The following is a 113,832-nucleotide window of genomic DNA, read 5'->3' on the forward strand; positions in this document are numbered from 1 at the left end:
GCCCGAGGGCGTCGGCGACATCGTTGAGCTGCTCGCGCGCCCTCGCCCGCTCGACACCGCGGGAGGGGTCGACGGCCGGCGGCCGGCGGCGCGGCTCGTACCAGCTCTCGGGCTCGCCCTGCGCCTCGCGCCCCTGGCCGTCTTCCCTCGGCAGGCCGCGTTCACTGCGATGTCGCGCGTTCCAGGACATGAACTGCCTCTCAAACCCATGTGGGGCGCGTGTCGCGCCAGCAATCTTCTTCGCCCCGGTGGGAACACGGCTACACGGCACCCGGACGAGCTTGGCGTAAACTGTCGCCGCTTATGGTAAACAGCCGGTTAAGTGGCGGATTTACATGGTTAACGACCGGTAAACGGGCCGCGCGGATCGCAACGGGGCCATCGCGGACCGCCGGAAGGACGCTTGACGCTTACGTGCACGGAATGTATGCCAGATGCAGGTTACGTAATGTCATGCCCCTGAAGACCCGCCGGAACCGCCCCGGAGCGATGCCCGCTGCCGGTCGCGTGTACCGGGCAATGCCAAGGAAAATGCCATGAGCGAAGCGCTCTCGGTCAACAACGATATCGTCGAGGCGGTGGCCGCCAAGGACGAGACGACGAAGAAGACGCTCTTCACCATCGGGGACCTTGCGAAGGAATTCGATGTCACCTTGCGGACCCTCAGGTTCTACGAGGACAAGGGCCTTCTCAACCCGCGCCGCGACGGCATGAACCGCGTCTATACGCGCCGCGACCGGGCACGGCTGAAGCTGGTGCTGATGGGCAAGCGGGTCGGCTTCTCCCTCGCCGAGATCCTCGACATGCTCGATCTCTATGACCTGCGCGACGGCCAGGTCACCCAGCTCAAGGTGGCGCTGTCGCGGTTCCAGGAGCAGATCGACGTGCTGGTGACGCAGCGCCGCGACATCGACCAGGCGATCGAGGAGCTCGGCCGCACGGTGGAAATCGTCTCCGGCATGCTGAAGGAGAAGGAGGGCGACTGAGTCGCGCCTTGTTTTGCGTATCCGCACAAGTCAGGGCGACCATTGCCGCCATATGAATGGGTCCTGACCCTAGGGTCAGGGCCCGCCCTCCCCCGACGATGCGCGCGTCCTCTGTCAGCTCCGTCGAACCCCGTGCCGCTCCCCGGCGCGGGGTTTTTGCGTTTTCGTCGCTTGGCGCGACCTGCTCCGGCGATTTTCGGTCGGAATCTCCCTGATTTTGCCGTCAATCGCACTGAGAGTGGCCGGCGGCGCGCGATTTTTCGGGCCGAACCGCAGGAACAGGCCTTGCGAGCGTCGGCCGCCGGCCATATAACCAGTGCAAGGTGACGTTTACGGAAACGTCAGGTCTGTGGTACAGGCTGCGCCGCGCAACCGGCACCACAGGCCGGGCCGACCATCGGGAGGATGATCATGCCAAGCTATACCGCCCCCGTCCGGGATGTGATGTTCCTGCTGAACGAGGTGCTGGGCTACGACCGCCACGGCAATCTGCCGGGCTTTGCCGAAGCGACGCCCGACCTCGTCGAGGCGATCCTCAACGAGGGCGCGCGCTTCTGCCAGGACGAGCTGGCCCCGCTCAACGCATCCGGCGACCGCGAGGGCTGCACCCGGCATGACGATGGCAGCGTGACGACGCCGAAGGGCTTCCGCGCCGCCTATGACACCTATCGCGAGAACGGCTGGATCGCCCTGTCGATGCCGGAGGAGTATGGCGGCCAGGGCCTGCCGACGACGCTCAACTCGGTGATGCAGGAGTTCATTTCCGGCGCCAACCTTGCCTGGGGCATGTATCCGGGCCTGTCGCAGGGCGCGGCGGCGGCGATCCTGGTGCATGGCAGCGCGGAACAGAAGGCGCTCTACCTGCCGAAGCTCGCCACCGGCGAATGGTCCGGCACCATGAACCTGACCGAGCCGCATTGCGGTACCGATCTCGGCCTGATCAAGTCGAAGGCCGTGCCGCAGGGCGACGGCAGCTACCGCATCTCGGGGCAGAAGATCTTCATCTCCGCCGGCGAGCACGACCTGACCGAGAACATCGTGCATCTGGTGCTGGCCCGCATCGAGGGCGCGCCGGAGGGCACCAAGGGCATCTCGCTGTTCATCGTGCCGAAATTCCTGCCCGACGGCGACGGCAAGCTTGGTGCCCGCAACGGCGTGTCCTGCGGCTCGCTGGAAGAGAAGATGGGTATCCACGGCAACGCCACCTGCGTCATGAACTATGACGAGGCGACCGGCTGGCTGATCGGCGAGGAAAACCGCGGCCTCAACGCGATGTTCGTGATGATGAACGAGGCGCGCCTCGCCGTCGGCGTGCAGGGCCTCGCCCAGTCCGAGGTCGCCTATCAGAACGCGCTGGCCTATGCCCGCGAGCGGCTGCAGGGCCGGTCGCTGACCGGGCCGAAGAACCCGGACGGCAAGGCCGACCCGATCATCGTGCATCCGGACGTGCGCCGCACGCTGCTGTCGATCCGCGCCTTCAACGAGGCGGCCCGCGCGCTGGTGCTGTGGACGGCCTTGCAGTCCGACGTCTCGCACCGCTCGTCCGACAAGGCCGAAGCGCAGGCGGCGGACGACCACATGGGCCTGATGACCCCGGTGATCAAGGGCGTGCTCACCGACAAGGGTTTCGAGAACGCGGTGGCGGCGCAGCAGATGCTGGGCGGTCACGGCTATATCGAGGAATGGGGCATGTCGCAATTCGTCCGCGATGCCCGCATCACCATGATCTACGAGGGCGCCAACGGCATCCAGGCGCTGGATCTGGTCGGCCGCAAGCTGCCGCGCGACGGCGGCCGGGCGGTGATGACCTTCTTCAAGGAAGTCGGTGCCCTCCTGAAGGAAATCTCCGGCGACGAGGCCCTCGCCCCGCTCGCCGGGCCGCTGAAGGCCGGTCTCGACGACCTGCAGGCGGCGACCATGTGGTTCATGAACAATGCCATGGCCAAGCCCGACAATGCCGGGGCCGGCTCGACCGACTACATGCATCTCTTCGGCATCGTCGCGCTCGGCTACATGTGGGCACGCATGGCGAAAAGCGCGCAGGCGGCCCTTGCCGCCGGCACCGACGGCGACAGGGCGTTCTACGAGACCAAGCTGACGCTCGCCCGCTACTTCATGGAGCGGCACATGCCCGAGACCGGGCTGCGCCTTGCCCGGGTCTCGGCCGGCGCCGACACGATGATGGGCCTCGACGCCGCCGCCTTCTAAGCAGCGGATCGCGGAACCACGGACAGGGCGCGGCGCGCGGGGGCGTGCCGCGACCGCACAACGACAAGAACCGTCGCAGGGAGGAGAGCGGCTTGAGCGTCTTGAACGCCGGAACGCCGGCATGGATGAACGACGAACTGACGATGCTCGACGACGCCTTCGCGCGGTTCCTCGAGCGGGAGATCGCCCCGGACTACGAGGCCTGGGTGGAGGCCGGCTGCGTCACGCGCGCGGCCTGGGAGAAGACCGGCGCCGGCGGCTTCCTGTGCTCCGGCATGCCGGAGGAGTACGGCGCGGCCGGCGGCACCTTCGCCCATGAATCCGTGATCATCCGCCGGCTCGGCCTTGCCGGCTTCGACCATTTCGGCATCGCCCTGCATTCGGCCATCGTCGCGCCCTATATCAAGCATTACGGCTCGCAGGAGCAGAAGGAACGCTGGCTGCCGAAGCTCGCCTCCGGCGAGATGATCGGCGCCATCGCCATGACCGAGCCGGGCGCCGGCTCCGACCTGCAGGCGATCCGCACCAGCGCGGTGCGCGACGGCAATCACTACCGGATTTCCGGCGCCAAGACCTTCATCACCAACGGCCAGCTCGCCAACCTGATCATCGTCGTCGCCAAGACCGATCCGGCGGCCGGATCGAAGGGCGTCTCGCTCTTCGTGCTGGAGACCGAGGGCGCGGAGGGCTTCCGCCGCGGCCGCAATCTCGACAAGCTCGGCTTCAAGGGCAACGACACGTCGGAGCTGTTCTTCGACGACGTGCGCGTGCCGGCCGACGCGCTGATCGGCCCGGAGGAAGGCCGCGGCTTCTACCAGTTGATGGAACAGTTGCCGCAGGAGCGGCTTCTGGTGGCGGTGCAGGCGATGGCGGCAATCGAACGGGCGCTGACCCTGACGCTCGACTATGTCAAGGAACGGCAGGCCTTCGGCAAGCGCGTCCTCGACTTCCAGAACACCCAGTTCAAGCTGGCGGAGCTGAAGACCGAGGCGACCATCGGCCAGGTCTTCGTCAACGACTGCATCGCCCGGCATGTGGCGGGCGAACTCGACGGCACCACCGCCTCGATGGCGAAATACTGGACCACCGACCTGCAGTCCAAGGTGATGGACGAGTGCCTGCAGTTCTTCGGCGGCTATGGCTACATGAACGAATATCCGATCTCCCGGCTCTATGCCGATGCCCGCGTGCAACGGATCTATGCCGGGACCAACGAGATCATGAAAGTGCTGATCGCCCGCAGCCTTTAGGGGCGCGACAGCGGGACAAGCCAAGGAGGCATCGATGGCCGACGCATTGATTTTCGACCATGTGCGCACGCCGCGCGGGCGCGGCAAGAAGGACGGCGCCCTTTACGAAGTTCCGGCGGTGCGGCTGGCGGCCGAGCCGCTGAAGGCCCTGCGCGAGCGCAACGGGCTCGACACGACGCTCGTCGACGACGTGATCCTCGGCTGTGTCGATCCGGTCGGCGAGGCCGGCGGCGACATCGCCCGGGCCGCGGTCTTCGCGGCCGGCTACGACCACGCGGTGCCGGGCGTCCAGCTCAACCGGTTCTGCGCCTCCGGCCTCGACGCGGTGAATTTCGGCGCGGCGCAGGTGATGGCCGGGCAGCACGACCTCGTCATCGCCGGCGGCGCCGAGTCCATGAGCCGCATCGGCATCGGCGCCTCGGGCGGCGCCTGGCCGGTCGACCCTCAGGTCGCCCTGCCCTCCTATTTCATGCCGCAGGGCGTCTCGGCGGATCTCATCGCCAGCAAATACGGCTTCTCCCGCGACGATGTCGACGGCTACGCGGTGGAAAGCCAGAAGCGCGCGGCCAAGGCCTGGGACAAGGGCCGTTTCTCCCGCTCCGTCGTGCCGGTGCGCGACCTCAACGGGCTGACCATCCTCGACCGCGACGAGCACATGCGGCCCGAGACCGACATGCAGTCGCTGGCCGCGCTCAACCCCTCCTTCGAGATGATGGGCCAGATGGGCGGCTTCGACGCGGTGGCGATCCAGGCCCATCCCGAGCTTGCCGGCATCACCCATGTGCATCACGCGGGCAACTCGTCGGGTATTGTGGATGGGGCCGCCGCTGTTCTCATCGGCAACCGCAAGGCCGGGCGCAAGGCCGGGCTGACGGCCCGCGCGCGCATCCGCGCCTTCGCCAATATCGGCTCGGAGCCGGCCTTGATGCTGACCGGACCGGTGGACGTCACCGAGAAGCTGCTCGCCAGTGCGAAGATGTCGCTGAAGGACATCGACCTGTTCGAGATCAACGAGGCCTTCGCCTCGGTGGTGCTGCGCTACCGGCAGGCCTTCGATCTCGACCCGGCCATCGTCAACGTCAATGGCGGCGCCATCGCCATGGGCCATCCGCTCGGCGCGACCGGCGCGATGATCCTGGGCACCGTGCTCGACGAACTCGAGCGGCGCGACCTCAACACCGCCCTGGTGACGCTGTGCATCGGCGCCGGCATGGGCACGGCGACGATCATCGAGCGCGTCTAAGGCGAGCAGGCGGAGGACAGACCATGACCTATAGCAACTTCACCCTGACCACCGACGCCGGCATCGCCCATATCGTCTGGGACATGCCGGGCAAGAGCATGAACGTCATCGACATGTCGGTGATGGAGGAGCTCGACGCGATCATCGACGCGGTCGCGGGCGACACCGCCGTCAAGGGCGCCGTCATCACCTCGGGCAAGGCGGCCTTTTCCGGCGGCGCCGACCTCACCATGCTGGAGGGGCTGCTGCGCGACTTCCACGGCAAACGGGCGAAGGATCCGGAAGGCGCGGCGCGGATGCTGTTCGACGGCTCGCGGCGCCTGTCGCAGATCTTCCGCAAGCTGGAGACCTGCGGCAAGCCCTTCGTCGCGGCGATCAACGGCACCTGCATGGGCGGGGCGACGGAACTGGCGCTCGCCTGCCACGCGCGGGTGGCGGCGGAGGAAGACGTCTTCAAGATGGCGCTGCCGGAGGTCAAGGTCGGCCTCTTCCCCGGCGCCGGCGGCACCCAGCGCGTCATGCGCATGACCGACAGCCAGCAGGGCCTGCAATTCCTGCTGCAGGGCAAGACGCTGAACGCCGCCCAGGCCAAGGCGATGAAGCTGATCGACGAGACCGCCCCGGCGAAGAAGCTGGTGGCGGCCGCCGTCAAGCTGCTGAAAACCGGCGTCGACCCGGTCAAGCCGTGGGACCAGAAGGGCTTTCGCCTGCCGGGCGGGGCGATCTACTCGCCGGCCGGCTTCCAGTTCTGGCCGGCGGCCAACGCCATCTACCGGCGCGAGACCCATGACAACTATCCCGGCGCACGGGCGCTGCTGAAGTCGGTCTATGAGGGTCTGCTGCTGCCGATGGACCAGGCGCTGACGGTGGAGAGCCGCTACTTCGCCCATGTGCTGCAGACGCCGGAAGCGGCCAGCATGATCCGCTCGCTGTTCGTCTCCATGCAGGAGCTGAACAAGGGCGCGCGGCGGCCGGCCTCGGTCAAGCCGAACCGCATCAGGAAGGTCGGCATCCTCGGCGCCGGCTTCATGGGCGCAGGCATTGCCTTTGTCACCGCCAAGGCCGGCATCGACGTGGTGCTGATCGACCGCGACCAGGCGGCCGCCGACAAGGGCAAGGCCCATTCGGACGAGTTGATGTCGAAGGCGATCAAGCGCGGCCGGGCGAGCGAGGCCGACAAGGCGGCGCTGCTGTCGCGCATCACGGCGACGCCCGACTACGCGGCGCTGGCCGACTGCGACCTCGTCATCGAGGCGGTGTTCGAGGACCGCGAGATCAAGCGTGCGGTGACCGAGCAGGCGGAGGCGGTGCTGAAGCCACGGGCGATCTATGCTTCCAACACCTCGACCCTGCCGATCACCTCGCTCGCCGAGATCTCGAAGCGGCCGAAGAACTTCATCGGCATCCACTTCTTCTCACCGGTCGACAAGATGATGCTGGTCGAGGTGATCCTCGGCAAGAAGACCGGCGACAAGGCGCTCGCCATGGCGCTCGACTACATCAAGGCGATCAAGAAGACGCCGATCGTCGTCAACGACTCGCGCGGCTTCTACACCTCGCGCGTGGTCATGACCTATATCCGCGAGGGCCTGATGATGCTCGCGGACGGGGTGCCGGCGGCGATGATCGAGAATTGCGGGCGCATGGCCGGCATGCCGGTCGGGCCGCTGTCGCTCGGCGACGAGGTGGCGCTGGACCTTGCCTGGAAGATCGTCTCGGCGACGCGCAAGGACCTCGGCGTCAAATATGTCGAAGGCCCGCTCGACAACATCCTGGAAGAGATGGTGGTCAAGCGCGAGCGGTTCGGCCGCAAGAACGGCAAGGGCTTCTACGACTACCAGGGCCGCGACAAGAAGCTGTGGCCGGGCATTCCCGAGGTGGTCGGCAAGCCGAAGGCCGCCGAGGCCTTCCATGTCGAGGAGCTGAAGCAGCGCTTCCTCGTCATGCAGGCGCTGGAGACGGCGCGGATCTTCGAGGAAAACTGCCTGACGGACGTGCGCGAGGCGGATGTCGGCTCGATCCTCGGCTTCGGCTTCGCGCCGTTCACCGGCGGCACCCTGTCCTATATCGACGGCATGGGCACCGCCGCCTTCACCGAACTGTGCCGCAAGTTCACCAAGAAATGGGGTCCGCGCTTCAAGCCGAACCGGCTGCTCAAGGAGATGGCGAAGACCGACGCCCGCTTCTACGAGCGCTTCGCCCCCGAGAAGGGGCCGGACGCCGGCGCGCGCGAGGCGGCATAAACGGTCGCACGAGCTCAAGATACCTGCGAAGGGCGGCCCTCGGCCGCCCTTCGTTCTTCGTCAGGAGGCGACCGGTTCCGGCTCGACGAAAACCGGCACGGCGTCGAAGACATAGTGTTCGCCGAACAGGTTGTTTCTCAGGTTCTTTCCGGTGAAATCGCGGATCTGCTGGAACTTGCGGATACCGAGCATGACCGGATGATCGTTCCGCACCAGCTTCACCCGGGTCGGCTCAAGGGCGCCGAGCCGTCCGAAATCCCGTCCGACTATGGTTGCGACACGCATATAGGCATCATGCAGGTCGACATTGGCATCGGCAAGTGCCAGCCAGAGGCGCCAAGATGTCTCGCTTTCCTCGTCGCGCACCCAGGCCGCGGAGGTGACCGTTAGCCCTTCGTTGTTCAACTCGTCCACCAGAAATCTGGCGGACGTCACCAGTGCAGCCTGATCCATGGCAGGATCCCCGTCTCCGGCTCGTCTGTGGCGGCGAGCATGCGTTCGGTATCGACCGGCTTCATTATCGCGTAGCGGGTCTCGACTTTCCACTCCTTGACGATTGCCCAGTTGGCCGCAAAACCCGGTTCGTCGCGGGCCCGGCGCTCCAGCTCGCCCCGAAGATTCGCCGTCCCCACGAGTTCGTTGAGATCATGCTTGTAGATCTGTTCGATGAGCTTGCGCTCAGGGATCGCATGTTTCCTGAACTGGCCGGCGATCCGAGCCTTGAGAGCGGTTTCGACCGAATACCCACACAGATAGTAGGCAGCGGAGTAGCGTCCATTGTCGAAAAGAAGCCGTGCGTCGGCAAGCTTCTCCTCTGCGATTTTGCGAAGGTCGTCCCGATGCAGCCATGCCGTCATGCGACGCAATCTCAACCAGAAATGGCAATCCGGTTGAGCCTAGCCCAACGGCGGCAGAAAGCCAGTGCTACTTGTAGACCAGCAGCACCACCGCGGCGCCCGACTGGTCGCGCAAGAGCACGCGGCCGGGCATGCCGTCGATCTGCTTCACCGCCGGGAAGAAATGCAGGAACCGGCGCTCCAGGTCGCCGGAGGCGCCTTCGCAGGCCATTTCGGTCGCCATCACCCGGGTCGAGACGGCGAGCGCGTGTCCCATCTGCTGCAGCGTGCCGCGCAGCCGGTTGCAGCCGGCCGAAGCGAGCCACATGCCGTGCCGGTCGATGGTCACTTCCGTGCGGCTGGACAGGCCCTGGTCGACATCGACCAGCGCGCCGCCGGGCGCTGCCAGCGCCTCGATCCGCCAGGTTCCGGTCACGGAGAGGTCCTGCGCCTCGGCGGCCGAGGGATGGGCGGCAAGGCCGAGAAGCGGCAGGGTGGCAAGCGCGAGGATCGCGGGCTTTCGCAAAGCGGCACTCATGTCGACGGGCATTCCTGGCTTGACGGGTCCGCGCCATGGCAACGGACCTGTCGGCTGCAACGAGGTCGGCGCGCTCCGGCGGCTCCTGCCGCACCCGGCCGGGCCGAAGCCAGCGGGGGCCGAAGCCAGCGGGGACCCTTCATTTGCGGACGGCCCCAGCGCCGGAGCGTTACCGATCCAGGATACGGCCGGGCCCACCGCCTCACGGGCCTCGCATGGCGCGGCAATGGCCGCCGCGAGTCGTCCGCATCCTGCGACACGAGATGTCCCGCTCCAATGTGGCATCATCTTGACGCGGGCGACAAACGCCGCCGCAAACCGCCGACGCCGATTTTCGGTTTGCTCCGGCGGGATCGCCCGCCTACATCTGCGGTCATCAGACCGAGACGCGCGGGCCTTGCGCGCATCCGGCAGCCTTCTCGGGAACCGACGCATGTCCAACTCTCCGATCAGCCGCTTCCTCGGCGACTCGCCCGGCCGGGTGATCGTCAAGCTGCTCTTTCTGTCCTTCGTCGTCGGCGTGCTGCTGTCGGCGCTCGACCTGCACCCGCTCGACCTGTTCGACGGGATGGTGTCGTTCATCCGCCGGCTGTGGAACCTCGGCTTCGAGGCGCTCGGCCAGCTCGGCGGCTATTTCCTGCTCGGCGCGGTGGTGGTGATCCCGGTCTGGGCGGTGCTGCGGCTGATGAGCATCGGCCGGCGGAGCTGAACCAAACGCCTCGCGCGATCAGGCGAACTCCGCCGCCACCCGGTGCAGGATCGTGTGGCGGCGCGCCAGCCTGTCGATGTCCTCCAGATAGCCGCCGCCGATCACCCCGGCGAGCGGAATGCCCGCCGCGCGCACGCGTGACACCACATAACGGTCGCGCGCGGCCAGCCCCTCGTCGCTCAGCGACAGGCGCCCCAGCCGGTCCTCTTCATGCGGGTCGACGCCGGCATTGTAGAAGACGATGTCGGGGCGAAAAGCGGCGAGCGCGCCCGGCAGCACGGCGGCAAGCGCCTCCAGATAGGCGGCATCCCCGACGCCGTCCTCCAGCGGCACGTCGAGGCTCGAAGGCACCTTGCGCACCGGATAGTTGCGCCCCGCATGCAGCGACAGGGTGAACACCGCCGCGTCGCCGGCGAAGATCTGCGCCGTGCCGTCGCCCTGGTGCACGTCGAGATCGACGACCATGGCGCGGCGGATCGCCCGATCCGCCATCAGCAGGCGGATCGCCACCGCGACATCGTTGAAGACGCAGAACCCCGCCCCTTGCGAGCTCCTGGCATGATGGCTGCCGCCGGCGGTGTTGCAGGCAATGCCCCGATCGAGCGCCAGCAAGGCGGCGAGCACCGTCCCGGCCGTGGCGCAGCGGGCGCGCAAGGCGACGCTCTCGCTCATCGGCAGGCCGATCTCGCGGGCAATCGGCGCCGGCACGTCGGCGGCGAAGACCTGGTCGACATAGGCCCGGTCATGGGCGAGCGCGATCCACTCCGCCGGTGCGGGCGCCGGCCGGTGGAAGCCGCCTTCCGCCACCAGCCCGTCCTCGACCAGCACCTGCGCCACCCGGCGGAACTTGTTCATCGGGAAGCGGTGGGCGGCGGGAATGTCGGCGCAGAAGGCCGGGTGATGGACGATGGCGAGCGACATGCGGACCTTTGGACCCGGTTTCAAGGCCATTTATACGCTCCGCATGGCGCGGGAGACCAGTCAGGAGACCAGTGCGGGGGCGCCCGCCCATGGGACACCCCCGCACCCGTTCAAACGTCAGACGATCGCCGCCCGCAAGGGCACCGTCCGGCTCGCCGCCGGACCGGCGAGGCCGCGATGCAGTTCGGCAAGCTGGCCCTCGCTGATCGACATGGCCGGCAGTCCGGCCACCACATCGGCGACGATGGCATCGGCATCGGCCAGCAGGATCTCGCCGGCCTCAGTCAGCCGCGCCAGGCTCTGGCGGGCGTCCCGCTCGCCCTTTTCCGTCACCACATAGCCGAGCTTTTCCAGCGGCTTCAGCGCGCGGGTAACGGCGGAGGGCGTCAGGCCGACGGCCTCTGCCAGTTCCACCCGCATCGCCCGGCTGCCGGGAAACTCCGACAGGCTTTTCAGCAGGCGATATTCGCGGAAGCTGACGCCGCGGGCGCCGGCAAGCGGGCGGTCGAAGCGCTTCTCGATCAGGCCGGCAATGTCGAGAAGGGTGAAGACAAGCGCGTTCATGGCACGAACCTTCCTGTTGCGTGACTATTGCAGTCTATATACGTGATCACTCATGTATTTCAAGGGAGCCGTAGACCCAGCTTCCGGCGAGGGGGGCCGGCGAGGAGGGTCCGGCAAGGGGGCTCTGGCGAGGAGGCTCTGGCGAGCAGGGTCTACCGGGAGTCGGTGGGCCGGGGCGGCCTCCCCTTCCTCCCTCAGCCGGCCTCGTCCGCGATCCACTGGCGAAAGGCGCGCATGGCCGGCGTCTGCCGCCGCGATTTCAGCCAGGTCAGCCAGTAGGCGCCGAGCGGCGCCTCCACCGCGAAGGGGCGGACGACGCGCCCCTCCGCGATCTCGCGAGCGAACATCGCCACCGGCACCAGGGCGACGCCCGCCCCCAGCGCCGCTGCCTCGACCAGGGCCCTGGAGGAATCGAACATGAAGCCGCGGGCCGGCAGCGGCTCGAGGCCGGCCATGCGGAACCAGGCCGCCCATTCGTCCTGCCGGTAGGAGCGCAGCAGATCCGCGCCGGCAAGGTCGCGCGGCTGCGCGAGCCGGACCGCGACCTGCGGCGCGCAGACCGGCGAGAACGGCGCCTCCATCAGCCGCACCGCCTCCGTCGCGTGCCAGGCGCCGTCGCCGAAGCGGATGAACAGGTCGAGCCCGTCGAGCAGCATGTCGGCGCGGTTGTTGTTGGTCTTCAGCCGCAGGTCGACATGGGGATGGGCCTCGCGAAAGCCCGCCAGACGCGGCAGCAGCCAGCCGATGGCGAAGGTGCCGACGACGCCGATGGTCAGGATCTCGCGGAAATTGCCCTGCTCGAACTGGCTCAGCGTCGCGCTCATCCGCCGGAACGCATCGCTCAGCACCGGCAGCAGGGCCTGCGCCTCGTCGGTGAGCGCAAGGCCGCGCGGCAGCCGCTTGAACAGGGTGAGACCGAGCGTCTCCTCCAGCGCCTTCACCTGATGGCTGATCGCCGTCTGGGTCACCCGCAGTTCCAGCCCGGCGCGGGTGAAGCTGCCAAGCCGGGCCGAGGCCTCGAAGGCGCGCAGCGCATTGAGCGGCAATTGCGAGACATCCATGGGCTCTCCTCCAAGGCCAAGATTTTCTCATGTCTAATCCCAGAATTGATCGTTTGGCGAGGGTCTTATGTTTGCGCATGATCGCCCCCGCAGGCTGGGAGGCCATCCCGCGCCCTGCCGCCGCACTGACCGGCGCAGGCCGCATGCTGTCACCACGGAGACGACACCCATGTTCAAACTGTCCCGCCGGCAGGCGCTTGCCGGCTCGCTTCTGCTCGCCCCGACGCTGGCCACCGGCACCGCTCTGCTGGCGACGCCCGCCCGTGCCGGCACGGCCGATGCCGCCGATATCGAAGGCCGCCTCGCCGCGCTGGAGCGCAAGCAGGGCGGCCGCCTCGGCATCGCCATCCATGACGTTGCCAGCGGACAGACCTTCGGCAATCGGCTGGACGAACGCTTCCTGATGGCTTCGACATTCAAGCTGACGCTCGCCGCCTTCGTGCTTGCCCGCGTCGACCGGGAGGAAGAACAGCTCGACCGGCGCATCCCCTTCACCAAGGGCGATCTCGTCTCCTGGTCGCCGGGCACGGAAAAGCATGCCGGCGGCCCCGGCCTGACGGTCGCGGAGCTGTGCGAGGCGACGGTGACGATGAGCGACAACACCGCCGCCAACCTGCTGCTCAAGAGCTTCGGCGGTCCGGCGGCGCTGACGGGGTTCACCCGCTCGCTCGGCGACGAGACCACCCGTCACGACCGCATGGAGCCGGAGCTCAACGCCCATGACGGGCCCGGCGACGAGCGCGACACGACGACGCCGAGGGCGATGACGCAGACCTTGCGCAAGTTGCTGTTCGGCGATGCCCTGTCGCGCCGCTCGCGCGACCGGCTGACCGCGTGGCTGGTCACCAACCGGACGGGCGACGCACGGCTGCGGGCCGGTTTTCCCGCCGACTGGCTGGTCGGCGACAAGACCGGCACCAGCGGCAAGGGCCACGCCAACGACATTGGCGTCGCCTGGCCGAGCAGCCGCGGCGCACTGATCGTCACCGCCTATTGCGAGATGCCGCAGGCCGAGGCCAAGACGCGCGACGCCACAATGGCCGAGATCGCCCGCATCGCCGCCTCCATCTGAGCCTCGTCGGGGCGGGACGGCTCCCTGCGCCGCCCCGCCCCACCCGACATTTCTTCAATGCACCCGTCGCCGCATCGCCTACCCTCTCCCGCAGCGTTTCAGGGAGCACCGCATGACCGTCAGGCGCATCGTCGCGAACATCGCCGTCACCGACACCGGCCCCTCGCAGGCCTTCTACCGGGATATTCTCGGCCTCCAGCCGGTGATGGACCACGGCTGGATCGTCACGCTCGCCGCCGACGCCCCCAGCCCGGCGCGCCCGCAGATCGGCATCGCCACGCAAGGTGGATCGGGCACCCCGGTGCCGGACCTTTCGATCGAGGTGGACGACCTCGACGCGGTGATCGCCCGCATCGAGCGCGCCGGCCTTGCGCCCGAATACGGGCCGGCCCTTGAGCCCTGGGGCGTGCGCCGCCTGTTCCTGCGCGACCCGAACGGACGCCTGCTCAACATCCTGGAGCATGCGCAGGAAAGCTGAGACGAAAGCACAGCGCGGCTTCCCCGCACCGCCCTTTCCTTCGTCATTCCGGGCAAGGCGCAGCCGCGGCCCGGAACCGGCGAGCCGCCGAGGTTGCGGTGCTACTTCACAGTAGACAACCTGGAGAACTCACCGCACCGACAGGACGGAGATTTCCCCCGCGCCACTGCGCATGCGTGGACGGATCAAGATTTCGACGTCCTGATCGAGCGCCGTCAGGAAGCTCATCAGCTTTTCGACGGAAAACCCGTCGAGCCGGTAGTTGACCAGCGCCGAGACTTTCGGCTGCGGGATACCAAGCAGCCGCGCCGTGTCGAGCTGGCGCAGACGACGGGATTTGACGATTTCATTGATCACCATCGCCAGGCGGGTCTTGGTCTGGCGCTCGGACGCATCGGGCAGCCCGATATCGGCAAAGACGTTGCCGGTGCCGTGTGTGATGTCGTCGGTCATGTTCGCCCTGCTTTCCCTTGTGGCGTCGGACGGTGGCTGTTCGCTTCGTAATCGGCCCGCGCCCGTTTCAGGCGTTCTCGAACCAGCTCGACATCCGGCTGCGCGGTGCGAATGCCTGACGGTGACTTCTTCTGAAAGGCATGGAGCACGTACACCACACCCTCGAAGCGCACCGTATAGATGGCGCGATAGGCATCGCCGTCATGTCGCTCGACAACCTCGAACACGCCAGGCCCCTCGCCCTTCCATGGCTTGGCTTGCGGGTGCTTGCCGCCGAGTTGGGCAACGCCGAGCGCATATCCCATGTCGCCCTTCACCGGATCGGGGAACGCCATGAAATCAGCCTTCGACGATCCAACCCAATGCAGCGGTTTTTCGCGCGACGGTGGCTGAGATCGGCTCATGGCGAAATATACCTTTTTGGATATATTCTTCAAGAAGGATGTTCGAACCTCACAGCCGGACGGATCGCGAGGCTCGCCCGGGAAGACGCAAGGAGGGTGCCGGGCGAAAGCCCGAAGGAACGACCGGACGCGGTCTCGCGCCGCCCCTGCCCCGTCATATCCCGTTTGACCGTTCCGCCTTTGTTCGCTAGCGTTCCGGGAAGACGACTCTCCCGCCCGCGTCCGCGCCCCCGTTTCAGAGCAAGCCAGATGACGAGCCAGCCCTCCGGCGCCGTGCGCCCGTTCGACGTGACCAGCCGCAGCGTCCTTGCCATCGCCGTGCCGATGACGCTCGCCTATCTGTCGACGCCGCTGCTCGGGCTCATCGACACCGCGGTGATCGGCCAGCTCGGCGATGCCGCGCTGCTCGGCGGCATCGCGCTTGGCGGCGTGCTGTTCGACATCGTCTTCACCAGCTTCAACTTCCTGCGCGCCGGCACGACGGGGCTGACCGCGCAGGCGAGCGGGGCCGGCGACGGCGAGGAGGAGCGCGCGGTCCTCTTCCGCGCCGTGCTGCTGGCATTGGCGCTCGGCGCGGCGGTGATCGTGCTGCAGCAGCCGGCGCTGACCGCCGGCCTGTGGCTGATGGGCGGCAGCGCCGAGGTGCAGGCGGCCACCGCCAGCTATTTCGCCATCCGCGCCCTCTCCGCGCCGCTGGCGCTCGCCAATTACGCCTTTCTCGGCTGGTTCATCGGCCGCGGCCAGGCGATGACCGCGCTCGGCCTGCAGAGCTGGCTGAACGGCATCAACATCGCCCTCTCGGTCCTCTTCGTGCTGTATCTCGAATGGGGCGTCGCCGGCGTCGCCGCCGCCACCGTCATCGCCGAGGCGCTGACCGCCCTGGCCGGCACGGTGGTCGCCGCCCGCGCCCTGTCGGGCCGCCCGCTCCCCACCCGGGCGCAGATCTTCGACAAGGCCCGCTTCACACGGATGATGGCGCTCAACGGCGACATCCTGATCCGCTCCTTCGCGCTGATCACCGCCTTCGCCTTCTTCATGTCGCGCTCGGCAGCGCAAGGCGACACGGTGCTGGCGGCCAATGCCGTCCTGGAAAAGTTCTTCATGGTGGCGAGCTTCTTCCTCGACGGGCTGGCGACGGCGGCCGAGCAGCTCGCCGGCCGCGCCGTCGGCGCGCGCTACCGCCCCGCCTTCGACCGTTCGCTGAAGCTCAGCCTCCTGTGGGGCTTTGTGCTGGCCGGGCTGATCTCGCTGGTCTTCTTCGTCGCCGGCCCGCTGCTCATCCGCGCGATGACGACGGCGGAGGATGTGCGCCAGACGGCCATAATCTATCTCGGCTGGGCGGCGGCGACGCCGCTGCTCGGCGTCCTCGCCTTCCAGATGGACGGGGTGTTCATCGGCGCCACCTGGTCGCGCGACATGCGCAACATGATGCTGGTGTCGCTGGTGCTGTATTTCGCCGTCTATTGGGCGGCCTTCCCGGCGCTCGGCAATCACGGCCTGTGGCTGGCCTTCACCGTGTTCCTGGCCGCGCGCGGCTTTTCGCTGCTGGCGATCACCGGCCGGCGGGCGCGGCAGACCTTTCCCGCGCAGCCGGCCTAGCGCGTTTCTATGTTTGCGCGAGCCACGGAAACGTTCCGTCTTTTCTCGCGCAATTCCGGACGGAAAACCGGTCCCCACTTTTCCTGGAATTGCGCTAGCGCAAGCAGTCCAGGATCTCGCCCTCGCCGACGAGGCCGAGCGGCATGTCGCCCTCGCACACCAGCACCGGGCGCACGCTCGCCCGCTTCAGGGCGATCACCTCGCGCACCGGCGTCTTGGGCGCGCAGCGCGGCGTGCCCTCCAGCGTGCCGGCCTCGCCCTCGGCCAGCGGACGCATGATGTCGCGGGCGCGCAGCACCCCGAGCGGGTTCATATGCGCCACGAAGTCGGCGACATACTCGTTCGCCGGCTTGCGCACGATCTGCTGCGGCGTGCCGAGCTGGATCACCCGCCCGCCTTCCATGATGGCGATGCGGTTGCCGATCTTCGCCGCCTCGTCGAGATCGTGGCTGACGAAGACGATGGTCTTGTTGAGCTTGTCCTGCAGCGCCAGCAATTCGTCCTGCAGATGGCCGCGGATCAGCGGGTCGAGCGCCGAGAACGGCTCGTCCATCAACAGGATCGGTGCGTCGGTGGCGAAGGCGCGGGCCAGTCCGACCCGCTGCTGCATGCCGCCGGAGAGCTCGTGGACATATTTGTCGCCCCATTGGGCAAGGCCGACCAGCTCCAGTTGCGCGTCGACCTTCTGTCGGCGCTCGCGCGCCGGCATCCCGGCCAGCTCCAGCCCGAAGCCGACATTCTCGCGCACCGTGCGCCAGGGCAGCAGCGCGAATTGCTGGAACACCATGGCGATGCGGCCGCGGCGCAGGGCCCGCAGTTCCTGCGGCGTGCAGGCGGAGGGGTTCACCGAAGCCGCGCCATTGTGCACCAGCACCTCGCCGCGGGTGACCCGGTTGAGCCCGTTGACGGCGCGCAGCAGCGTCGACTTGCCGGAGCCCGACAGGCCCATCAGCACGATCAACTCGCCCTCCTTGATGTCGAAGCTGGCGCCGGCAACGCCGAGGATCTGGCCGGTCTCCTGCTGGATCTCGGCGCGGCTGCGGCCGGCATCTATCAGCGGCAGGGCGGCGTGCTGGCGCTTGCCGAAGACGATGTCGACATTGCGGAACGAGACGGCGGCGGTCATCGGCTGCCCTCGCCTTCGTCGCGGGTGCGGAAGAAGCGGTCGAGCATGATGGCGACCAACACAATGGCGATGCCGACCTCGAAGCCTTGCGCGATGTTGACGGTGTTGAGCGCGCGCAGGGTCGGCACGCCGAGCCCGTCGGCGCCGACCAGGGCGGCGATCACCACCATCGACAGCGACAGCATGATGGTCTGGGTCAGCCCGGCCATGATCTGCGGCAGGGCGTAGGGCAGTTCGACCTTCCACAGCAACTGCCAGCCGGTGGCGCCGAAGGCCTCGCCCGCCTCGATCAACTGGCGCGGGGTGGAGGCAACGCCGAGCCGGGTCAGGCGGATCGGCGCGGGGATCGCGAAGATCACCGTGGCGATCAGCCCCGGCACCATGCCGAGGCCGAACAGGATCAGCGCCGGGATCAGATAGACGAAGGTCGGGATCGTCTGCATCAGGTCGAGGACGGGGCGCATCGCGGCAAAGAGCTTGGGCCGGTGCGCGGCGGCAACGCCGAGCGGCACGCCGATCGCCATGCACACGGCGGAGGCGGCGATCACCAGCGACAGGGTCTCGGTCGTCTGCTTCCAGTAGCCCTGGTTGATGATGAGAAGCAGGCTGGCGGCGACGAACAGCGCGAAGGAGACGCGCCGCTGCACCGCGAAGGCCAGCGCGCTCGCGATGACCACGACCGCCAGCGGGCCGGGCGCCTGCAACAGCCAGAGAATGGCCCGGATCAGGGTTTCGAGCACCGCCGAGATGCCGTCGAACACCCAATAGGCATTGGCGGTCAGCCAGTCGACCACCGCCTTGGCCCAGGGGCCGATAGGGATCTTGTGTTGGGTGAGCCAGTCCACGCGCAGCCTCGCCGTCCGGTCTTGTCATCTTGTGCGGGGGCTTGGCGCCGGCCCGCTTGGGCGGATGCGGCCCGCCCGCGCGCACCTGGCAAGGCGGCGCGGGCGGGCGGGAGGCTCTAAAGGCCGAGGGCGCCCTTCAGGGCGGCCGTGGCATCGCCGCCGTCGAAGGTGGTGACGCCGTCGAGCCAGGCCTCGGCGACGCCCGGGTTGTCCTTCAGCCAGGCGGTCGCGGCGGCGTTCGGCTCAGTGCCGTCATTGAGGATCGCGCCCATGATCTCGTTTTCCATCTGCAGCGAGAACACCAGGTTCTGCAGGAACTTGCCGACATTCGGGCACTCGGCTACATAGCCGGCGCGCACATTGGTGTAGATCGTCGCGCCGCCGAGATCGGGACCGAACACCTCGTCGCCCCCCTCCAGATAGGCCATGTCGATATTGGCGTTCATCGGATGCGGCTCCCAGCCGAGGAAGACCACGTCCTGCTTGCGCGGCACGGCGCGCGAGACCTGCGACAGCATGCCGGCCTCGGAGCTTTCGACGATCTGGAAGTCCTTGAGGCCGAACATGTCGCCCTCGATCATGTCGATGATCAGTCGGTTGCCGTCGTTGCCGGCCTCGATGCCGTAGATCTTGCCGTCGAGATCGTCCTTGAACTTGGCGATATCGGCGAAGGATTTCAGGCCCTTGTCATAGGTGTAGCGCGGCACGGCGAGCGTGTACTTGGCGCCTTCCAGGTTGGCGCGCACGGTCTCCACCGAGCCGTCCTCGCGATAGGCGGCGATGTCGCCCTCCATGGTCGGCATCCAGTTGCCGAGGAAGACGTCGATGTCCTTGTTCTTCAGCGAGGCATAGGTGACCGGCACCGAGAGGATCTTGACGTCGCTTACATAGCCCAGCGCCTCCAGCACCACCGAGGCGGTGGCGGTGGTGGCGGTGATGTCGGTCCAGCCGACATCGGAGAAGCGGACGGTCTTGCAGGCTTCGGCGTCCGCCGCCAGGGCGGTCGGTGCGGCCAGACCCAGGGCAAGGGCTGCGGCGCCGAAGCGCAGGGCAAGGGTGGTCATCAGCGTGTGTCCTCCTGACGGGCGGGACGACCGGAAGGGCCGGCCCGCATGCTGGGTTGCGGCACGGCGGCAAGGCTGCCCGCGCCGTTGGGAGCCGGCCGCGAAACGCGGCGGCGCAAGGTCCCGACGCGCGGCCCGCAAGCTGCGGCGCGCAAGGGTTCGAAGGAGGGCGGAAGGTCCCGCGCACCGGCAGCGGGGCCGGCGGCCAGAGGCGACGGGAGTCGCCGGGGGTGCAGCAATCGGGGCGCGAGACGCGCTCGCCGAATGCGGCGGCCGGGCAGAACGGCCCGGCACGAACGAACCGGACCTCCCTGCCCGTTTCGTTGCACATCAAAACATTTTTAAACGGCATGTGCAATTCCCCGCTTGTTTTTCGTTTTTTCGTTGATTGAACGGCCAATCAAAATTACTTCTTGGAGAGCAAGGCGCGCCGGCTTCCAGCCGGACGCGAGCGCGCGCCATGCAGCGCCGCACCCGGCTTCGGCATCAGGCCCGGCTTGAGGCTCGGCATGAGGCTCGGCATGGGGGCTCCGGCCCCTGCGCCGGAAACGGGCCCACGGGAAACGGGCCCACGGGAAACGGGCCACGGGAAACGGGCCACGGGAAACGGGGCGGAAGGCCGCCATGCGGCCGCGCCGACGGCGGAACCACGAACACCACGGTGCCTCGCCCCGGATCCGGGCCGGCGAGCACCGGCAACCTTCAGAACGAACGGGGCGGGCTGGAAACGGAGCGCAGATGCCGCGAATCGGAATGGAAACCCATCGCCGCAAGGCCTTGATCGACGCCACCGTCGAGACGATCCACGAGCGCGGCTTCGGCGATGCGACGATGGCCGAAATCGCGCGGCGCGCCGGCGTCTCGGGCGGCCTCGCCCATCACTATTTCGGCTCCAAGGCCGGGCTGCTCAACGCCACCATGCGCTTCCTGCTGACCGACCTGTCGCGCGAGACCCGCGAGCGGATGGCCGGCGCCGCCGGCCCGCGCCAGCGCATCTCGGCGATGATTTCGGCAAGCTTCGCGCCGACCCAGTTCCAGCCGGCGCTGATCTCGGCCTGGCTCGCCTTCTACCTGCAGGCGCGCACCGACGCGGAAACCCGCCGCCTGCTGCGGATCTATCACCGGCGGCTGGTGTCCAATCTCGCCCATGCCTTCGCCGCGCTCATTCCCGGCGAGCGCGCCCGCCATGCGGCGGAAGGCACCGCGGCGATGATCGACGGGCTGTGGCTGCAGCGCATCTTCGCCGACGGACCGCCGCAGCCGCGCACCGCCATCCGCCGGGTCGAGGACTATGTCGAGCGCCAGATCGGCGCCCCCTCGCTCGCCCTCACCGACACCGGACCTCAGGGAAACGGATAGACCCATGCAGGACGCCACCCATATCGTCGTCGGCTCCGGCTCGGCCGGTGCCGCCCTCGCCTATCGCCTGTCGGAGGACCCGGCCAACAAGGTTCTGGTGCTGGAGGCCGGCGGAACCGATATCGGCCCCTTCATCCAGATGCCGGCGGCGCTCAGCTATCCGATGAACATGTCCCGCTACGACTGGGGCTATCGAAGCGAGCCCGAGCCGCATCTCGGCGGCCGCCGGCTGGCGACCCCGCGCGGGCGGGTCATCGGCGGCTCCTCCTCGGTCAATGGCATGGTCTATGTGCGCGGCCATGCGCGCGACTTCGACACCTGGGAGGAGATGGGCGCGCGCGGCTGGTCCCATGCCGATGTCGCCCCCTATTTCGAGCGGATGGAGACGAGCCATGGCGGCGAGGCCGGCGTGCGCGGCACCTCCGGCCCGCTGCATGTCACCCGCGGCACCAAATGGAACCCGCTCTATGCCGCCTTCGTCGAGGCCGGGCGCCAGGCCGGCTACGAGACGACGCCCGACTATAACGGCCTGAAGCAGGAAGGCTTCGGCGACATGGAGATGACCGTGTGGCGGGGCCGGCGCTGGTCCACCGCCAATGCCTATCTGCGCCCCGCCCTGAAGCGGCCCAACATCCACCTGTTCACCGGCGCCACGGTCACCCGCGTGCTGTTCGACGGGCAGCGCGCCACCGGCGTCGAGTTCCGGCGCGGCGGGCGCCTCGAGAGGGTAAGCGCCTCGGCCGAGGTGATCCTTGCCGCCTCCTCGATCAATTCGCCGAAGATCCTGATGCTGTCGGGGATCGGCAATGGCGCCGCGCTGCGCGCCCTCGGCCTGCCGGTGCTGGCCGACCGGCCGGGCGTCGGCGCCAATCTGCAGGACCATCTGGAGCTCTACATCCAGCAGGCCTGCATCCAGCCGATCACCCTTTACAAGCACTGGAACCTGATCTCGAAAGCGATGATCGGGGCGCAGTGGCTGTTCTTCGGCGCCGGGCTCGGCGCCTCCAACCATTTCGAGGCCTGCGCCTTCATCCGTTCGCGCGCCGGCATCGACTATCCCGACATCCAGTACCATTTCCTGCCCTTCGCCGTGCGCTACGACGGCAAGGCGGCGGCCGAAGGCCACGGCTTCCAGGCGCATGTCGGGCCGATGCGCTCGAAGTCGCGCGGCCGCGTGGCGCTGACCTCGCCGGACCCGATGGCCGCGCCCTCGATCCTGTTCAACTACATGTCCCACCCGGACGACTGGCAGGAGTTCCGCACCGCCATCCGCCTGACGCGGGAGATCTTCGGCCAGGAGGCCTTCGCCCCCTATCGCGGCCGCGAGATCCAGCCGGGCGAGGCCGTCCAGTCCGACGCCGAGCTCGACGACTTCATCCGCGAACACGCCGAAAGCGCCTATCACCCCTGCGGCACCTGCCGCATGGGCGCTGCCGACGATCCGCTCGCGGTGGTCGACCCGCAGGGCCGGGTGATCGGCGTCGAGGCCCTGCGCGTCGCCGACAGCTCGATCTTCCCGCAGATCACCAACGGCAATCTCAACGCCCCCTCGATCATGGCCGGCGAGAAGATCGCCGACCACGTCATGGGGCGCGAGCCGCTGCCGCGCTCCAACAAGCAGCCGTGGATCCATCCGAACTGGCGGACAGCGCAGCGCTGACGCTTTACACTGATCTTGCACCGTCATTCGTTCGCGTCCGCCAGGAGAGAGTTCATGCGTGCCCAGCCCCCCGCCTCGCATTTCATCAACGGCGCCTATCAGGAAGACCCGCACGGGCGGCCGATCGAGGATCGCTATCCGGCGACCGGCGAGGTGATCGCCCGGCTGTGCGCGGCCGGCTCCGAGACGGTGAACGCCGCCGTTGCCGCGGCCCGCTCCGGCTTTCGTGTCTGGGCGGCAACGCCGGCGGCCGAGCGCGGCCGGGTGCTGCGGCGGGCGGCCGATCTCCTGCGCGCCCGCAACCGCGAGCTTTCCGAGCTGGAGACGCTGGACACCGGCAAGCCGCTGCAGGAAACCCTGGTGGCGGACGCCGCATCGGGCGCCGATTGCCTGGAATATTACGGCGGCCTTGCCGCGACGCTCACCGGCGAGCATATCGATCTCGGCGGCTCCTTCGCCTATACGCGGCGCGAGCCGCTCGGCGTCGTCGGCGCCATCGGCGCCTGGAACTATCCGATCCAGATCGCCTGCTGGAAGGCGGCGCCCGCGCTTGCCTGCGGCAATGCGGTCGTGTTCAAGCCGTCCGAGCTGACCCCGCTCAGCGCGCTCAAGCTGGCCGAGATCCTGAAGGAAGCCGGCCTGCCGGACGGGGTCTTCAACGTGGTGCAGGGCTATGGCGAAACCGGCGCGCACCTCGTCGAGCATCCCGATGTCGCCAAGGTCTCGCTGACCGGCTCGGTCCCCACCGGCACCAGGGTCGCCGAGATCGCCGCGCGCACGCTCAAGCACGTAACGCTGGAGCTCGGCGGCAAGTCGCCGCTGATCGTCTTCGACGACGCCCATCTCGACAATGCGGTGTCGGCGGCGATAAACGCCAATTTCTACTCCTCCGGCCAGATCTGCTCGAACGGCACCCGCGTCTTCGTGCAGAAGGGGCTGAAGGACGCCTTCCTCGCGCGGCTCGCCGAGCGCACGGCGCGGGCACGGCTCGGCGACCCGATGGACGAGAGCGTCGACACCGGCCCGCTGGTCTCGCAGGCCCAGCTCGACAAGGTGCTCGGCTATATCGAAGCGGGCCGGGCCGAGGGCGCGCGGCTTGTCTGCGGCGGCGGCCGCGCCACCGTGCAAGGCTTCCCGGACGGGCTGTTCGTCGAGCCGACGGTGTTTGCCGACGTCGCCGACCACATGACCATCGCCCGCGAGGAGATCTTCGGCCCCGTCATGTGCGTGCTCGATTTCGACAGCGAGGAGGAAGCATTGGCGCGGGCCAATGCGACCGAGTTCGGCCTTGCCGCCGGCGTCTTCACCCGCGACATTTCCCGCGCCCATAGGGTGATCGGCGCCCTGCATGCCGGCACCTGCTGGATCAACACCTACAACCTGACGCCGATCGCCATGCCCTTCGGCGGCTACAAGAAGTCCGGCATCGGCCGCGAGAACGGCCATGCCGCCATCGAGCATTACAGCCAGGTGAAATCCGTCTATGTGGAGCTCGGCGACGTCGCCAGCGCCTATTGAGGGCGAAACGCGAAGGCCCGCCTCGAGGGGCGGGCCTTGCAACGTCCTGTGGCGATGAGGGGGGGCTTGCGCCCGCGGGTCTCAAGGCCGTAACGTGTTTTAATATGGTTGCATGCATTTCAAAGTCAAGTTTTTGACCAACCCGTATGAGGGTCCGTGCAATTCTCTCCAGATGAGATAATACACCTGCCGAACGTGATCTCGGCACCGCGCTTTGCGACGTATTTGCGGATTTGCAACGATCATCCGGGTTCGGCGCTGGCCTTGTATCAATGGAATCTGGAAATTTCAGCCGCATTCATCGTTCCCCTCCAAATCTGCGAAGTAGCGGTGAGAAACGGCGTGGTACACGCCATTGAGGCCGTGCATGGCGCCAACTGGCCTTGGTCGCTCGGTTTCATACGAAGTCTTCCGCGGCCGAAAGCCACTTGGCACTATGATCCGCAGGATGACCTGCGCAACGTGGCAGGACGGACAGGCACCGCCGGCAAGGTGGTGGCCGAATTGAAATTTGCCTTCTGGGAAAAGCTCTTCACGAAAGGCCAGGATACTCGCCTCTGGCATCCTCATTTGGCGACGGCGTTTCCCGGTGCTCCTCACACCCTCTCCGTTCCGCAGGCACGCGAACACGCGTTTGCCAGCCTCCAGGCGATCCGTAGATTCCGAAACCGGATCGCCCACCATGAGCCGATCTTCGCCCGCAACCTGTCAGCCGACTATGAGCGCCTTCGAGAGATGATCGAGTGGCGCAACCCTGCTGCGGCTGTTTGGCTCGACCGAATACAGCAGGTCTCTGAGCTCTTGAACCGCAAGCCCTAAGCCGCCAGCCCAGCGCCTATTGAGGCGCCTCACACGCTCCCCTGCCCGTCCGGGTCGGCCTTGGCCCAGGCCTCCGCATTGCGGCCGCTCGCCTCGCCGAGATGGGCGAGCCCGTGCCGGTCGAGGCAGGCGGACAGATGCGTCAGGATGCGCCCCACCAGCCCCGGCCCCTCATAGACGAGGCCGGTATAGAGCTGCAGCAGGCTGGCGCCGGCCGTGATCTTGGTCCAGGCCGCCTCGCCGCTGTCGATGCCGCCGACGCCGACGATCGGCAGGCGCGGGCCGACCCGCAGCCGCATGCGGGCGAGCGCGATGGTGGAGCGGCGAAACAGCGGCCGCCCGGACAATCCGCCCGCCTCGGCCGCGCCCTTGCGGTCGGAAAGGCCGCCGCGCGCCAGCGTCGTGTTGGAGACGATCAGCCCGTCGATGCCGGCGGCCAGCACCTCGGCGGCGATGTCGTCGAGCCCGGCCTCATCCATGTCCGGCGCGATCTTCAACAGCACCGGCACCGCGCGGCCATGGCGGGCGGCAGCCGCCTCCCGCGCCTCCATCACCCGGCCGAGCAGCTCCTTCAGCGCCGCGCGCGCCTGCAGGTCGCGCAGGCCCGGCGTGTTCGGCGAGGAGATGTTGACCGCGAAATAGGAGGCAAGATCGGCGAAGGTGTCGATGCCGGCGACATAGTCGGCGATGCGGTCGCTCGCATCCTTGTTGGCCCCGACATTGACCCCGACGATGCCGCCGCGATGGCGCCGGGCTGCTAGCCGGGCGCGCAGCGCCGCATGGCCCTCGTTGTTGAAGCCGAGCCGGTTGATCACCCCCCGGTCGGCGGGCAGGCGGAAGACGCGCGGACGCGGATTGCCGTCCTGGGCCAGCGGCGTCACCGTGCCGGCCTCGGTGAAGCCGAAGCCAAGCGCCAGCAGCGCGTCGGGCACCTCGCCGTTCTTGTCGAAGCCGGCGGCCATGCCGAGCGGATTGGGAAAGGTCAGATCGGCGAGCGTCACCGCCAGCCGGCCGTCCTGCGGCACCTTGCAGGCTGGCGTCAGTCCGGTCGCCAGCGCCTTGACGGTCAGCCCGTGGGCGGTTTCCGCATCGAGAGAAAACAGCGCCTTGCGGGCGAGCGCATCGACGGCGGAGGAGAACATCACAGCGCCTCCGGGAAGAGGTGGGCCCCGTCCGCTCCCAGCGGCAGCTCGCGCACCCAGCGCACCGCCGCCATATCCAACTCGCCGTAAAGATGCGGGAACAGCGCCCCGCCGCGCGAGGGCTCCCATTTCAGGCCCTCACCCAGCGCCTCGGCCTCCACCGCGACGAGGACAAGTCCGTGCTGGCCGGCGAAATGCTTTGCCGCCGTCTCGCGCACCTGGTCGGCGGCGGAAAAATGGATGAACCCGTCGGCCAGATCCACCGGCGCGCCGGAAAACCGCCCCTCGGCCTCGGCCTCTCGCCAGTCCTTGGCCGGAGAAATCTTGTAGATCAACGTCATGAGGCGGCCCGTTCCTGTGCGTGAAGAAGGCTTGCGCGCCGGATTACAGGCTGCGGGCCGCTCAGACAAGGGCGGCTCTCCGGGAAAGCGGCGGCCGGCGCGCCGGGCCGCACTGGCACTCGACCATCATTAGGAATATATACCCGTAACGGGGATAACCCGGACAGGAAGCGCGGGACGGGCGGCCGCGACCGCTCCCCGGCGTCCGGCCGCCCCGCGGCGGCCGCAGCAACAGGCCACCCGGCCAGGGCCGTTCCCTGGCAGGCGGCAGCGGAGCCAAACCATGCTTTCGCATGAGACCCTCTGGTCGGCCATCGATCTGCTTGCCCGGCGCAACGGGCTGACGCCGTCCGGCCTTGCCCGGCGCGCAGGACTGGACCCGACCACCTTCAACCCGTCGAAGCGCACGGCCGCCGACGGCCGGCCGCGCTGGCCCTCGATGGAGTCGATCGCCAAGATCCTCGGCGCCACCCGCTCGGACCTCGCCGACTTCGTCGCGCTGGTCAACGGGCCGGACCCGGAACACACGCCGGTCGGCATGGCCGATGACGACCGTCTGCCGCTGCCGCGCGGCACGGCGCAGGCGGGAGGCCTTCCGGCGGTGAACGGCTTCTTCCACGACGGCGACCTGCCGGCGATGCTGGAGGGCGAGCGGCAGAGCAGCCCGTCCGAGATCCCCTGCGAGGACTGCGCCATCCGCGTCACCGGCGACGGCATGCTGCCGTTCTACCGGGAGGGCGACGTCATCGTCATCTCGCCGAAGCGGGCGATCCAGCGCGGCGACCGGGTGGCGCTGCGCCTCGCCTCGGGCGAACTCAGGGCGCGGATCTTCGACCGGCGTCTGCGCGGGCGCATCGAACTGTCGCCGCTCGACGCGGAGAGTGCGCCCGAGCGCCTCGTCGCCGACGAGGTGGTGTGGATGGCGCGGATCATCTGGGCGAGCCAGTAGCGGCGCCTCAGCAGGAACGGGCCAGGCAGGACAGGCATGGGACGCACCCTTTTCATTGCAGTGCTGATCGCCGGCGCGCTCGCCATCGCCGCCGATTACGGCAGCGGCGGGCTTGTCAGAGCCGTGCTCACCGGCGAGACCGCCGGCGGACCGGCCCAAACACAGGCCCAAACACAGGCCCAAACACAGGCACAGATACCAGAACAGGCACCGGCACAGGGCAGGCCTGCGGAGGCGGATGCCGCGGAGCGGCCTGTCGCGGGGGAGCGGCCGGCACCTGCCGCGGCGCAGGCACAGGCGGACGAGCGCATGGCCCCCACCTCGCCTGCGCACACGGCGGCGCCCGCGGCGATCCTGCCCGAGGCACCGGATCCCTCGAGCATCCGCAATGTGACGCCCTCCGACATCCTGCCGCCGCCCCAGGTGTCCGGCCCGTTGAAGCGGGTCGCCGCGCAACTGCCGAAGCTGCCCGAGCGGGAGATCCCGAGCGAGATCACCTTTCACCAGCCCTTGGTGCTGGACGCCGGCAGCTTCCGCGCCAAGCACCTGACCATCCGCCTTGCCGGCATCGACGCGCCCGGCCCGGAGGAAACCTGTCCCTCGCGGCTCGGCGGCACCTGGCCCTGCGGCATGCGGGCGCGCACGGCGCTGCGCGGCCTGGTGCTGCGCCATGCGGTCACTTGCGAGGACATGCAGGACACGCCGGCCGGCGTCGTGCTGGCCCGCTGCCGCCGCCAGGGCACGGACCTTGCCGCCTGGCTGGTGGCGCAGGGCTGGGCCCGCCCCGGCGAAGGCGCGGGCGATGAGCTTCTCGCGGCGGCGGCGGCGGCGCGCGAGGCGCGCCGCGGCATCTGGCAGCTCGATGGCCCGGCGCTGCCCGCCGGCGCGTCCCTGCCCGCCTTGCCCCTGCCCGGCGAGCTGCCTGATCCCCCGCATTCGGCGCCGCAGCAGCCCGGCCGCGACGCGGACGGCACACAGGTCTTGCCGCTCGATCTGCCTCCCGTCGAGATCACCGACACGCCCTGGCATCCGGGCAACGCCCGGTGACGTCGCGTTCGACATTTTCAACGGCAGAAATAGAATGAATTGAGAAATGATACTTCAAGAATAATATATATTTTTTACTTGCAATCATCGGTAGCGGAAAGCGGCGCAACACCCATCCATCGCTGCATTTTTCAAACAAATTCAACGAGATCGGTTTTCAAGCTCCGTAAATTTAACATGCGGTTAACCAACATATTGATAGTTTTCGACCGGGGTTAACCCGGCAGCTCATAAGGAGCCAAAGAATGTTGTCACTGAAGTCCTATCGCATCACGCCAAAGATCCTGTCCGTCGTCATCTTGTTGAACATTGCGATGATCGCGGTCGGACTGGTCGGCATCTCGGCGCTCCGCGTTGTCGCAACCGATGCCGAATACGCCATGCAGGCCGCGAACCGGGCCGTCGCCTCGGCCCGCCTCAATCAGCTCATCCTGAGCATCAACCGCGCCGAACTGCTGGTCGCGACCGAGCCGCGCGAAGACCTCATCAAGGCCACCACCGCAGCCTATCGGGAGGATGTCGGGCGGATCGGCGGCTATCTCGACATGATCCGCTCCTCGGCGGTGCAGGAGGTTCAGGCTCTCCTGCGGCAGGCCGAGCCGGCGATCGCCAGACTGGTCGCCTCGTCCGAAAAGACGATGGCGCTCGCAAGCCAGGTGCGCGGCACCGCGACGCCCGAGCAGGACCGGCAACTGGCCGATCTCGCGCTTGAGAGCCGGGACAATACCGTTGCCGCGCGGACCATCGTCACCGAGCAGACGACCATGTTGATCAGCCGCGCGACCGCCTTGGAGGACGAAATCGGCGAGATCGCGCAGTCCAAGGAGATCCTTCTTTATATCGTCATGGCCAGCGCGACGATCGTCGGCCTCGGCCTCGGCATCCTGATCGGCCAGACCGGCATCGCCAAGCCGATCCGCATGATCAACGAGACCTTGGGCGAACTGGCGCGCGGCAATTACGACGTGAAGATCGTCGGCGAGGACCGCAAGGACGAGGTCGGCGACATCGCCAAGGCGGCCGAGGTGTTCCGCGCCAGCGGTCTTGAGGCGATCCAGATGCGGGAGGAACAGGAACAGGCCAAGGCGCTGGCCGCCGAGCGGCAGAAGGCGGCGCTCAACCAGATGGCGGACGACTTCGAGAACGCGGTCGGCGAGATCGTCAACATCGTCTCGTCGGCGGCGACCGAGTTGCAGGCGGCGGCCGGCACGCTGACCGCCTCCGCCGAGGAGACCAGCTCCCAGTCGGCTTCCGTCGCCGCGGCGGCCGAGCAGGCGGCGATGAACGTGCAGACCGTCGCCTCGGCGGTCGAGGAACTGGCCAGCTCCGCCGGCGAGATCGGCCGTCAGGCCGACCAGTCCCGCCAGGTCGCCGGCCGCGCCGTCAGCGAGGCGACCCGCACCACCGACCGCATGAACGACCTGCGCACCAATGCCGACCAGATCGGCGCCATCATCAGCCTGATCGACGAGATCGCCGAGAAGACCAACCTGCTCGCCCTCAACGCCACCATCGAGGCGGCGCGTGCCGGCGAGGCCGGCCGCGGCTTCGCGGTCGTCGCCAACGAGGTCAAGGGTCTCGCCGAGCAGACGGCGCGGGCCACCGCCGAGATCTCGACGCAGATCAAGTCGATGCAGAGCTCGACGCTGGAGGCCAGCGAGGCGATCTCCGGCATCGGCCGCACCATCGAGGACATGAGCAACATCTCGGCCGCGATCTTCGCTGCCGTCGGCGAGCAGGGCAACACCACGACCGAGGTCGCCCGCAATGTCCAGCAGGCCTCGCAAGGGGCGGGCGAGGTGACGTCCAACATCGTCGGCGTCACCCAGGCGGCGCAGGAGGCAAGCTCCGCCTCCTCGCAGGTGCTGGCCTCGGCGAGCGAACTCGCCCAGCAGTCGGAACTGCTGCGCGGCCGGGTCGCCGAGTTCCTGCGCACCGTGCGCGCCGCCTGACGCGCGGCCGCCCAGCCTCCAGCTTCCCGCAACAACGGGCCGCCCTCGGGCGGCCCAACTCCGACAACCACGGGCCGCCTTCGGGCGGCCCGTTCCATGCAAGGACCGTTGACGCGCCTGGCGCGCTGGACTATCAGGATCGTCGAATTCCGTGGTGATTTGAGCCGGCCGGCTTGCAGCCACGTTAAACAAGTCGCTAAACAGGCCGGGTTGCAAAGACCCCGGCCCCATCACGGCCGGGGTTTTTGCATCTGGAGAACGGCATGACGACGAACAGGCACGGCTGGCACCCCGAGACGACCCTGGTGCATAGCGGAACGACACGCTCCCCCTATGGCGAGACGTCCGAGGCGATGTACCTGACCCAGGGCTTCGTCTATGCAACGGCCGAGGCGGCCGAGGCGCGGTTCAACGGCGATGATCCCGGCTTCGTCTATTCGCGCTATGCCAACCCGACCGTGGCGATGTTCGAGAACCGCATCGCCGCGCTGGAAGGGGCGGAGGCGGCGCGCGCCACCGCCAGCGGCATGGCCGCCGTCAACCTGGCGCTGATGGCCTGCTGCAAGGCCGGCGACCATGTCGTCGCGGCCAAGGCGCTGTTCGGCTCGTGCCGCTACATCGTCGAGACGCTGCTGCCGCGCTTCGGCGTCTCCTCGACGCTGGTCGACGGCACCGATCTCGACGCCTGGCGCGCCGCCATCCGTCCGGAGACGGTCGCCTGCTTCCTGGAAAGCCCGACCAATCCGACGCTGGAGGTGATCGACATCGCCGCCGTCGCCGAGATGGCCCATGCGGTCGGCGCCAAGCTGATCGTCGACAATGTCTTCGCCACGCCGATCTGGCAGTCGCCGCTGGCGCTCGGCGCCGACATCGTCGTCTATTCCGCCACCAAGCATATCGACGGCCAGGGCCGGTGCCTTGGCGGCGTGGTGCTCGGCACCGAGGAATGGATCGCCGACGAGGTGATGCCCTTCATGAAGCATACCGGCCCGTCGATGAGCCCGTTCAACGCCTGGGTGATGCTGAAGGGGCTGGAGACGCTGGCCCTGCGCGTCGAGCGCCAGACCCGCACCGCGGCGCGGCTTGCCGACCTGCTGGCGGCGCATCCTGCGGTCGCCCGGCTGATCTATCCCGGCCGCGCCGACCATCCGCAGGCCGAGGTGGCCCGCCGCCAGATGAAGGCCGGCTCGACCATGCTGGCGCTGGAGCTGAAGGGCGGCAAGGCCGCCGCCTTCCGCGCCTCCAACGCGCTCAAGATCGTCAAGATGTCCAACAATCTCGGCGATGCCCGCAGCCTCATCACCCATCCGGCGACGACGACGCATCAGTCGGTCGCCGAAGAGGCGCGCCTCGAACTCGGCATCACCGAGGGGCTGCTGCGCCTCTCCGTCGGGCTGGAGCACGAGGACGATCTCGCGGCCGACCTCATGACCGCGCTGGATATGGCCCAGAAAGCCTAAAGCAGCCGCGCCACCATGACGAGACGCGCGGTCGCCGAGACCGCGCAGACCGCCGCGAAGCCCCAGGCAATCGGCGCGAAGGCGGCCGGAAACAGGCAGAAGGCGAGGAAGACGGCGATCGTCTCCGCGCCTTCCGCCAGCCCGCCGAGATAATAGAGCGACTTCGCCCCTTGCGCGCTGGTCGCAAGCCCGCGCTTTTCCGCCATGATCGCGAAGCCGAGAAAGCTCGCCCCGTTCATGTAGAAACTCAGCAACAGTGCGCTGGCCGCCAGCGCGTTGGCGGCCGGATCGGCCAGCGCGAAGGCGAAGGGCACCGCCCCGTAGAAGAAGAAATCCAGCACGATGTCGAGATAGCCGCCGCGATCGGTGCGGGCACGGGCGCGTGCCACCGCCCCGTCGAGCCCGTCGGCCAGCCGGTTGGCGAGGATCAGCAGCGCGGCGAGCAGCGGGGCTCCCGCCCAGATCGCCAGCGCCGCGCCCATGCCGCAGGCAAAGCCGGCAAGCGTCACCGCATCGGCACTGACCCCGGCGGCGGCAAGGCGCCGGCCGGCAGCGTTGAGCATGGGGTCGATCAGCGGCCTGAGGCGAGCGTCGAACATGGGCGGTTCCTTCGGCGGGGCACGGGCGCCGCCGCTGCGGATGGGGCTGGAAAATCGCCGGTTTCGGATTAGATTGCAACCGCATCGCCCGCCACCGGGGCCGGGCCGCAACAGCCGCTGAGGCGGAAGGAGACGCATGTACCGGGCGGTGACGCGCGACATTCAGGTGACGGTCGAGCCGCACTATCTCGCGGACGAATCCAGCCCGGACGAAGGCCGCTTCGTCTGGGCCTACTCCATCGACATCGTCAATCTCGGCCTCGACACGGTGCGCCTGCGCGCCCGCCAGTGGCGCATCGTCGACGCGCTCGGCCGGCTGGAGGAAGTGCGCGGCCTCGGCGTCGTCGGCGAGCAGCCGGTGCTCGCCCCCGGCGAGCGGTTCGAATACACCTCCGGCTGCCCCTTGCGCACCAGCTCCGGCATGATGGAGGGCTGCTACGAGATGGAGACCGTCGACGGCGAGCGCTTCGAGGTCGCCATCCCGGCCTTCTCGCTCGACATCCCGGGCGCCGCGCGCATCCTCAACTGAGATCTCCCCTCCCCATGCCGCCGACGCGGCATCGACGCGCGTATTGGTTGCATATGTGACAATCATCGCAACTCGTGTTGCGTAGATCGAGCGTGCATCCTTGCGGCCGGCAGGATCTTTCCTTCGAGATCGGCAGGATGTGCCTGCCCTGAACGTGACCCTTGGAAAAAATCGCTAGGGAAGATCGGTCAAACATGCGAATCATAATCTATATGTTAAATTGAAATTACCATTGTGTCGGGGAATGTGGTCGGGGGATCGGGCGGAACGAGTGGGTCGATAGAGGGGAACCCGCATGCGCAAGATGGTGAGACGGCCCGGCGCGGAGGCGCTGCACCCGTTGCAGCCGCATCAACTCGCCTTCGAGGCGTGTTTCAATGCCTCGCCGATCCGCATCCTGTTCTGCGACCGCGACATGGTGGTCCGCGACGTCAACGCCGCCTTCCTCGAAACGGAGGGCTTCACCCGCGCCGAGGTCATCGGCAAGACCCTTGCCCAGGTGGTGGGGCCGGCGGTGTTCGAGCGTCACCGACCGCAGATCGAGGCGGCGCTCGCCGGCGAGGCGCAGTCGGTGGTCAGTTGGGGCCTGCGCCGCGCCACCCGCGACCGGCTGCTGCGCATCCGTCACGAGCCGGTGCGTGACGCGGAGGGCCTGGTGATCGGCTTCCTCTCGATGATGGAGGACACCACCGACCTGCACCAGTTGCGCCAGCGCGTGTCGATGCAGAACGAGGTGATCAACCAGACCTCCGATGCACTCGCCGTAGTCGATCCCGACTACCGCTATCTGTGGGCCAACCCCGCCTATGCGCGGCTGTGGAACCGTGCGACCGAGGACGTCGTCGGCCGGACGGTGGCCGAGGTGGTCGGTCACGAGGCCTTTCAGGATCGGGTTCTGCCGTATCTTGCCGGCTGTTTCAAGGGACGGGTCGCTCAATACGCGTTCGAGCGCGAGGGCGAGGAGACGGAGTATCTCAGCGTGCGGCTGGAGCCGCTGCGGGGCGAGAATTGCGAGATCGTCGGCGTGGTCGTCAACGCCCGCGACGTCACCGAGGAGGCGCAGTTGAACCAGCGCCTGCGCCGGCAGGCCTTGCGGGACACGCTGACGGACCTTGCCAACCGGCATGCGCTCGAGCTTGAGATCGGCAGCCGCATCGAGGCCTGCGGCGCCTGCAACGCTTTGTGCCAGGGCTGCAACACCGCCCTGCTGCTGGTCGATCTCGACGATTTCAAGGTCGTCAACGATCTTGCCGGCCATGCGGCGGGCGATGCGCTGCTCAGGCAGATCGCGAGCCTGCTGCGCAGCATGGATCCGGATGCTTTCGTCGCTCGCCTGGGCGGCGACGAGTTCGCCGTCGTGACCGGCATGGTGACCGAGACCGACGCCACCCGTCTCGGGGAACGGATCGTCCACTCGATCGAGGCGCTCGGCTTCGTGTGGCAGGGCGAGTGTTTTTCCGTCGGTGCCAGCGTCGGCGTCGCCCTGCTCGACCAGCAGGCCTTCGCCGCCTCGGCGCCCTCGGTGCAGGACGTCATCAACTGGGCCGACCGGGCCTGTTTCGTCGCCAAGGAGAAGGGCGGCGCGCGCGTGTCGGTGTTCCATCCCGACGACGACGAGATGAAGGCCCGCTTCCGGGAAATCGGCAATCTGCAACTGGTGCAGGCCGCGCTGCAGAGCGGGCGCTTCGAACTGTTCCTGATGCCGGTGGCACCGATCGACGGCACCAGCGCGCCCTGGCACGAGGTGCTGCTGCGGGTGCTGAGCGAGGATGGCCGGCCGCTGCCGCCGGCCGTCTTTATCGCCGCCGCCGAGCGCCACGGGCTGATGAGCCGGGTCGACCGCTGGGTGGTGGAGACCGTGCTGAAGCGGCTGGCGGGCCTGCCCGACGACGTTCACCTGTCGATCAACCTGTCGGGCCAGTCGGTCGGCGATCCGATCTTCCGCGACTTCCTGCTGGCGGCGCTGGATGCGGCGGCGATCGCGCCGGGTCGGCTCGCCTTCGAGATCACCGAGACCTCCGCCGTGCGGTCGATGGAGACCGCGCTGGAGCTGATCGCCGGGCTGAAGGCACGCGGCCTCGAGGTGGTGCTCGACGATTTCGGCTCCGGCCTGTCGTCGTTCGGCTATCTGCGCCGCTTCGATGTCGACATGCTGAAGATCGACGGCAACATCATCGGCAATATCGGCCATGACGTGGTGCAGCAGACCATCGTCGCCGGCATCGTCGCGGTGGCCGAGGCGATGCATGTGAAGGTGGTCGCCGAATATGTCGAGGATCTCGAGACCCTGGAGATCCTGAGGGACCTCGGCGTCAACCTGGTGCAGGGATACTATATCGGCAAGCCGGTGCCCTGGTCGCAGGTCTATGGCGACCGCGACCTGCTGCCCGCCTGACCTTCTGCCCGCCGGAGTTTCCTGTGCGCCGGAGTTTCCTGTGCGCCAGGCTTTGCTGCCCGCCTGACCCTGCGGCCGGGGCCCCTTCCCGGCCGTCTCCTGCGCCCGCCGGCTCAGGCGGTGCGGAAGCGGGCCTGGGCGCCGCGCTCGATCGCCGCCACGGTCAGCTTGTCGAGGCCGAGCGCGTCGCGCAGCAACTGCAGCACCCGCAGTTCCTCCTGCGCCACCGACACGTCGGCGACGGCGATCTCCACGCCCAGCGCATAGGCGGTGTCGCGGTAGCTCGGCGGCACGCTCGCGGCGATCACCGCGAAGGTGTCGGCCATGCCGTTCTCGGCCTGCAGCCGCTCGCCGCAATCCTGCGCCACGGCGACGATGCGCTCCTGATCGAAGCTGGCGAAGACCGGCAGCGTCTTGATGAGCTCGCCGATCGAGTGCAGTTCCTTGTCGGTCATGCTGCTGTCGGAGGCCGACACCATCACCATCACATAGATCAGGGCTTCCTGGAGGCTGACACGTTCGCTCATCGGATCTGCGGACCTTTCTTGACCTTGCCGTTGGCGGTTGCCGTTTCCCCTAATGCCCTGACCGGGCGAGCGCAAGCGGCGCTTGCGCCGGCTTTGGTGGCTGCGGCGATTTTTTGCAATGCGAAGGTTCCGTTCCGTCCGGAAACGCACTAGTCTCGCGCGCCGCCAGACCGGTATGCCAGACCGGCATCCCTTACCATTCCACACAAAGACAACGGTCCGCACATGACCACAGCTTCGCTGCCCGAACTCGATCTGTCCCCCGCCGTCGTCGAGGCCGCCCGGACCTCGAAGGCCTGGCCGTTCGAGGAGGCGCGCAAGCTGCTGAAACGCGTGGAAAAGGCGAAGATCGACCGCCCGGTGCTGTTCGAGACCGGCTACGGCCCCTCGGGCCTGCCGCATATCGGCACCTTCGGCGAGGTCGCCCGCACCACCATGGTGCGCACCGCCTTCCGCCTGCTGAGCGAGGACCGCATCCCGACCCGGCTGCTGTGCTTCTCCGACGATATGGACGGCATGCGCAAGATCCCGGAAAACGTGCCGGATCGCGCCGCGCTGGAGCCCTATCTGCACATGCCGCTGACCGCGGTGCCGAACCCGTTCGGCGGCGGTTACGACAGTTTCGGCGCCCATAACAACGCCATGCTGCGCCGCTTCCTCGACCATTTCGGCTTCGAATACGAGTTCGCCAGCGCCACCGACTACTACAAGTCCGGCCGCTTCGACGCGATCCTGATCAAGGCCGCCGAGAAGTACCAGGAGATCATGGACGTGATGCTGCCGACGCTCGGCGAGGAGCGGCAGGCGACCTATTCGCCCTTCCTGCCGATCTCGCCGATCTCGGGCCGCGTGCTCTACGTGCCGATGAAGGCGGTCGACGCCAGGGCCGGCACCATCACCTTCGAGGACGAGGACGGCACCGACGTGACGCTCCCCGTCACCGGCGGCAACGTCAAGCTGCAGTGGAAGCCGGATTTCGGCGCCCGCTGGGCGGCGCTCGACGTCGACTTCGAGATGTTCGGCAAGGACCACCTGACCAACCAGCCGATCTACGACCGGATCTGCGAGGTGCTGGGCGGCACCCCGCCGGAGCATTTCGTCTATGAACTGTTCCTCGACGAGGTGGGGCAGAAGATCTCCAAGTCGAAGGGCAACGGCCTGACCATCGACGAGTGGCTGACCTATGCCTCGCCGGAGAGCCTGGCGCTCTACATGTTCACCAAGCCGAAGACCGCCAAGAAGCTCTATTTCGACATCATCCCCAAGGCGGTCGACGAGTATTTCGCCTTCGCCGAGAAATATCCGTCGATGCCGGTGGAGCAGCAGCTCGCCAATCCGGCCTGGCACATCCATTCCGGCCATCCGCCGAAGGTGGACGTGCCGATCTCCTTCACCATGCTGCTCAACCTCGTCTCCGCCTCCAATGCGGAGACCAAGGACGTGCTGTGGGCGCTGATCCTGCGCCATGTGCCGGGGGTGACGCCGCAAAGCCACCCGAAGCTCGACGAGCTGGTCGGCTACGCGATCCGCTATTTCGAGGATTTCGTGAAGCCGGCCAAGGTGTTCCATGCGCCGGACGAGGTCGAGCTGGCGGCCCTCAAGGCGCTGGACGACAAGCTCGCCAGCCTGCCCGAGGATGCGGACGGATCGGCGATCCAGGACGCGGTGCTGGATGTCGCCCGCGCCATCGAGCGCTACCAGGACCCGGGCAAGAAGAGCCCGGACGGCGGGCCGGGCGTCTCGGTCGCCTGGTTCTCGGCCCTCTACAAGCTGCTGCTCGGCCAGGAGAAGGGCCCGCGCTTCGGGTCTTTCGTCGCGCTCTACGGCATTCCGGAAACCCGGGAGCTGATCGCCAAGGCCATCTCCGGCGAGCTCGTCTCGTCCGGCGACTGAGGGGACTGAAACTGACGGTGCTGAAACGGCCTGTCGGCCCGGCCTATCGCCGCCGCAGCCGCCAGGCCGCCACCGCCTGCCCCGGCAGCGTCAGCGCCGAGCGGACATAGCGCGGGACCAGCCGGGCCGGGTTGGACAGCATCCGCCAGAGCCATTCCAGCGCGGCGGCCCGCATCCAGGTCGGGGCGCGGCGCTGGGTGCCGGCGAGAAAATCCAGCCCCGCGCCGATCGAGGCGAAGCCGACCTGCGGCAGGCGCCGGTAGGCGCGGGCGGCGAAAATCTCCTGTTTCGGCGCGCCCAGCGCCAGAAAGCACAGCCGCGCGCCCGACCGCCCCAGCTCGTCGATCAGCGCATCGGCGCCGGCGCCTTCGGGATCGAAGCCCATCGGCGGGGCGAGCCGGGCGACGATGGCGAGCCTTGGTACCCGCGCCGTCAGCGCCTCGGCCGCGGCATCGAGCGCGGCCGGCGTCGCGCCCAGCAGCGCCACCCCCACCCCGGCCTGCGCCGCCGCCTCGGCCATCGGCACCACCATGTCCGAGCCGGGCACCAGGCGCACCGGCCGCCCGGCCAGACGCGACAGCCAGACCACCGGATTGCCATCGGCGACGACCAGATCCTGCGCGGCATAGGCGGCGCGGAAGGCCTCGTCGCGGCGCAGCTTGGCGAGATGGTCCAGATTGATCGTCGCCAGCGCGAAGCCCTCGCCGCGCCGCAGCCGGGCGGACACCTCCTCCAGCAGGGCGGCGGCATCGGCATGGGTGATGGCGATGCGGTAGGGCGGGACGCTGAATTCCAATCGAGGACCTTTCGGGCGGATCGGCTCGGATGGCGGGCGGGCGGTGTGCGGTGCAGCTCACCTATGCCACGGCCGGCGTGTCCGGGCCAGAATTTTGATCCTCGAGCAGTGTCGCAAACGGCCCTGCGCGCGCCCGGAAGGAGCGCGCGCAGGGCCGATGTTTCAGCCGCGGGGGCGGGGCCTTAGGTGCGCAGCACCCGGTAGATCGCCGGGATCACCAGCACGGTGAGCAGCGTCGAGGAGGCGAGGCCGAACAGCAGCGAGATCGCCAGGCCCTGGAAGATCGGGTCGGTCAGGATCACCGCCGCGCCGATCATTGCCGCCAGCGCGGTCAGCAGGATCGGCTTGAAGCGGATCGCCCCGGCCTCCAGCAGCACCTCGATCAAGGGCTGGTCGGGCCTGTGCGCATGGCGGATGAAGTCGACCAGGAGGATCGAGTTGCGCACGATGATGCCGGCAAGCGCGATGAAGCCGATCATCGAGGTCGCCGAGAACGGCGCGCCGAACAGCCAGTGGCCGCCGATGATGCCGATGAAGGTCAGCGGCACCGGGGTCAGGATCACCAGGGGCAGGCGGAACGAGCCGAACTGCGCCACGACGAGGATATAGATGCCGAGCAGCGCCACGATGAAGGCCGCGCCCATGTCGCGGAAGGTCACCCAGGTCACCTCCCATTCGCCGTCCCAGAGCAGCGTCACGACGCTCTCGTCCTCCGGCTGGCCGTTGAGACGGATGACGGGCTTTGGCAGGTCGCCCCAGTCCAACGCGTCGAGCGCGTCGCGCACCGCCAGCATGCCGTAGAGCGGCGCCTCGAAATCGCCGGCGAGCTCCGCCGTCACCATGTCGGCAAAGCGGCCGTTGTGGCGGAAGATGAGATGCGAGGAGACCTCCTCGCGCACCTTCACCACATCGCCGAGTTCAACGACGCTGGTGCTGCCGGGCAGCGCGTCGGCCGGGATCGGGGTGGCGAGGAAGCGCTCGTCCAGCACCTTGTCGCCGCGCGCCCGCCGAAGGCGGATCGGGATCGGCGCCCGCCCCTCGCCGCGATGCGAATAGCCGAGCGTGCGCCCGCCGCCGAGAATGCCCAGCGTGTCGAAGACGTCGCTTTCCTGCACCCGGAAGAAGTCGAGCTCGTCGGTGGAGACGGTCACCCGCTTGCGCGGCGCCGGCACGCCATAGCTGTCGTCGATATCGACGATGAAGGGAACCGAGGCGAAGGCCTCGCGCACCTTCTCCGCCACCGCCCGGCGCGTCTGCGCGTCCGGCCCGTAGATCTCGGCAAGCAGCGTCGCCAGCACCGGCGGGCCGGGGGGCGGCTCCACCACCTTCAGCACCGTGCCGGCCGGCACGTCGAGCGCGGCGAGCTTCTGGCGCAGGTCGAGCGCCACCGCATGGCTCGCCCGCTCGCGCTCGCCCTTCGGCGCCAGCACCAGCGCGACATCGCCGAGCTGCGGCTCCTGGCGCAGATAGGAGTGGCGCACCAGCCCGTTGAAGTCGAAGGGCGCGGCGGTGCCGGCATGGGTCGTCGCCGAGATCACGTCCGGCAGCGCCATCGCCACGCGCGCCGCCGCCTGCGCCACCGCGTCGGTCTGTTCCACCGTGCTGCCCTCCGGCAGGTCGATGGTGACGGAGAGTTCCGATTTGTTGTCGAAGGGCAGCAGCTTGACCGTCACGTCCTTGGTGGCGAACAGCACCATCGAGCCGAGCGTCGCCACGCCGACCAGCAGCAGGAAGATCCAGCTCCGCGCCTTGGAGGCGAGCACCGGGCGGGCGACCGCCAGATAGGCGCGGCCCAGCCGGCCGCCCGAACTGACATCGTGGCCCGTGCCGTGTCCCCCATGCACCGGCGCCTTGCCGGCGGCTTTCAGCATCAGCCAGGGCGTCACCGTCACCGCGACGAAAAAGGAGAAGATCATCGCCGCCGAGGCATTGGCCGGGATCGGGCTCATATAGGGGCCCATCATGCCGGAGACGAAGAGCATCGGCAGCAGGGCGGTGACGACGGTCAGCGTCGCGACGATGGTCGGATTGCCGACCTCGGCCACCGCCTCGATGGCGGCAACGCGGCGGTCGCGCCCGTCGCCCATCGCCCAGTGGCGGGCGATGTTCTCGATCACCACGATGGCGTCGTCGACCAGGATGCCGATGGAGAAGATCAGCGCGAACAGCGACACCCGGTTCAGCGTGTAGCCCATCACCCAGGCGGCGAACAGCGTCAGCAGGATCGTCACCGGGATCACCACGGCCACCACCAGCGCCTCGCGCCGGCCGATCGCCGCCATCACCAGCGCGATGATCGAGAGCGTCGCCAGCCCCAGGTGGAACAGCAGCTCGTTGGCCTTCTCGTTCGCCGTCTCGCCATAGTCGCGGGTCACGGTGACGGTCATGCTGGCCGGCACCAGCGTTCCCTTCAGCGCCTCGACGCGGGTGAGCACCGCCTCGGCGACGGTGACCGCATTGGCCCCGGCCCGCTTGGCGACCGCCAGCGTCACCGCCGGCAGGCGGCTGCCCTCCCCCTCGCGCGCATACATTGCGGTGATCGCGTCGCTTTCGGAGAGGATGGCGATATCGGCGACATCGCGCACATAGACCGGCCGGCCGTCGCGGGTGGTCAGCACCAGATTGCCGATCTCCTCCGGGCTCGACAGCGTCTCGCCGGCGACCACGCTGACCTCGCGGGCCGCGCCGTCCTGCAGCGCGCGCACCCGCCCGCTCGGGAAGGCGCGGTTGGCGCCGCCGACCTTGCCGGCAAGCTGCTGCAGCGTCACGCCGTTCAGCGCCAGCCGTTCCGGATCGGGGTTGATGCGGATTTCCTCGCCGACCGCGCCGACCAGATAGGTCAGGCCGACATTATCGACCTTCGACACCTCGACCTGCAGCTCGCGGGCGATGCGGGTCAGCTCAGTCGGGGTGATCGCGTCTCCCGACCCTTGCGCCGGGGTCAGCGTCAGCGAGACGATGGCGACATCGTCGATGCCGCGCCCGACCACCAGCGGCTCGGGAATGCCGACCGGGATGCGGTCCATGTTGGCGCGGATCTTGTCGTGCACGCGCAGCACCGCCGCATCCGACGAGGTGCCGACGAGGAAGCGCGCGGTCACCAGCACGCCGTCGTCGCGGGTCTGCGAATAGACGTGCTCGACCCCGTCGATGCCCTTGACGATGGTCTCCAGCGGCTCGGTGACGAGCTTCACCGCGTCCATCGCCATCAGGCCGCTGGCGTCGACATGGATGTCGACCATCGGCACGGAGATCTGCGGCTCCTCCTCGCGCGGCAGGGTGACGAGGGCGATCAGCCCGAGCGCCAGCGAGGCGAGCAGGAACAGCGGCGTCAGGGGCGAGACGATGAAGGCGCGGGTCAGCCCGCCGGCAATGCCGAGCCCCCCGCTGGGTGGCGTGGTCATGGGAGAAGCACCTCGTCGCCGGGCGCGAGCCCTGAGAGGATTTCGGTAAAGGCGTCGCCGTCGAGACGGACGGTGCCGCCCGTCAGCACGGTGCGCTCGACCGGCCCGTCCGGCCCGGCAAGGCGCACGAAGTCGAGGCCGGCACGGGTGGCAACAGCGGCGGCGGGCAGCAGGATCGCCTGCCGCTCGCCGACCGGCACGCGCACCAGCACGCGGGCGTTGATGAAGTCGGTGTCGAGCCGCTCGACCTCGACATCGGCGATCACCCGGCCCGCCTGGATCGTCGGATAGACCTTGGCGAGGCGGCCGGTGAAGGCGGCGCCATTGGCGCCGATCTCGATGGCGAGCCCGTCCTTGAGGCTGGCCGCATGGCGCTCGGGGATGGCAAGGCGCAGGAAGGTGCCGCCGCTGCCGAGCATCGCCACGGTCTCGCCGGCCATGATCACCGCACCGCGCGTCACCGGAACGGTGAGCACGCGCCCGTCGGCCGGGGCCAGCACCTCGCCCTCCTCGCCCTGGCGCACGGCGACGGAGCGCTCGGCGCGGGCGGCGGAGATCTGGTTGCGGATGACCTCGGCGGAGGTGGCGAGCTGCTCCAGCCGCTGGCGGGTGACGACGCCGCGCTCGACCAGGGTCTGGGCGCGGGCGAGTTCCGCCTCGGCGTTTTCGAGCTGGCTCTGCAGGGCGCGCAGCCGCGCGTCGATCGCCGCCACCTGGAAGGCGATCTTCTCGTCGGTCACGACGGCGATGCGCTCGCCGGCCCGCACGCTGTCGCCCTCTTCCACCGCCAGTTCGGCGATGGTGCCGCCGATGCGGGCGCGCGCCGGCACCTGGTCGCGGGCCTCCACCGTGCCGAACACGGCCTTCCACTCGGTCACGGCGCGGGTTTCCACCGCCATGGTTTCCGCCGCCAGCACCGGTCCCGCGAACGCGGCGACCGATGCTGCCAGCACTGCGGCACGCAGCATCATCCCGGTCTCCGTCAGAACGCCGTTCCCGGCGCGATGCCGAGACGGCGGAAGATCATCGCCGCCGGGCAGAAGCCGGTAAAGGCGGCCTGCAGCATGTTGACACCGATGAACACGGTGAACCAGACGAAGAGCGGCGACACGGTCAGCGTCAGCACCACGGACAGCAGCGTCATGACGCCGGCAAAGGCAAGAACGGCACGGTCGAGAGTCATCGGAACAGCCTCCAGATAGCGGTATGTGTTCAAATATTAGTATCTTCTAAAATTGCGTCAATACGGGCCATTGCGGAGGTGAGGTGATTTCCGCGTGGAGGGGCCAAATGTCGCACCCTGCGGGGGACTTGCGGCAAAACCCGTTGGCCAATCGCGGCGCGCTTTGTTAATCACGGCAGTCAGGCAAGCGAGGGGAGCCACATGACCGCAGCCGACCACGGCATTCTGCCGGCGCAGGCCGTCGCCGAGATGTTCGCGCGCGGCGAGATCAATGCGCCGCGCCGTCCGGACGACGACCAGATCCAGCCGGCGAGCCTCGATCTGCGGCTCGGGCCGCTCGCCTATCGGGTGCGCGCCAGCTTCCTGCCGGGCGCCGGCGCGAAGGTGATGGAAAAGCTCGAGCGGCTGAAGCTGCATGCCTTCGACCTGACGCGCGGCGCGGTGCTGGAGACCGGCTGCGTCTATATCGTGCCGCTGATGGAGGCGCTGGCGCTGCCGCAGGACGTCTCGGCCACCACCAATCCGAAGAGTTCGACCGGCCGCCTCGACGTGTTCACCCGGGTAATCACCGACGAGGGCCGCGCCTTCGACACGGTGCCGGCCGGCTATCGCGGCCCGCTCTATGCGGAGATCAGCCCGCGCACCTTCCCGGTGCTGGTGCGCGAGGGCTCGCGCCTGTCGCAGATCCGCTTCCGCCGCGGCCAGCCGGTGCTGGACGATACCGCCCTCTCCCTGGTCCATGCCCGCCACGGTCTCGTCTCGGGCGGCGAGGCGACCATCGGCGGCGGCGTGCACCTGACCATCGATCTGGAGGGCGCGGGCGACGGCAGCCTGATCGGCTATCGCGGCAAGCGTCATACCGGCGTCATCGACATGGACCTGCGTGCCGGGCAGGACCCGCTCGACTTCTGGGAGCCGATCGTCAATCGCGGCGGCCGCGACCTGATCCTCGATCCCAACGAGTTCTACATCCTCGTCTCGCGCGAGGCGGTGCATGTGCCGCCGCTTTTCGCCGCCGAGATGGTGCCCTTCGACCCGCTGGTCGGCGAGTTCCGCGTCCACTATGCCGGCTTCTTCGACCCCGGCTTCGGCCATTCGGAGATCGGCGGCGGCGGCTCGCGCGCCGTGCTGGAGGTGCGCTCGCACGAGGTGCCCTTCATCGTCGAGCACGGCCAGACGGTCGGCCGGCTGGTCTACGAGCACATGCTCGCCCGCCCGGCGACGCTCTATGGCGAGGGCATCGGCTCCAACTACCAGGGCCAGGGCCTCAAGCTGTCGAAGCATTTTCGCTGAAGCGGACGAGCGCGCCCTCGCCGGGTGCGAGGTGCTGCCCCTCTCCCTGGCGTCATTCCGGGCAAGGCGAAGCCGCGACCCGGAACCGGGGAGGCAGGGTGGATGCGGGTTCGTTTCGGAGCGTGCCTCATACGCCCTCGGCTCGCCGGTCCCGGCTCGGCGCTGCGCGCCGTCCGGGAGGACGAAAGCAAGGGAGAGTGCACGGGAAGACGCAGGAGGACCCGCGCGCCCAACACCGCTCTGGGAACGAATGGACCCCGGCTCTCCGGCTTCGCCTGCGGCCGGGGTGACCTCGGAGGGGGGGGCAAAAAGGGGGTGTACAGGAGGGCGACAGAGGGAATGTGTGGCGGTCCTTCCCTCTCGGACGTCATCCCGGCCGCGCGCAGCGCAGAGCCGGGATCCATTGGCACCCTCGGCGGAGGTTTGTCGCTCCACCCTCTCCTCGCTTCTTCCCGGACGAGGCCGAAGGCCGATGATCCGGGACCGGGGAGCCAGAAGCGGTGGTGGAGTCCGGCGGGAGCGCGCCCATGGGCCCGCGGCTCGCCGGTCCCGGCCAACGCCCCGTCCCGGCAATCGCCGTGCTAGCATCGCGCGCGAGGAGTGCCGGTGATTCTGGCGCGTCCGACAGCGGGCGGGGAGGCTGACGCTACGTGATGGGAGAACGGGATCAGGCCCCGGACGGGCTGTCGGCGCGCGCGGCGCGGCGGCGCGACTGGGCGCGGCCGCTGCGCTTTCACCTCAGCACGGTGATCGTCGCCCTGCTGCTCGGCATCTCGCTGCCGCTCACCTGGCTTGCCCATGACCAGGGCACACGGCTCGCCACCTCGGCGGCGAGCGAGCGCATGAGCCTGCTCGGCCAGCGCGTCGCCGCCCAGTACGAGGCGGTGTTCAGGGACGGGCGCACGGCGGTGATGCTCGCCGCCGCCGCCGACACGCTGCTGGAGGACCCCACCGGCGACATGGCCGGCAAGGCGCTGTTTCTCGACCGGGTGCTCGACAGTTCGCCCCATATCGACGGGCTCTACGCCGCCCATGCCGATGGCAGCTTCCTGCACGGCGTCGGCGATACCGAGGCCTGGCGGCGGGCGCTCGACGCGCCGCAGGGCACCGACCATGCGGTGCGCAGCATCCAGCCCGCCGGCGAAGACGGCGCCCGCCATTCCGTCTGGCGCTTCCTGACCATCGACGGGCGCGAGCTCGCCCGCCGCGACGACGGCGCCACCCGCTTCGACCCGCGCCGGCGGCCCTGGTACCGGGCGGCGATCGCGGCGGGCGGTGCGCCGGTCACCGTCGGGCCCTACACGATGGCGACGACCGGCCAGCTCGGCCTCACCATCGCCGTCGAGGCGCCCGACGAACCCGGAGCCGTGATCGGCGCCGATCTGCTGCTGGAGACCTTGAGCGAGCTGCTGTCGCGCGAGGCGGTGTCGCCGCGGGCGCGCGGCTATGTCTTCGACGAGGCCATGCGGCTGATCGTCCATTCCGAGCCGGCGATGATGGCGGCCTTGCTGCCGCAGCTTTCGGCCCGCTCGCGCCATGTCGCGGTCAGCGTCGAGGATCCGCTGCTGCCGGCGATCCAGCCCTTGCTGGCGGGGGCGCGCGCGCCGGGCCTCCACCGGATCGAGGCGGACGGCGAAACCTATCTCTTGGCGCTGGAGCCGGTGCGCGGGGCGGCGGAGCTCGCCGGCACCGTCGTCGCGGTTGCCGCGCCGCTCTCCGACTTCACCGCCGAAAGCCGGCTGCTCGTCGCCCGCGCGCTCTCCGTTTCCTTCGGCCTGATCGTGCTCGGCGTGCTCTCCGCCCTGCTGGTCGCGCGCCTCGTCAGCCGCTCGCTGACCCAGCTTGCGGGCGATGCCGCGCGCATCGGCGATCTCGACCTGACGAGCCGGCCCGCCGTCTCCTCGCTGGTCACCGAGATCAACACGCTGGCCGGGGCGCTCGCCACCGCCCGCGCCGCCATCGCCAGTTTCGCGCTCTATGTGCCGCGCGAGCTGGTGCGCAAGGTCGTCGCCGCCGGGCGCCAGGACCCGGCCTCGGCCGAGCGGCGCGACGTCACCGTGCTGTTCACCGACATCCGCGACTTCACCACCCTGTCGGAGCAGCACGCGCCGGAGGAGGTCGTCGCCCTGCTCTCGGACTATTTCGAGCTGCTCAACCGCATCGTCGAGGCGCATGACGGGGTGATCGTCCAGTTTCTCGGCGATTCCATCTATGCCATGTGGAACGCGCCGGAGAGCAATCCGGACCATGTGGCGGATGCCTGCCGCTGCACCCTGGCGCTCACCCAGGCGGTCGCCGCCTTCAACGCGGAGGGCCGCACCATTGGCCGGCCGGAGCTCGTCACCCGCTTCGGGCTGCATACCGGCATTGCCGTCGTCGGCAGCGTCGGCGCCTCGACCCGGCGCCAATACACCGCCATCGGCGACACGATCAACGTCGCCTCGCGGCTGGAGGGGCTCAACAAGGAGTTCGGCACCACGGCGATGACCAGCGAGGCGGTGCGGACGGCTGCCGGCGACAAGGCCTTCGCCTTCCGCCCGCTCGGCAGCACCCGGGTCAAGGGGCGGGCGGCGGAGATCGCCGTCTACGAGCTGCTGGCCGGCCCCGACAGCCCCGACAGCCCCGACAGCCCCAACGCCGGCTGATCAGATGCCGCGCGCCCGGTCCAGCCGGCCGCGCAGATCGCGCACCTCTTCCCGCAGCGCCCGCACCTCGGCCAGCACCAAGCCGGTCTCGTCGTGGATCGCCTGGCGGTCGGCCTCGGCGGTGTGCTCATGCTCCTGCTGCATCGCCGAGACGATGACGCCGATGAAAAGGTTCAGCACGGTGAAGGCGGTGCACAGGATGAAGGGCACGAACAGCAGCCAGGACAGCGGATAGACTTCCATCACCGGCCGGACGATGCCCATCGACCAGCTTTCCAGCGTCATCACCTGGAACAGGGTGTAGAACGAGCGGCCGATGGTGCCGAACCATTCGGGGAAGGAGGCGCCGTAGAGCTTCGTCGTCATCACCGCGAAGACATAGAAGACGAGGCCGAGCAGCAGCACGATCGAGCCCATGCCGGGGAGCGCTGCGACGAGGCCGCCGACCACCCGGCGCAGCGAGGGCACCACCGAGATCAGGCGCAGCACGCGCAGGATGCGCAGGGCGCGCAGCACCGAGAAGGCGCCGCTGGAGGGCGTCAGGGCGATGGCGACGATGGCGAAGTCGAAGAGGCTCCAGGGATCGCGGAAGAAGGCCGGCCCATGCGCGATGATCCGCAGGGTGATCTCGATGGTGAAGACCGTCAGGATCAGCGTGTCGAAGGCGGAGAGCAGCGGGCCGACCGCGGCGACCGCCCGCTCGCTGGTTTCCAGGCCCAGCGACACCGCGTTGAGGATGATCAGCGAGATGATCGCCGCTTCCCAGCGCCGCGACTGGACCAGGGCTTTGAGCCGTTCACGCATGCCTTCGCTCTCCAACACGTTGCAGGGGCCCGATACCTTCTCCGATACTTTCCCCGATACCGTCCTGACGCCTTCGCCAAGCCGGCCGGACCCGCCCGGCGCCCGCGCCGGCCGGCACGAGAAGGGGTCATCGGCAGCGCAAAATCAAGGAGAAAGCAATTTCGCGGGAGAGCCGTCAACAGCCACCCGCGAGGCGCTTGACAGCCCGCCCGCCCCGCGCCGATATAGAGGCCGAGATGCGGGTGTAGCTCAATGGTAGAGCGAGAGCTTCCCAAGCTCCAGACGAGGGTTCGATTCCCTTCACCCGCTCCACGCCCTCCCCCCGGATATTTTTGGGTTCTCAGCCTGCGTGAGTGGCGTGGTGCGAGCGGCGGCGGAGTTTTCTCACGGAGTTTGCGAGCGAGGGCACTGTCCTGCAGCGCCGATGCTGGCGGGTAATCGCTGCGAGGCGAGCGGATGATGAGTTAGGGGCCGGTTTCGACCAGCCGGCGTACAGCTGCCGACCTTGATGAAGCGGACAGAACGTGCCGCTCGTCCGACGTGCCGAATGCTAAGGTGCGATCAGCTAGACCGTCCATTCAGCGCTTGAAGCAATAGTCAATGACTTCGGTAAAGCTCACTTCTTCTCGGGCCAGCCTCGCTTCTAGTTCGTCGAGGTGTGCGACGCTGGAGAGCTCATCCGTTCCAGATATTTCTACGTCAAATTCGGGGTTGTAGCTCTTGCCGACCCTTGAGAGTTCAGAACCGAGCTGACTTAGGATGTCATCTCTTAGTACAAGTTGGTTGCGCCGGAATCGAACCAGTCGGTAACAATCGAAAAAATCGGAACGTTTGGATGAGTCGTATTTTCTGCCGTTCCAACCGGTAGCCAGCGTGGAACGGTAGAAAGCACGCTCTTCAATGCCCTGCCAAATCTGAAAATCAAAATGAATGGTTGGGTTTGGGTTCTCGTGTGTGGCCTGAGGTTGGAAATCAAATACCCGAAACCCATGCTTGTCTATGACAGCCAATGTCCTGTTCTGCGCAGAAAGCATGCGTCTGATTGCTTTGGGCATTACAAAGCACATCATTTTGTTGGAATCCAAAACGCGGATCTCTCTGGGAAGCTCTTTATCGTCTTGGTGGGAGTGACTTTCGATGCGTCTTGGCACCCACTGAATATGCATGCCGAAGAGATGCGCAACACCACCGGAGCCAAAACGCGATATATGAATATCGTCAGTTTCGAGAGCATCCTTGAGAGAGTAATGAGCTTTACCGAACCTAACGAGCGACTCGGCGATTTCCGCTACCCATTTATAAACTGTTTTGTCGACAGAGTGGGGACCATATCTAGTTTCGACACTTGAGAGCAAACGCCTAGTCAGCTCTTCGTCGTTCGAAGAAACTAGAAATAACTTCCCACCATGCCGGTTAGCGGATCTGAAAATATTCCCAAAGTCCTCTTCAAACATTCTCTGATTTAAATTACCCCTATCACTTTTCGTTTTTACGAATAATCGATCAATATAACTCAGACGTGCATCATCAAAGCGATAGTGGCACAGAGGCTCCCCCCTAAATATCTTCACGTTTAACCTCTTCCGGCTCGCGGCTCAACCGACGCGCAAGACTTGTAATCTGATGATCTAACTTCATGCCAGTGGATTCGAGATTCGGTAAAATGTGCTTTGCAAAGAAGAGATGAGACGCGTTGGCATGCGAGTTTAAAAACTCCTCCACGACCTTGTCCGAGTGCTGCTTACCTCGTGTCATGCCCATTCGATCCCCGAAACCATCATGTCGGGCGCGTTGTTCGAACGACATCCTCCAGTTGATCCGGATCAATCCACGCGGTGACGCGGCCATACTGAAGCTGTGCGAGTCGGAGAGCAGAATCATTCTCTTAAGGTATTGCTGCTTGTCAGTGGCTTGCCCGATCACGGAGTCGAACCTGGCCAACGCACTATCCGACAGTTTTTTGTTGTCGAAGTATGCTCCATAGAGAATGGCGAAGCCCAAGACCGACGCCAAGTCGTTGATAACAGTTGAAATGAGATGAAGCCGGAATTCGTCATCGATTTCAAGCTTCGGGTTCGTAAATTTTGAATCCATCGCTAAGAATGCAAGAGACATAAACATCGGAAAAATTTCAGCCAACCTATCTGCATCGTTCTGCTCAAGCGCAACTATGCATGCTTCGGCTAGCTCGTAGTAAACCTGTCCGAAGTGATCTGGGATATCCTCATTGTGCTCCAATCTGAAGATGTGCGCAACCGTCGTCGCATCACCTAGTTTCGCGAGTACCTTATCACGCGACGTCTCAATTCGCTTTGACAAGCTCTCCACGTCGATCACTGGCAGAAGATATCTCTCCTCCTTATAATGCTCAAGCTTACGATAACGTTCAAAAAGCTCTGCCAGTTCACCGAACCATCTCGGGAGCTTCCAATGACTATGTAAGCTGGCCAAGAGGACTTGCGTTGCGGCCTCAGACATTCCCAGTTTCGTCAATGCGGCGACGAGTTCTGGAATCATGATTTCAAAAAAATCGCACACCTGCGGTAGGATTTTGGCATAATGCCACAACAACTTTTGGACCGCCAATTGTTGGACGTATTTTGAACCCGACAGACGACGCCCCTCGATCTCTCGCTCAAATTCGACGCGCTCAACGATGAAAGCCAGTTCAACTTGCAGCAATGCGGGCATATTGCGTATTGAATCTTCGCTCCACTCATCCTTAGCGAAAAAATTCTTCAGTTCTTTCTCAAATGTTATCATTCGTCGAAGAGATTCTAAACATAGGTTACTACCCAGTGCAGCCCATGTGTCAGCTATGATAGTCTTTGTCACCGCTGAGCCGCTGGCCGCTAAAGCGCCGTCGGTCGCTAGGGCTTGTTCAATGATCTCCTTGAACCTCTTGAGCTCTTGCATGCCCATGTCAAACTGAAACTGCGCCGCATAGGCTGAAGCCCGCGTCGGAAACCTAAGGAGCAGTTTCAAAGCAAGTTCGAAGTCTCCCACCTGGCATGCCACTTCAACATGGCCCGTGAGCCTGTTGATTATCTCCTTTTCAAGCCACTCGTAGTCAGGTTTTTCTTCGACAAGTGCTTGCTGATCACTAGATCGCAACGCCATAGACGTCGCCGCGTCTCCTGCGAAAAACCATTGCTTATGCTTCCTTCGCCTAGGAAACCAATAGCTCGCGCGGTCAATCCCTTGCTTTCTCTGAAGATAATGCAGAAGCAAATACGTATAACCGGAGACCAACGCAGGCAAGTTATGATTCAAGTTCGCCTTGTCCGCCTTAATTCTATCGTCAATGTATGATATTTGCTCAAGAGCATGGCGTGCAACCAATGAATGATGGTTGGCCAGCGAAATGGATTGCTTTTGATCTGCCGCACCTTCGATGTGGCGCGCAATGTTGGGGAGTATCTCGCTGCGGACAAGCACATTGAGATCAAAGAAATTGAACAATCTTTGACCTAACGGAAACAAGGCTAGGGCACTTAACAACGTCAAAACCGTTCCAACTATATAGGTGAATAGCCCAGGATCAAACCCAAACGCGGGCAACGACGTTGCTGCCAAACAGAACATCGCTGCAAGAACCAAAACCCGAGAATAGGCGCTGCCCACCTGCTCATTGGTAAGCATGTGGATGATGTCGCGGCGAAGTCTAGTGTAGCCGGCACTCAAAATGATGCCAATCGTGGCAAAATAGATCGAGAAAATTGCAGTGAGCAGCTGAGCGTACAGCCTGAGTTGGTCAATATGGAACGCTTTGTCGTCTGAGCTGAGCGGAGCAAGCCAAGACCGACTGTCTCTTATATAATCTTCTGCCGAAATCACTGCCGCCAACCCGAAACCCACCCAGAATAGGCTCCTTACACCGACCCATGCGAAAGAGCCTAAGATGCGAGCGTTGGTCTCTGCTTTGGTGACTGAGGCGCTCTTCTTGTTGGCAATACGCTCAAATAAAAATCGAAGTTTTTTAAGTCCCGTTCGGAACTTCCAAAACCAGGATTTTGAACACAGCCAGACGTTCAGCCGATCAAACAAACGGTGTGTGCTCCCTTTCGCGAAACAGGTGGTCGCATCTGATCGAATTAAATATACTTTCTAGCTATACTTTCGGCCTGCTTTGCAGGCCCGCCGCGGACATAGATTGCCTTCAACAAAATCTCGTCGTTTTCACGCGTTCCAAGATCCACGTGCACGAAGCAGACGTAAGGATGGGGCCGTCCATCTATCGTAAACGTATCTTTGGGTTTTATAGTTTCTTAACCCTCTCTATATTCGCTCTTGCACACGGGCAAATCAAGCCTTCCGGCGCGCTCGGCTTTAGACAGCGAAGGGTTTGCGACCTTCTGCCTGTGTGCCCCTCGCATCCCTGATGCAGCCGGCGGCGTCGCGGAGCCGCACGGCGCTAAGAGCGTGGCGGGCGCCTGGACCGCTCAGGCTTTGCCGGCTGCCGGTCTTGGGGTCGCGGCCGGGCCGTTCCTGAGCCCTATACTCTCTCACGAAAGTCCGGGCCGGGGATAACAATCCGGCCCTCTCCTCTCGGCCTCCCCTCTCCGCCCTGCTCGGTCCGGTCGGCGGGCGGGCGGCCGGGCCGGGCAGCCGGTCCCTCTCCTGCCGGATGCCGGGGTCTCTCCCGCCGATTTCGGGCGATCCGCCGATGTCAGTGCGTTTGCGACGGCTTTCTCAATTTTCGGGCTTATTGAGACGGGATTTTGCAAAATTTTGCGCAAAATTTCTCAATTTTCCTGAGCGACCAAAACACGCCTTTTTTCAGATGGTTAGCCGGAAATTCCTGCCGCCGCGCCGCCGTTTCGGGCGTTTCGTGCCGCTTTGCCGCGCATCCCGCCTTCGCCCGTCCCGCCATCCCAGTTATCCCCGCTTGACAAGATTGGGACGCTCGTCCTAAATCAGCATTAGGACAATCGTCCGAGGCGGGATCACTTCCCTGTCCGGGCGGCAGCACAGGAAGGGTGTGGGAGAATGGCGCGCGCGACGCGGGACCAGATCGTCGGCGAGGCGGACCGGCTGTTCTACGAGCAGGGGTTCGAGCACACTTCCTTTGCCGATATCGCGGCGGCGGTCGGCATTTCGCGCGGCAATTTCTACCATCATTTCAAGACGAAAGACGACATCCTCATTGCTGTGATCGACCGGCGGCTGGAGGCGACGCGCGCGCTTTTGGCCGCCTGGGAGAGCGAGGCCGGCGACAGCCCGGCGGTGCGCATCCGCTGCTTCATCCGCATCCTGATCGCCAACCGGGCGAAGATCCTGCGCCACGGCTGCCCGGTCGGCACGCTGACCGCAGAGCTTGCCAAGATCGACCACCCCTCGCTGAGCGATGCCGGCCGCCTTTTTGCCCTCTTCCGCGATTGGCTGGCGCGCCAGTTCGCAGCGCTCGGCCTTGGCCCGGAGGCCGACCGTCTGGCGCTGCATCTGATCGCCCGCAGCCAGGGGATAGCGACGCTTGCCAATGCGCTCAGGGATGCGGAGTTCGTCGAGCGGGAAGTCGCGGATCTCACCCGCTGGCTCGACCGCACCGTTCCGGCAAGTGCCTGACCCGTCTTATATTTCCAGGGAGAATGCCATGTATGTCGTGTTGCTGAAATTCGCCGCCAACCGGGCGGAGGCGCCCCGCCACATGGACGGGCACAACGCCTGGATCCGCCAGGGCTTCGAGGACGGCGTCTTCCTGCTCGCCGGCAGCCTTGTGGCGGGTGTCGGGGGTGCCCTTCTCGCCCGCGGCGAGCCCCGCGAGGCGCTGGAAGCGCGCGTTGCCGCGGACCCCTTCGTCGCGGAGGGCGTCGTCAGCGCCGAGATCCACCAGATCGCGCCGGGCCGCACCCACGAGGGCCTTGCCGCCCTGCTCGCCTGAGCTTCGGTCGGGCGCGCTGGCTAGAGGCCCTTTTCGGCAATCGCCGTGCCGGCGGCCCAGCCCGAAGACCAGGCCCACTGGAAGTTATACCCGCCGAGCCAGCCGGTGACGTCGACCACCTCGCCGATGAAATAAAGGCCGGGAACGGCCTTCGCCTCAAGGGTTTTCGAATTGAGGCCGGCCGTGTCGACGCCGCCGAGCGTCACCTCGGCCGTGCGGTAACCCTCGCTGCCGAGCGGCATCACCTCGAAGCCCTGCAGCGTCGCGGCGATGGCGGAAAGCTTGCGGTCGCCGGTCTCGCCCATCTGGCCCGTCCAGCCGTGGCGGGCGGCCATATAGCCGGCGAGGCGCTTCGGCAGGATCTCGGCGAGCGCATTGGCAAGGCTGCGGCGGCCGTTGTCCTTGCGCGCGGCGCGCAGTTCGGCCAAGAGGTCGCGCTCCGGCAGGAAAGCGATGCGGATCGGCCGGCCCTCGCGCCAATAGGACGAGATCTGCAGGATCGCGGGGCCGGACAGGCCGCGATGGGTGAACAGCATCGCCTCGTCGAACGCGGTCTTGCCGAAGGAGACGCGCACGGGCACGGCGACGCCGGCGATCTCGCGGAAGCCCGCCAGCATGTCTTCGGCGAAGGTCAGCGGCACCAAAGCGGGCCGGGTTTCGGTGACGGCGAGGCCGAAGCGCTCGGCGATGCGGTAGCCAAGGCCGGTCGCGCCCATCTTGGGGATCGACTTGCCCCCGCAGGCGACGACGAGATGGCGGCAGGCGACCGTCGCCGCGCCCTCGCCGCCGAGCCTCAGGCGGAAGCCGTTGTCCCCGCGCTCCAGCTCCTCCAGCGTCGTCGAAAGGCGCAATTCGGCACCGGCCGCGCCCATCTCCGCGCGCAGTAACGCTATGATATCATTGGCAGAATTGTCGCAAAAGAGTTGGCCCAGCGTCTTCTCGTGCCAGGGAATGCGGTGCCGCTCGACCAGCGCCAGAAAATCGCGGGCGGTGTAGCGGCCGAGCGCGGACTTGGCGAAATGTGGGTTATCGGACAGGAAGTTACGGGCGGATGCTCCGAGATTTGTGAAGTTGCAGCGCCCGCCGCCGGAGATGCGGATCTTCTCGCCGGGGGCCTTCGCATGGTCAACGACGAGCACGCGTCCGCCCCGCGCACCCGCATGGGCAGCGCACATCATACCGGCGGCGCCGGCCCCGAGAATGACGGTGTCGAAGCGCTCAAGGCGCATGGCGGGTTTCCAGGTGGGAACGTGCGATCATGCGGCAAGCCATGCCGGATCGCGCGGCCGCTGGCAACACGCAGCAACGGCCTTTCACATCTCCGGGGTCACATCTCCAGCAGGTCGAGCCGCTCGCCGAGCTCGCGCCGGGCGATGTCGACGACGCCGGCATGGTGGGTGAAGAGGATCGGCTGCAGCGTCTGCGAAAGGCCCGCCAGCGTGCGCAGGCCGGCGGCGGTGCGCGTGTCGTCGAAGGTCTGGAACAGGTCGTCGCCGATGAAGGGCACGGCCTCCGCCCGCCTCGCGTAATCGGCGAGAAACGCAAGGCGCAGCGCCAGATAGAGCTGGTCGCATGTGCCATCGCTCAAGCCGACGAGGCCGACGGTGGCGCCCTCCGGGCGCCGCGCCAGCAGCTCCGCCCGATCGTCCTCGCCGAAGCGGCGGATCAGCCCGTCGAAGGAGCCGGAGGTGAGATCGGCGAACAGCCGGCCGGCATGTTCCAGCAGCGGATCGTCCTGGCGGGCGCGGTGCCGCTCCAGCCCGGCGGACAGCAGCAGCGAGGCGAGCCGGGTAACCAGCCACTGGCGGCCGAGGTCCTGCAGCTCCGCCTCGGCGGCCAGCCGCTCGAAGGCGGCGCGCTCGGCCCCCTCCCCGGCCTCCGCCCGCTCGCGCTCGGCAACCGCCGCATGGAGCGCGGCGAGCGCCTCCTTCATGCCGGCGGTCAGCGCCTCGATCTCGCCGGCAAGCCGCTCCAGCCCGGCCTGCGCGGCGCCGTCATCGAGATCCGCCAATTCGCCGGCAATGACCTCGCGCGGCTCGCCGGCGGCGGTCTCGGCAAACAGCCCCAGCGCCTCGTCGAGCGTGGCGGCAAGGCCGTCGCGCTCGGCCAGACGGGCAGCGAGCAAGGTCATGTCGCCCGCCCGCAGCGCCTCGGGAAGGTCGCCGCACAGGTCGGAAAGCTGCGCTTCTGCGCCCGCCTGCCGCTCGTCGGCCCTGGCGAGTTCGGTACGGGCCCGGGCGAGCGCCTCGCCTGCCCCTTCCGCGCGGGTGAGCGCTGCGCGTTCCTCGGCCAGGCGGCGCTGCAACGCCTCGACCAGCCGGTCGGGCTCCTCGCCCGCCGCGCCCTCGGCAAGGCTCGGGGCGACACGGTGCAGCAGGTCGAGGGCGGCAGTCGAGAATGCCTCGTTGTCGCGCTGCATGCCGCGCACCCGGCGGGCGAGCTTGTCGCGCTCGGTGAGCGCGGCCGGCAGGGCGCGCCAGACCTCCAGCGCAGCACCGGCCGCCTCCGGCGAGGCGCCGGGATCGAGACCCGCGCCGGCAAGCGCCGTATTGAAGCCCTGCCGCCAGTTCGCAAGAGCCTGCTCGATGGCGCCGGCCTCGCGGGTCAAGCGGTCGAGGCGCGCCGCCGCATCGCCGAGACGCGCGGCCAGCGCCCGGCCCTGCTGGAAGGCGTCCGTCCGGCGCTCCAGCTCGCCCTCGACAAGCCGCAGCAGGGCAAGCCCTTCGCCCGCCGGATCGCCGGGTGCCGGCACCGCCAGCCCCAATTCGCCGGCAAGGGCGGCAAGGCCCGGCACGGCGCGGGCGGAGCGGGTCTCCAGGTCGTCGATCCTGGAGACGAGATCGGCCAGTTCCTCGCGCTGCTCCAGCCATCGCTCGACCGACTTTCGCCAGTCGGTCATGGCGGTGGGGCCGGCCGGCGCCAGCGCCAGCGGCGCGAACAGCGCGGCCCAGGCCTCCTTGGCGGCAGCGAGATCAGCGGAGAGCTGCGCGCCGACCGGTGTGGCCTCGGCGCGGCGCGCCAGCAACGCTTCGCGCCGGGCGACGTCCGCCGCATGGCGGGAGACGCGGTCGGCCTCGGCAATGGCCCGGTCGGCGAGGTGGTCCGCCTCGCGCAGCAAGGGCTGCGCCGCCTCCAGAGCAGGCTTGCCGCCATCCGGGACCTGCGCAAGCGCCTCGTCGCGCTCGCGGCGCGCGGCATCGATGCGGGCGCGCGAGGGCATGTCGCCGCTGCGCTCGCTTTCGGCAATGGCGGCATCGAGGCGCGCGAGGTCCTCCGCCCACGCGGCCTCCTGCTCGCGATGGCGGCGCAGCGCCTCGCCGATCTCCTCGAAGCGGAGACGATGCTCGCCGATGAGCTCGAGGCTGGGCAGCGGCGCGGCGGCAAGGCGTTCCGGCTCGGCGACCGCCGGGGTCAGCCGCGCGGCGGCCTCGGCGAGCCGGCGAGCCAGGCGCTGGCGCTCGGGCAGCAGCCGGTCGCGCTCCTCCAGCAGGCGGAGCTCCGGGGCAAGCGCGGCGAGACGGGCACGCAAGGGCGCCGGATCGGCGGGCGGCCCCTCCCCGGCTCCGGCGGACAGGCGCTCGAAGGCCGCGCGCTCCTCCTCCAGCATGGCGGCGAGGTCGGCTCGCTCGCGCCGCAGCTCCTCACCCTCGGCAAGGCGCGCGGCGAGATCGGCAAGGGCCGCGTCGGTGGGCTGGCGGGCGCGGATCGCCTCGCTGTCCTGCGGCTCCAGTGCAAGGCCGAGACGGCGCAACTGGGCGCCGAGCGCATCGCTCAGGTCGCGCGCCTCGCGCGTCACGCGCGGAATGTCGCGCTGGCGCTGCCGGAAGGCGCCGATCTCGGCATGCAGCGCGGTGACCTCGGCCGCGGCCTCGATGAGCGGGCGATCGACCGCAATGCCGCGAGCCAGCTCTTCCGCCTCCCGCAGGCGGCGGGCCGCCTCGCGCTGCGCCTCGGCTGTCATGGCTGCAGCGGCAAGCGCCTCCTCCAACCGCCGGGCAAGACCACGGGGCACGCCGGCCAGATCGGCAAAGGCGGCAAGGCGGGCCTCGCTCACCTCGATCCTGGCAAGCAGCGGCTTGAGACTGACCAGACGGGCGAGGCGCTCGCGGCGGGCATGGGCATTGCTGAGCCGCGCCTCGGCCCCGGCCAGCGCTTCGCTCGCCGTCTCGACCGCCGTGTTGAGCGCCTTCCATTCGCCCTCGCGCAACTGGCGCTCGCGCTCCTCGCGGCGGGCCGCGTCATGACGCTCCAGCACCTGATAGATCTTCCGGCTGCCGGAGGCGCGCGGCGCGAACAGGCCGTCCGCCTCGCGGTCGAGATCGGCACGCAGGGCATTGAGCCCGTGCAGGCCCGAGGCGGCGGCGAAGATCTCGCCGCCCTCGCCGTCGCCGGCCAGCAGCAGGCGCCCGCCCTCGCGCAGGCGCGCGGAATCGAGCCCGAAGGCGAGCTGGAACACCTCGCGCGTCAACCCGCCGAGAAAGGGCGCCAAGGCATCGTCGGAGAGCGGCGCCTCGCCCTCGTCGTCGGCGAGCAGGGTGTTCTTGCGGCCCTTGCGTCGGCGCAGGGACAGGCGGGTGCCGCGCGCATCGACGAGCGTTGCGCAAACGCGCAGGCTCGGCGCCTCATGCAGGAAGTCGTAGCGCCGTTCCTCCGCGCCGTCCGCCGCGCGCCGCTTCTCGCTGAAGCCGAACAGCAGGTCGCAGATGGCGGCGAGCGCCGAGCTCTTGCCCGCCTCGTTGGGACCGTAGACGAGATGCAGGCCGGCGCCGGGGCGAAAGCACAGCTCCCGGTCGGTCAGGCTGCCGTAACGCAAGAGGTGCAGGCGCTCGATCCGCATGGCGCTCAGCTCCCCGCCGCGATGCGCTCGGCGAGCAGCGCCCGCGCCTCGGCCACCAATGTGCCGAGATCCTCGCCAAAGGGCGCGGCCGGATCGACGAGACCGGCAGGCAGCTTGTTGACGAGCAGAGCGACCTGGCCGGCCGCCTCCTCGCGAAAGGCCGGATCCTCGGCCGCCTCGGCAAGCAGCGCGGCAAGGTCGAGCGAGGGATCGAGCGGCACGACCGGGCGGGCATCGGCGGGCGGGGCGAGGTCCAGTTCCAGCTTCTCCAGCCAGGCCTCGGCATCGGCCTGATGGCAGGCGTTCTGCATCTCGTCGATCAGCAGCGCCCGGTTGGCAAGCGCCCAGCCATGGAGCTGGCTCTCGCCGGAAAGCCGCAGGCGCAGGGCGAGCGGGCGCCCTTCGGCCGCCGCCACATGCGGGCGCAGCGCCTCGCGGGCCGCAGCGACGAGGGAGGCGAGATCCTCCGCCCCGCCGGCCGCAATCTCGACGCGCGCCCAGCGCGCTTCGTCGACGATCATTCGCTCGATGCCGGACACCTCGCCGTCGGTGACCGTGACCAGCACCGCGCCCTTCTCGCCGGTCTCGCGGATCGAGCGGCCCTGGATGTTGCCGGGAAAGACCACCGGCGGGTCTTCGCTCACCACCTCGAAGGCATGGACATGACCGAGCGCCCAGTAGCCGTAGCCGCGCGCGGCAAGATCAGCGAGGGAACAGGGCGCGTAGTCGGCATGAGGCGGGCGGCCGGTCAGCGAGGTGTGCAGCACGCCGATGTTGAAATGGCCCGGCAGCGGCGCCGGATAGGCGGCGGCGAGATTCTCGCCGACCTGCCGGTCGGGGAAGCTCTGGCCGTGCAGGGCGACACGCAGGTCCGCCAGCACATGCGTCTGCGGACGGCGGGTGCCGAAGCTCGTGACGTTGTCCGGCAGGGTAACGGCGCGGGTGACGACGCTTTCGGCATCGTGATTGCCGCGCAGGATGAAGACCGGAATGCCGGCGCGCTGCAGCCGCGCCATCTCGCGAGCAAAGAACAGGCCGACGGAATTGTCGCGCCACTCGCCGTCATAGACGTCGCCGGCGATGACCATGAAGGCCGCCCCCGCCTCGATGGTGCGGGTGACGAGGGTGGACAGCGCGGTGCGGGTCGCCTCGCCGAAGCGCCGGGCGATGGCGGGGTCGCGCAGGGCGAGCCCGGTCAGGGGGCTGCCGAGATGCAGGTCCGCCGCATGGACGAAGGAAAAGGACGACACGTCGCGCACCAGCCGGGAATCACGAGGGAAACGAAAAGTCAGGTTAGTGGGTTTTGCCGCCGCTTTGAACGCCCGGCAGGCCGGAGGGACGACGGGCAAGACCGTGCTCGGTCTTCTGCCAGCGATGCGGCCGGCGCACCAGGTCGACGACGGCGGCATAGAAGGCGCAGCTCTGGGCCAGCCAATAGGCCGGGATGAGCAGCAGGTCGAGCAGCGAGGGCAGGCGCGAGCGGGCCGCCGCCCCGGCGATCGCCAGCAGCGTCATGCTGGCATAGCAAAGGGCGACACTGGCGCCGGCCAGTGTCAGCACCACGCCGCCGAGCACGTCGAAGCGCGGCAGCAGGCCGGCAATGCCCGAGCCGTAGAGCAGCAGGATGGCGACGAAGAACGGGTGAGCGGCCAGCGTCACCACCATCGCCAGCAGGTAGACGAGCAGCACCGCAAGGCGGGTGCGCCGCACCTCGCCGGCAAGGCGGAAGGGGTCGCGCAGCGTCACCAACAGGGTCTGCAGCCAGCCCTTGAGCCAGCGGCTGCGCTGGCCGTGCCAGGCACGCCAGGCAAGCGGCGCCTCCTCGAAGGTGGTGGAGGCGAGCACCTGCATCGACCAGCCGGCGCGCACCAGCCGCACGGCAAGGTCGGCGTCCTCGGTAACGTTGTAGGGGTCCCAGCCGCCCACCGCCTCCAGCGCCGCGCGGCGGAAGTGGTTCGACGTGCCGCCGAGCGGAAACGGCAGGCCGCGCGCCGAGAACCAGGGCAACTGGCAGTCGAAGAGACCGGCATATTCCAGCAGGAACTGGCGCGGAAAGAAGCGGTGGCCGCGATGGTCGATCGCCAGATGCCCCTGCAGCACCGCGACTGAGGGTGGCAGCTCGGCAAAGCGGGCGGCGGCCAGCAGCAACTGGTCCGGCTCCGGCCGGTCCTCTCCGTCATAGACGGCGATCAACTCGCCGCGCGCATGACCGAGCCCATGGACCAGCGCGCGCGGCTTGGTGCGCGGCCCCGCGCCGGCCACCGTCAGCAGGCGCATGCAGGGCGCCAGGTGCGGTTCCAGCGCGGCGCGGGTCTCGCTGTCGTCCTCCTCCAGCAGGAACAGGATCTCCAGCCGGTCGCGCGGATAGTCGAGTGCCTCCAGATGGCGCACCAGGCTCGCCGCCACCCGCGCCTCGCGGTAGAGCGGCACCAGCACGGAGTAGCGCGGCAGCCGGCCCGGCGGCAGCAGGCGCGTGGGGCGTGGGCTCGGCGTCTGGCTGAGGCCGGCAGCAAGCCGCAGCGCGCCGAGCAGCATGCCGAGCAGCGTCACCAGCACCGACACGAAGATGACCAGCGCCTCGACGCTGAGCAGCCGCCCGAGGCAGAAGGCGGCAAAGGCAAGGCCGGCGACGGCGATCTGTCCGCGCGTCAGCACCGCGCGGGCGCTGACATCGGGCCGCTCGCTCGCCAGCCGCAGGCCGGGCACGGCGGCGCGGGCAGCCAGATCGAGCGCCGCCGGCGTGGCAATGGCCAGCCGGGCCCGCAAGGACGGGGTCCGCTCCAGCAGGGCGCGGATCGCCGGCACGGTCTCGGGCAGCGGCGCGAACACCGCCAACCGCTCGCCGGACGGCGTGCGCCCGCAGAAGAGCGGACCGGAAAAGCCGGGCGGCGGCAGAAGCTCAAGCTGCGCATCGGCGCGAAAACTGCCCTGCGGCAGGAAGGGAAGACTGAGCGACTGGGCAAGCGCAGCGTAATAGGCCTCGGGCGCCACCAGCCCCTCCTCCATCAGCAGCCGCGCCAATGCGCCTTCGCGCGGACCGGCCCGGCGGGCGAGCGCCACCAGATGCGCATCGGCAAGACCGCGCCCGCGCAACAGGGCGAGCTCCTCCGGCAGCGCCCGCGCCGGGGCCGGCAGAGCCCGAACGACCGGGCGGACCAGGATCGGCGGGGCGGAGGGGCGAGGCCTCCCCGCGCGCAACGGATGGCTGGACGCGGACACGGATCGATGTGATAGGATCGCGGCGGCGCGGGCGGCCTGAGGAAGCGCGGGATCGGGAAACTGCCCGTCGGCCACCAAGGTGCAGGCCCGTCAACAGGCAGGCATGGGAGAGCGGAGGCGACGGCATGCAGGCGCGCCATGGCCCGCCGGACAGCGCGGCGGCGACGGACAGGCCGGCGGCGCGGCACGGTGGAGGCGCAAGCCTCTGGTCTTCATTGCGGTTCGCCCCCCGACAAACGGCCAAGACAGTGATGCGATTTGATAGCAGGACTTTGAGAATTGCAACCTTTGCTTTTATCACGGTTGCAGGACTCGCCCTTTTCGCCGGACCTCTCGCCTGCCCGGCCGCGGCTCAGGACGGACCTCCTACGGTCACCGTGCCGAATTTCTGGGATCCGCGCAGCGGCGGCGACCGGCCGGCGGTGCCGCCGGAGACGATCCGCTTCCTTGCCAGCGACGATTTCCCGCCCTTCTCGTTTCGCGACGGAACCGGCCGGCTGACCGGCTTCAACATCGACCTGGCGCGGGCGATCTGCGAGGAACTGGACGCGGCCTGCTCTCTGCGCATCAAGTCCTTCGACGCCCTGGTGCCGGCCCTGGTGCGCGAGGAGGGCGACGCCGTCATCTCCGGCCTCGCCATGAACCCGGCCAACGTCAAGACGCTGCTGTTTTCCGATCCCTATATCGGCCTGCCGGCGCGGTTCGTGGCGCTGCAGGACGTCGAGATCGAAACGACGCCGGAGGCGCTGGCGGGACGCAAGATCTCCGTCATCGCCGGCACGGTGCACGAGCGCTTTCTGCGCGCCTATTTCTCCGATGCGCAGATCCTCCCGTTCGACAGCGCAACGGAAGCGCGCGCGGCGCTCGGCACCGAGGAAGCGGTGGTGCATTTCGGCGACGGGCTGTCGCTGTCGTTCTGGCTGAACGGCAAGACCTCGGGAGACTGCTGCGCCTTCGTCGGCGAGCCGTGGATCGAGCCGGGCTATTTCGACCGCGGCATGACCATCGCCTTCCGCAAGGAGGACGCGCTGCGGCAGGAGGCGGTGAACCACGCGCTCTACCGGCTGCAGGTGAAGGGCGTCTATGGCGAGCTGTACCTGCGCTACTTCCCCGTCAGCTTCTACTGAGCCGCATCGCGGGGCGGCGCCTCGCGGCACGGTTCGGGCTCCGCCGCCGGCCGGGATATCCGGGGCCGCAGGCCGCTGTCGGGATAAAGCCGCGTGAACGGCAAGGCGAGCGACCACAGATAGCGGGTCGGCCCGTCGTGCTGGTATTCGTCGAGACCGATCACCATCGCCTCGTGCCCGTCGGCCGGCTGGTCGACATAGGTGCGGAACAGCCGGTCCCAGACGGACAGGTTGAAGCCGTAGTTGGAATCCGTCTCGGTCCGGATCACCGAATGGTGGACCCGGTGCATGTCCGGCGTGACGACCAGCAGCCGCAACCAGCGGTCCAGCGCCAGCGGCAGGCGAACATTGGCGTGGTTGAACATGGCCGCGCCGTTCAGCACCACCTCGAAAACCAGCACGGCAACCGCCGGAATGCCGAAGACGAGGACGATCGCCGCCTTCCACAGCATCGAGAGGATGATTTCCAGCGGATGGAAGCGCAGCGCCGTGGTCACGTCGAAATCGCGGTCGGCGTGGTGCATCCGGTGGAGGCGCCACAGCAGCGGGACCTTGTGCGAGGCCCAATGCGCGGCCCAGACGGCGAAGTCCAGCAGGATGAAGCCGAGCAGACCGGCGAACCACAGCGGCAGGCCGAGCGCGGGAAAGAGCCCGAGTTCGCGCTCGCTCGCCCACAGCGCCACGCCGACGGCGGCCATCGGGAAGACGATGCGCAGGACGAGCGTGTCGGTGGCGACGATGGCAAGGTTGGTGGTCCAGCGGCGGGCCCGCGAGAACAGCCGCTCGCGGCGCGGCAGCACCAATTCGACCCCCGCCATGACGGCGAAGACGCCGAGAAACAGCAGCAGCCTGACGGTCGCCTCGCTCATTGCCCCCTCATCGTTGCTCGCCAGCCGACAACAGCGCTTGCACCTTACTCCATCCCATGAGACAGGAGCCACGGCACCTCAATCAACAGATCGCGACCAAAGGCCACGGATGACCGGGCTACTGTGGACCCGCCCGCACGGCGACACTCCGACTGCGGCGACGCTGCTGCTGGCCCATGGCGCCGGCGCGGCGATGGATTCCGGCTTCATGAACCGCTTCGCCGGGCATGCGGCGGCGGCCGGCCTTGCCGTCGCCCGCTTCGAGTTCGCCTATATGGCGGCGCGGCGCAACGGCGGGGCGAAGCGGCCGCCGCCCAAGGCAGATCTGCTGGTCGGCGAATACCAGACCGCGCTGCAGGAGGTGCTGAAGAGCGTCGAGGGTCCGGTTCTGGTCGGTGGCAAGTCGATGGGCGGGCGCGTCGCCGCGATGCTGGCCGCCGGCGGCTCGCTGCCGAAACGGGTCTTGGGCGTCGTCTGCCTCGGCTATCCCTTCCATCCGCAGGGCAAGCCGGACGACTGGCGGATGGCCCCGCTGGAAGGCGCGCGCCGGCCGGTGCTGATCGCGCAAGGCGACCGCGACGGCTTCGGCAATGCCGCTGAGCTCGCCGAGGTCAGCCTGCCGGCCCATGTCGAGCTTGTCTGGCTGGAGGACGGCAACCACGACCTTGCCCCGCGCGGGGCGTCGCCGGCCACCTGGGACGGCAATCTGGCGCTCGCCGCGAAAGCGGCTGCCGACTTCGCAGGGCGGATCGCCATCGCGTAGGGCCGGCGCGCCTTTTTCCCTGCCGCATTTTCACGACGCGGCGCTGTGCGCCCGCTTGAAAATGCGGCCGCCTATTCCGCCGGCACCTGCGCCGGCGGGCCGGAGCGGCCGGGGTCGCCGCCGCCATCGCGATGCGGGTCGCGCTGCACGCTGACCATCCGCCGCAAATCGTCGCCGATACCGATCAGCGCCGGCACCAGCACCAGCACGAGAAGCGTGGCGGTGGCCAGGCCGAAGACGATGGTGATGGTCATCGGCATCAGGAAGCGGGCCTGCAGGCTGGTTTCGAACAGCAGCGGCGCGAGGCCGCCGATCGTCGTCAGCGAGGTCAGCAGCACCGCGCGCAGACGGTCCTGGGCGGAGGCGACCGCCGCCTCGGCGATGCTGCGTCCATCCTTGATATGATCCTCGAACCGGTCGACCAGGATGATCGAGTTGTTGACCAGGATGCCCGACAGGCCGAGCAGACCGACGAAGCTGAGGATGGTCAGGTCGTAGCCCATCAGGTAATGACCCGAGACCGCCCCGACGACGCCGAAGGGGATGATCGACATCACCGCCAGCGGCTTGAAATAGCTGGCGAAGATCGCAGCGAGGATCAGATAGATCATCGACAGGGCGGCGACCATGCCGAGTTGCAGGTCGGAGAAGGCGGCGCGGCGCTCCTCCTCGCGGCCGGAATAGCGGTAGCCGACACCGTGCTTGCCGGCGAGCTCCTGCATCTTGCCGGTCTCAAGGTCGCGGACGATCTCGATGTTGGAGGTGACATCCGCATCGACATCGGCCGAGACGGAGACGGTGACGCGCCCGTCGCGGCGCTGGATCACCGAGAAGCTCTCGCGCTCGTCCAGCGTCACCACCTCGCTCAAGGGCACGAACTCGCCGCTGGGGGCCCGCAGCGACAGCTCGCGCAGGGCACCGCCGCCAAGCGCCACCTCCTGCATGACGCGGATGGTGATCTCCTCCTCGCCACGGGCAAAGCGCCGCGGGATCGAGCCTTCGAGGGCCGAGCGGATCTGGCGGGCTGCGTTCTCCACGGTGAAGCCGAGCGCCTTGCCGCGCGGGCTGAGCTCGATCACCAGTTCGGGCTTGCCATAGGGCAGGTCGTCGGCGACGCCATCGACGCCCGGATAGGAGGTGAGCAGTTCCTGCAGTTCCAGCGAGGCTTCCTTCAGCGCCCGCGTGTCGTCGCCGACGAGACGGATGTCGAGATCGCGCCCGGGAGGGCCGCCGCGCCGTTCGAAGACGGCGACACGCTTGGTGCCGGCGATCTCGGGAATGGCGCGCCGCCAGGCCTGGACGATCTCCGGGGTGCGGATCGTACGCTGCTCGGAGGTGGTGAGCTGCACGTCGATGCTGGCGACATTGTTGCCGCGGCTGTTGCCGGACTGGCCGAGCGTTGCATAGGAGGCGACGACCAGCGTCTCGCCATTGTCGGCCGTCAGCCGTGTCTCGGCCTCGCGCAGGGCGCCATCGATGCGCAGCAAGGCCTTTTCCGCATCCTCGACGGAAATGCCGGCGACAAAATCGATGGTGGCGCGGATGTTTTCCGCCTCGGGCGAGGGGAAGAAGCGGAAGCCGACATGGTTGCCGCGCATCAGGCCGGCGGTCAGCAGCAGCATCGCCACGGCAATGGCGACGGTGACATAGCGCCAGCCATAGGCCGAGCGAACGAACGCACGGAACGGCACGTCGCGGAACCAGGCGAAGCCGGCGTCGAAATTGCGGCGGAACCAGCCGGGCTGCTCGTCGAAGGTCCGCTGCCTGCGGGCCCGGCGCATCAGCAGCAGCAGGAATTCCAGCGCCGAGGCCACCAGGAACAGCGCCACCAGCACGGCCACGTCGAAGACGATCTCGCCGAGCGCCTCGCGGCCGCCACGGGCCGGAACGGCGAGCCAGTCGAGCCAGACCGGCACGGTGATGTCCTCGCGCCCGGCAAGGCCGATGACGAACAGGCCCGGCACGCCGGCCAGCAGCACCACCCGCCACCAGTTCCATGACGGCGGGCGCGCCAGCGAATGGGCAAGATGCCCCGGCAGGACGAAGAAGCACTCGATGATGCTGGCGGCGATCACCGCAACGACGACCAGCGGCAGCACGCCCATGAGCTGGCCGATCGTGTCGCCCATCAAGGTGATCGGCATGAACGCGGCGATGGTGGTGGTCGAGGCGGCGATGATCGGCCAGAGCATGCGCCCGGCGCCCTCCTCCGCCGCCAGATAGGGACTGTCGCCCATGGCGATGCGGGTGGCGGTGTGCTCGCCGACGACGATGGCGTCGTCGACGATGATGCCGAGCGTCATGATCAGCGCGAACAGCGAGAACATGTTGATGGTCTGCCCGGACATCCACATGAAGCCGAGCGTTGCCATCATCGCGACCGGAATACCGGCCGCCACCCACAGGGCGATGCGGCCGTTGAGGAACGCGAACAGCACGATCACCACGACGAAAAGGCCGGAGATGCCGTTCTGCACCAGGATCATGATGCGGTCGGTGAGCGCCTCGGCGCGGACCTCGTACTTGACCAGTTCCAGCGAGGCGGGAAGCTGCGGCGCGATCTCGGCCAGGTAGCGGTCGAGAATGGCGTTGACCTTCAACTGGTCGGCGCGGGCCGAGCGCTCGACATTGATCTCCACCGCGCGCATGCCGTCGGAATAGCCGATGACCTGGGTGCGGTCATAGCCGCGCGACACCTCGCCGACATCGCGGAGCTGGGTCTTCTCGCCGGTCGGGAAGGACTTGACGACGATGCGGCTGATCGCCTCCGGCGAGGTGGTGTCGGCGACCGCCCTCACCTGCCGCTCGACCCCGCCTTGCAGGTCGCCGGACGGAAGGTCCCGTGTGTTGGCGGCCACGCGCTCGGAAATGTCGGCAAGCGTCATGTCGAGGCGGCGCAGCTCGCGCTCCGGCACCTTGATCACATATTCGGTGTCGCGAAAGCCGTTGAAGGAGACCTTGTCGATGCCGCGGTCGATCAGATCGTCGCGGATCTGGCGGGCGAAGGCCTTCAGCGCCTCCTCGCTGAACGGCCCGCGCAGCGCGACGCGGGCGACCCGGTCGAACCAGTTGGACAGGGAAATCACCGGCCGTTCCGCGTCTTCGGGAAGGGTGGTGACGCCGGCGACTGCCTGTTCGACGTCCGACATCGCTTTCTGCATGTCGGCGCCTTGGAGGAATTCGAGGCGGATCGTCCCCGAGCCCTCGCGGGCATAGGAGATCATCTCGTCGACATTGTCGAGGAAGCGCAGTTCCGGCTCGATGGCCTGGAGGATGTTCTTCTCCACGTCCTCGGCGCTGGCCCCCGGCCAGGAGACGGAGACGGAAATGCGGTCGATGACGATCTGCGGAAAGAACTCGGCGTTCAGCCGGGCAAGGCCGAAGGCGCCGAACAGGATCATCAGCACCATGACCAGGTTGGCGGCATTGGGATGGCGCAGGAAATGGCCGATGATGCCGCGCGGAACGAAGCCGGTGTCACGCATGGCTCAACCGCCCGTGTTGGCGCCGCGCTGGCGCGGTTCGGAAACGAGAAGCCCCTCGCCCGCCTTGTCGAGCCGGGTCGAGACGAGACGATCGCCGGTGGCAAGCTCGCCGGACACGATCACATGCGTGCCGTCGAAGGCGAGCAGGCGCACATCGCGGCGGCGGGTGCGGTTGTCGGCATCGACCACGAAGACATGGTCGGTGCCGTAGATGGCGCCTTCGGGAATGCGGGCCGAGGCCGGATAGGTGCGGTCGGCAAGGCGCAGCTCGACGAAGGCGCCGGGCCGCAGCGCCGGCTGCCCCTCCTCCACCGCGACGCTGGCGTAGACGTCGATGCCGCCGCGCGCCAGCGCCACCTCGGCGCCGACCCGGCGGATCTCGCCGCGATAGGCGACCGGCTCGCCACCGATATACCACAGCACCTCGACGGGACGGCCGACGACGGTGCCGCTGTCGGCCAGGATGCGGCCATACTGATTGTCGGAGAGAGTGAAGCGAACCTCCAGCGCGTCGCGCGCATAAAGGGTCGCGACCACGTCGTTGACGCCGACGAGCCGGCCGATCGCGGCATTCTCGGAGCGCACCACGGCGTCGAAGGGTGCCTTCAGCACGGTGTCGGCAAGGTGTTTCTCGGCCTGCGACAGGCGCCATTGCAGGCGCTCGATGGCGGCCTGCTGCTGCTCGACGCGGGCCTTCTCGACATCCAGCGCATAGCGGCGCTGCTCGAGCGCCTGGCCGCGCTGGGACACCAGCAGGCGGCGCTCGTCGACGGCGCGCTCGGTGACGGCGCCCGAGCCCATCAACTGCTCGGCCCGCTGCAGGTCACGCTCGGCGAATTCGAGCTGCTCGCGGGCGCGCTCGACATTGCCTTCCTCGGTGGAAACGCGGCCCCGCGCCTCGACAAGGGCGGCGCGGGCCTCGGCAAGATTGGCGCGCGCCTCGGTGACCGCGCCCTGGTACTGGAAGGGATCGACGGCGACGAGTTCCTCGCCGGCGGAAATGATGGCGCCGGCCTCCAGCGCCGGGTTGACGCGGACGATCTCGCCCGCCACCAGGGCGCGCAATTCGGCGGTGCGTGCCGCCGTCACCTCGCCATAGAGGGAGAGCATCGGCGCGTGGTCACGCACCTCCACCGGCATGGTCTGGACGATATAGGAGGTCTCCCGGGCCGGGCGCACCGGTACCGGGTCCTTGGCGAGAATCAGCCGGTTCATGCCGACATAGGCGGCCAGCAGGATCGCCAGCGCGATGGCCGCCTGCAACGCAAGCTTGACGGCCAGGATGCCGGTGCGGCGTGCCGAGCGGGGGCGGTCTGCCGGGCGCTCGAACGCCACCTCGCCCCTGGGAGTGCGGTTCGCCTCGTCGACCGATTTCAGCATGACACTCTTTTCCACTCGAATGCTCTCTTGCGCGCGTCCTCATGCCCTATAGGCATTCCGGCGCGGACTGGATTGCTTCGCGGACGCAAATACCGCAGGTGCGAACTATTCTAGCGGCGCAACGCGCTTGCAAGATGAAGAGTGTATCAAATTGTGCCCAGGGCGACTCCTGCCACAGACGGCGACAGGAGAGCGCGATTTTCGCTCCGTTTCCGCCAATGACGGCAGGCCGGCTTGATGTACGTCAACACCCGCCCGTTCGAGGTGTGCCACGCTGATCCCGCAATCTTAAGGGGATCTGCAGCAGGGAGTTCAGCCAGTCATGACGTCCCAGCCCGAAAACGAACCCGACAACCCGGACACAAGCACGCCGCCCGTGATCACTGATACATCCGTACCGGAAGTCGCGCTCGGCTGGATGAATCCGGTCGGTCCCGATCCCATCCTTTACCCGGATCCGCCGCCTCCTCCCCCGCCGCCACCGGCGAGCGGCACACCCGACATCGGTTCCGGCACGCCCGATATCGGATCCGGCACGCCGGACGTGGGGTCGGGCACGCCCGATGTCGGCTCCGGTACTGCCGATCTGGCGTCGGGCACTCAGACCGTGCCCAAGGACGACTGACGCGAGAGCTCAGAACTCGCCGGGGCTGTAGTCGTAGCGGGTGTTGCAGAAGCGGCAGGTCACCTCGATGCGACCGCCGACGGTCATGTCGTCGCGCTCCTCCAGGGTGAATCCCTTGAGCATGGCCCGGATGCGTTCGTCGGAGCAGCGGCAGCGGTCGGCGAGCGGCTGCGGCGCGAAGACGCGCACACCGCGCTCGTGGAACAGGCGGAACAGCAGCCGCTCGGCGGTCATATCCGGATCGCCGAGTTCGTCGTCGCGCAGGGTCTCGACCAGGGCGCGGGCCTCGCGCCAGGCGTCGTCTTCCTCGAACTCGTGTTCCATCGCGCCCTCCGGCGCATCGCCCGGCGGCAGGTCGGCCTGGCGCATGCGCTCCGGCGCCTCGGGCAGGAACTGGGCCAGCACGCCGCCGGCCAGCCAGGAGTGGCGGGGCTTGTCGCCGGCCCGGCGGTCGAGAACCTCGCCGACGGCAAGGCGCACCACGGTCGGGATCTGCTCCGACTGGGCGAAGTAGCGATGCGCCACCTCCTCCAGCGTGATGCCGTCCAGCGCGACGATGCCCTGATAGCGATTCATCGCGGCGCCCTGATCGACCGTCATGGCGAGATGGCCATGGCCGAGCAGCGAGGGCGTGTCGGTGCGCCCGGCCGCCTCCGCCGCCGCCACTGCCTCCGCGTCGAACTGGGCGCAGGCGCGCAAGCCGTCTGGCGTCTGGAAATCGACGACCAGCATGGAAACCGGGCCGTCGGTGGTGGTCTGCAGGGTGAAGCGGCCGTCGAACTTCAGCGAGGTGCCAAGCAGGGCGACGAGCGTCGCCGCCTCGCCGAGCAGGCGCGAGACCGATGCCGGATAGGCATGGCGCTCCAGGATGCGGTCCAGCACCGGGCCGAGCATCACGGCGCGGCCGCGCACGTCCAGCGGCTCCACAGCGAAGGGAAGCACGGCGTCGCGCCCGGCCGGGGTGACGCCCAGCCGTTCCAGTTCGTCCTGAACGCTCATGTCGGTCCTATGCGTTCTGCAGGGCCCCAAGACACCAGGCGAGGATGCCCTTTTGTGCATGGAGCCGGTTTTCCGCCTCGTCGAAGACGACGGACTGCGGGCCGTCCATCACCTGCGACGTCACCTCCTCGCCGCGATGGGCAGGCAGGCAATGCATGAAAATGGCGTCCCGGTCGGCTTCCGCCATCAGACGGTCGTTGACCTGGTAGGGGCGCAGCAGATTGTGGCGATCGCCGTCGTCGTCGCCCATGGAGACCCAGCAGTCGGTGACGACGCAGTCGACACCCTTCACCGCCTCGAACGGATCGTCGGTGATGCGGATCTCTGCTCCCGCCTTGCGGGCGGCGGCGATGAGGTCGGCCGGCGGCGCCAGCTCCGACGGGGTGGCGATGTTGAGGGCGAAGTCGAGCTTCGTCGCCGCATGCACCCAGGAGGCCAGAACGTTGTTGCTGTCGCCGGTCCAGGCGACGCTGCGCCCGGCGATCTTGCCCTTCTTCTCCTCGAAGGTCAGCACGTCCGCCATGATCTGGCAGGGATGGGTGCGCTTGGTCAGGCCGTTGATCACCGGGACGGTGGCGTATTCGGCGAGTTCCGTCAGCGCATCATGGTCAAGGATGCGGATCATGATGGCGTCGACATAGCGCGACAGCACGCGCGCGGTGTCGGCGATCGTCTCGCCGCGGCCGAGCTGCATCTCTGCGCCGGTGAGCATCAACGTCTCGCCGCCAAGCTCGCGCATGCCGACATCGAAGGAGATGCGGGTGCGGGTCGAGGGCTGCTCGAACACCATGGCCAGCACGCGGCCGGCGAGCGGCCCGCCGCCGGACACACGCACGGGACCGCGCGCCTGCTTGATGCGGCGGCTGCCGTCGAGGATGAAGCGCAGCTCGCTGGCGTCGACGTCGGTGAGGTCGAGGAAGTGGCGCGGCTGGATGGTCATCACTCTGCCGCTCCCCGTTCGAGCCCGGCTTCCATGGCGCCGGCGGCCCGGTCGATGCGGGCCACCGCCTCCTCGATCTCCGCCTCGGTGATGGTCAGCGGCGGCATGATGCGCAGGACATTGTCGCCCGCGCCCACGGCCAGAACGCCGGCCTCGCGGAAATGCGACAGCAACTCGGTATTGGTGACCCGGCACTTGAGGCCGAGCATGAGGCCCTTGCCACGGATCTCCTCGAAGATCGCCGGATGGCCGTCGACAACGGCAGCCAGCTTCTGCTTCAGCAGCAGGCCCTTCTTCTGCACGCTCTCAAGGAAGCCGTCGGCCAGCACCACGTCGAGCACCGCATTGCCCACGGCCATGGCCAGCGGATTGCCGCCATAGGTGGTGCCGTGGGTGCCCGGCTTCATGCCGGAGGCCGCTTCCTCGGTCGCAAGGCAGGCGCCGAGCGGGAACCCGCCGCCGATGCCCTTGGCAACCGCCATGATGTCCGGCGTGATGCCGGCCCATTCATGGGCAAAGAGCTTGCCGGTACGCCCGACGCCGGTCTGCACCTCGTCGAGGATCAGCAGGATGCCGTGCTCGTCGCACAGGCGGCGCATCTCGCGCAGGTACTCGGTCGGCACGGGACGTACGCCGCCCTCGCCCTGGATCGGTTCGATCAACAGGCCGGCGGTGGTGTCGCCGATGGCGGCGAGCAGCGCCTCATGGTCGCCGAACGGCACCTGGATGAAGCCCGGCGCCTTGGGGCCGAAGCCTTCCAGATACTTCTCCTGGCCGCCGGCGGCGATGGTCGCCAGCGTGCGGCCATGGAAGGCGCCCTCGAAGGTGATGATGTCGATCCGCTCCGGCTCGCCCTTCGCATAGAAGTAGCGCCGCGCCGTCTTGATCGCGCATTCCAGCGCCTCGGCGCCGGAATTGGTGCAGAACACGCGGTCGGCGAAGGTCGCCTGCGTCAGCTTGCGCGCGAACGTCTCCTGGCCCTCGATGGCATAGACGTTGGACACGTGCCAGAGCTTGTCGGCCTGGTCCTTCAATGCCTTGACGAGACCGGAATGGGAATGGCCGAGCGAGTTGACGGCAATGCCGGCGGCGCAATCGAGAAAGCGTCGGCCATCGGAAGTCTCCAGCCACACACCCTCGCCACGCACGAACTCCAGGTTCGCGCGGCTGTAGGTCTGATAGAGAGATGAGCCTTCCATGTCCTTCCTGCTCCCATTGACCGGTCCCATCGACCGGCGAGATGCCTTGGCGGGCGAACCCGCCCCGAGCCCCGCGCGATGCCTTGCGAACCGCTGCCCTCCCGCTGCCGCAAAGGGCTGCGAAGGATGCGGACGGCGCTCCCGAAAGCAATTATGCCGCCCACGAGAGGCGGCACGGCGAGGAAGCCCCGTTATACACCGCGCGGACGCGGAAAAGTCAACGGAATTGGCGGGCGGCATGCGCACCCGCAACGCGGCCGAAAGCGGCCTTTTCTGGGGAAAACCGGATCAATCCCCAGGTGAATCGCCCCCTCACCTTGAACCGGAAAGCCGGCATATTGTAGCTTCCCAGTCAAGAAATACGACATCTCGTGTATCCGACTCACAATAGCCTCAAAATCCGGCGATGAGCGGGGCGCCCCTTACGGTGTGCCGATAACCTTTTATTAACCAGATGTCGGGGCCCGATCCAACACGGAGTTGAGCGCATGTCCTGGACAAGCGAACGCGTCGACCTTCTCAAGAAGCTCTGGACCGATGGACTGAGCGCCAGCCAGATCGCAGCGGAGCTCGGCGGCGTCACCCGCAATGCGGTGATCGGCAAGGTGCATCGCCTCGGCCTGTCAGGCCGTGCCAAGGCGCCGGCGGCCGCCCAGAAGGCACGCAGCAAGCCGGCCCGGAGCGGCGCCGAGGAGGCGGCCGCGTCGGCGGCGCAGCAGCAGGGCGGCGGCGCCCCGTCCGCACCGCAGACCATCGGCGCCACCGCGCTGAAGATCGAGGCCGCGCCGGTGGCCGCCCCCGCGCCGGAAGCCAAGCCCGTCGCCGAACTGGTGCCGATCGCCAAGCGGGCAACGATCCTGACGCTGACCGAGCGGACCTGCAAATGGCCGATCGGCGACCCCACCAAGGAAGACTTCTACTTCTGCGGCCACCCGTCGAACCCGGGCGTGCCCTACTGCCCCTATCACTGCCGCATCGCCTATCAGCCGGCGAGCGATCGCCGCCGCGACCGCAACGTCGCCAACGGCTGAGGCAGCGTCCCCCTCCAGGGGGCGGCTCTGACGAGAAAGGCCCGCCAGCGGTTTCCGCGGCGGGCCTTTTCGCGTCTGCATCGGTGGAGCGTCCGCGACGGGGATCGCCGGAGCGCCGTGCCAGGCACTCCGGCTCCTTCCATATCGGTGGCCCGCCTCAGGAGGCGACGGCGAACTGGTCGTTGAAGGCGTAGCCGGCACCACGCACGGTGCGGATCGGGTCCTGCACCTTGCCGCGATTGATAGCCTTGCGCAGGCGGCCGACATGGACGTCGACCGTCCGCTCGTCGACATAGACATCGTGGCCCCAGACCCCGTCGAGCAGTTGTTCGCGCGAGAAGACGCGGCCGGGCGAGGTCATCAGGAATTCAAGCAGTCGGAACTCGGTCGGGCCGAGATGAACCTCGCGGCCGGAGCGGCGCACCCGGTGGGTCTCGCGGTCGAGTTCCAGATCACCGGCGCGCAGCAGCGAGGACACGACCTCGGGCTTTGCCCGGCGCAGCATGGCGCGTACCCGCGCCATCAGCTCGGGGATCGAGAACGGCTTGACCACATAGTCGTCGGCGCCGGTGGCAAGGCCCCGGATGCGCTCCTGCTCCTCGCCGCGGGCGGTGAGCATGATCACCGGCAGGCGCTCGGTCTCGGCGCGCGAGCGCAGACGGCGGCACAGTTCGATGCCGGACAGGCCCGGCAACATCCAGTCGAGAAGCAGCAGGTCCGGCTGGCTTTCGCGCAGCAGCAGGTCGGCCTCGTCGCCGCGCATGCAGGTCTCGACCGTGTAGCCCTCGGCCTCGAGATTGTAGCGCAGCATCATGATGAGAGGCTCTTCGTCCTCCACTATCAGGACCTTCGGCATGATGTTTACCCTTGTCCTATCGACCCGGCCGGAAGGCCTTGGTGCGGCTTTTCACTCGCACCGCCTTGCCGGCTTTCGTTGTCAGCAGCAGCGGGCGATCCGATCGCCCGCGCAAGTCTCGATCGCAGCCGCGTCAGGGCACGATGTCGGTTTCGACGCCGGTCTCGTCGACCTTCTGGCGCTCGTCGGTCGGCAGAACGCCAGTCGACATGTAGATGACGTTCTCGGCGATGTTGGTGGCGTGATCGCCGATCCGCTCGATGTTCTTGGCGCAGAACAGCAGATGGGCGCAGACCGAAATCTGGCGCGGATCCTCCATCATATAGGTGAGGAGTTCGCGGAAGATCGAGGTGTAGAGCGCGTCGACCTCGTCGTCACGGTCGCGCACCGCGGCCGCCGCCTCGCTGTCGCGGCTGGCATAGGCGTCCAGCACGTCCTTCAACTGCGCCTGGGCCAGTTCGGTCATGTGCTCGACGCCGAGGGCGAACTTCTTGGAATCGAAGGTCCCCTCGATGGCGATGACACGCTTGGCGATGTTCTTGGCAAGATCGCCGACGCGCTCCAGGTCGTTGGAGATGCGCATCGCCGAGATGACGTCGCGCAGGTCGCTGGCGACCGGCTGGCGGCGGGCGATGATCAGGATCGCCTGCTCCTCGATCTCGAACTGCAGGACGTCGACCCGCTTGTCCTGGCCGATGACCCGGCGGGCGAGGTCCTTGTCCATGCGCACCAGCGCCGACACGGCATCGCTCAGCATGACCTCGGCAAGGCCGCCCATCTCCGACACGCGGCCGGCGATCTCCTTCAGTTCCTCGTCGAAGGAGGATACGGTATGTTCGCTCATGTCTCGTCTCCATCCGGGGCGGCGGTCGCCCCACCCGGCGGGGTGCGCCGCATAGGACGCAGCCTCCCGCCCGTTCTCGACCAGATCCAGATTAGCCGAAGCGGCCGGTGATGTAGTCCTGGGTGCGCTTGTCCCGGGGGCTGGTGAAGATGTCGTTCGTCGCCCCTTCCTCGACGAGATTGCCGAGGTGGAAGAAGGCCGTGCGCTGCGACACGCGGGCGGCCTGCTGCATGGAGTGGGTGACGATGACGATCGTGTAGTTCTCGCGCAACTCGTCGATCAGTTCCTCCACCTTGGCGGTGGCGATGGGATCGAGCGCCGAACAGGGCTCGTCCATCAGGATGACCTCGGGGCTGACCGCGATGGCGCGGGCGATGCACAGGCGCTGCTGCTGGCCGCCGGACAGGCCGGTGCCCGGTTCGTCGAGACGGTCCTTCACCTCGTTCCACAGGCCGGCCTTCTGCAAGGACACGGCCACCACCTCGTCAAGCTCCGCCTTGTTGCGGGTCAAGCCGTGGATGCGCGGCCCGTAGGCGATGTTCTCGTAGATCGACTTCGGGAAAGGGTTCGGCTTCTGGAACACCATCCCGACCCGGGCGCGCAGTTCGACCACGTCGATCGACGGATCGTAGATGTCCCGCTGGTCGAGCGAGATCAGACCCTCGACGCGGCAGATGTCGATCGTGTCGTTCATCCGGTTGAGGCAGCGCAGGAAGGTCGACTTGCCGCAGCCGGACGGCCCGATCAGCGCCGTCACATGCCGCTCGCGGATGTCGAGATTGACATCGAAAAGCGCCTGCTTCTCGCCGTAGAACACCCGCACGTCCTTGCCGCGCATCTTCACTGCGACACCTTCCGGCGTGGTCATGCGCGCCGCTGCCGCGGACCCCGTCACCGGGGCTTCCATCGTTTCCATGGACATGGTCATTTCCTTTCGAGGCCCGCTCACCAGCGCCGCTCAAAGCGCTGCCGGAGGAAGATTGCGATTGCGTTCATCGTGATCAGGAAGCCGAGCAGCACCAGGATCGCCGCCGAAGTGCGGGCAACGAAGCCGCGCTCGGGGCTGTCGGCCCAGATGAAGATCTGCGTCGGCAGGGCGGTGGAGGCTTCGAGCACACCGGTGGTCGGCGAGGTGATGAAGGCGTTCATGCCGATCAGCAGCAAGGGTGCCGTCTCGCCCAGCGCCTGGGCGAGGCCGATGATCGTGCCGGTCAGAATGGTCGGCATCGACAGCGGCAGGATGTGGTGCAGGATCGCCTCATGCTTGGACGCGCCGATACCGAGCGCGGCCTCGCGGATCGACGAGGGGACCGACTTCAGCGAAGCCCGCGTGACGATGATGATCGTCGGCAAGGTCATCAACGCAAGCACCATGCCACCGACCAGCGGCGCCGAGCGCGGCAAGCCGAAAACCCCCAGGAAGACCGCAAGACCAAGGAGACCGAAAACCACCGAGGGCACGGCTGCGAGATTGTTGATGTTCACCTCAATGAAGTCCGTCACGCGGTTCTTCGGGGCGAATTCCTCAAGGTAGATCGCCGCCGCGATACCGGCCGGGAACGACAGCAGGAAGCAGACGAGAAGCGCCCAGAACGAGCCGGAGATGGCTCCCGCAAGGCCGGCAAGCTCAGGGAACCGGCTGTCGGCGTTGAAGAACAGGCCCCAGTTGAAGGGCTGGCTGATCACACCGCGGGCGCTCAGTTCGTCAAACCAGCCGATCTGCGTGTCGTCGACCCGCCGCCGGCTTTCGGGCAGGGAGCGGTCGACCTCGCCCTTTGCCAGTTGGTCGAAGGGATCGGCCAGCGGCACGGTGAAGGCCACGGTCCGCCCGATCAGCGAAGGATCCGCAACGACCCGGTCGCGAATGAGGAACTGCGCGTTCGGCGTGAAGGTCTGGAGGAACTTGCGGCGCTCCGCGGCGGTCACCTCCGGGTTGAGACCGGCAAGCGCATTCTGGACAATGTTCCGCCAGGGAGCGTTGAACACGTCCGCCCGATCGATCTCCTGAGGATCGAGGCGGATCTCCACTGTCACCATGGTCTGGACGAAGGCCTTGTAGCCGCTCATCAAAAGCGAGGTGAACAGGATCGCCAGAAAGCCGAGGGCAAGGAGAATGGCGGTCAGACCGTAGGTCTTCAGCCGCGTGTCGGCAGCGTAGCGGGCGCGTCGACGCGCCTGCATCGCGTCCGACGACCAGTTGACCGGGGTCCGGGCCAGAGCGCTCGGGTTGGTATCAGCCGTGACGGACATCAGTACTGCTCCCGATATTTGCGGACGATCCGAAGCGCCACGACGTTCAGTGCCAGGGTGATCACGAAGAGGACGAGACCAAGAGCGAAGGCCGCAAGCGTCTTCGGATTGTCGAAGGAAGTGTCACCAATCAGCAGCGTAACGATCTGCACCGTAACGGTGGTTACCGACTGCAGCGGATTGACGTTCATGGTGGCGATCAGACCTGCCGCCATCACCACGATCATGGTTTCGCCGATGGCTCGCGACAGCGCCAGCAGAACACCGCCGACAATGCCGGGAAGCGCGGCCGGCAGCAGCACCTTGCGGATTGTCTCGCCCTTTGTTGCCCCCAGCGCCAGGGACCCATCGCGAACGGAGCGCGGGACGGCGGTCAAGGCATCGTCAGACAGCGAGGAGATGAAGGGGATGAGCATGATGCCCATCACGCCGCCCGCGACCAGCGCGGCATTCGGACTGACGCCGAAGCCCAACCAGTCCCCGAGGCTGCGCAACGCCGGTGCGACAGTCAGCACGGCGAAGAAGCCGTAGACGACCGTCGGGATGCCGGCCAGGATCTCAAGCAGCGGCTTGACGACCGCGCGGACACGTTCGGAGGAGAATTCGGTCAGATAGACCGCGGAGAACAGGCCGATCGGCGTTGCGACCGCCATGGCGATCACCGCGATGACAAGGGTGCCGAGGAATACCGGAACGGCACCGAAAGCCCCCGCTCCCGCGACCTGATCCTCACGCATGGGGATCTGAGGCTCCCAGTTCAGGCCGAAGAAGAACTCATGCGCAGGAACGCGGGAGAAGAACTGGTAGGCCTCATAAAGGAGCGAGGTGACGATGCCGGCGGTGGTTGCGATCGCGACCACCGAGCAGAACAGCATGAAGGCGTTCAGCGAACGCTCGACACTGTGGCGCGCGCGATAGCGCACCGAAATCAGCTTGTAGCCCAGTCCGAGACCGACCAGAGCGACAGACACGGCGACCACCAGCATGGCCCACTGGGCGTTGGCGATGACAGCCTTGTAAAACTCGGCCGCAGCCGCGACGTCTCCCGACGGCTCTCGGAAGATGCGCCCAGCAGCCACCTGCTTGATCTCGCTCAGCAGAAGCGCCTTCTGCGCGGTGTCGAGTCCCGCAGCGGCATTGCCCATGCTGTCGAGAATGATCCGGTCTACCGCCGCGCCCTGAAAAAGCAGCCAGAACAGGACAATGATCAACGCCGGAATACCGGTCCAGATGGCGATGTTGAGACCGTGGTAAAATGGCAGCGAGTGAAAGTCGCGATAAGCGGTGCCGCGCACACGTCTGGCGCGGATGAGCCCCGCCACGTAGCCGACTACCGCCAGGACCAAGAGAATGAGAAATACGGTTCCGGCCATCACCGCCCCCGATTGCGGTTGATCAAGAAAATGCCCGCGCGGAGTCCCCGCGCGGGCGCTTGCAACGCTCTCAGATTAGAACGAGATGCTCTCGCCGGCAGCGACCGAAGCGCGGGTCTTTTCGCGCAGGTCCGCCGGAAGCGGCACGAGGCCACGCTCGGCGAGGTAACCGCCGTCACCGATGGCGTCCTCGGAGACGTACTCCTCGAGGAACTCGTTCAGACCCGGAATGACGCCGCGGTGAGCGTTCTTCACGTAGTTGTAAAGCGGACGCGACAGGGAGTACTCACCCGAACCGATCGCCTCCAGAGACGGAGCGACACCGTCGATCGAGACCGCCTTCAGGGTGTCCTGGTTCTCGTACAGGTACGAGTAGCCGAAGATACCCAGGGTCGTCGCATCGGCCTGAAGGCGCTGAACGATCAGGTTGTCGTTCTCGCCGGCCTCGATGAACGGGCCGTCCTGACGCATGCGCGAGCAGACCTCGTTCCACTTGTCGCGGTTGGACTTCCTGAGATCGGCCATGCCCGGCAGGTTCTTGCAGCCCTCATGCATCGAAAGCTCGACGAAGGCATCACGGGTGCCGGAGGTCGGCGGGGGGCCGAACACGACGATCTTGGCCGCCGGCAGCGACGGGTCGATGTCCGACCACATCTGGTTGGGGTTGGCGACGAAACCGCCATTGCCGTCCGGAAGCTCAGCCGCGAGCGCCTTGAAGATCTGCTCGTTGGTCAGCGAAAGATCCGCGCCTTCCTGAGACACGGCGATCGACAGACCGTCATAACCGATCAGAACTTCGGTCACGTCGGTGACGCCGTTGGTCTTGCAGAGCTCCTTCTCGCTGTCCGTGATGGCACGGGAAGCACCAGTCATGTCCGGGAAATCGGGACCGATGCCGCCGCAGAAGATCTTGAAGCCGCCACCGGTGCCAGTCGACTCCAGGACGGGAGCGGCCGAGCCGGTCTTGTTGGCGTATTCCTCGGCAACACCCTGGGTGTAGGGGAACACGGTGGAGGAACCGACGACCTTGACCTGATCGCGAGCGATGGCGGCGCCGGTGAAGGCGACCGAAGCGACCGCGGTCGCGCTGAGAAGAGCTTTGATGTTCACCTGACCTCTCCCTGGATTTCAGGATTTCTCACGTTACCCCGCAGACTTATTCCCGCGAGGTCGAGGGCACCCTAGTCCTGGCCCGTGATGCTTATATGAAGATCAGGTATCACTTTTGTGACAATTCAAGACCTTGACTTAAAACGTCTTTTTTCTCGAAAACAGTCAAAGTGGCGTCTTTTGCGACAGGAAACCTAACGGTGAAGGTCGCGCCCTCGCCCGGGGTACTGTCGATCTCGAGCCGCGCCTTGTGCCGGGTCAGGATGTGCTTGACGATGGCAAGGCCGAGGCCTGTGCCCCTGGTTTCCCGGCTACGCGACGCATCCACCCGGTAGAAGCGCTCGGTCAGGCGCGGGAGGTGCTCCGCCGCGATGCCGGGACCGAAGTCGCGCACGCTGAGGACAAAGGTTCCAGGCCCGCGCGACGCCTCCCCGCCCGCCGGCGGGACCGGCACCAGGCGGATTTCCACCCGCTTGCCGCTGGCGCCATACTTGATGGCGTTCTCGACGAGATTCTCGATCACCTCGATCAGTTCGTCCCGATCCGCCCGGACCAGGCAGAGTGCCGGCGGCGTCTCGATGTCGAGAACGACGCCGGCCTCATCGGCAACAGGCTTCAAGGCGTCGCAGGCATGCCGCAACAGGGGGACGAGGTCGAGCACGGTCTCCGGCTGGACGTGGGCCTTCAGTTCGATGCGCGACAGCGACAGGAGGTCGTCGATCAGCCGACGCATGCGGTCGCCCTGCTGCAGCATGATGCCGAGGAACCGATCACGGGCGACCGGATCATCGCGCGCCGGGCCCTGCAGCGTCTCGACGAAGCCGGTAAGCGAGGCGAGCGGTGTGCGCAGCTCATGGCTGGCATTGGCGACGAAGTCGGCCCGCATTCGCTCCAGCCGGCGCTGCTCGGTCAGGTCCTGCAAGGTGACGAGAACGAAGCGCCCTGCTCCGCCGGCGGCGCCGGCGCGTGGCGCCTCGCCGGGCGCCGCCGCCGGCTCGGCGATCGGCGTCACATAGGCCTCGAGCCAGCTTTCCGTCGGAACCCGCTCGCTCCACTCGATCCGCTGGGCCGGGCCGCCGGCCATGACCTTGTCGAGCGCTTCCAGCAGCACCGGCACGCGCAGGCGCAGCGACAGCGGATCGCCCGGCAGCGGGTCGCCGAAGCGCACCCTTGCAGCGCGGTTGACATAGCGGGTGATGCCGCGCCGGTCGACGATGAAGCACGGGTTCGGCAGCGCGTCGGCGAGCTGCTTCATGCCGGTCTCGGGCCAGGGGGTCAGCGCCCGGGCTTCCCTCCGGCGACGGGTGACGAGCAGACGGCGGGTGGGGGGAATGAGGGCCGCAAGGAGAACCGGAATCGCCCCGGCGGCGACCATCAGCGCCGGCACCCCGGCCACGAGGACGGCGAGCAGCGCCACCGCGACGACGGCGAACAACACCCAGCGCTGCTCGGCGACGCGCTCGCGAAGCCGGCTGCGCAGGCCCGGACGCGCCGCAGGGCGCTCTGTGGTGTCGTCGCTCATTCCTGTCGCCGTCGATCCTGTCGGGTTTCCCAACGGCCTGTCCGTCCGCGGGGCGGCGCGGCAGACGCGGAGCGGAAAGGCCGGGAAAGCGGGAGGACTTCCATAGCATGGCCCATATGACAGGCCCAAGACGGAAACCGAAGCCAGAAGTCGAAGACGGGAAACAATCGCAGCCGGCTGCTTCACGGGGACCGGCGGGAATGCTATCTGCCTGGATGCAGGCAGACGCGCCGACGGACGGCGCGATGCGCGAGGGAGGCTTTGCCATGACCCCGGCTCAGGCGGCTGAACGGCTGCCCCAGGCACTGGCGATGCAGGACTGGGAGACGGCCCGCAAGGCGCTCAAGCGCCTGGTGCGGGCGGATCCGGGCAATGCCTCGCTGCATTACAACCTGGGCCTCGTCCTGCGCCGGCTCGGCGATCCGGATGCCGCCGACGATGCCTTCGGCGCGGCGCTGAAGGTCTCTCCCGGCCATCTCAACGCCCTGTTCGAGCGAGCGGCGGCGGCAATGGATGCCGGCCGCCGGGAGGCGGCGGAGGCCGGCTTTTCCGCCTATCTGGAGAAGGCGCCGGACGATGCCGACGGCTGGCTGAACCTTGCCCGGCTGCGCCTGCGCCGCGACGCGGCCGGCGAGGCGGAAGCGGCCTTTGCCCGGGTCCTTGCCCTGCGACCCGGCGACCGCGACGCGGAGATCGGCCTGGCGGAGGCGGGACTGCGCCAGGGACGGGCGGAGGCCGCGGCGAAACTCAGAACCCTCTTCGCCGAACTGCCGGCCGAACGGCCGCGCCTCCTCAAGGCGATGAGCCAGGGGCCGCGCGGCAAAATTCCGCTGTCGGGCCTTGCCCTGACCGGAACGGTGCGCGTCGACGAGGCCGGCTGAGCCCCTCACCTGTCGCGCGGCGCGCGGAAGCTCTTGCGATAGAGACCCGGATCATCCTGAAGCCCGTCCTGCACCTGCAGGTGCCGGTCAAGCTCGTTCCGGTCCATGGCGCGGATGTCGAGGTCCAGCGCCTCGCGGCGGATCGGGAAGGCCTGGGCCACCGGCGTGCCGGCAGGCAGGCGTCCGGAAAAGCCGGCATCGCGCCAGATCGCCGGGAAATGCACGAAGCCGTCCCGGTAGCGATCGCAGTCGACAAGACCGGCAAGAGTGCGGAAGGGCAGGTCCTCGCGGTTGAGCGGATGGGTGAAGAGCAGGGAGACGCCCTCGGGCGCCTCGACCGTCCAGAAATTCGTGAACTTCACCACAAATTGCCCGTCCGGCAGACCGAAGGGCACACCTGCGGCCTGTTCCGGCACATGCAGGCCGATGGGCGAGCGGGTCTGGCGCGCCCCTTCCGCCACCGGCGGCGACCAGTCCCAGGAGATCTCGCCGTCAGCGACGTGGAGATCGGCGGCCAGGCGGAACATCACCCCCAGCGCCAGCGCATCGATCAGCGGCGGACAGTGCTTGAGGGTGCGGACCTGCGCCCCGCCGAGAAACTCGCTCGCGACCACGGACGGCACCGCCTTCAGCCAGTCGGGAAAGCCGGCGCGCGCCGGCACCGGCTCCGGCACATGGCCGACCAGTTCCGGCAGACAGCGGAACGAGAGCCTCATCGCCGTGCCGGACGGTTTCGGGCGGCGGCCTCCAGCGCGTCGAGACAGGCAGGCCAGCCTTCGGGTGACGCCATCGCCTCGCGATAGGCGATGCCGGCCTCGCCATGGCGCAGGAAGTCGCCATGGGTCAGTTCGATGCGGGTGCCCTCGGCCGCCTGGCGAAACTCGATCATCACGCGGCTGGCAGCGGCGGGATCCGCCACCGGCTCGCCGTCCGGCGAAATCTGCCAGGCGAGACGCAGATAGAGCGGCGGCTCGATCGACAGGACCGTGCCCCAGACCCGGCGCGGACCGCCGGGCGTCTGCTCGGTGCAGGCACCGCCCGCCATCGGCTCGATCGAAAGGTCGGCCGCCGGATCGCGGGAAAATGTGCGCTGCCAGGGCCACCACTCGCCGATGCGGTCGACAAGCAGATCGAAGGCCGCCTCGCGTGCCAGCGGCAGCGTGCGAACGAAGACGATGGAACCGTCCGTTTCGGACATGTCAGCTCCCGAATCAGTCGCCGGAACGAAGACCCTGAAGGTCGCAGCCGACCGGCCGGGCCGTCAACCGTTGCCGCCGCGACGCCTCGCCAGAACCCAGATGGTGGCCGATACGACGGTGATGACGACGAAGATCACGCCGATGACGTTGATCATCGGCGACAGGCCGAAGCGCATGCGCGCGCCGATCTCGGTGACGAGCGTCCAACTGGAACCGATCGCGAAGAAGGTGGTGTTGTAGTTCTCGATCGACTGCAGGAAGGAGATCAGCGCCGCCGTCAGCATCGTCGGCATGAGGAACGGCAGCGTGATGCGGCGGAAGACGAAGACCGAGGAGGCGCCGAGGTCGAGCGCCGCTTCCTCCAGCGCGCGGTCCTGCCGCTGCAGGCGCGCCATGAACATCAGCATGCAATAGGAGGCGATGAAGGCGGCCTGCGCGATGGCCGCAGTGAACAGCCCCGCCTCCATGCCGAAAGCATCGCGCCAGAAGATCATGGTGGTGGCGCCAAGCACGATGCCGGGGGTGAGGATCGGCGAGACCAGCACCGTGTAGAGCAGGGTCGAGGCCCGCGACTGCAGCCGCGTCAGGATCAGCGCGCCGGCAAGGCCGAGCGGAATCGAGATGACGATCACGCCGCCGGCGATCGCCAGCGAGTGCAGCAGTCCTTGCACGAACCGGGCATCACGCGGCAGCGCCTGAAACCATTTCAGCGTGAAGCCCTGCCAGTCGGTGACGGAGGGGGTCGGGTTGGCGTTGAACGCGGCCGCGACCATGAACATCAGCGGCAGGAACATATAGGCGAAGAACAGCAGCAGGTAGCCGGAGAGCACCGCGTCGGACCAGTCCCGGATCCGGCGCCGGCGCGGGGCGGCACCCGCTGCGATCTGCTCTGCGGTGATGACCGTCATTTCGCGATATCCCTGATGCCGACGCGGAAGACGGCCATGTTGACGAGGATGAAGGCGATACAGGCGACGAGCAGGGCCAGCGAATAGGCCGCACCCTCGTTCCACGAGCCCGCCTCGAAGAAGCGGCGGTAGATCACCTGCGCGAACCAGTCCGGATGCAGGCCGCGACCGACGATCTCCGGCACGGCGATCGATCCGGCGGACAGCATGAAGGTCATGATCGCGCCGACGGCGATGCCGGGCTTGGCATGGGGCAGCACCACGCGCCAGTGGATGCGCCAGGTGGAACTGCCAAGATCCCGCGCCGCCTCGATCTGGTTCTTGTCCAGCGTTTCGATGGTGTTGTAGATCGGGAACACCATGAAGAGCACATAGGCATAGACCATCACGGTGAAGACGGCGCCGTTGGAGGCGACGAAGCGGATGCCCTCTCCCGCCTGCATGTCGATCAGGCCGAGGGCATCGAGAACGCCGTTGAGGATGCCCTGCTTCTCCAGGATCATCACCCAGGAGAAGATCCGCAGCAGTTCGTTGATCGCGTAAGGAATGATGAGGCCGAGCATCATCAGCGCCACCTTGTTGGCGCTTTTCGCCGTCGCGGCCGCATAGGCGACCGGATAGCACACGACGAAGGAGAGCAGCGTCACGCAGAGCGCGTAAAAGATCGTCGAGAGAAAGATGCGAAAGTGCAGCTCGCTCATATTGGTGAAATTCTTGGCCGAATAGCTCTCGCTGATGCCAGCCGTCTTGGTCGTCTCGGCCTCGATCGCCTCCAGTTCGGCAATGCGCCCCTGCAGGCCGGCCTTCTCCTCCTCCAGCGCGACAATGCGGCCCTCGACCTCCTCAAGCGGCAGCGCAGCCTGTTGCGGCGGCGCGAAGGGGCTCGGGGCGACGCCTGGTGACGGCGCCGCGGGCGAGGGTAGCGAGGGAGACGGCGTCAGCGAGGGTGAGGGCGTCAAAGAGGGAGACGGGGTCAGGGATGGCGAGGGAACCAGCGACGGCGACGGCAGACCGCCTGCCGGAGCTCCGTCCGCCGCCTGTCCAGCCTCTTGTCCAGCCTCTTGTCCAGCCTGAAGCTGGGCCCGCAGATCGCGCAGATCCGTGTCGATGTCGAAGACGCGGGTATAGGCACGGTCGATCTCCAGCGACAGGGTCGCCGCATCGCCCGACCGGTCGACATAGGTGAAGGCGCGCTCGATCATGCGCGCCTGCGGCAGCACGATCAGCAGGGCGATCCAAACGGCGGTGAGCGCCAGGAAGATCCCGGTCAGGCCTTTGCCATAGCTCTTGACCAGACTATTCACGGGCGAGATCCCCCACCGGCATGACGATCGCGTCCGAGGGCCGGAAGGCAAGATCCGTCTCGCCGGATGCCAGCGAAGAGGCCGTGTCGCCCGAATTCGGCAGATGCACCGTCACCGGCGCGTCGCCGGCACGGCAATGCAGGTTGACGAAAGGCCCTTCCAGATCGCGGCGCTCGATGGTGGCGCGCAGTCGGTTGCGCGGCGCATCGTCGGTCCCGGTACCGCCAAGGCCCACCCGCTCGGGGCGCACGAAGATCATGACCTCGTCGCCGACACCGGCGCGCCCGCGCAGACGCGCCAGCATCTCGCCCTGCGGCGTGTCGACCCGGGCAATCTCGCCGTCGAGCCCGGAAAGCTTGCCACGGAAGACGTTCTGTTCCCCGACGAAGCTGGCGACGAAGGGCGTTCCCGGCTGATTGTAGATCTCGTCTGAGGAGGCGACCTGCTCGACCACGCCGCGGTTCATCACCGCCACCCGGTCGGACATGGTGAGCGCCTCGCCCTGGTCATGGGTGATGTAGATGAAGGTGACGCCGGTCTTGCGCTGCAGGTCCTTGAGCTCGCTGCGCATGTGCTGGCGCAGCTTGAGATCGAGAGCGGACAGCGGCTCGTCGAGCAGCAGCACCGCCGGCTCGACCGCCAGCGCACGGGCAATCGCGACGCGCTGGCGCTGGCCGCCGGACAGCTCCGTCGGCTTCTTCTCGCCCTGGCCGGTGAGCGCGACCATGGCCAGCAATTCCTCGGCCCGCTGGCGACGGACCTTCTTCGGCACGCCTCGCGCCTCCAGGCCGAAGGCGACGTTCTCCCACACGCTCATGAGGGGGAAGAGCGCAAGGTTCTGGAAGATCAGCGCGGTCGGCCGGGCGTTGGGGCGGATGCCGGCCATGCTCGTCCCGCCGATGCGCACGTCGCCGGCCGAAGGGTCGAGAAAGCCGGAGATCATCCGCAGGATCGTGGTCTTGCCGCAGCCCGAGGGGCCGAGAATGGAGAAGAACTCCCCGGCATTGATCGTCAGGTCGGTCGGCTGAACGGCGGTAAAATCGCCGAAGCGCATCGATACCCCGTCAAGGACGACGTCTTGTCCGTGCATTTGCCCCTCATCTGGCACGCGATCCGGCAGCGTTCGGCCGGAAAGAAAAGCGGATCGCGGCACGCGCCGCGATCCGCCGGGTCCAAACGCCTCAGGCGTTGGTGATCTTGTCCACATACTCCTCACGCAGCGTGGCGAACCACGGCGTGTCGGCCTGCCACCACCACAGGTTGGCCAGGTTCTCGGCATTGTAGACGTCGGCGAACTGGGCCTTGTAGTTGTCGCCCGCGTAGTCGGCAGCGCCGGTCACGGCAGAGTTGTAGCCGGTGTTGCCTGCCAGAAGGCCGGCCATCTCCGGGTCCAGCATGGCGTTGAGGAAGGCGTAGGCCTGCTCCAGGTTCTCGGAGCCCGACGGAATGCCCATGGAGTCCATCCAGGTGATGCCGCCTTCCTTCGGCATGCGGTACTTCCACTTGGCGTCTTCCCGGTTCAGCAGGAGACCGGTGGTGTCCCAGGTCTGGCCGATGGTGGCGCCGGCCTGCTTGAAGGCGTTCGTCGCCTCGGTGGCATTGTTCCAGAACGCGGCGATGTTGGCCTTGCGCTCGATGATGAACTTGGCGCAGGCATCCCACACGCGGCGGGCCTCATCCTCGGTCTTGTAGACGTCGAGCATGCGGTCGGACTTCACCTCGCCGATCGCGTCGAGATAGAGGCCGACACCCATGATCACCGACTTCTGGCGGAAGGCGGCCTTGCCGGCGGCTTCCGGCGACCACATGGTGCCGTAGGACACGTCGTCGGCATTGAACTGGGTGCTGTCGAGGGTGATCGCCTCGGTGCCCCAGTTGAACGGCAGCAGCATGCGCTTGCCGCGATAGGTGCCGCCGAGCTGGACGCTGTCACGCAGCATGGACGGGATCAGCTTGTCGAGCTCGAGCTTGCTCTCGTCGAGCGGCTGCAGCAGGCCGTCCGGATAGTAGTTGTTGCCGTTGGTGATCGACGGGAAGATGACGTCGAAGCCCTTGCCGCCGGCGGCGCGCAGCTTCTGCTCCGCCTCGTCGTTGGAGCCATAGGTCGAGAGGTTCACCTTGATGCCGGTGTCGCCCTGGAATTTGTCGATCATGTTCTGCTGGATGTAGTCGCCCCAGGCGAAGACGTTCACCTGGCCGGACGAGGCCAGCGCGTCGCCGGCCTTGAGGATGGCCGGGGCGGCAAGCAGGGTCGATGCGGCTGCGGAGCCCTTGAGCACCGAACGGCGGGAAATGGACATGTCGGACCTCTCCGTTACATTGGTCTTGCGAGCGGCGACGGATCGGCGGGTCTCCTCCCCGCATCGCTCGCTCGGCCATAGGTCAGTTTGACAACGTTAGTATGACACGGAAGGGTACGGCATCCGCCGGCTGGCCGGCGCGACAGGACCGGAACGGCCTCCCCTCGCGGCAATCTCCAGCAAGAGCGTCCCTCGCATGTAAGGCAGACGTTATTGGTGCGGATATGATCTTTCAACCGAAAGATTAGCCGGCTGTGGAGCAATGGCGAAGCAGCGGCCCACTTGCGGCTTGCCGGCCTTTTCGTATAGGCAAATCCGAAAGTCAGAAGCGGAGCCTGAAAAGCGATGGTTTCCCTGCGACACGACCGGAATTTCGATCCGCGACATGGCGAAATCGTCGAGATATCGTCGGCTGTGCGACGCGCGACCGCGCCCAATCGCGGTCCTTTCACCTGGCACGGAACGAATACCTACCTGATCGGGCGCGACGAGGTGGCAGTGCTCGATCCCGGCCCCGTCGACCCCACTCACGCGAGGCTGCTTCTCAACGCCGTCGGCAAGGACAGGCTCGCCGCCATCCTGGTGTCGCACACCCATGTCGACCATTCCCCCGGCGCAAGGCTGCTGCAGGAGATGACCGGGGCGCCGATCGTCGGCTGCGGTCGGCACCGGGCAGCCCGCGCCCTCCAGCCGGGCGAGACCAATCCGCTCGACGCCAGCGCCGATGCCGACCACGTCCCCGACCGCGAATTGCGCGACGGCGACAGCCTCACCATTGACGGCCTCACCCTGACCGCGGTGGAAACGCCCGGCCATACGGCCAACCATCTCGCCTTTGCGCTCAACGACGGCAATGTGCTCTTCTCCGCCGATCACGTCATGGCGTGGTCGACCTCGATCGTCGCGCCGCCGGACGGCTCGATGAGCGCCTACATGGCCTCGCTGGCGCGGCTTTCGCAGCGCGACGACAGCGTCTATCTACCGGGGCATGGCGGAGCCGTGACCGCTCCGGCAGAGTATATCGCGGGGCTCATCGCCCATCGGCAGGCGCGGGAGACGGCGATCCTCGACCGGCTCACCGCCGGCGACCGGACGATCCCGGAGATGGTGGCGAGGATCTATGCCGATGTCGACCGCGCGCTGCACGGGGCGGCGGCGCTGTCGGTGCTCGCCCAGGTCGAATGGCTGATCGAGCGCGGGCTGGTCGGCCTGGCGCCCGGCCAAAGTCCGACCTTGACGCTGGCAAGCCGCCTGGAACTCGCCTGACGAACATCCGAAACGGGTGCCACGCGCCATCTCCTTTGACGGGCAGCCGGGAACATGGCATGTGACGGCGAAACGCGGGCCGGCGCCCGCCCGACATCTCCCACCGGACGAGACCTCCGCATGCGCATCAAGGCCGTATTGTTCGACCGCGACGGCACGTTGACCGACTTCGACAGCACATGGGGGCCCGCCATCGCGCTGGTGCTGAAGGATCTGGCGCGCGGCGACGGGGCCCTGCTGGAAACGCTGGAGGCACTCGCCATGTTCGACGTGGCGCAGGCCCGCTTCACCGGTCCGTCGATCCTCAAGGTGCAATCGCCGAAGGACTATTCCACCGGCTGGGCCGAGGTGATCGGCGAACCCGACCCCCAGGCGATGCTGGAGCGCATCGAGACGATCCTGCTGGAGCATTGCGACCGCACGGTCACCCCATTCGACAGCGTGGTGGAGACGCTGACCACGCTGAAGGCAAGCGGCCTGCCGCTCGGCATCGCCACCAACGGCACCGAAGCCTCGGCGCGCAAGCAGATGCAGGCGCTCGGCCTCGCGGGCGCCTTCGGCTTCCTCGCCGGCTACGACAGTGGTCACGGGTCGAAGCCCGAGCCCGGCCAATTGCTCGCCTTCGCCCGCCACACGGGCCTTGAGCCGGGGGAGATCGCCATGGTCGGCGACAGTCTGCACGACATGCATGCGGCGAAGGCGGCCGGCATGATGCGCATCGCCGTGACCACCGGTGCAATCCCGCGCGAGCGGCTGGTGGACGAGGCGGATCTCGTGATCGAACGCATGTCGGACCTGCTGCCCGTGGCGCTCGGCAGGGCGGCCTGACCATGGGCACCGTGCGCGCTGTGCTGTTCGACAAGGACGGCACGCTGATCGACTTCCAGAACACCTGGGCGCCGACCTTCCACACCTTGATGAGCGAGCTTGCGGCCGGCGACAGGCTGACAGCGGAGCGGCTGGCCGCGGCCGCCGGCTTCGACCTTGCCAGCGTGCGTTTCGCCCCGGACTCGGTGCTGGTCGCCGGCTCCAACGACGACATCGTCGATGCCTTCGCCGAGATCCTCGGCCTTGCCGATCCGCAGGCGCTGGCAGAGGATATCAACGCCCGCATCGGGGCGATGAGCCTGCCGCATCTCGCACCGTTCGACGACCTTGTCCCCGCGCTCGACCGGCTGGCCGGGCATGGGCTGATGCTCGGCATCGCCACCAACGACGCGGAAGCCTCGGCGCTGGCACAACTCGACGCGCTCGGCCTGACGCAGCGCTTTGCCGCGGTGATCGGCTTCGACAGCGGCCACGGGGCAAAGCCCTCGCCGGGCATGGTCTCCGGCTTCTGTGCGGCGCTCGGCCTTGCGCCGCAGGAGGTGGTGATGGTGGGAGACAGCCTGCACGACATGCATGCCGGCCAGGCCGCGGGAACGCGCACGCTCGCCGTGACCACCGGCGTCGTCGGCGCGGATGTGCTGGCGCCGCATGCCGACCATGTCGCCGCCTCGCTGAGCGAGGCGATCGACTGGATCGAGACGCTCCTCGCCCGAACCTGACCGGCCCCTGCCACAGGTCGGTGCGACGGCCCTTGCGGCCGCCGCTGCCAAGCCCACGGCACGCCCGGCGGCGCAAGGAGGTTCGCATTCGCCGACGGTCGTGGTAAGCGGTTGGAACGAAACGCGGTCTCAGTCACAGGGAAGTTTCCGCCCGCCGCATGCGCAAGATCCTGCCCCTCTCCCGGTCGCGCCTCGCGGCGGCAAGCCTCCAGTTCGGGCGGCTGGCCCTGCCTGTTCTGGTGATCTCGGCGCTGATCCACCGGGCGGATATCGTCACGACGCCGCAATTCCTGGTTCTTCTGACCCTCGGCCTGCTGCTGGCCGCCGCCGCCTGCGGAACAGCGCTGATCGCGGGGCTCGTCCTGTGGCGGCGCGGCGGCACCGGCTGGGCGCAGGCGGTGCGCGGCTTTTTCTACGGTGTCGTGGCGCTGACGCCTGCCCTCTTCGCGCTCTACGCCTTCGCGATCTATCCGCAACTCGCCGATGTCAGCACCGACACGGAAAACCCGCCGCAGATTGCCAGCGGCCTCCCCTTCACCGGGGCTTCGAGACAAGCGGAGAGCTATCCCGACCTGGTGTCGCGACGTTTCCGCATCGCCCCGCCGGAGCTGCACAGGGCGGCCCTGCAGGTCGCGGCGCGCAACCGCTGGACGATCACCGCCGAGTTGCCGCCCGGCATGCCCGACGAGCCGACACGCTTCCAGGCCGTAGCGACAACGCTTGTCTTCGCCTTTCGCGACGACATCGCCGTGCGCATCCTGCCGGATCCGGTCGGCGCAAGGCTCGACATCCGCTCCGCCTCGCGCTTCGGCCGGCATGATTTCGGTGCCAATGCCAACCGGGTTCGCGGCTTCTTCGAGGACCTCGACGCCGTCCTGGTCGCAGCCTATGGCATCCTCGACCCGGTCGAAGAGGACGAGGACCTGCCGGCCGACCTGCCCTTGCTCGATGCTGACGCGCCGGAGCGCGAAGACGGGCAGACGCCTCTGCCCGGCGCCAAGCCCGATCCCGAGGCTTCCGGCGCACAGAGTTCGGCGACGACCCCGGCACCTCTGCCGCTGGAGCCACTGCCCGACGATCTTTCGGAAATCTATGAAGAGGACGTCCCGGGCGGAACGCCGGCGAGGTGACGCCTTTCCGGCTTCGTCACCCTCTTGATTCCGCTTCGCGTTTCCCGATCCGGCAAGGGGCCGGCACCGCTCTGCGGAAGGTTCGTCCCCTTTCTCGGAATCGCAAAAGGTTACAAGGTGTTAAGAAGAGTGACTGGCGCCACCATGTTTCCTTGCGTCATCCTTAGTTTTGACCAAATCGGAGACGATTTGTGCGCATCGCCGACAGGATGTTCCCCGGCGCAACCAACGACCCGGACCCAGACATGACTTCCAAGTCCCCCCAAGCCGCCGCTCCCGCTCCGCGACCGAGCCTTGCCTCTCTGTACAAGCCGGTCGGCATCGGTGCCGTGACCGCGGCTAACATCTGCAAGACCGGGATGGTCAAGGCGTCGCAGCCCAAGGCCAAGTGACGCCGAGCGCCGCAGGCACGGAGCAGGAAACGGCGCCGGCACGGCGCCTCCTGCACCGCGTTGCGGAAAATCCGTCAAGAAAACGCTATAGGGTTCCCGAATCGCACGCGATTTCATCGGGAGCCTTTTTTGCATGATCACCGCCTATACGCTCGATGCCGGCGCCATCGTCGAGATTCGCTGCTCGGCCGAGACCCGAATTCCCGATCTGGCCCTGTGGGTCGACCTTGCGTCTCCCACACCCGAGGAGCGGGCGATGGCGGAGCTCTGGATCGGAACTGAAATTCCCACCCGCGAGGAGATGGCCGCGATCGAAACATCCGAGCGGCTGTACGAGGTGCAGAACACGCTGGTGATGACGGCGGTGATGCCCTTGGTCGTCCGCGAGCCCGATCTGAAATCGGCGGCGATGACCCTGGTGGTGACGAAGGAGCGGCTGGTCTCGCTCCGCCACGGCGAGCCGACCTCCGTCGCCGCCGCCGTCCGGCGGATCCAGCATGACGGCGTTCCGATCCGCACCGCGAGCGATATTCTCTTCGTCCTGCTGGACGCCATTGCCGACCGGGCCGCCGATGTGGTGGAAGAATGCTCCAGCGCGTTCGATACTGTTGCCAGTGATGTGTTCGGCCGCGGAATCGACAGCCGCAAGAGCGCGCAGTACAAGGCCACCATCCAGAAGATCGGCCAGATCGGCCTGAAGATCGCCCGCATGCACGATGCCTGCGCCAGTCTGGAGCGGCTGTTCCTGTTTCTCTCGCTGCATGCCAAGACCCTGGGCCTGAACGGACAGCAGAAGTCCGCCGCCAAGACGCTGGGCCGCGATATCCGCTCGATCCGCGAACATGCGACCGGCCTCGATGCCCGGCTCAACTTCCTGCTCGACGCGACGGTCGGTCTCGTGAACCTCGAGCAGAACCAGATCATCAAGATCTTCTCGGTTCTCGCTGTCGTGTTCCTGCCGCCGACACTGATCGCCTCGATCTACGGCATGAACTTCGAGTTCATGCCGGAACTCAATTGGGCGTATGGCTATCTGTTCTCGATCGGCATCATGTTCATGTCGGTCGCCATCACTTTCCTTTATTTCAGATGGAAGAAGCTGCTTTGAGCCTGCCCGCGTCTGCCCTAGTTTGCCTGACCATGCCGCAGTCAGGACCAGAACCCACCCGATGACGAGCCTCGCCGCAAAACTCGCCGGGGCCCTGCGCCGCGGCCGCCGCCGGCCGCCGGCGGCGCGTCGGCCGCAGCGCACCGGGACGTGGTCGCAAGAGGCCGTGCTGCAGCGGATCGCTCCCCTGCCGCTACGGGACCGGTTCCTTGCCGAGTTCGATCCCGACTACTACCGCGCGCTCTATCCGGACCTTGTGGAACTCGAGGACGAGGCGCTCGCCGCCCATTACCGCGACAGCGGCCGGATGGAGGGGCGGGTCGCCTCGCCGCTCGCCGCGCGCGGCTATTTCGTCGATGCCTTGCAGGGCAACGAACGCTCGCTGGAACTCGGTGCCTTCCACCGGCCACTGATGCGGGGCGCCCATACCAAGCATTTCGACGTCCTGCCGAGAGCGCAACTCGTCGAGCGGGCGAAGGCCATCGGCGAGAACCCCGACGGGATTCCCAATATCGATTTTGTGTCGCCGTCCGGCGACCTTGCGGTGGTGGACGAGCAGTTCGACATGGTCGTCTCCTCGCATGTGATCGAGCATCAGCCCAACCTGGTCGCGCATCTTGCCCATGTCGAGCGGATCCTCGACGCGGGCGGCGTCTACGCGATGATCATCCCGGATTGCCGCTTCTGCTTCGATCATTTCATCCCGCCCTCCACCCTCGGTCAGGTGATCGAGGCGCATCGCCAGAACCCGAAAGTGCACACCCTGCGCAGCGTCATCGAGATGCGGGCGCTGACCACCCACAACGATGCCGCTCGCCACTGGAAGGGCGATCATGGCACGCTGGAGCACACGGTGGCGCGCACGCGCAACGCCATCCAGGAATGGGAACAGAGCAAGGGCGCCTATATCGACGTGCATGCCTGGCGCTTCACGCCCGAAAGTTTCACACAGATCATCACCACCCTGAACGGGCTGGGTCTGATCGGCCTCGTTCCCTACCGGGTCTACCCAACCCCCTATCTGGTCAGCGAATTCTGCGCCGTGCTCGGCAAGGCGACATGACGATTCGCTCCGGCTGTGCTCCGCACCTCATCGCCAAGCCCCTGCCCTAAAAGTGGAAACGGGATCGCTGGAGGATCCGGCTTACCATTTGTTAATCGCTTTCTTTCATCCTGTTGCAAAGGCGCAACAACCTCGCCACGCGAGACCGCGCATCGAGCTTCGGGACGGTAACGCCATGACATCCATACGGGTCACCGCGACATCCGCCGAAAAGGATGGAGCAGCCGCCAACCGCTATCGGGCGGGCGCGCTGGCATTCGCCCTGGTTCTGCCGCTCGTGGCTGCCGGTTGCGGCAGCATTTCCATGCCGATCGGCAGCGCCGATCCGGAAGTGCCGCTGGATCTGACCGGATCCATCGATTCGCAGCAGAATGCTGCGGATGTCGACATCAGTTCGCAGGACCGTGCGATCATCGCCCGCGCCATTGCCACCGCTCATGAAAGCGGCAAGGCAGATCCGCCCTTCTCCTGGAACAATCCGATCAGCGGCAATTCGGGCACCATCGTCGCGATCAAGGACGACACCCAGCCCGGCGGCACCGGCTGCACCCGCTTCGAGACGACCGCCAACACCATCGGCGGCGTGCGCGCCTATCTCGGCACCGCCTGCCGCGATGTCATGCAGGACTGGGCGATCATCGAACTGGCCGTGAAGAACCCGAAGCCGGAGACAGCAGGCTGACGTCGCGGCCGGGGCTGATATCCACCTGCAAAGGCGGCCACGGTGGGCGAGGCTCGCCACTGGATTTTATTCCTATCAACAACCATATGGTTCCCGAGCAAGGCGCGGGTGTATACCCGTTGCACCACACACCATCGCGGTCTGAACCATGCGTGATCCCTATTCCGTTCTCGGCGTCGCAAAATCGGCGAGCGAGGCCGACATCAAGCGGGCTTTCCGGAAGCTTGCGAAAAAGTATCACCCGGACCAGAACGCCGACGATCCGAAGGCGAAGGAACACTTTGCCGAGGCGAACCAAGCCTATGAGATTCTGGGCGACAAGGAGAAGCGTGGCCAGTTCGATCGGGGCGAGATCGACGCCGAGGGCAAGCCGCGCTTCCAGGCGCATGGATTCGGCGGCGGCTTCGACGAGTCCGACCTGTTTCGCCAAGCGCGCGGCCAGTCCTCGGGCTTTGGCCGGGGCGGCGGTTTCGACGACATCCTGAATGACATTCTCGGCGGCCTCGGTGGACGCGTCCGTGGCGGCGCGGGGTTTGCCGGTGACGGCGGCTTTGCAGGCGCCGGACCGGGCGGGCAGGCTGGCCCCCGTCCGCGACCGACCCGGCGCGGCAGCGATGCCAACGTCACCGCACGGGTGACGCTGGAGCAGCTCGTCCATGATCGCAAGGTGCGCGTCGCCCTGCCCTCCGGCAAGACGCTGGACGTGAAGCTGCCCGACGGCACGGTGGACGGCGAGAAGATCCGCCTGCGCGGCCAGGGCGAGCCGGGGGAAAACGGCGGTCCGGCCGGCGATGCCATCATCGAGGTGCGCCTTGCCCGGCATCCGATCTTCACCCCCTCCGGTGACGACCTGCGGCTCGACCTGCCGATCACCCTCTATGAGGCGGTGCTGGGTGCAAAGGTGCGCGTGCCGACCCTTGACGGCGCGGTAAACCTGACCGTCGCGCCCAACGCCCAGGCCGGCAAGACCATGCGGCTCAAGGGCAAGGGCCTGCCGAACCGTACCGGGGGCCGGGGCGACCTGCTGGTGACCCTGCGCATCGTGCTGCCCGAGGAGGGCGACGAGGAACTGACGACCCTGATGCGGGCCTGGAAGGAACTGCGGGCCTACCGCGCCCGCGGGCCTGAATTCGACTGACACCGGCATGGCCGAGGAGCACGGCAGGAAACGACGCCCACCGCGCAAGGACGACAATCCCGTCCTGCGATGGGTCCTTTTCGGGCTTTGCGCCAGCGCCGTTCTCGGTGGGCTCCTCTGGAAAGCGATGGGCTGGTAGCCCATCGCGTCCTCTTCCTCAGTCCCGCAGCGGCGCGAGGGAGGCCGGCGGAAGGCTGTCCTCCGGCACGAAGAAATCGGGCATCAGGGCGCAGGACGGATCGACCCGATACCTGTCGAAATCGGTGATGCCGCGCGATGCCAGGAAGCTGTCGTCGATGAGGAAGTTGCCGGTGAAATCCCTGGCGGGACTGGTGAAAATTTCCCAGGCGGCATCTGCCAGGATCTCGGGCGTGCGGCTCGAGCGCATCATCTCGTCGCCGCCGATCAGGTTGCGCACCGCCGCGGTGGCAATGGTGGTGCGCGGCCACAGCGCGTTGACCGCAATTCCCTTGTCTCGCAGTTCTCCGGCCAGGCCGAGCACTGCAAGGCTCATTCCATATTTGGCGATGGCGTAGGGAGTGAACGGCGCAAACCACTTCTCCTGCATGTCGAGGGGCGGCGACAGCATCAGGATATGCGGATTGTCGCTGTTCTCCAGCCAGGGCAGCGCGTGTTTCGCACAGACCAGGGTGCCGCGTGTGTTGATCTGATGCATCAGATCGAAGCGCTTCATGTCGGTCTGCGACAAGGGCGTCAACTGGATGGCGCTGGCATTGTTGACGAGGATGTCTATGCCGCCGAAGGTCTGCGCCCCCTGCGCCAGCGCATCGGCCACCGCCGCCTCGTCGCGCACATCGACGACAAGCGGCAGCGCCCGGCCGCCGGCTGCCTCGATCTCCTCCGCCGCGCTGTAGATGGTGCCCTCCAGCTTCGCATGCGGCGCGGCGGTCTTAGCGGCAACGATCACATTGGCGCCGTCGCGCGCGGCGCGCAGGGCGATCGCCTTGCCGATGCCCCGTGACGCACCGGTGATGAAAAGCGTTCGGTTCTTGAGCGACATGCGTTCCTCCCAACAGCGGTCGCGACCTCAGTCGCTCCCGCGCGACCTATCCATGAATGCGGTGAAGGCGGCGCGCGCCTCCTTCGAGGCCAGGCGCTCCGCAAACAGGCGGATTTCCTCCTCCATGCGGGCCCGCAGGTCCGCGCGCTCGCCCCATAGCAGGGCGCGGGACAGGCGCATCGCCTCGGCCGGCTTGGCGGCGATCGCCCTGGCAGCGGCAAGCGCGCGCGCCTCGACCTCCTCCTCCGCCACAACGTGATTGATGAAGCCGGCGGACAGTGCCCGCGCCGCATCGAAAGGCTCGCCCAGGCACAACAGTTCGAAGGCCCGGGCATGGCCCATGACGCGCGGGGCGAGCAGGCTGGCGCCGGCCTCGGGCACGAGGCCAAGATCCAGGAACGGCGTGCGGAACAGCGCCCGCTCGCTGGCGAAGACCATGTCGCAGTGGAACAGCATCGTCGTGCCGACGCCGATCGCGAGACCGTTGACGGCAGCGACAATCGGGATCTCGCAGGTCGCAAGCGCGCGCAGGAACCGCACCACCGGCGCGTCCTGGATGCCCACAGTGCCGGCCATGGCAAGGAAGTCGGCGATGTCGTTGCCGGCGGTGAAGGATCCCGGCACGCCGCACAGGAGATGCGCCCGGATGTCCGCGTCCCGCTGTTCCAGCGCCTCGGCAAGAGCCGAGTACATCTCGCCGGTGAGGGCGTTCTTCTTGTCCGGCCGGTTCATCCGGATGCGCTGGACGGCCCCGTCCCGCTCGATCTCGATCATCGCGTCCTCCCCAATACCGCCTCAGGCCAGCGGATCGTAATCCAGCACCGCCGAGGCGACGGAGACCACCTGCTCCTTCAGCGCGGCCGTCTCGGCGAGACGCGCGGAGGCGAAATAGCGGGCCAGCAGCAGCCGGCGCGCAGCCTCCGGCGCGGCATCGCCGCTGCTCGCGAGCGCGCCCTTCAGCAGCATGGCGCCGCCATAGGCAAGGCCGAACAGCCGCAGGAACGGCGTGGCGCCGGCGAGCGCTTCCTGTTGCCGACCGCCCGCAAGCGCGGTCAGCATCCAATCCGTGGCGCCGGAGAGATTGGCCAGGGCGCTCTCAAGCCGCGCCGCGATATCGGCAAAGTCCGGGCCGGCCCCGCTTGCCTTCGCTGCGATGGCAGAGAGTTCCTCGACCAGGCCGCGAAACTGCGCCCCGCCCGACAGGGGCAGCTTGCGGGTGACCAGGTCGATGGCCTGGATGCCGTTGGTGCCCTCGTAGATCGGCGCGATACGCGCATCGCGATAGTGCTGCGCTGCTCCGGTCTCCTCGATGAAGCCCATGCCGCCATGCACCTGCACGCCGAGCGAGGCGACCTCGACGCCGATATCGGTGGCGAAGGACTTGGCAAGCGGGGTCAGGGTTGCCGCGCGCTCGCTCCAGTGGGTGCGCGCCGCGTCGTCCCCTGCCAGTCGCGCCATGTCGATGGCATGGGCATTGGCGTAGCAGATCGCGCGGGCGACCTGCGTCCAGGCCTGCATGTCGAGCAGCGTGCGGCGGATGTCGGGGTGGGCGGCAATCGGGCTCATGCCCTCACCGCTCTGACCCGGCACCCGGCCCTGCCTCCGCTCCAGCGCATAGGCCAGCGCCTGCTGGGTGGCCCGCTCGGCGATGCCCAGCCCCTGGATGCCGACCGCAAGGCGGGCGTTGTTCATCATCGTGAACATGCAGGCAAGGCCGCGATTTTCCTCGCCGATCAGCCAGCCGATGGCACCGCCCTCGTCGCCATAGATCATGGTGCAGGTGGGCGAGGCGTGGATGCCGAGCTTGTGCTCGATGCCGGCACAGCGAACATCGTTGCGCGCGCCCAGCGATCCGTCCGGGTTGACCAGGAACTTCGGCACCAGGAACAGCGAGATGCCGCGCGTGCCGGCCGGTGCGTCCGGCAGGCGGGCCAGCACCAGATGGACGATGTTGTCGGTGAAATCGTGCTCGCCATAGGTGATGAAGATCTTCTGCCCGAAGATGCGGTAGGTGCCGTCGCCGGCGCGTTCGGCCCGGGCGCGCAGGGCGTTGAGATCGGACCCGGCCTGCGGCTCGGTCAGGTTCATCGTGCCCATCCACTCGCCGGAGACGAGCTTGGCGAGATACGTCTCCTGCAGGTCCTTGCTTGCGTGCTTTTCAAGCGCCTCGACCGCCCCCGTGGTCAGGGTCGGGCCAAGGGCGAAGGCCATGGAGGCGGAGTTCCACATCTCCAGCGCCGCAGCGTGCAGCATCGCCGGCAGATCCTGCCCGCCGAACTCCGGCGCGCCGGTCAGTGCGTTCCAGCCGCCCTCGATCCAGGCCCGGTAAACCGCGCACCACCCGTCAGGCATGGTCACGGTCCCGTTCTCCAGACGCGCGCCCTGCCGGTCCCCAACGCTGTTGAGCGGGGCAATCTCCTCGGCGGCGAAACGACCGGCCTCCTGCAGGATTGCGTCCACCAGGTCATCGGTGACCTCGCCGTGCCGCGAATGGGCAAGGACCTCACCCAGTCCCGCCACCTGCTTCAGCGTGAAGGCGATCTCCGATACGGGGGCACGGTACATGTCTCACTCCCTTGACAGGCCGGTGCTTGACGAACGGCGACAGAGGCCGCAGAACCGCCCGGCATCATTTCGGGCGCGAGGATGGCTGCGGCTGACGTAAACGTCAACATGTGACGTGACGGAACCACGCAACCATCCGCCAGCGGACAGGACACGAGGGCAAGCCATGCGGCGCTGGCGGATCGACCCGCAGGAGACGGGCTGGCGCGACACGCCGGAGTTCGAGGCGGCAGTGGCGGACATTCTCGCCGGACGCCTGGTGGCGGTGCCGACGGAAACCGTCTACGGGCTCGCTGCCGACGCCACGAACCCGCTTGCCTGCGCGGCGATCTACGCGGCCAAGGGACGGCCGAGCTTCAACCCGCTGATCGCTCATGTCGCCTCCACCGAGCAGGCCCACCGGCACGGCATCCTCGACGAGCGTGCAAGACGGCTGGCCGGTGCCTTCTGGCCCGGACCGCTGACGATGGTGGTCGCCAAGCGACCGGACAGCCCGGTGTGCGATCTGGCGACGGCGGGGCTTGAAACGATTGCGCTGAGGGTACCGGCCGCGGCGATCATGCGTGAACTTTCGTCGGCGAGTGGGCGGCCGATTGCCGCTCCCAGTGCCAATCGCTCCGGCCGCATCAGCGGCACCACGGCGGATGCGGTGGCGGGCGACCTTGGCGAGCACCTTGCCCTGCTGATCGATGCCGGGCCGACCCCGGTGGGCGTGGAATCGACCATCGTCGGTCTAGCCGGGGAGCGGCCGACGCTGCTGCGGCCCGGCGGCGTGTCACGCGCGGAGATCGAGGCGGCGCTGGGGGAGGCTCTTGCCGCCCCCTCCCTCTCCTGCGAAACCGCGCCGGAGGCACCTGGCATGCTGACCTCCCACTATGCCCCGCGCGCCGGGATGCGGCTGAATGCCGAGCGGGTCGAGCCAGGAGAAGCGCTTCTCGCCTTCGGCACGCCGCTGCCTCCCGGCTCCGAGCGCGCCGCGGCCGTGGTCCAACTGAGTGAGGATGGCGATCTTCGGCAGGCGGCCGCCCACCTGTTCACCGCCATGCGGCGCCTCGACGCCAGCGGGGCAGAGCGCATCGCCGTCATGCCGGTCCCGGAGACCGGGCTGGGCGAGGCGATCAACGATCGCCTGCGCCGCGCCGCCGCTCCACGGGACTGAGCCGCGAAAGGCGGTCGCGTCCGGGCACCGCAAGACGCATCCACCCGCTCGATCTGACGCAGGGGCACACCAAGATGTTGCCCCGCACAACTTGGGCATCGGGATTTTTTACAGTGAAAAATAAATCCTGATTTTACCAAATTCGATCATTTCATGCTCGAAAACGCCTTCTCTCGCAAATTCCTCCTTCTGAAAGGGGTGCGAATCAATTAGTATTATCATTACCTTCACAGGTGATGCAGCGGACCTCCCCTACGGGCCCTAGACTGCCCGCACCTTTTTCCGGGGCCGGCGTTTCAAGCCGCCCCGGTTTTCTTTTGCCCAGAGCCTCAAATTTGCGATTGCCTTCCGCGATCCCCCTTGCCTTTGGCTCATTGACAGGGTCTGCCATGGCCGGTCAGATGAGGCACCAAGCGCCCGAAAACGGCCCAAGCTAAGGAAACGCTCTTGGCAACCCTCTACCTGCACCACTCCGCCTATCTCGATCATCTGACCCCTGTCGGTCATCCCGAACGCCCCGACCGGATCCGCGCCATCGACCGGATCCTGGAGCATGAGCGGTTCCAGACGCTGCAACGGGAGACGGCGCCGATGGGGCGGATCCAGGATATCGCCCGGGTCCACCCCTCCTCCTATATCGACATGCTTCACAGGATGGCGCCGCAGGACGGTCTGGTGCGTGTCGACGCCGACACGACCATGTCGCCGGGAAGCTGGGAGGCGGCGATGCGCGGGGTCGGCGGCGCCTGCCAGGCGGTCGACGAAGTGATGACCGGCAAGGTCGGCAATGCCTTCTGCGCCTCGCGGCCGCCGGGACACCATGCGGAAGCGGCCAGGGCCATGGGCTTCTGCCTCTTCAACAATGCCGCGGTGGCCGCCCGCCACGCCCAGCGGGAACATGGCGCCGATCGCGTCGCGATCATCGATTTCGACGTCCATCACGGCAACGGTACCCAGGACATCTTCTGGGCCGACCCGACGGTGATGTACTGCTCGACGCATCAGATGCCGCTCTATCCGGGCTCCGGCGCGGCGAGCGAACGGGGCGAGGCCGACACGATCGTCAACGCGCCGCTTTCGGCCGGCGACGGCGGCGAGGAGTTCCGCGAGGCGATGGAGGTGGCGATCCTGCCGCGCATCGAGACCTTCCAACCCGACCTGGTGATCATCTCCGCCGGCTTCGATGCCCATGCCCGCGATCCGCTCGGCGGCCTCAATCTGGTCGAGGCGGACTTCGCCTGGATCACGATGCGGCTGATGGACATTGCCGACCGCAAATGCGGCGGTCGTGTCGTGTCGCTGCTCGAGGGGGGATACGACCTGGAAGGCCTCGCGCGCTCGGCCGCTGCCCATATCATGACCCTGATGAAGTCCTGATCCCGCCCGTCCACAGGCAAGGCGGAAGGCCGGACGGCTTGCCTTGCCCGGTAGCGGGGCGGCTTGTAGGTTGGCACTCCATCGAGGCAGCAAGCAGGAGCAGGCGTGTGACCCGAGACGACACCGACCCGGCGATCGAGGCGCTCGCCTTCGAGGTCGCCCTCAAGGAACTCGAGGAGATCGTCGGCCGGCTCGAACGCGGCGACGTTCCGCTGGAGGAGAGCATCAAGCTCTACTCGCGCGGCGATCTGCTGCGCCGACACTGCGACAAGCTGCTGAAGGCGGCCGAAGCCAAGGTCGAACGGATCCAGCTTGCCGAGGACGGCAGCGCAACCGGAACGGCCCCGCTCGACGTCGACTGACGCGTTCACCTACTCCTTGAGGTACAGCGCGACGCGCGACAGGAACGCCGTCGACAAGTCCGCGCGGCGCAGGCCGCCGGCGCCGAACAGCGCGTCGAGATCCTCTTTCAGATAGCCGCGATAATAGGGCTCGTGGAAGAGGTCCGGGAACAGCTCCAGCAGTCCGTCGTTTTCCGGCAGATCGCCGTGCTGCAGGCTGTCGATGAAGATCAGACGCCCCCCCGGCTTCAGCACACGGCCGAGCTCGCGGGCGACCACCCGGCGGATCTTCGGTGGCAGTTCGTGGAAGAGGTAGACGCAGGAGATCGCGTCGAGACTGGCATCCGCGAAAGGCAAGCGCTCGGCATTGGCATTGACGAAGCCGACGCGGCGCTGCCGGGCAGGCGGCAGAGCCTCGCGCGCATGTTGCAGATAGGGTAGCGAGAGGTCGACGCCGATGCCGCGAAGCCGCGGGAAGGCGGCAAGGGCCGGGGCCAGCAGGCCGCCCGTGCCGCAGGCGATATCGGCATAGGCGAGCCGTCGCTGGTCGGTCTCGCGCACGAGGCGCGACAGGTACACCAGGCCCTGCCGCCGCATGGCCGCCGTCGCCCCCTTGAACAGGACCTCGACCTGGAAGTCGTAGATGCGGGCGCTGTCGCGCGACAGCCACCCCTCGGTCTGGAAATGGAAATTCTGCCGGTAGTAGCGCGGCAGGCCGGAGGATGCCTCGCGCGTTGCCTCGAAGACCTCCTGATGTCCACCGGTCACGCGCCGCCGGGCCACCTTCGGCACGTCGGCGAGAAAGCGTCGGCTGAGATCGAGAAAGCCGCGCGGGCCGCCGAACTCGCCCTCCGGCATCGGGTAGTGCCCCGCCTCGACATTGGCGAGATCACGGGCGAACAGCGCGGCGATCTGGGAAAACAGGCGCCGGAGATCGGGTGTCGATACCGACCGGCGCGGCTCTCGGCGCCCGTCTTCGCGATCCTCCGGCTGGGAGGCCGCCTCGCCACCGGCGCGCGCAGCGCGCGCGATCCGGCGGGAGATCGCCTGGGCGATCTCGCCATGCACGGCGAACCAGGCGACACGGCTCCCCTGCCGGGCGGCATAGCGCGCCCTGCGGCCCCAGGTGAAGGCACGTCCGGCAAGGCTCGTTTCCGCCATGGCGTTCTCCCGTCTTCCGACCCGGACCGCCGCGGCAGCTCTCAGCCGCGCGACAGAACCGCAACACTCTCAATATGGGGCGAATAGCGGAACTGATCCACCGGCAGGATCGACGAGATCCGGTAGCCTCCATCGACCAGGATGCGCAGGTCGCGGGCAAGCGTCGCCGGATTGCACGAGACCGCCACCACCGTCGGCACCTTCGAGCGGGCAAGCTCCCGTGCCTGCGCCTCGGCGCCGGCGCGCGGCGGATCGAAGACGACCGCCTCCATCCCGCGTCCATACTCGTCGAGTTCCACCGCGGTCAGCGGGTTTCGGGAAAGATCACGCCGCTCGGCCCTGATCTCCCTGAGCGCCCCCGCCCCGGTTCTCATCGCCCGGTCCAGCGCGGCAAGGGCGGCAGCCTCGCCTTCGACCGCCCGTACCGTTGCCTGCCGGGCAAGGCGCAGGGCAAAGGTGCCCGACCCGCAGAAGAGATCGGCGACCTTGCGTGCCTTGCCGACACCGGCCAGGACGCGGGCGGCCAGCGCCTCCTCCCCTGCTTCCGTCGCCTGGACAAACGCGCCGGGCGGCGGCACCAGCGGTATGCCCCCCATGTCGAGGGTCGGGGCGCGGGCCTCGACCAGCACCTCGCCGTTGAGCGAGAGGCGGGCAATGCCGGCGGCCATCGCCTCCTCGATCAGCGCGGCGCCCCCGCGCGGCTCGACCCTTGCCGAGGACACGAGCGCAAGATCGACGCCGGTGGGCGTGGCAAGGACGTTGAGCGTCACCTCGCCCTTGCGCGGCATCACCCGCGCGGCGAGTTCCTTCAGCGCGGGCAGCAGGGCGACGATCTCCGGCACCAGCACCGGACAGCGGACGACATCGACGAGGCGGTGGCTCGCGCGCTCGTGAAAGCCAAGCAGAATGCGGGCTCCGGCCCGCGTCGCGGCGAAGACCGCCCGGCGGCGACCACGCCCGCCAGCGTCCGCCGTCGGCTCGACCAGGGGCTCCACCTCGGCGAGCCCGCGTGCGGCAAGCGCGGCGACGAGTTGCTGGCGCTTCCAGTCGAGGATCGCCGCCTGATCCATATGCTGCAGCACGCAGCCGCCGCAGGTGCCGAAATGCGGGCAGACGGGCTCCACCCGCAGGGGCGAGGGCGTCAGCACCTCCAGCAGACGCGCCCGCGTGCCTTCGCGGCGGACGCGGACGGTCTCCCCCGGCAGCGCGAAGGGAACGTGGACGGGACCTTCGGCAGTCTCCGCCCTGCCTTCGCCCTTGTGGGCAAGGGCGGCGATTTCGAGTGTGACATCCTGGCTCATGCGCACCGGTTACTCCGCCGCCGGGACACAGGCAAGCCGCATGCGGCAGAAACCGGCAAGACCGGCGATCAGCCGTCCTTGACCGCCGCCAGCAGCCACTCGCGGTTGCCGTCTCCGCCGGTGATCGGCGAGGGTTCGAGGCCGAGCACGGACCAGCCCGGCTGACCGGCGAGCCAGCCGGCGAGATCCCTCACCACACCCTCTCCGATTTCGGCGGCGACCAGCCCGCCCTTGCCGACCGCCTCGCGGCCGGCTTCGAATTGCGGCTTCACCAGGAACAGGCCGCAAGCCCCCGGCGCGGCAAGCCCAAGCGCGGGAGGCAGCGCAAGGCGCAGGGAAATGAAGCTCATGTCGGAGACGACAACGCCGGGGTGCTCACCGCCGAGATCGTCGAGCGTCAGGGCGCGGGCGTTGACCCCGTCGCGGCGCAGCACGCGCGGGTCTCCCGCGACCGACGGGTGCATCTGCCCGTGGCCGACATCGATCGCATGGACCTTGAGCGCGCCGGCCTCCAGCAGCACCTGGGTGAAGCCGCCGGTGGACGCGCCGAGATCAAGGGCAATGCGCCCGGCAACATCGAAAGAAAAGCGCTCGAGCCCGGCCTTGAGCTTCAGGGCCGCGCGCGAGACATAGCCGCCCGCCGGGTCCTCGACGTCGAGCCTGGCCGCAATCGCCACCTTCTGCCCCGGCTTGTCGACGGCCACGCCATCGACCCGGACATGGCCGCGCAGAATGGCATCGCGCGCGCGGGCACGGCTTTCGACAAGCCCGCGCGCCACCAGAAGCTGGTCCAGCCGCTCACGCTCCGCCATGGCTCAGAAGCAATTGGCGATGCCGGTGAGCAACCGGTCGACATAGATGCGCTCGCCGTAGACCCACCACAGGACGCCCGTCGCAGCGAAAGCCGCCGCGAAGAACAGTCCGGCAGGAACGAGCAGATCAGAGCGCATGTCGACAGGTCCGGTTCAGGTCGCCTCAGGACGCATTATCGATGAGACGACGCAGTTTGGCCATGGCGTTTTCCGGGGCCTCGTCATAGGCGATGGTCCCGACGAAGCGGTTGTCCTTGTCCATCAGGAACACCGCAGCCGAGTGGTCCATCGTATAATCGCCATCGTCGAGCGGCACCCGGCGGGCATAGACGCGATAGGCCCTGATCATCTGCTCCGCCTGCTCGGGCGTGCCGGTGAGCGGCCGGATGCGCTTGTCGAAGGCGGCGACATAGTCCCGCATGACCTCCGGCGTATCGCGCTCCGGATCGACGGAGACGAAGGCGAAATTCATCTTGTCCGCATCCGGTCCGAGTTGCTCGATCCACATCTGGGTTTCGGCCAGCGTGGTCGGGCAAACATCCGGGCAGAAGGTGAAACCGAAGAAATAGGCCGCCGGCTTGCCGCGGAAGTCGGCGTCGGTGACGATCGTCCCGGTCGACGCATCGGTCATCGTGAAGGGGCCGCCGATGCTGGCGACCGGCGAGATCAGCCCCTCGCCTTCCGGCGCGACATATTGCTGATAGCCGACATAGCCCATGGCGCCGAGCAGCGCGATCACCGCTGCCCAGGCGACATAGCGCAGGATCTTCAGTGCGGACATGCTGGCTTACTCCTTCACGCCCTGCTTGCCGTGGCCGGGCATCCCATGCCCCGGCATGGCCTTGGCGCCCATCTTCTCCACCGTGAACGTGACCTCGACCTCGCCGGCCTTTTCAAAGGTCAGCGTCGCGGTAACGGTTTCGCCTTCCTTCAGCGGCTCGACGATATCCATGAACATCACATGATAGCTGCCCGGCTTCAGTTCCAGCGTTCCACCGGCCGGAACCTCGACGCCGTCCGCCATCTCGCGCATTTTCATGACGCCGTCCACCACCGCCATCTCATGGATCTCGGTGCGGCTGGAGACCGGCGACACGGCTGCGACGAGACGATCGGCCTCGCCGGAATTGGTGATCGTGAGAAAACCGCCACCGGCACGCGCCTGGGGTGGCGTGGCGCGGGTCCAGGCGCCCGACAGGGTGAGGGCGCCGACGGTCACGTCCTGCGCAAGTGCCGACAGAGTGGCTGCCGGCAGGGTCGCGGTGGCGAGAAGGGCGGCAAGGGCAAGCTTGGAAAAGTAGGTCATTTTCGTCTCCCGAAAATCGATATCTAACAGCTCAGTCCCGTGGCGACATCGACAAGGCGCAAAGACGGGACATGGCGCAGGACGGCAGGCGGGGTGTGAAGTGTTCGCGCGCTGCCGGGTCAGATCCTGGCGGGAGGCGGTGCCCGAATGGCTCCGGCACGGATGGTCAGACCGACGAGAGGCGCCTCGCGGCGAGAGCCCAGCGGGACCAGCAGGCTCGTCCGATACGGGGGCTCGGCGGTCGCAACAGATACTGCCGCGAGGGCCGTGAACACCGAGGCGGAATGCGGGCACACCGGCCCGCAGGGGCACAGACCCGGGATATGGTGCAAGGGGCCGGAACCAGGTTCCTCCTCTGCGGCGGTACTGCCAAGACAAAGGGAGGACAGGGCCTGCGCCTGGTCCTCCCCGACCTGTGCCAGCGTCATCGGCACGGCAGCCAGTTGCAGCAGCAGAGCCAGCGCGCACGCCAACGCAAGCGGCAAGGCTTCGCGGCGCAGAAGACCGAACATGGTCGCTCGCTGGGTCATTGTGCGACAATGCCCCAACCAACTCGCCCGGTCGAGAGATGAGATGCCGCAGGCCCGAACGCCACGGTCATGGTCAATCCGCCCGCGTCTCGGCATCCGGCGTATCCGGCATCTGCGCCGACGCCGTGGGCGTCAGATATTCCTCGCCTATGGCTGCGGAAGCCGCTCCCGTCAGATCGTCGGAGACATGGTCATAGGCCGGGAACTCCTCCGGCGGGATGACCGAGGGATCCTCCAGGTCCAGCGGCTCGGGGCTCAGGACCGTGCCCACCTGCGCCGAAGCCGCGTAGTCGAAGTCGGTCTTTTCCTCGATCGAGGGCGCCGCGCGCTGGAACAGGCGCGACAGGATATAGAGCCCCATCAGCGCCTGGATCACCGCCACCTGAAGGAACAGGCCCCAGGAGCCGACGGACTGCATCAGATAGGCGGCCGTGAGCGGGCCGAAGGACGAGCCGATGCCGAACGCGAGGTTCATGCCCGACGACGTCTCGACATAGTCGCTGCGGTCCGCGTGATCGAAGGCATGCGAGGCCGCGATCGCATAGGCCGGCTGCGTGGCGATGCCGGCAAGCAGCACCAGCGCGATGGCCATGGCGAAACCGTTGATCGGCACGGTCATGAACACGATGCTGACGACGACGGCGGAGGCGGCCAGGCCCAGCAGCACGAGGCGGCGGTCCAGCCTGTCGGACAGGCGGCCGATCGGCCATTGCGAGAGAGCGCCAGCGCCGACGAAGGCGGCGGCGAAATAGGCCGCCTGGCTGGTGGTCAAGCCGATCTGGATGGCATAGAGCGGCGTCAGCATCCACAGTGCACCCTGGGTGATGCCGATCATCAGAACCGCGACCAGCGCAGTCGGAGAGTTGCGATAGAGCTTCACCGGCCGGAACCGTACGACGGTGATCGGCGCGGGCTGGTTGGCCGTGGTCAGCGAAACGGGAATCACCGCGAGACTGACCGCCACCGACGCAATCGCGAAGGGGATGAATGTGGCGATATCCATCACCGTCAGCGACAGTTGCCCGGCGGTCATCGCCGCGTAGACCAGCACGATATAGATCGACATGATCGTGCCGCGGTTCTCGTTCGAAGCCTGCTCGTTGAGCCAGCTTTCGACGATCATGTAGAAACCGGCGAGGCAGAAGCCGGAGATGACGCGGATGGCGCTCCAGGCCAAGGGCTCGACCATGATCGGATGCAGGATGGCGGCGGCGGACATCAGCGACACCAGGGCGGCGAACGCACGGATGTGCCCGGCGCGCATGATCACGTAAGGCGCGCCAAGACAGCCGAGAACCAGGCCGATGAAATAGCTCGACGACACCAGGCCGATCTCGAGATCGGAGAAACCGGCCTGGGAGCCGGCCAGCGGGATCAGCGTGCTCTGCAGTCCGTGACCGGTGACGAGCAGTGCGATCGCGATCAGAAGGGCCGATACCGGGGCCAGCGCCTGCGCCATGTCGCGCCCTTTCCTCACAGATGCGGGCCGGTGTCCCGGCCGGGGTGGTTGCGCGGAAGGTTGAGGCAGTGCGGCCCGGCGCTGCCCGACACATCCCGACGCGATGACTGCGGCGCGCGCGGGCGCACACGTGACGTCGCCGGGACCGTTTCAATATTCGCGTGCCGGTGTCAATGCACGCAAGGCGCATGGCGCTGCCCGGGCAGGGCATGGGTCATGCGGGCGCCACCCAGGCGGCGGCGTCACGCCAGCAGCGCGGCCGTCTCGCTCCCGCGCCCGAGCGCCGAGAACACCGTGTGCAGGATGCCGCGAACATCGAGGCCGGCCTCGGCATACATGCGCTCCGGCTTGTCGTGTTCGATGAAGCGGTCGGGCAGACACATCGGCCGGACCTTGAGACCGGCATCCAGCGCGCCGCGCTCGGCCAGGAGTTGCAGCACATGCGAGCCGAAGCCGCCGACGGAACCTTCCTCGATCAGCACCAGGACCTCGTGCTCGCGGGCCAGCCGCAGCACCATGTCCTCGTCGAGCGGCTTGGCGAAACGGGCATCGGCAACGGTCGTCGACAGGCCGGCCGCGTCGAGCTCATCCGCCGCCAGCAGGCACTCGCGCAGCCTTGTGCCGAAGGACAGCAGCGCGACCTTGCTCCCTTCCCGCACGATCCGGCCCTTGCCGATTTCCAGGACCTGTCCGCGCTGCGGCAGGTCGATGCCGACGCCCTCGCCGCGCGGATAGCGGAAGGAGATCGGCCCCTGGTCATAGGCTGCGGCCGTCGCCACCATGTGGCGAAGCTCCGCCTCGTCGGCGGCCGCCATCACGACGAACCCGGGCAGGCAGGCGAGATAGGCCGTGTCGAAACTGCCGGCATGGGTCGGGCCGTCGGCACCGACCAGGCCGGCCCGGTCGATCGGGAAGCGCACCGGCAGGCCCTGGATGGCGACATCGTGCACCACCTGGTCGTAACCGCGCTGCAGGAAGGTCGAATAGATCGCGCAGAACGGCTTGTAGCCTTCCGTCGCCATGCCGGCGGCGAAGGTCACCGCATGCTGCTCGGCGATGCCGACATCGAAGGTCCGCTCCGGGAAGACCTCGCCGAAGAGATCGAGACCCGTACCGTCCGGCATCGCCGCCGTGACCGCCACGATGCGCTCGTCGTGGCGCGCCTCCTCGACGAGGCTCTCGGCGAAGACGCGGGTGTAGCTCGGCGCGTTGGCCTTGGGCTTGGACTGTTCGCCGGTGATGACGTCGAACTTGGCGACGCCATGATACTTGTCGGCGGAATTCTCGGCGGGCGCATAGCCCTTGCCCTTGCGGGTCACGACATGAATCAGCACGGGTCCCTGATGCGTGTCGCGAACGTTCTTCAGCACGGGCAGCAGGTGGTCGAGATTGTGACCGTCGACCGGGCCGACATAATAGAAGCCCAGTTCCTCGAACATGGTGCCGCCGGTCCAGAAGCCGCGGGCATATTCCTCGGCCCTGGCGGCCTTCTGCTGCAGGTGCCGCGGCAGGGCCTTGGCGAGCTGCTTGGCGGCATCGCGCAAGGTCAGATAGGTGCGCCCCGACACCAGGCGGGCAAGATAGGCGCTCATCGCGCCGACGGGCGGGGCGATCGACATGTCGTTGTCGTTGAGAATGACGATCAGCCGCGAATGCTGGGCACCCGCGTTGTTCATGGCCTCATAGGCCATGCCCGCCGACATGGCGCCGTCGCCGATCACCGCGATGATGTTGTTGGAGCGCCCGTCGAGATCGCGGGCCACCGCCATGCCGAGGCCGGCGGAAATCGAGGTCGAGGAATGCGCCGCGCCGAAAGGATCATATTCGCTTTCGGAGCGCTTGGTGAAGCCGGACAGTCCGCCGCCCTGGCGCAGGGTGCGGATCCGCTCGCGCCGTCCGGTCAGGATCTTGTGAGGATAGCACTGATGGCCGACGTCCCAGATCAACCGGTCGTCCGGCGTGTTGAAGACGTAGTGAATCGCCGTCGTCAGTTCGACAACGCCAAGTCCCGCCCCCAGATGACCGCCTGTTACCGAAACCGCGTCGATCACCTCTGCGCGCAGTTCGTCCGCAAGCTGGCGCAGGTCGCGCTCGGAAAGTTGGCGCAGGTCGCTCGGCGAACGGACAGTGTCGAGCAGCGGCGTTTCGGGGCGATTGTACACGGAAGCGATCCCAGGAGTTCGACGCGAGACGGCGGAAGCGGCACATGCTCCCGTCACCCTGTGGCGGCCAGGCTATGACGGCCAAGGTCGCTCAATACCACCATGTAGACATAGGGCGCAAATCCACTGCTCGCATCCCCCCGCAATCGCGCCGAAAATGCGGCAACCGTGCGGGGAGAATATCACTATTCGAGCCGGGGGAATGCAACCCTGGGTAAATCAATACCTGTCGAAACTTCTGATATAGCGGGAAAATTCTGGTTTTACCCACCCATTTAGGTGATGCAAGAGGCATGAAAAGCTACTAAATACAGGTTGTGGTCGATGGGGCCACGTGCACAGTGATCGACTTGAGGCCGTGCCTTTGGCACGGCCTCCTTTTTGTGCAGGTGCCCGTTTGCGCGCCCTCTCCGTGCCCGGCCTGCGCGGTTCCGCCGCAGGCCGGGGGCGCCGCAATCACACCTCGCGGATCTCCGTCGTCTCGATGACGATGCCGAAACCCTCAAGCCCCACATAGCGGCGCTGTCGGGAAGCCAGCAGGGTGATCGAGTTGACGCCGAGATCCTTGAGGATCTGGGCGCCGAGGCCGATTTCCCGCCAGTGCTCCTCGCGCGCCTGGGCCGACTGATGCTCTTCGGCCTCGGCAGCGGCAAGGTCGGTGCGCGCGCGGCGCGCCTGGCGGGCAACGCCGACGGAGCCTTCGCGCAGGTAGACGACGATGCCGCGGCCACGCGCTGCGAAATCCCGCATCACGTCGTCCATGACCCGCGCATCGCCGAACACATCGTCGAGCACCGATTCCAGTTGCAGGCGCACCGGCACATTGCGGCCGTCGAGGATGTCGCCGAAGACCACCGCCACGTGATGCATCGGGTCGTAGGGCGTCGAATAGGTCACCGCATAGGCCGGGCCGGCGATGGTTTCGATCGGCTGTTCGGCGACCCGCTCGACCAGCCGCTCCATCCGCTGACGCCAGGCGATGAGATCGGCGACGGACACCATCTTGAGATTGTGGCGAGCGGCGAACTCGGCGACTTCCGGCCCGCGCTTGACCGTTCCGTCGTCGTTGACGAGTTCGGAGATCACCCCCACCTCCGGCAGACCGGCAAGACGGCAGAGATCGACCGCCGCCTCGGTATGGCCGGAGCGCATCAACACGCCGCCCTCGCGGGCGACCAGCGGAAAGATGTGGCCCGGGCGGGCAAAATCGGCGGCCCCGGCATTGGGATTGGCGAGCCCGCGGACGGTCGAGCAGCGCTCCTCGGCGGAAATGCCGGTGGTCAGGCCATGGCGATAGTCGACCGAGATGGTGAAGGCCGTCGACAGCGGCGCGTCGTTGTCGGCAACCATCGGGTCGAGGCGCAGGCGGCGGGCGTTTTCGCGCGTCATCGGCGCGCAGACGATGCCGGACGTATGGCGGACCATGAAGGCCATCTGCTCCGGCGTGATCAGCGAGGCGGCAACGATCAGGTCGCCCTCGTTCTCCCGGTCGTCG

The 113,832-nt window shown here is 67.5% G+C and carries 100 protein-coding genes, 1 tRNA gene and 1 riboswitch (1 of these 102 only partly in view); of the genes, 42 read left to right on the forward strand and 59 right to left on the reverse strand.

Going from position 1 to position 113,832, the window contains the following annotated elements:
* Positions 1-190: hypothetical protein (locus tag P2PM1_RS05210; RefSeq protein WP_186398393.1), on the reverse strand; the 190-nt coding region annotated here is incomplete at its 3' end.
* 346 nt (positions 191-536) lie between these two features.
* Here P2PM1_RS05210 and P2PM1_RS05215 point away from each other — a divergent pair.
* From P2PM1_RS05215 to P2PM1_RS05235, 5 genes are all read left to right on the forward strand, one after another.
* Positions 537-986 carry a MerR family DNA-binding transcriptional regulator gene (locus P2PM1_RS05215; RefSeq protein WP_186386806.1) on the forward strand — a complete coding sequence of 150 codons (450 nt, stop codon included), beginning with the start codon at positions 537-539 and terminating at the stop codon, positions 984-986.
* Positions 987-1,397: 411 nt separating this feature from the next.
* On the forward strand, positions 1,398-3,194 hold the full coding sequence (locus P2PM1_RS05220) for an acyl-CoA dehydrogenase C-terminal domain-containing protein (RefSeq protein ID WP_186398394.1): 1,797 nt from the start codon (positions 1,398-1,400) through the stop codon (positions 3,192-3,194).
* Positions 3,195-3,337: 143 nt separating this feature from the next.
* Positions 3,338-4,444: an acyl-CoA dehydrogenase family protein gene (locus P2PM1_RS05225; protein WP_186398483.1), complete on the forward strand. Its 1,107-nt coding sequence runs from the start codon at positions 3,338-3,340 to the stop codon at positions 4,442-4,444.
* Between the two features lie 34 nt (positions 4,445-4,478).
* Positions 4,479-5,687, forward strand: a complete 1,209-nt coding sequence (locus P2PM1_RS05230) for an acetyl-CoA C-acetyltransferase (protein WP_186398395.1) — start codon at positions 4,479-4,481, stop codon at positions 5,685-5,687.
* A 23-nt stretch (positions 5,688-5,710) separates the two neighbouring features.
* Positions 5,711-7,930: a 3-hydroxyacyl-CoA dehydrogenase NAD-binding domain-containing protein gene (locus P2PM1_RS05235; protein WP_186398396.1), complete on the forward strand. Its 2,220-nt coding sequence runs from the start codon at positions 5,711-5,713 to the stop codon at positions 7,928-7,930.
* A 60-nt stretch (positions 7,931-7,990) separates the two neighbouring features.
* On the opposite strand, the gene P2PM1_RS05240 is transcribed toward P2PM1_RS05235, so the two are convergent.
* The 3 genes from P2PM1_RS05240 to P2PM1_RS05250 all read right to left on the reverse strand — a co-directional run bounded on the left by P2PM1_RS05240 (position 7,991) and on the right by P2PM1_RS05250 (position 9,304).
* Positions 7,991-8,383, reverse strand: coding sequence for a hypothetical protein (locus tag P2PM1_RS05240; protein WP_186398397.1), 393 nt, complete (start codon positions 8,381-8,383; stop codon positions 7,991-7,993).
* On the reverse strand, positions 8,362-8,787 hold the full coding sequence (locus P2PM1_RS05245; protein ID WP_186398398.1) for a HEPN domain-containing protein: 426 nt from the start codon (positions 8,785-8,787) through the stop codon (positions 8,362-8,364). Before P2PM1_RS05245 ends, P2PM1_RS05240 begins: the two co-directional genes overlap by 22 nt.
* 67 nt (positions 8,788-8,854) lie before the next feature.
* Positions 8,855-9,304 (reverse strand): META domain-containing protein, encoded by a 450-nt coding sequence (locus P2PM1_RS05250; RefSeq protein ID WP_186395515.1) that lies wholly within the window; start codon positions 9,302-9,304, stop codon positions 8,855-8,857.
* Between the two features lie 433 nt (positions 9,305-9,737).
* On the opposite strand from P2PM1_RS05250, the gene P2PM1_RS05255 reads away from it, so the two are divergent.
* Positions 9,738-10,013, forward strand: a complete 276-nt coding sequence (locus P2PM1_RS05255) for a DUF6460 domain-containing protein (RefSeq protein WP_186386811.1) — start codon at positions 9,738-9,740, stop codon at positions 10,011-10,013.
* An 18-nt stretch (positions 10,014-10,031) separates the two neighbouring features.
* On the opposite strand, the gene P2PM1_RS05260 is transcribed toward P2PM1_RS05255, so the two are convergent.
* The 3 genes from P2PM1_RS05260 to P2PM1_RS05270 form a co-directional block, all read right to left on the reverse strand.
* Complete coding sequence (locus tag P2PM1_RS05260) at positions 10,032-10,934, reverse strand: histone deacetylase (RefSeq protein WP_186398484.1); 903 nt, start codon at positions 10,932-10,934, stop codon at positions 10,032-10,034.
* 117 nt (positions 10,935-11,051) lie between these two features.
* On the reverse strand, positions 11,052-11,498 hold the full coding sequence (locus P2PM1_RS05265) for a MarR family winged helix-turn-helix transcriptional regulator (RefSeq protein WP_186398399.1): 447 nt from the start codon (positions 11,496-11,498) through the stop codon (positions 11,052-11,054).
* A gap of 194 nt (positions 11,499-11,692) precedes the next feature.
* The gene (locus P2PM1_RS05270) at positions 11,693-12,559 is read right to left on the reverse strand and encodes a LysR family transcriptional regulator (RefSeq protein WP_186398400.1); all 867 of its coding nucleotides are present in this window, start codon (positions 12,557-12,559) and stop codon (positions 11,693-11,695) included.
* Between the two features lie 169 nt (positions 12,560-12,728).
* Here P2PM1_RS05270 and bla point away from each other — a divergent pair, with 169 nt between their 5' ends.
* Together bla and P2PM1_RS05280 are read left to right on the forward strand one after the other, a co-directional pair.
* On the forward strand, positions 12,729-13,631 hold the full coding sequence (gene bla, locus P2PM1_RS05275; RefSeq protein WP_186398401.1) for a class A beta-lactamase: 903 nt from the start codon (positions 12,729-12,731) through the stop codon (positions 13,629-13,631).
* 112 nt (positions 13,632-13,743) lie between these two features.
* Positions 13,744-14,109 carry a VOC family protein gene (locus tag P2PM1_RS05280; protein WP_186398402.1) on the forward strand — a complete coding sequence of 122 codons (366 nt, stop codon included), beginning with the start codon at positions 13,744-13,746 and terminating at the stop codon, positions 14,107-14,109.
* 129 nt (positions 14,110-14,238) lie between these two features.
* Here P2PM1_RS05280 and P2PM1_RS05285 read toward each other — a convergent pair whose 3' ends face one another.
* Both P2PM1_RS05285 and P2PM1_RS05290 read right to left on the reverse strand, forming a co-directional pair.
* Positions 14,239-14,562, reverse strand: coding sequence for a helix-turn-helix domain-containing protein (locus P2PM1_RS05285; RefSeq protein WP_186398403.1), 324 nt, complete (start codon positions 14,560-14,562; stop codon positions 14,239-14,241).
* Positions 14,559-14,966 carry a type II toxin-antitoxin system RelE/ParE family toxin gene (locus tag P2PM1_RS05290; protein WP_186398404.1) on the reverse strand — a complete coding sequence of 136 codons (408 nt, stop codon included), beginning with the start codon at positions 14,964-14,966 and terminating at the stop codon, positions 14,559-14,561. Before P2PM1_RS05290 ends, P2PM1_RS05285 begins: the two co-directional genes overlap by 4 nt.
* A 249-nt stretch (positions 14,967-15,215) precedes the next feature.
* On the opposite strand from P2PM1_RS05290, the gene P2PM1_RS05295 reads away from it, so the two are divergent.
* On the forward strand, positions 15,216-16,565 hold the full coding sequence (locus P2PM1_RS05295) for an MATE family efflux transporter (RefSeq protein WP_186398405.1): 1,350 nt from the start codon (positions 15,216-15,218) through the stop codon (positions 16,563-16,565).
* Positions 16,566-16,659: 94 nt separating this feature from the next.
* On the opposite strand, the gene choV is transcribed toward P2PM1_RS05295, so the two are convergent.
* The 3 genes from choV to P2PM1_RS05310 form a co-directional block, all read right to left on the reverse strand.
* Complete coding sequence (choV, locus tag P2PM1_RS05300) at positions 16,660-17,691, reverse strand: choline ABC transporter ATP-binding protein (RefSeq protein ID WP_186398406.1); 1,032 nt, start codon at positions 17,689-17,691, stop codon at positions 16,660-16,662.
* On the reverse strand, positions 17,688-18,536 hold the full coding sequence (gene choW / locus P2PM1_RS05305; protein WP_186398407.1) for a choline ABC transporter permease subunit: 849 nt from the start codon (positions 18,534-18,536) through the stop codon (positions 17,688-17,690). Before choW ends, choV begins: the two co-directional genes overlap by 4 nt.
* Positions 18,537-18,652: 116 nt before the next feature.
* A complete protein-coding gene (locus P2PM1_RS05310) occupies positions 18,653-19,600 on the reverse strand; it encodes a choline ABC transporter substrate-binding protein (RefSeq protein ID WP_186386821.1) in 948 nt (315 codons plus the stop codon).
* 738 nt (positions 19,601-20,338) lie between these two features.
* Here P2PM1_RS05310 and betI point away from each other — a divergent pair.
* The 4 genes from betI to P2PM1_RS05330 all read left to right on the forward strand — a co-directional run bounded on the left by betI (position 20,339) and on the right by P2PM1_RS05330 (position 24,956).
* Positions 20,339-20,959 carry a transcriptional regulator BetI gene (gene betI / locus P2PM1_RS05315; protein ID WP_186386822.1) on the forward strand — a complete coding sequence of 207 codons (621 nt, stop codon included), beginning with the start codon at positions 20,339-20,341 and terminating at the stop codon, positions 20,957-20,959.
* A gap of 4 nt (positions 20,960-20,963) precedes the next feature.
* Entirely contained in the window at positions 20,964-22,619 is a 1,656-nt protein-coding gene (gene betA / locus P2PM1_RS05320; RefSeq protein WP_208985189.1) for a choline dehydrogenase, read from the forward strand.
* Between the two features lie 54 nt (positions 22,620-22,673).
* Positions 22,674-24,137: a betaine-aldehyde dehydrogenase gene (gene betB, locus P2PM1_RS05325; RefSeq protein WP_186398408.1), complete on the forward strand. Its 1,464-nt coding sequence runs from the start codon at positions 22,674-22,676 to the stop codon at positions 24,135-24,137.
* Positions 24,138-24,293: 156 nt separating this feature from the next.
* Positions 24,294-24,956, forward strand: a complete 663-nt coding sequence (locus tag P2PM1_RS05330) for a hypothetical protein (protein WP_186398409.1) — start codon at positions 24,294-24,296, stop codon at positions 24,954-24,956.
* Positions 24,957-24,985: 29 nt separating this feature from the next.
* On the opposite strand, the gene P2PM1_RS05335 is transcribed toward P2PM1_RS05330, so the two are convergent.
* Positions 24,986-26,098 carry a quinone-dependent dihydroorotate dehydrogenase gene (locus P2PM1_RS05335; RefSeq protein ID WP_186398410.1) on the reverse strand — a complete coding sequence of 371 codons (1,113 nt, stop codon included), beginning with the start codon at positions 26,096-26,098 and terminating at the stop codon, positions 24,986-24,988.
* On the reverse strand, positions 26,098-26,439 hold the full coding sequence (locus P2PM1_RS25365; protein ID WP_186398411.1) for a DUF952 domain-containing protein: 342 nt from the start codon (positions 26,437-26,439) through the stop codon (positions 26,098-26,100). The genes P2PM1_RS05335 and P2PM1_RS25365 overlap by 1 nt, the downstream gene beginning before the upstream one ends.
* A 283-nt stretch (positions 26,440-26,722) precedes the next feature.
* On the opposite strand from P2PM1_RS25365, the gene P2PM1_RS05345 reads away from it, so the two are divergent.
* From P2PM1_RS05345 to P2PM1_RS05360, 4 genes are all read left to right on the forward strand, one after another.
* A complete protein-coding gene (locus P2PM1_RS05345; protein WP_186398412.1) occupies positions 26,723-27,388 on the forward strand; it encodes a helix-turn-helix transcriptional regulator in 666 nt (221 codons plus the stop codon).
* Positions 27,389-27,424: 36 nt separating this feature from the next.
* Complete coding sequence (locus tag P2PM1_RS05350; RefSeq protein ID WP_186398413.1) at positions 27,425-28,435, forward strand: thermonuclease family protein; 1,011 nt, start codon at positions 27,425-27,427, stop codon at positions 28,433-28,435.
* Positions 28,436-28,680: 245 nt separating this feature from the next.
* Positions 28,681-30,387, forward strand: coding sequence for a methyl-accepting chemotaxis protein (locus tag P2PM1_RS05355; protein ID WP_186398414.1), 1,707 nt, complete (start codon positions 28,681-28,683; stop codon positions 30,385-30,387).
* A gap of 141 nt (positions 30,388-30,528) precedes the next feature.
* Positions 30,529-30,608, forward strand: a riboswitch (SAM riboswitch).
* A gap of 42 nt (positions 30,609-30,650) precedes the next feature.
* The gene (locus P2PM1_RS05360; RefSeq protein WP_186398415.1) at positions 30,651-31,847 is read left to right on the forward strand and encodes an O-succinylhomoserine sulfhydrylase; all 1,197 of its coding nucleotides are present in this window, start codon (positions 30,651-30,653) and stop codon (positions 31,845-31,847) included.
* Here the strand turns inward: P2PM1_RS05360 and P2PM1_RS05365 are convergent.
* Positions 31,844-32,446 carry a CDP-alcohol phosphatidyltransferase family protein gene (locus P2PM1_RS05365; protein ID WP_186398416.1) on the reverse strand — a complete coding sequence of 201 codons (603 nt, stop codon included), beginning with the start codon at positions 32,444-32,446 and terminating at the stop codon, positions 31,844-31,846. The genes P2PM1_RS05360 and P2PM1_RS05365 overlap by 4 nt on opposite strands.
* Before the next feature lie 136 nt (positions 32,447-32,582).
* On the opposite strand from P2PM1_RS05365, the gene apaG reads away from it, so the two are divergent.
* Positions 32,583-32,975, forward strand: coding sequence for a Co2+/Mg2+ efflux protein ApaG (apaG, locus tag P2PM1_RS05370; protein WP_186398417.1), 393 nt, complete (start codon positions 32,583-32,585; stop codon positions 32,973-32,975).
* Positions 32,976-33,270: 295 nt separating this feature from the next.
* Positions 33,271-35,370, forward strand: a complete 2,100-nt coding sequence (locus tag P2PM1_RS05375) for a bifunctional diguanylate cyclase/phosphodiesterase (protein WP_186398418.1) — start codon at positions 33,271-33,273, stop codon at positions 35,368-35,370.
* Between the two features lie 113 nt (positions 35,371-35,483).
* Here P2PM1_RS05375 and P2PM1_RS05380 read toward each other — a convergent pair whose 3' ends face one another.
* Entirely contained in the window at positions 35,484-35,897 is a 414-nt protein-coding gene (locus P2PM1_RS05380; RefSeq protein ID WP_186398419.1) for a tellurite resistance TerB family protein, read from the reverse strand.
* A 225-nt stretch (positions 35,898-36,122) separates the two neighbouring features.
* Between P2PM1_RS05380 and P2PM1_RS05385 the strand changes: the two genes are divergently transcribed.
* Positions 36,123-37,790, forward strand: coding sequence for a lysine--tRNA ligase (locus tag P2PM1_RS05385; protein WP_186398420.1), 1,668 nt, complete (start codon positions 36,123-36,125; stop codon positions 37,788-37,790).
* Positions 37,791-37,833: 43 nt separating this feature from the next.
* Here P2PM1_RS05385 and P2PM1_RS05390 read toward each other — a convergent pair whose 3' ends face one another.
* From P2PM1_RS05390 to P2PM1_RS05405, 4 genes are all read right to left on the reverse strand, one after another.
* Positions 37,834-38,586, reverse strand: coding sequence for a WecB/TagA/CpsF family glycosyltransferase (locus P2PM1_RS05390; protein ID WP_186398421.1), 753 nt, complete (start codon positions 38,584-38,586; stop codon positions 37,834-37,836).
* 182 nt (positions 38,587-38,768) lie between these two features.
* Positions 38,769-41,990, reverse strand: a complete 3,222-nt coding sequence (locus P2PM1_RS05395) for an efflux RND transporter permease subunit (protein WP_186398422.1) — start codon at positions 41,988-41,990, stop codon at positions 38,769-38,771.
* Positions 41,987-42,961: an efflux RND transporter periplasmic adaptor subunit gene (locus tag P2PM1_RS05400; RefSeq protein ID WP_371636408.1), complete on the reverse strand. Its 975-nt coding sequence runs from the start codon at positions 42,959-42,961 to the stop codon at positions 41,987-41,989. Before P2PM1_RS05400 ends, P2PM1_RS05395 begins: the two co-directional genes overlap by 4 nt.
* Before the next feature lie 11 nt (positions 42,962-42,972).
* Positions 42,973-43,173 (reverse strand): DUF2892 domain-containing protein, encoded by a 201-nt coding sequence (locus P2PM1_RS05405; protein ID WP_186386837.1) that lies wholly within the window; start codon positions 43,171-43,173, stop codon positions 42,973-42,975.
* A 201-nt stretch (positions 43,174-43,374) separates the two neighbouring features.
* Here P2PM1_RS05405 and P2PM1_RS05410 point away from each other — a divergent pair, with 201 nt between their 5' ends.
* Complete coding sequence (locus P2PM1_RS05410; protein ID WP_186398423.1) at positions 43,375-44,466, forward strand: 2'-deoxycytidine 5'-triphosphate deaminase; 1,092 nt, start codon at positions 43,375-43,377, stop codon at positions 44,464-44,466.
* A gap of 653 nt (positions 44,467-45,119) precedes the next feature.
* On the forward strand, positions 45,120-47,111 hold the full coding sequence (locus P2PM1_RS05415; protein ID WP_186398486.1) for an adenylate/guanylate cyclase domain-containing protein: 1,992 nt from the start codon (positions 45,120-45,122) through the stop codon (positions 47,109-47,111).
* Here the strand turns inward: P2PM1_RS05415 and P2PM1_RS05420 are convergent, their stop codons facing one another.
* The gene (locus P2PM1_RS05420) at positions 47,112-47,915 is read right to left on the reverse strand and encodes an ion transporter (protein ID WP_186386839.1); all 804 of its coding nucleotides are present in this window, start codon (positions 47,913-47,915) and stop codon (positions 47,112-47,114) included.
* 238 nt (positions 47,916-48,153) lie between these two features.
* Between P2PM1_RS05420 and P2PM1_RS05425 the strand changes: the two genes are divergently transcribed.
* Positions 48,154-48,227: transfer RNA gene (locus P2PM1_RS05425), tRNA-Gly, on the forward strand.
* A 266-nt stretch (positions 48,228-48,493) separates the two neighbouring features.
* On the opposite strand, the gene P2PM1_RS05430 is transcribed toward P2PM1_RS05425, so the two are convergent.
* Both P2PM1_RS05430 and P2PM1_RS05435 read right to left on the reverse strand, forming a co-directional pair.
* Positions 48,494-49,369, reverse strand: a complete 876-nt coding sequence (locus tag P2PM1_RS05430; RefSeq protein ID WP_208985191.1) for a hypothetical protein — start codon at positions 49,367-49,369, stop codon at positions 48,494-48,496.
* 103 nt (positions 49,370-49,472) lie between these two features.
* The gene (locus tag P2PM1_RS05435) at positions 49,473-51,962 is read right to left on the reverse strand and encodes a hypothetical protein (protein ID WP_186398425.1); all 2,490 of its coding nucleotides are present in this window, start codon (positions 51,960-51,962) and stop codon (positions 49,473-49,475) included.
* Positions 51,963-52,904: 942 nt separating this feature from the next.
* Between P2PM1_RS05435 and P2PM1_RS05440 the strand changes: the two genes are divergently transcribed.
* Together P2PM1_RS05440 and P2PM1_RS05445 are read left to right on the forward strand one after the other, a co-directional pair.
* On the forward strand, positions 52,905-53,480 hold the full coding sequence (locus tag P2PM1_RS05440) for a TetR/AcrR family transcriptional regulator (RefSeq protein WP_186398426.1): 576 nt from the start codon (positions 52,905-52,907) through the stop codon (positions 53,478-53,480).
* A gap of 28 nt (positions 53,481-53,508) precedes the next feature.
* Positions 53,509-53,796, forward strand: a complete 288-nt coding sequence (locus tag P2PM1_RS05445) for a YciI family protein (RefSeq protein ID WP_186398427.1) — start codon at positions 53,509-53,511, stop codon at positions 53,794-53,796.
* Positions 53,797-53,816: 20 nt separating this feature from the next.
* On the opposite strand, the gene P2PM1_RS05450 is transcribed toward P2PM1_RS05445, so the two are convergent.
* From P2PM1_RS05450 to P2PM1_RS05465, 4 genes are all read right to left on the reverse strand, one after another.
* A complete protein-coding gene (locus tag P2PM1_RS05450; protein WP_186398428.1) occupies positions 53,817-55,025 on the reverse strand; it encodes an NAD(P)/FAD-dependent oxidoreductase in 1,209 nt (402 codons plus the stop codon).
* A 98-nt stretch (positions 55,026-55,123) separates the two neighbouring features.
* Positions 55,124-58,633: a YhaN family protein gene (locus P2PM1_RS05455; protein WP_186398429.1), complete on the reverse strand. Its 3,510-nt coding sequence runs from the start codon at positions 58,631-58,633 to the stop codon at positions 55,124-55,126.
* A 5-nt stretch (positions 58,634-58,638) separates the two neighbouring features.
* Positions 58,639-59,883: a DNA repair exonuclease gene (locus tag P2PM1_RS05460; protein ID WP_186398430.1), complete on the reverse strand. Its 1,245-nt coding sequence runs from the start codon at positions 59,881-59,883 to the stop codon at positions 58,639-58,641.
* Positions 59,884-59,926: 43 nt separating this feature from the next.
* A complete protein-coding gene (locus P2PM1_RS05465) occupies positions 59,927-61,726 on the reverse strand; it encodes a glycosyltransferase family 2 protein (protein ID WP_186398431.1) in 1,800 nt (599 codons plus the stop codon).
* A 503-nt stretch (positions 61,727-62,229) separates the two neighbouring features.
* Here P2PM1_RS05465 and P2PM1_RS05470 point away from each other — a divergent pair.
* Entirely contained in the window at positions 62,230-62,979 is a 750-nt protein-coding gene (locus P2PM1_RS05470) for a transporter substrate-binding domain-containing protein (protein ID WP_208985192.1), read from the forward strand.
* On the opposite strand, the gene P2PM1_RS05475 is transcribed toward P2PM1_RS05470, so the two are convergent.
* On the reverse strand, positions 62,973-63,848 hold the full coding sequence (locus P2PM1_RS05475; RefSeq protein ID WP_186398433.1) for a sterol desaturase family protein: 876 nt from the start codon (positions 63,846-63,848) through the stop codon (positions 62,973-62,975). The genes P2PM1_RS05470 and P2PM1_RS05475 overlap by 7 nt on opposite strands.
* Positions 63,849-63,957: 109 nt before the next feature.
* On the opposite strand from P2PM1_RS05475, the gene P2PM1_RS05480 reads away from it, so the two are divergent.
* Positions 63,958-64,611: an alpha/beta family hydrolase gene (locus tag P2PM1_RS05480; protein ID WP_186398434.1), complete on the forward strand. Its 654-nt coding sequence runs from the start codon at positions 63,958-63,960 to the stop codon at positions 64,609-64,611.
* Positions 64,612-64,682: 71 nt separating this feature from the next.
* On the opposite strand, the gene P2PM1_RS05485 is transcribed toward P2PM1_RS05480, so the two are convergent.
* Both P2PM1_RS05485 and P2PM1_RS05490 read right to left on the reverse strand, forming a co-directional pair.
* Positions 64,683-68,096, reverse strand: a complete 3,414-nt coding sequence (locus P2PM1_RS05485) for an efflux RND transporter permease subunit (protein ID WP_186398435.1) — start codon at positions 68,094-68,096, stop codon at positions 64,683-64,685.
* A gap of 3 nt (positions 68,097-68,099) precedes the next feature.
* A complete protein-coding gene (locus tag P2PM1_RS05490; RefSeq protein WP_186398436.1) occupies positions 68,100-69,491 on the reverse strand; it encodes an efflux RND transporter periplasmic adaptor subunit in 1,392 nt (463 codons plus the stop codon).
* A 307-nt stretch (positions 69,492-69,798) separates the two neighbouring features.
* On the opposite strand from P2PM1_RS05490, the gene P2PM1_RS05495 reads away from it, so the two are divergent.
* Positions 69,799-70,101, forward strand: coding sequence for a hypothetical protein (locus P2PM1_RS05495; protein WP_186398437.1), 303 nt, complete (start codon positions 69,799-69,801; stop codon positions 70,099-70,101).
* 9 nt (positions 70,102-70,110) lie between these two features.
* Here the strand turns inward: P2PM1_RS05495 and P2PM1_RS05500 are convergent, their stop codons facing one another.
* The 3 genes from P2PM1_RS05500 to P2PM1_RS05510 are packed head-to-tail and all read right to left on the reverse strand — an operon-like array spanning position 70,111 to position 73,239.
* Positions 70,111-71,100, reverse strand: coding sequence for an Hsp33 family molecular chaperone (locus P2PM1_RS05500; protein ID WP_186386855.1), 990 nt, complete (start codon positions 71,098-71,100; stop codon positions 70,111-70,113).
* A gap of 7 nt (positions 71,101-71,107) precedes the next feature.
* Positions 71,108-72,040, reverse strand: a complete 933-nt coding sequence (gene argF, locus P2PM1_RS05505; protein WP_186398438.1) for an ornithine carbamoyltransferase — start codon at positions 72,038-72,040, stop codon at positions 71,108-71,110.
* Complete coding sequence (locus P2PM1_RS05510) at positions 72,040-73,239, reverse strand: aspartate aminotransferase family protein (protein WP_186398439.1); 1,200 nt, start codon at positions 73,237-73,239, stop codon at positions 72,040-72,042. The genes argF and P2PM1_RS05510 overlap by 1 nt, the downstream gene beginning before the upstream one ends.
* Positions 73,240-73,727: 488 nt before the next feature.
* Between P2PM1_RS05510 and P2PM1_RS05515 the strand changes: the two genes are divergently transcribed.
* Complete coding sequence (locus tag P2PM1_RS05515) at positions 73,728-74,270, forward strand: GcrA family cell cycle regulator (protein WP_186386858.1); 543 nt, start codon at positions 73,728-73,730, stop codon at positions 74,268-74,270.
* A gap of 157 nt (positions 74,271-74,427) precedes the next feature.
* Here the strand turns inward: P2PM1_RS05515 and phoB are convergent, their stop codons facing one another.
* From phoB to P2PM1_RS05550, 7 genes are all read right to left on the reverse strand, one after another.
* The gene (gene phoB, locus P2PM1_RS05520) at positions 74,428-75,126 is read right to left on the reverse strand and encodes a phosphate regulon transcriptional regulator PhoB (RefSeq protein WP_186386859.1); all 699 of its coding nucleotides are present in this window, start codon (positions 75,124-75,126) and stop codon (positions 74,428-74,430) included.
* A 133-nt stretch (positions 75,127-75,259) separates the two neighbouring features.
* Positions 75,260-75,970: a phosphate signaling complex protein PhoU gene (gene phoU / locus P2PM1_RS05525; RefSeq protein ID WP_186386860.1), complete on the reverse strand. Its 711-nt coding sequence runs from the start codon at positions 75,968-75,970 to the stop codon at positions 75,260-75,262.
* Between the two features lie 91 nt (positions 75,971-76,061).
* A complete protein-coding gene (gene pstB, locus P2PM1_RS05530; RefSeq protein ID WP_244301424.1) occupies positions 76,062-76,838 on the reverse strand; it encodes a phosphate ABC transporter ATP-binding protein PstB in 777 nt (258 codons plus the stop codon).
* Between the two features lie 77 nt (positions 76,839-76,915).
* Positions 76,916-78,220 carry a phosphate ABC transporter permease PstA gene (gene pstA / locus P2PM1_RS05535; RefSeq protein WP_186398441.1) on the reverse strand — a complete coding sequence of 435 codons (1,305 nt, stop codon included), beginning with the start codon at positions 78,218-78,220 and terminating at the stop codon, positions 76,916-76,918.
* Complete coding sequence (gene pstC, locus P2PM1_RS05540) at positions 78,220-79,593, reverse strand: phosphate ABC transporter permease subunit PstC (RefSeq protein ID WP_186398442.1); 1,374 nt, start codon at positions 79,591-79,593, stop codon at positions 78,220-78,222. Before pstC ends, pstA begins: the two co-directional genes overlap by 1 nt.
* Positions 79,594-79,668: 75 nt before the next feature.
* Positions 79,669-80,703 carry a substrate-binding domain-containing protein gene (locus P2PM1_RS05545; protein WP_186398443.1) on the reverse strand — a complete coding sequence of 345 codons (1,035 nt, stop codon included), beginning with the start codon at positions 80,701-80,703 and terminating at the stop codon, positions 79,669-79,671.
* A gap of 109 nt (positions 80,704-80,812) precedes the next feature.
* On the reverse strand, positions 80,813-82,225 hold the full coding sequence (locus P2PM1_RS05550; RefSeq protein WP_186398444.1) for an ATP-binding protein: 1,413 nt from the start codon (positions 82,223-82,225) through the stop codon (positions 80,813-80,815).
* Between the two features lie 266 nt (positions 82,226-82,491).
* On the opposite strand from P2PM1_RS05550, the gene P2PM1_RS05555 reads away from it, so the two are divergent.
* Positions 82,492-83,106: a tetratricopeptide repeat protein gene (locus tag P2PM1_RS05555; protein WP_186398445.1), complete on the forward strand. Its 615-nt coding sequence runs from the start codon at positions 82,492-82,494 to the stop codon at positions 83,104-83,106.
* A gap of 5 nt (positions 83,107-83,111) precedes the next feature.
* Here P2PM1_RS05555 and P2PM1_RS05560 read toward each other — a convergent pair whose 3' ends face one another.
* The 6 genes from P2PM1_RS05560 to P2PM1_RS05585 form a co-directional block, all read right to left on the reverse strand.
* Positions 83,112-83,822 carry a hypothetical protein gene (locus P2PM1_RS05560; protein WP_186394937.1) on the reverse strand — a complete coding sequence of 237 codons (711 nt, stop codon included), beginning with the start codon at positions 83,820-83,822 and terminating at the stop codon, positions 83,112-83,114.
* Positions 83,819-84,304, reverse strand: a complete 486-nt coding sequence (locus P2PM1_RS05565; RefSeq protein WP_186386868.1) for an SRPBCC family protein — start codon at positions 84,302-84,304, stop codon at positions 83,819-83,821. The genes P2PM1_RS05560 and P2PM1_RS05565 overlap by 4 nt, the downstream gene beginning before the upstream one ends.
* Positions 84,305-84,367: 63 nt before the next feature.
* A complete protein-coding gene (locus tag P2PM1_RS05570; RefSeq protein ID WP_186386869.1) occupies positions 84,368-85,213 on the reverse strand; it encodes an ABC transporter permease in 846 nt (281 codons plus the stop codon).
* On the reverse strand, positions 85,210-86,517 hold the full coding sequence (locus P2PM1_RS25370; RefSeq protein ID WP_244301420.1) for an ABC transporter permease: 1,308 nt from the start codon (positions 86,515-86,517) through the stop codon (positions 85,210-85,212). Before P2PM1_RS25370 ends, P2PM1_RS05570 begins: the two co-directional genes overlap by 4 nt.
* Positions 86,510-87,607, reverse strand: coding sequence for an ABC transporter ATP-binding protein (locus P2PM1_RS05580; protein WP_186386871.1), 1,098 nt, complete (start codon positions 87,605-87,607; stop codon positions 86,510-86,512). The genes P2PM1_RS25370 and P2PM1_RS05580 overlap by 8 nt, the downstream gene beginning before the upstream one ends.
* A gap of 91 nt (positions 87,608-87,698) precedes the next feature.
* On the reverse strand, positions 87,699-88,817 hold the full coding sequence (locus tag P2PM1_RS05585) for an extracellular solute-binding protein (RefSeq protein ID WP_186386872.1): 1,119 nt from the start codon (positions 88,815-88,817) through the stop codon (positions 87,699-87,701).
* Positions 88,818-89,162: 345 nt separating this feature from the next.
* Here P2PM1_RS05585 and P2PM1_RS05590 point away from each other — a divergent pair, with 345 nt between their 5' ends.
* The 9 genes from P2PM1_RS05590 (at position 89,163) to P2PM1_RS05630 (ending at position 97,143) form a co-directional block, all read left to right on the forward strand.
* On the forward strand, positions 89,163-90,083 hold the full coding sequence (locus P2PM1_RS05590) for an MBL fold metallo-hydrolase (RefSeq protein WP_186394938.1): 921 nt from the start codon (positions 89,163-89,165) through the stop codon (positions 90,081-90,083).
* Positions 90,084-90,203: 120 nt separating this feature from the next.
* Entirely contained in the window at positions 90,204-90,911 is a 708-nt protein-coding gene (locus P2PM1_RS05595) for an HAD family hydrolase (RefSeq protein ID WP_186398446.1), read from the forward strand.
* Between the two features lie 2 nt (positions 90,912-90,913).
* Positions 90,914-91,630, forward strand: a complete 717-nt coding sequence (locus P2PM1_RS05600; protein WP_186386875.1) for an HAD family hydrolase — start codon at positions 90,914-90,916, stop codon at positions 91,628-91,630.
* 158 nt (positions 91,631-91,788) lie between these two features.
* Complete coding sequence (locus P2PM1_RS05605) at positions 91,789-92,760, forward strand: DUF1499 domain-containing protein (protein ID WP_186398447.1); 972 nt, start codon at positions 91,789-91,791, stop codon at positions 92,758-92,760.
* A gap of 191 nt (positions 92,761-92,951) precedes the next feature.
* Positions 92,952-93,152: a hypothetical protein gene (locus P2PM1_RS05610; RefSeq protein ID WP_186386877.1), complete on the forward strand. Its 201-nt coding sequence runs from the start codon at positions 92,952-92,954 to the stop codon at positions 93,150-93,152.
* A gap of 133 nt (positions 93,153-93,285) precedes the next feature.
* Complete coding sequence (locus P2PM1_RS05615; RefSeq protein ID WP_186386878.1) at positions 93,286-94,260, forward strand: magnesium transporter CorA family protein; 975 nt, start codon at positions 93,286-93,288, stop codon at positions 94,258-94,260.
* A 61-nt stretch (positions 94,261-94,321) separates the two neighbouring features.
* Entirely contained in the window at positions 94,322-95,323 is a 1,002-nt protein-coding gene (locus P2PM1_RS05620) for a bifunctional 2-polyprenyl-6-hydroxyphenol methylase/3-demethylubiquinol 3-O-methyltransferase UbiG (RefSeq protein ID WP_244301421.1), read from the forward strand.
* Between the two features lie 175 nt (positions 95,324-95,498).
* On the forward strand, positions 95,499-96,005 hold the full coding sequence (locus tag P2PM1_RS05625; protein WP_208984478.1) for an RT0821/Lpp0805 family surface protein: 507 nt from the start codon (positions 95,499-95,501) through the stop codon (positions 96,003-96,005).
* 148 nt (positions 96,006-96,153) lie between these two features.
* On the forward strand, positions 96,154-97,143 hold the full coding sequence (locus P2PM1_RS05630; RefSeq protein WP_186398448.1) for a DnaJ C-terminal domain-containing protein: 990 nt from the start codon (positions 96,154-96,156) through the stop codon (positions 97,141-97,143).
* A gap of 157 nt (positions 97,144-97,300) precedes the next feature.
* On the opposite strand, the gene P2PM1_RS05635 is transcribed toward P2PM1_RS05630, so the two are convergent.
* Genes P2PM1_RS05635 through P2PM1_RS05645 form a run of 3 tightly spaced genes read right to left on the reverse strand, consistent with a single transcriptional unit; the run spans position 97,301 to position 100,729 of the window.
* Positions 97,301-98,164 (reverse strand): NAD(P)-dependent oxidoreductase, encoded by an 864-nt coding sequence (locus P2PM1_RS05635; protein WP_186398449.1) that lies wholly within the window; start codon positions 98,162-98,164, stop codon positions 97,301-97,303.
* A gap of 27 nt (positions 98,165-98,191) precedes the next feature.
* Positions 98,192-98,938 carry a crotonase/enoyl-CoA hydratase family protein gene (locus P2PM1_RS05640; protein WP_186398450.1) on the reverse strand — a complete coding sequence of 249 codons (747 nt, stop codon included), beginning with the start codon at positions 98,936-98,938 and terminating at the stop codon, positions 98,192-98,194.
* Between the two features lie 21 nt (positions 98,939-98,959).
* The gene (locus tag P2PM1_RS05645) at positions 98,960-100,729 is read right to left on the reverse strand and encodes an acyl-CoA dehydrogenase (RefSeq protein WP_186398451.1); all 1,770 of its coding nucleotides are present in this window, start codon (positions 100,727-100,729) and stop codon (positions 98,960-98,962) included.
* Between the two features lie 166 nt (positions 100,730-100,895).
* Here P2PM1_RS05645 and P2PM1_RS05650 point away from each other — a divergent pair, with 166 nt between their 5' ends.
* From P2PM1_RS05650 to P2PM1_RS25375, 3 genes are all read left to right on the forward strand, one after another.
* Complete coding sequence (locus tag P2PM1_RS05650; RefSeq protein ID WP_186398452.1) at positions 100,896-101,888, forward strand: L-threonylcarbamoyladenylate synthase; 993 nt, start codon at positions 100,896-100,898, stop codon at positions 101,886-101,888.
* A gap of 447 nt (positions 101,889-102,335) precedes the next feature.
* A complete protein-coding gene (locus P2PM1_RS05655) occupies positions 102,336-103,265 on the forward strand; it encodes a histone deacetylase family protein (RefSeq protein WP_186386884.1) in 930 nt (309 codons plus the stop codon).
* A 107-nt stretch (positions 103,266-103,372) separates the two neighbouring features.
* Complete coding sequence (locus P2PM1_RS25375; protein ID WP_244292997.1) at positions 103,373-103,627, forward strand: exodeoxyribonuclease VII small subunit; 255 nt, start codon at positions 103,373-103,375, stop codon at positions 103,625-103,627.
* A 9-nt stretch (positions 103,628-103,636) separates the two neighbouring features.
* Here P2PM1_RS25375 and P2PM1_RS05665 read toward each other — a convergent pair whose 3' ends face one another.
* The 10 genes from P2PM1_RS05665 to ribB all read right to left on the reverse strand — a co-directional run.
* Positions 103,637-104,767 (reverse strand): class I SAM-dependent methyltransferase, encoded by a 1,131-nt coding sequence (locus tag P2PM1_RS05665; protein ID WP_186398453.1) that lies wholly within the window; start codon positions 104,765-104,767, stop codon positions 103,637-103,639.
* A gap of 41 nt (positions 104,768-104,808) precedes the next feature.
* Complete coding sequence (locus tag P2PM1_RS05670) at positions 104,809-106,068, reverse strand: class I SAM-dependent RNA methyltransferase (RefSeq protein WP_186398454.1); 1,260 nt, start codon at positions 106,066-106,068, stop codon at positions 104,809-104,811.
* A gap of 68 nt (positions 106,069-106,136) precedes the next feature.
* Positions 106,137-106,880, reverse strand: coding sequence for a TlyA family RNA methyltransferase (locus tag P2PM1_RS05675; RefSeq protein WP_186398455.1), 744 nt, complete (start codon positions 106,878-106,880; stop codon positions 106,137-106,139).
* A gap of 3 nt (positions 106,881-106,883) precedes the next feature.
* On the reverse strand, positions 106,884-107,018 hold the full coding sequence (locus P2PM1_RS25685) for a hypothetical protein (RefSeq protein ID WP_256376453.1): 135 nt from the start codon (positions 107,016-107,018) through the stop codon (positions 106,884-106,886).
* Between the two features lie 25 nt (positions 107,019-107,043).
* Positions 107,044-107,661, reverse strand: a complete 618-nt coding sequence (locus tag P2PM1_RS05680) for an SCO family protein (RefSeq protein WP_186398456.1) — start codon at positions 107,659-107,661, stop codon at positions 107,044-107,046.
* Positions 107,662-107,667: 6 nt separating this feature from the next.
* Positions 107,668-108,186, reverse strand: coding sequence for a copper chaperone PCu(A)C (locus P2PM1_RS05685; RefSeq protein WP_186386890.1), 519 nt, complete (start codon positions 108,184-108,186; stop codon positions 107,668-107,670).
* A 119-nt stretch (positions 108,187-108,305) separates the two neighbouring features.
* The gene (locus tag P2PM1_RS05690; RefSeq protein WP_186398457.1) at positions 108,306-108,698 is read right to left on the reverse strand and encodes a hypothetical protein; all 393 of its coding nucleotides are present in this window, start codon (positions 108,696-108,698) and stop codon (positions 108,306-108,308) included.
* A gap of 91 nt (positions 108,699-108,789) precedes the next feature.
* A complete protein-coding gene (locus P2PM1_RS05695; RefSeq protein WP_186398458.1) occupies positions 108,790-110,175 on the reverse strand; it encodes an MFS transporter in 1,386 nt (461 codons plus the stop codon).
* A 242-nt stretch (positions 110,176-110,417) separates the two neighbouring features.
* Positions 110,418-112,337 (reverse strand): 1-deoxy-D-xylulose-5-phosphate synthase, encoded by a 1,920-nt coding sequence (dxs, locus tag P2PM1_RS05700; protein ID WP_186398459.1) that lies wholly within the window; start codon positions 112,335-112,337, stop codon positions 110,418-110,420.
* Between the two features lie 456 nt (positions 112,338-112,793).
* A protein-coding gene (gene ribB, locus P2PM1_RS05705; protein WP_186386894.1) for a 3,4-dihydroxy-2-butanone-4-phosphate synthase crosses the window boundary here: on the reverse strand, positions 112,794-113,832 show its 3' portion. It continues 281 nt past the right edge of the window; the window shows 1,039 of its 1,320 coding nt (coding positions 282-1,320); its start codon lies off the right edge, out of view; its stop codon occupies positions 112,794-112,796.

Origin of the sequence: Stappia sp. P2PMeth1 (assembly GCF_900185735.1) — a bacterium.
Lineage (GTDB): Bacteria > Pseudomonadota > Alphaproteobacteria > Rhizobiales > Stappiaceae > Stappia.

Coding starts and splice junctions, on each gene's coding strand:
- P2PM1_RS05215 (WP_186386806.1), top strand. CDS start 537: ATGAGCGAAGCGCTCTCGGTCAACAACGATATCGTCGAGGCGGTGGCC.
- P2PM1_RS05220 (WP_186398394.1), top strand. CDS start 1,398: ATGCCAAGCTATACCGCCCCCGTCCGGGATGTGATGTTCCTGCTGAAC.
- P2PM1_RS05225 (WP_186398483.1), top strand. CDS start 3,338: ATGCTCGACGACGCCTTCGCGCGGTTCCTCGAGCGGGAGATCGCCCCG.
- P2PM1_RS05230 (WP_186398395.1), top strand. CDS start 4,479: ATGGCCGACGCATTGATTTTCGACCATGTGCGCACGCCGCGCGGGCGC.
- P2PM1_RS05235 (WP_186398396.1), top strand. CDS start 5,711: ATGACCTATAGCAACTTCACCCTGACCACCGACGCCGGCATCGCCCAT.
- P2PM1_RS05240 (WP_186398397.1), bottom strand. CDS start 8,383: ATGGATCAGGCTGCACTGGTGACGTCCGCCAGATTTCTGGTGGACGAG.
- P2PM1_RS05245 (WP_186398398.1), bottom strand. CDS start 8,787: ATGACGGCATGGCTGCATCGGGACGACCTTCGCAAAATCGCAGAGGAG.
- P2PM1_RS05250 (WP_186395515.1), bottom strand. CDS start 9,304: ATGAGTGCCGCTTTGCGAAAGCCCGCGATCCTCGCGCTTGCCACCCTG.
- P2PM1_RS05255 (WP_186386811.1), top strand. CDS start 9,738: ATGTCCAACTCTCCGATCAGCCGCTTCCTCGGCGACTCGCCCGGCCGG.
- P2PM1_RS05260 (WP_186398484.1), bottom strand. CDS start 10,934: ATGTCGCTCGCCATCGTCCATCACCCGGCCTTCTGCGCCGACATTCCC.
- P2PM1_RS05265 (WP_186398399.1), bottom strand. CDS start 11,498: ATGAACGCGCTTGTCTTCACCCTTCTCGACATTGCCGGCCTGATCGAG.
- P2PM1_RS05270 (WP_186398400.1), bottom strand. CDS start 12,559: ATGGATGTCTCGCAATTGCCGCTCAATGCGCTGCGCGCCTTCGAGGCC.
- bla (WP_186398401.1), top strand. CDS start 12,729: ATGTTCAAACTGTCCCGCCGGCAGGCGCTTGCCGGCTCGCTTCTGCTC.
- P2PM1_RS05280 (WP_186398402.1), top strand. CDS start 13,744: ATGACCGTCAGGCGCATCGTCGCGAACATCGCCGTCACCGACACCGGC.
- P2PM1_RS05285 (WP_186398403.1), bottom strand. CDS start 14,562: ATGACCGACGACATCACACACGGCACCGGCAACGTCTTTGCCGATATC.
- P2PM1_RS05290 (WP_186398404.1), bottom strand. CDS start 14,966: ATGAGCCGATCTCAGCCACCGTCGCGCGAAAAACCGCTGCATTGGGTT.
- P2PM1_RS05295 (WP_186398405.1), top strand. CDS start 15,216: ATGACGAGCCAGCCCTCCGGCGCCGTGCGCCCGTTCGACGTGACCAGC.
- choV (WP_186398406.1), bottom strand. CDS start 17,691: ATGACCGCCGCCGTCTCGTTCCGCAATGTCGACATCGTCTTCGGCAAG.
- P2PM1_RS05310 (WP_186386821.1), bottom strand. CDS start 19,600: ATGACCACCCTTGCCCTGCGCTTCGGCGCCGCAGCCCTTGCCCTGGGT.
- betI (WP_186386822.1), top strand. CDS start 20,339: ATGCCGCGAATCGGAATGGAAACCCATCGCCGCAAGGCCTTGATCGAC.
- betA (WP_208985189.1), top strand. CDS start 20,964: ATGCAGGACGCCACCCATATCGTCGTCGGCTCCGGCTCGGCCGGTGCC.
- betB (WP_186398408.1), top strand. CDS start 22,674: ATGCGTGCCCAGCCCCCCGCCTCGCATTTCATCAACGGCGCCTATCAG.
- P2PM1_RS05335 (WP_186398410.1), bottom strand. CDS start 26,098: ATGTTCTCCTCCGCCGTCGATGCGCTCGCCCGCAAGGCGCTGTTTTCT.
- P2PM1_RS25365 (WP_186398411.1), bottom strand. CDS start 26,439: ATGACGTTGATCTACAAGATTTCTCCGGCCAAGGACTGGCGAGAGGCC.
- P2PM1_RS05345 (WP_186398412.1), top strand. CDS start 26,723: ATGCTTTCGCATGAGACCCTCTGGTCGGCCATCGATCTGCTTGCCCGG.
- P2PM1_RS05350 (WP_186398413.1), top strand. CDS start 27,425: ATGGGACGCACCCTTTTCATTGCAGTGCTGATCGCCGGCGCGCTCGCC.
- P2PM1_RS05355 (WP_186398414.1), top strand. CDS start 28,681: ATGTTGTCACTGAAGTCCTATCGCATCACGCCAAAGATCCTGTCCGTC.
- P2PM1_RS05360 (WP_186398415.1), top strand. CDS start 30,651: ATGACGACGAACAGGCACGGCTGGCACCCCGAGACGACCCTGGTGCAT.
- P2PM1_RS05365 (WP_186398416.1), bottom strand. CDS start 32,446: ATGTTCGACGCTCGCCTCAGGCCGCTGATCGACCCCATGCTCAACGCT.
- apaG (WP_186398417.1), top strand. CDS start 32,583: ATGTACCGGGCGGTGACGCGCGACATTCAGGTGACGGTCGAGCCGCAC.
- P2PM1_RS05375 (WP_186398418.1), top strand. CDS start 33,271: ATGCGCAAGATGGTGAGACGGCCCGGCGCGGAGGCGCTGCACCCGTTG.
- P2PM1_RS05380 (WP_186398419.1), bottom strand. CDS start 35,897: ATGAGCGAACGTGTCAGCCTCCAGGAAGCCCTGATCTATGTGATGGTG.
- P2PM1_RS05385 (WP_186398420.1), top strand. CDS start 36,123: ATGACCACAGCTTCGCTGCCCGAACTCGATCTGTCCCCCGCCGTCGTC.
- P2PM1_RS05395 (WP_186398422.1), bottom strand. CDS start 41,990: ATGACCACGCCACCCAGCGGGGGGCTCGGCATTGCCGGCGGGCTGACC.
- P2PM1_RS05400 (WP_371636408.1), bottom strand. CDS start 42,961: ATGATGCTGCGTGCCGCAGTGCTGGCAGCATCGGTCGCCGCGTTCGCG.
- P2PM1_RS05405 (WP_186386837.1), bottom strand. CDS start 43,173: ATGACTCTCGACCGTGCCGTTCTTGCCTTTGCCGGCGTCATGACGCTG.
- P2PM1_RS05410 (WP_186398423.1), top strand. CDS start 43,375: ATGACCGCAGCCGACCACGGCATTCTGCCGGCGCAGGCCGTCGCCGAG.
- P2PM1_RS05415 (WP_186398486.1), top strand. CDS start 45,120: ATGGGAGAACGGGATCAGGCCCCGGACGGGCTGTCGGCGCGCGCGGCG.
- P2PM1_RS05420 (WP_186386839.1), bottom strand. CDS start 47,915: ATGCGTGAACGGCTCAAAGCCCTGGTCCAGTCGCGGCGCTGGGAAGCG.
- P2PM1_RS05430 (WP_208985191.1), bottom strand. CDS start 49,369: ATGTTTGAAGAGGACTTTGGGAATATTTTCAGATCCGCTAACCGGCAT.
- P2PM1_RS05440 (WP_186398426.1), top strand. CDS start 52,905: ATGGCGCGCGCGACGCGGGACCAGATCGTCGGCGAGGCGGACCGGCTG.
- P2PM1_RS05445 (WP_186398427.1), top strand. CDS start 53,509: ATGTATGTCGTGTTGCTGAAATTCGCCGCCAACCGGGCGGAGGCGCCC.
- P2PM1_RS05450 (WP_186398428.1), bottom strand. CDS start 55,025: ATGCGCCTTGAGCGCTTCGACACCGTCATTCTCGGGGCCGGCGCCGCC.
- P2PM1_RS05455 (WP_186398429.1), bottom strand. CDS start 58,633: ATGCGGATCGAGCGCCTGCACCTCTTGCGTTACGGCAGCCTGACCGAC.
- P2PM1_RS05475 (WP_186398433.1), bottom strand. CDS start 63,848: ATGAGCGAGGCGACCGTCAGGCTGCTGCTGTTTCTCGGCGTCTTCGCC.
- P2PM1_RS05480 (WP_186398434.1), top strand. CDS start 63,958: ATGACCGGGCTACTGTGGACCCGCCCGCACGGCGACACTCCGACTGCG.
- P2PM1_RS05485 (WP_186398435.1), bottom strand. CDS start 68,096: ATGCGTGACACCGGCTTCGTTCCGCGCGGCATCATCGGCCATTTCCTG.
- P2PM1_RS05495 (WP_186398437.1), top strand. CDS start 69,799: ATGACGTCCCAGCCCGAAAACGAACCCGACAACCCGGACACAAGCACG.
- P2PM1_RS05500 (WP_186386855.1), bottom strand. CDS start 71,100: ATGAGCGTTCAGGACGAACTGGAACGGCTGGGCGTCACCCCGGCCGGG.
- argF (WP_186398438.1), bottom strand. CDS start 72,040: ATGACCATCCAGCCGCGCCACTTCCTCGACCTCACCGACGTCGACGCC.
- P2PM1_RS05510 (WP_186398439.1), bottom strand. CDS start 73,239: ATGGAAGGCTCATCTCTCTATCAGACCTACAGCCGCGCGAACCTGGAG.
- P2PM1_RS05515 (WP_186386858.1), top strand. CDS start 73,728: ATGTCCTGGACAAGCGAACGCGTCGACCTTCTCAAGAAGCTCTGGACC.
- phoB (WP_186386859.1), bottom strand. CDS start 75,126: ATGCCGAAGGTCCTGATAGTGGAGGACGAAGAGCCTCTCATCATGATG.
- phoU (WP_186386860.1), bottom strand. CDS start 75,970: ATGAGCGAACATACCGTATCCTCCTTCGACGAGGAACTGAAGGAGATC.
- pstB (WP_244301424.1), bottom strand. CDS start 76,838: ATGACCACGCCGGAAGGTGTCGCAGTGAAGATGCGCGGCAAGGACGTG.
- pstA (WP_186398441.1), bottom strand. CDS start 78,220: ATGTCCGTCACGGCTGATACCAACCCGAGCGCTCTGGCCCGGACCCCG.
- pstC (WP_186398442.1), bottom strand. CDS start 79,593: ATGGCCGGAACCGTATTTCTCATTCTCTTGGTCCTGGCGGTAGTCGGC.
- P2PM1_RS05550 (WP_186398444.1), bottom strand. CDS start 82,225: ATGAGCGACGACACCACAGAGCGCCCTGCGGCGCGTCCGGGCCTGCGC.
- P2PM1_RS05555 (WP_186398445.1), top strand. CDS start 82,492: ATGACCCCGGCTCAGGCGGCTGAACGGCTGCCCCAGGCACTGGCGATG.
- P2PM1_RS05560 (WP_186394937.1), bottom strand. CDS start 83,822: ATGAGGCTCTCGTTCCGCTGTCTGCCGGAACTGGTCGGCCATGTGCCG.
- P2PM1_RS05565 (WP_186386868.1), bottom strand. CDS start 84,304: ATGTCCGAAACGGACGGTTCCATCGTCTTCGTTCGCACGCTGCCGCTG.
- P2PM1_RS05570 (WP_186386869.1), bottom strand. CDS start 85,213: ATGACGGTCATCACCGCAGAGCAGATCGCAGCGGGTGCCGCCCCGCGC.
- P2PM1_RS05580 (WP_186386871.1), bottom strand. CDS start 87,607: ATGCACGGACAAGACGTCGTCCTTGACGGGGTATCGATGCGCTTCGGC.
- P2PM1_RS05585 (WP_186386872.1), bottom strand. CDS start 88,817: ATGTCCATTTCCCGCCGTTCGGTGCTCAAGGGCTCCGCAGCCGCATCG.
- P2PM1_RS05590 (WP_186394938.1), top strand. CDS start 89,163: ATGGTTTCCCTGCGACACGACCGGAATTTCGATCCGCGACATGGCGAA.
- P2PM1_RS05595 (WP_186398446.1), top strand. CDS start 90,204: ATGCGCATCAAGGCCGTATTGTTCGACCGCGACGGCACGTTGACCGAC.
- P2PM1_RS05600 (WP_186386875.1), top strand. CDS start 90,914: ATGGGCACCGTGCGCGCTGTGCTGTTCGACAAGGACGGCACGCTGATC.
- P2PM1_RS05605 (WP_186398447.1), top strand. CDS start 91,789: ATGCGCAAGATCCTGCCCCTCTCCCGGTCGCGCCTCGCGGCGGCAAGC.
- P2PM1_RS05615 (WP_186386878.1), top strand. CDS start 93,286: ATGATCACCGCCTATACGCTCGATGCCGGCGCCATCGTCGAGATTCGC.
- P2PM1_RS05620 (WP_244301421.1), top strand. CDS start 94,322: ATGACGAGCCTCGCCGCAAAACTCGCCGGGGCCCTGCGCCGCGGCCGC.
- P2PM1_RS05625 (WP_208984478.1), top strand. CDS start 95,499: ATGACATCCATACGGGTCACCGCGACATCCGCCGAAAAGGATGGAGCA.
- P2PM1_RS05630 (WP_186398448.1), top strand. CDS start 96,154: ATGCGTGATCCCTATTCCGTTCTCGGCGTCGCAAAATCGGCGAGCGAG.
- P2PM1_RS05635 (WP_186398449.1), bottom strand. CDS start 98,164: ATGTCGCTCAAGAACCGAACGCTTTTCATCACCGGTGCGTCACGGGGC.
- P2PM1_RS05640 (WP_186398450.1), bottom strand. CDS start 98,938: ATGATCGAGATCGAGCGGGACGGGGCCGTCCAGCGCATCCGGATGAAC.
- P2PM1_RS05645 (WP_186398451.1), bottom strand. CDS start 100,729: ATGTACCGTGCCCCCGTATCGGAGATCGCCTTCACGCTGAAGCAGGTG.
- P2PM1_RS05650 (WP_186398452.1), top strand. CDS start 100,896: ATGCGGCGCTGGCGGATCGACCCGCAGGAGACGGGCTGGCGCGACACG.
- P2PM1_RS05665 (WP_186398453.1), bottom strand. CDS start 104,767: ATGGCGGAAACGAGCCTTGCCGGACGTGCCTTCACCTGGGGCCGCAGG.
- P2PM1_RS05670 (WP_186398454.1), bottom strand. CDS start 106,068: ATGAGCCAGGATGTCACACTCGAAATCGCCGCCCTTGCCCACAAGGGC.
- P2PM1_RS05675 (WP_186398455.1), bottom strand. CDS start 106,880: ATGGCGGAGCGTGAGCGGCTGGACCAGCTTCTGGTGGCGCGCGGGCTT.
- P2PM1_RS25685 (WP_256376453.1), bottom strand. CDS start 107,018: ATGCGCTCTGATCTGCTCGTTCCTGCCGGACTGTTCTTCGCGGCGGCT.
- P2PM1_RS05680 (WP_186398456.1), bottom strand. CDS start 107,661: ATGTCCGCACTGAAGATCCTGCGCTATGTCGCCTGGGCAGCGGTGATC.
- P2PM1_RS05685 (WP_186386890.1), bottom strand. CDS start 108,186: ATGACCTACTTTTCCAAGCTTGCCCTTGCCGCCCTTCTCGCCACCGCG.
- P2PM1_RS05690 (WP_186398457.1), bottom strand. CDS start 108,698: ATGTTCGGTCTTCTGCGCCGCGAAGCCTTGCCGCTTGCGTTGGCGTGC.
- P2PM1_RS05695 (WP_186398458.1), bottom strand. CDS start 110,175: ATGGCGCAGGCGCTGGCCCCGGTATCGGCCCTTCTGATCGCGATCGCA.